Annotated in this window: 106 protein-coding genes, 2 tRNA genes and 4 pseudogenes (1 of these 112 running past the window's edge); 44 read left to right on the forward strand and 68 right to left on the reverse strand. The window is 64.1% G+C overall.

From position 1 onward, the window contains the following. Positions 1 to 188 (reverse strand): hypothetical protein (locus ACUXVH_RS11555; RefSeq protein ID WP_445494882.1); only part of this gene is annotated, 188 nt, incomplete at its 3' end. A 14-nt stretch (positions 189 to 202) separates the two neighbouring features. Here ACUXVH_RS11555 and ACUXVH_RS11560 point away from each other — a divergent pair. From ACUXVH_RS11560 to ACUXVH_RS11570, 3 genes are read left to right on the forward strand one after another with little or no spacing between them, the layout of a single operon-like run. Next, complete coding sequence (locus ACUXVH_RS11560) at positions 203 to 862, forward strand: paraquat-inducible protein A (protein ID WP_015637045.1); 660 nt, start codon at positions 203 to 205, stop codon at positions 860 to 862. After that, positions 849 to 1,472 (forward strand): paraquat-inducible protein A, encoded by a 624-nt coding sequence (locus ACUXVH_RS11565; protein ID WP_065365156.1) that lies wholly within the window; start codon positions 849 to 851, stop codon positions 1,470 to 1,472. The genes ACUXVH_RS11560 and ACUXVH_RS11565 overlap by 14 nt, the downstream gene beginning before the upstream one ends. Next, positions 1,465 to 3,768 (forward strand): PqiB family protein, encoded by a 2,304-nt coding sequence (locus tag ACUXVH_RS11570; RefSeq protein ID WP_065365157.1) that lies wholly within the window; start codon positions 1,465 to 1,467, stop codon positions 3,766 to 3,768. Before ACUXVH_RS11565 ends, ACUXVH_RS11570 begins: the two co-directional genes overlap by 8 nt. Before the next feature lie 155 nt (positions 3,769 to 3,923). Here ACUXVH_RS11570 and mksF read toward each other — a convergent pair whose 3' ends face one another. Genes mksF through mksB form a run of 3 tightly spaced genes read right to left on the reverse strand, consistent with a single transcriptional unit; the run spans position 3,924 to position 8,738 of the window. After that, positions 3,924 to 6,767, reverse strand: coding sequence for an Mks condensin complex protein MksF (gene mksF, locus ACUXVH_RS11575; protein WP_015637042.1), 2,844 nt, complete (start codon positions 6,765 to 6,767; stop codon positions 3,924 to 3,926). After that, the gene (mksE, locus tag ACUXVH_RS11580; protein ID WP_015637041.1) at positions 6,764 to 7,471 is read right to left on the reverse strand and encodes an Mks condensin complex protein MksE; all 708 of its coding nucleotides are present in this window, start codon (positions 7,469 to 7,471) and stop codon (positions 6,764 to 6,766) included. Before mksE ends, mksF begins: the two co-directional genes overlap by 4 nt. Next, positions 7,461 to 8,738 (reverse strand): Mks condensin complex protein MksB, encoded by a 1,278-nt coding sequence (gene mksB, locus ACUXVH_RS11585; RefSeq protein WP_041120711.1) that lies wholly within the window; start codon positions 8,736 to 8,738, stop codon positions 7,461 to 7,463. The genes mksE and mksB overlap by 11 nt, the downstream gene beginning before the upstream one ends. A gap of 179 nt (positions 8,739 to 8,917) precedes the next feature. On the opposite strand from mksB, the gene ACUXVH_RS11590 reads away from it, so the two are divergent. Further along, the gene (locus ACUXVH_RS11590; RefSeq protein WP_073698975.1) at positions 8,918 to 9,718 is read left to right on the forward strand and encodes an energy transducer TonB; all 801 of its coding nucleotides are present in this window, start codon (positions 8,918 to 8,920) and stop codon (positions 9,716 to 9,718) included. Then, positions 9,715 to 10,167, forward strand: a complete 453-nt coding sequence (rimI, locus tag ACUXVH_RS11595) for a ribosomal protein S18-alanine N-acetyltransferase (RefSeq protein ID WP_011063479.1) — start codon at positions 9,715 to 9,717, stop codon at positions 10,165 to 10,167. Before ACUXVH_RS11590 ends, rimI begins: the two co-directional genes overlap by 4 nt. Before the next feature lie 138 nt (positions 10,168 to 10,305). Here the strand turns inward: rimI and ACUXVH_RS11600 are convergent, their stop codons facing one another. After that, positions 10,306 to 10,638 (reverse strand): hypothetical protein, encoded by a 333-nt coding sequence (locus ACUXVH_RS11600; protein WP_011063478.1) that lies wholly within the window; start codon positions 10,636 to 10,638, stop codon positions 10,306 to 10,308. A 155-nt stretch (positions 10,639 to 10,793) separates the two neighbouring features. Between ACUXVH_RS11600 and can the strand changes: the two genes are divergently transcribed. Further along, positions 10,794 to 11,438: a carbonate dehydratase gene (gene can / locus ACUXVH_RS11605; protein ID WP_011063477.1), complete on the forward strand. Its 645-nt coding sequence runs from the start codon at positions 10,794 to 10,796 to the stop codon at positions 11,436 to 11,438. 113 nt (positions 11,439 to 11,551) lie between these two features. Here the strand turns inward: can and ACUXVH_RS11610 are convergent, their stop codons facing one another. The 5 genes from ACUXVH_RS11610 to ACUXVH_RS11630 form a co-directional block, all read right to left on the reverse strand. Further along, positions 11,552 to 12,724: a hypothetical protein gene (locus ACUXVH_RS11610; protein WP_065365159.1), complete on the reverse strand. Its 1,173-nt coding sequence runs from the start codon at positions 12,722 to 12,724 to the stop codon at positions 11,552 to 11,554. Between the two features lie 118 nt (positions 12,725 to 12,842). Beyond that, on the reverse strand, positions 12,843 to 14,564 hold the full coding sequence (locus tag ACUXVH_RS11615; RefSeq protein WP_445494890.1) for a J domain-containing protein: 1,722 nt from the start codon (positions 14,562 to 14,564) through the stop codon (positions 12,843 to 12,845). 11 nt (positions 14,565 to 14,575) lie between these two features. Beyond that, complete coding sequence (locus ACUXVH_RS11620; protein WP_065365161.1) at positions 14,576 to 16,273, reverse strand: molecular chaperone HscC; 1,698 nt, start codon at positions 16,271 to 16,273, stop codon at positions 14,576 to 14,578. Positions 16,274 to 16,465: 192 nt separating this feature from the next. After that, positions 16,466 to 18,169: an acid phosphatase gene (locus tag ACUXVH_RS11625; protein WP_401403505.1), complete on the reverse strand. Its 1,704-nt coding sequence runs from the start codon at positions 18,167 to 18,169 to the stop codon at positions 16,466 to 16,468. A gap of 186 nt (positions 18,170 to 18,355) precedes the next feature. Beyond that, the gene (locus ACUXVH_RS11630) at positions 18,356 to 19,774 is read right to left on the reverse strand and encodes a short-chain fatty acid transporter (protein ID WP_011063472.1); all 1,419 of its coding nucleotides are present in this window, start codon (positions 19,772 to 19,774) and stop codon (positions 18,356 to 18,358) included. 115 nt (positions 19,775 to 19,889) lie between these two features. Here ACUXVH_RS11630 and ACUXVH_RS11635 point away from each other — a divergent pair, with 115 nt between their 5' ends. Both ACUXVH_RS11635 and ACUXVH_RS11640 read left to right on the forward strand, forming a co-directional pair. Further along, entirely contained in the window at positions 19,890 to 20,123 is a 234-nt protein-coding gene (locus tag ACUXVH_RS11635; protein ID WP_041774476.1) for a hypothetical protein, read from the forward strand. Between the two features lie 4 nt (positions 20,124 to 20,127). Continuing rightward, the gene (locus ACUXVH_RS11640) at positions 20,128 to 21,516 is read left to right on the forward strand and encodes an aminotransferase-like domain-containing protein (protein ID WP_041752577.1); all 1,389 of its coding nucleotides are present in this window, start codon (positions 20,128 to 20,130) and stop codon (positions 21,514 to 21,516) included. Here the strand turns inward: ACUXVH_RS11640 and panB are convergent. Beyond that, entirely contained in the window at positions 21,504 to 22,331 is an 828-nt protein-coding gene (panB, locus tag ACUXVH_RS11645) for a 3-methyl-2-oxobutanoate hydroxymethyltransferase (protein WP_011063469.1), read from the reverse strand. The two genes, ACUXVH_RS11640 and panB, sit on opposite strands and share 13 nt — an antisense overlap. 175 nt (positions 22,332 to 22,506) lie before the next feature. Between panB and ACUXVH_RS11650 the strand changes: the two genes are divergently transcribed. Both ACUXVH_RS11650 and ACUXVH_RS11655 read left to right on the forward strand, forming a co-directional pair. Further along, on the forward strand, positions 22,507 to 23,835 hold the full coding sequence (locus ACUXVH_RS11650) for an MFS transporter (protein WP_053153842.1): 1,329 nt from the start codon (positions 22,507 to 22,509) through the stop codon (positions 23,833 to 23,835). A 168-nt stretch (positions 23,836 to 24,003) separates the two neighbouring features. After that, the gene (locus tag ACUXVH_RS11655) at positions 24,004 to 24,522 is read left to right on the forward strand and encodes a hypothetical protein (RefSeq protein ID WP_065365164.1); all 519 of its coding nucleotides are present in this window, start codon (positions 24,004 to 24,006) and stop codon (positions 24,520 to 24,522) included. A 72-nt stretch (positions 24,523 to 24,594) separates the two neighbouring features. Here ACUXVH_RS11655 and ACUXVH_RS11660 read toward each other — a convergent pair whose 3' ends face one another. Continuing rightward, positions 24,595 to 25,011, reverse strand: a complete 417-nt coding sequence (locus tag ACUXVH_RS11660; RefSeq protein WP_015637031.1) for a lysozyme inhibitor LprI family protein — start codon at positions 25,009 to 25,011, stop codon at positions 24,595 to 24,597. An 87-nt stretch (positions 25,012 to 25,098) separates the two neighbouring features. Then, complete coding sequence (locus ACUXVH_RS11665; RefSeq protein ID WP_011063465.1) at positions 25,099 to 26,469, reverse strand: GntT/GntP/DsdX family permease; 1,371 nt, start codon at positions 26,467 to 26,469, stop codon at positions 25,099 to 25,101. A gap of 248 nt (positions 26,470 to 26,717) precedes the next feature. On the opposite strand from ACUXVH_RS11665, the gene ACUXVH_RS11670 reads away from it, so the two are divergent. Next, entirely contained in the window at positions 26,718 to 27,614 is an 897-nt protein-coding gene (locus tag ACUXVH_RS11670) for a cation diffusion facilitator family transporter (protein ID WP_015637028.1), read from the forward strand. A 57-nt stretch (positions 27,615 to 27,671) separates the two neighbouring features. Here ACUXVH_RS11670 and ACUXVH_RS11675 read toward each other — a convergent pair whose 3' ends face one another. Next, entirely contained in the window at positions 27,672 to 28,346 is a 675-nt protein-coding gene (locus ACUXVH_RS11675) for a heavy metal response regulator transcription factor (protein WP_011063463.1), read from the reverse strand. A gap of 386 nt (positions 28,347 to 28,732) precedes the next feature. Between ACUXVH_RS11675 and ACUXVH_RS11680 the strand changes: the two genes are divergently transcribed. The 3 genes from ACUXVH_RS11680 to ACUXVH_RS11690 all read left to right on the forward strand — a co-directional run bounded on the left by ACUXVH_RS11680 (position 28,733) and on the right by ACUXVH_RS11690 (position 34,517). Next, positions 28,733 to 29,983 (forward strand): TolC family protein, encoded by a 1,251-nt coding sequence (locus ACUXVH_RS11680; RefSeq protein ID WP_445494897.1) that lies wholly within the window; start codon positions 28,733 to 28,735, stop codon positions 29,981 to 29,983. Between the two features lie 200 nt (positions 29,984 to 30,183). Then, positions 30,184 to 31,353 carry an efflux RND transporter periplasmic adaptor subunit gene (locus ACUXVH_RS11685; RefSeq protein WP_015637025.1) on the forward strand — a complete coding sequence of 390 codons (1,170 nt, stop codon included), beginning with the start codon at positions 30,184 to 30,186 and terminating at the stop codon, positions 31,351 to 31,353. 26 nt (positions 31,354 to 31,379) lie between these two features. Next, positions 31,380 to 34,517 (forward strand): CusA/CzcA family heavy metal efflux RND transporter, encoded by a 3,138-nt coding sequence (locus ACUXVH_RS11690; RefSeq protein WP_065365167.1) that lies wholly within the window; start codon positions 31,380 to 31,382, stop codon positions 34,515 to 34,517. A 137-nt stretch (positions 34,518 to 34,654) separates the two neighbouring features. Here ACUXVH_RS11690 and ACUXVH_RS11695 read toward each other — a convergent pair whose 3' ends face one another. The 3 genes from ACUXVH_RS11695 to ACUXVH_RS11705 form a co-directional block, all read right to left on the reverse strand. Continuing rightward, positions 34,655 to 35,113, reverse strand: a complete 459-nt coding sequence (locus tag ACUXVH_RS11695) for an REP-associated tyrosine transposase (RefSeq protein WP_183000085.1) — start codon at positions 35,111 to 35,113, stop codon at positions 34,655 to 34,657. A 329-nt stretch (positions 35,114 to 35,442) separates the two neighbouring features. Further along, on the reverse strand, positions 35,443 to 35,664 hold the full coding sequence (locus tag ACUXVH_RS11700) for a hypothetical protein (RefSeq protein WP_011063459.1): 222 nt from the start codon (positions 35,662 to 35,664) through the stop codon (positions 35,443 to 35,445). A gap of 176 nt (positions 35,665 to 35,840) precedes the next feature. Beyond that, on the reverse strand, positions 35,841 to 37,169 hold the full coding sequence (locus tag ACUXVH_RS11705) for an OprD family porin (RefSeq protein ID WP_015637023.1): 1,329 nt from the start codon (positions 37,167 to 37,169) through the stop codon (positions 35,841 to 35,843). A gap of 321 nt (positions 37,170 to 37,490) precedes the next feature. On the opposite strand from ACUXVH_RS11705, the gene ACUXVH_RS11710 reads away from it, so the two are divergent. Continuing rightward, positions 37,491 to 37,823 carry a DUF2790 domain-containing protein gene (locus ACUXVH_RS11710; RefSeq protein WP_445494901.1) on the forward strand — a complete coding sequence of 111 codons (333 nt, stop codon included), beginning with the start codon at positions 37,491 to 37,493 and terminating at the stop codon, positions 37,821 to 37,823. A gap of 60 nt (positions 37,824 to 37,883) precedes the next feature. Here the strand turns inward: ACUXVH_RS11710 and ACUXVH_RS11715 are convergent, their stop codons facing one another. After that, the gene (locus ACUXVH_RS11715) at positions 37,884 to 38,378 is read right to left on the reverse strand and encodes a RidA family protein (RefSeq protein WP_011063456.1); all 495 of its coding nucleotides are present in this window, start codon (positions 38,376 to 38,378) and stop codon (positions 37,884 to 37,886) included. 216 nt (positions 38,379 to 38,594) lie between these two features. On the opposite strand from ACUXVH_RS11715, the pseudogene ACUXVH_RS11720 reads away from it, so the two are divergent. The 4 pseudogenes from ACUXVH_RS11720 to ACUXVH_RS11735 all read left to right on the forward strand — a co-directional run. After that, positions 38,595 to 39,365 (forward strand): annotated as a pseudogene (locus tag ACUXVH_RS11720) (PAS domain-containing protein); the annotation flags it as partial. Positions 39,366 to 39,476: 111 nt separating this feature from the next. Continuing rightward, positions 39,477 to 39,911, forward strand: a pseudogene (locus ACUXVH_RS11725) (methyl-accepting chemotaxis protein); the annotation flags it as partial. A 273-nt stretch (positions 39,912 to 40,184) separates the two neighbouring features. Then, a pseudogene (locus ACUXVH_RS11730) lies at positions 40,185 to 40,961 on the forward strand (PAS domain-containing protein); the annotation flags it as partial. 105 nt (positions 40,962 to 41,066) lie between these two features. Continuing rightward, positions 41,067 to 41,501 (forward strand): annotated as a pseudogene (locus tag ACUXVH_RS11735) (methyl-accepting chemotaxis protein); the annotation flags it as partial. A gap of 39 nt (positions 41,502 to 41,540) precedes the next feature. Here ACUXVH_RS11735 and ACUXVH_RS11740 read toward each other — a convergent pair. From ACUXVH_RS11740 to ACUXVH_RS11750, 3 genes are all read right to left on the reverse strand, one after another. Then, entirely contained in the window at positions 41,541 to 42,068 is a 528-nt protein-coding gene (locus ACUXVH_RS11740; RefSeq protein WP_015637021.1) for a GNAT family N-acetyltransferase, read from the reverse strand. Positions 42,069 to 42,121: 53 nt separating this feature from the next. Continuing rightward, positions 42,122 to 43,030, reverse strand: coding sequence for a LysR family transcriptional regulator (locus tag ACUXVH_RS11745; RefSeq protein WP_019093558.1), 909 nt, complete (start codon positions 43,028 to 43,030; stop codon positions 42,122 to 42,124). Positions 43,031 to 43,139: 109 nt separating this feature from the next. After that, positions 43,140 to 43,913 (reverse strand): SDR family oxidoreductase, encoded by a 774-nt coding sequence (locus ACUXVH_RS11750; protein WP_015637019.1) that lies wholly within the window; start codon positions 43,911 to 43,913, stop codon positions 43,140 to 43,142. Positions 43,914 to 44,077: 164 nt separating this feature from the next. Here ACUXVH_RS11750 and ACUXVH_RS11755 point away from each other — a divergent pair, with 164 nt between their 5' ends. After that, positions 44,078 to 44,683 (forward strand): flavin reductase family protein, encoded by a 606-nt coding sequence (locus ACUXVH_RS11755; protein ID WP_011063450.1) that lies wholly within the window; start codon positions 44,078 to 44,080, stop codon positions 44,681 to 44,683. Between the two features lies 1 nt (position 44,684). On the opposite strand, the gene ACUXVH_RS11760 is transcribed toward ACUXVH_RS11755, so the two are convergent. Continuing rightward, a complete protein-coding gene (locus tag ACUXVH_RS11760) occupies positions 44,685 to 45,767 on the reverse strand; it encodes an SDR family oxidoreductase (protein WP_445494905.1) in 1,083 nt (360 codons plus the stop codon). Between the two features lie 95 nt (positions 45,768 to 45,862). Between ACUXVH_RS11760 and ACUXVH_RS11765 the strand changes: the two genes are divergently transcribed. After that, positions 45,863 to 46,765, forward strand: coding sequence for a LysR family transcriptional regulator (locus ACUXVH_RS11765; RefSeq protein ID WP_445494907.1), 903 nt, complete (start codon positions 45,863 to 45,865; stop codon positions 46,763 to 46,765). A gap of 68 nt (positions 46,766 to 46,833) precedes the next feature. After that, positions 46,834 to 47,340: a YbaK/prolyl-tRNA synthetase associated domain-containing protein gene (locus ACUXVH_RS11770; protein WP_011063447.1), complete on the forward strand. Its 507-nt coding sequence runs from the start codon at positions 46,834 to 46,836 to the stop codon at positions 47,338 to 47,340. Positions 47,341 to 47,346: 6 nt separating this feature from the next. On the opposite strand, the gene ACUXVH_RS11775 is transcribed toward ACUXVH_RS11770, so the two are convergent. Beyond that, positions 47,347 to 48,231, reverse strand: a complete 885-nt coding sequence (locus tag ACUXVH_RS11775) for a LysR family transcriptional regulator (RefSeq protein WP_445494909.1) — start codon at positions 48,229 to 48,231, stop codon at positions 47,347 to 47,349. Positions 48,232 to 48,328: 97 nt separating this feature from the next. Here ACUXVH_RS11775 and ACUXVH_RS11780 point away from each other — a divergent pair, with 97 nt between their 5' ends. After that, positions 48,329 to 49,735, forward strand: a complete 1,407-nt coding sequence (locus tag ACUXVH_RS11780) for an MFS transporter (RefSeq protein ID WP_015637015.1) — start codon at positions 48,329 to 48,331, stop codon at positions 49,733 to 49,735. Positions 49,736 to 49,740: 5 nt separating this feature from the next. Here ACUXVH_RS11780 and ACUXVH_RS11785 read toward each other — a convergent pair whose 3' ends face one another. After that, positions 49,741 to 50,673: a DMT family transporter gene (locus tag ACUXVH_RS11785; protein WP_011063444.1), complete on the reverse strand. Its 933-nt coding sequence runs from the start codon at positions 50,671 to 50,673 to the stop codon at positions 49,741 to 49,743. A gap of 102 nt (positions 50,674 to 50,775) precedes the next feature. On the opposite strand from ACUXVH_RS11785, the gene ACUXVH_RS11790 reads away from it, so the two are divergent. Next, a complete protein-coding gene (locus ACUXVH_RS11790; protein ID WP_011063443.1) occupies positions 50,776 to 51,675 on the forward strand; it encodes a LysR substrate-binding domain-containing protein in 900 nt (299 codons plus the stop codon). Between the two features lie 36 nt (positions 51,676 to 51,711). Here ACUXVH_RS11790 and ACUXVH_RS11795 read toward each other — a convergent pair whose 3' ends face one another. From ACUXVH_RS11795 to ACUXVH_RS11810, 4 genes are all read right to left on the reverse strand, one after another. Beyond that, the gene (locus tag ACUXVH_RS11795) at positions 51,712 to 53,952 is read right to left on the reverse strand and encodes an ATP-binding protein (protein ID WP_445494913.1); all 2,241 of its coding nucleotides are present in this window, start codon (positions 53,950 to 53,952) and stop codon (positions 51,712 to 51,714) included. After that, entirely contained in the window at positions 53,949 to 54,563 is a 615-nt protein-coding gene (locus tag ACUXVH_RS11800) for a biliverdin-producing heme oxygenase (protein WP_041119872.1), read from the reverse strand. Before ACUXVH_RS11800 ends, ACUXVH_RS11795 begins: the two co-directional genes overlap by 4 nt. A 258-nt stretch (positions 54,564 to 54,821) precedes the next feature. Further along, positions 54,822 to 55,208, reverse strand: coding sequence for a cupin domain-containing protein (locus ACUXVH_RS11805; protein WP_011063440.1), 387 nt, complete (start codon positions 55,206 to 55,208; stop codon positions 54,822 to 54,824). Positions 55,209 to 55,289: 81 nt separating this feature from the next. Next, positions 55,290 to 56,099 (reverse strand): AraC family transcriptional regulator, encoded by an 810-nt coding sequence (locus ACUXVH_RS11810; protein WP_047285399.1) that lies wholly within the window; start codon positions 56,097 to 56,099, stop codon positions 55,290 to 55,292. A 242-nt stretch (positions 56,100 to 56,341) separates the two neighbouring features. Between ACUXVH_RS11810 and ACUXVH_RS11815 the strand changes: the two genes are divergently transcribed. The 4 genes from ACUXVH_RS11815 to ACUXVH_RS11830 all read left to right on the forward strand — a co-directional run bounded on the left by ACUXVH_RS11815 (position 56,342) and on the right by ACUXVH_RS11830 (position 59,058). After that, positions 56,342 to 56,983, forward strand: coding sequence for a LysE family translocator (locus tag ACUXVH_RS11815; protein WP_053153815.1), 642 nt, complete (start codon positions 56,342 to 56,344; stop codon positions 56,981 to 56,983). A gap of 73 nt (positions 56,984 to 57,056) precedes the next feature. Then, the gene (locus tag ACUXVH_RS11820) at positions 57,057 to 57,536 is read left to right on the forward strand and encodes a GNAT family N-acetyltransferase (protein ID WP_445494917.1); all 480 of its coding nucleotides are present in this window, start codon (positions 57,057 to 57,059) and stop codon (positions 57,534 to 57,536) included. Between the two features lie 43 nt (positions 57,537 to 57,579). Further along, positions 57,580 to 58,674 carry a D-alanine--D-alanine ligase gene (ddlA, locus tag ACUXVH_RS11825; protein WP_011063436.1) on the forward strand — a complete coding sequence of 365 codons (1,095 nt, stop codon included), beginning with the start codon at positions 57,580 to 57,582 and terminating at the stop codon, positions 58,672 to 58,674. 30 nt (positions 58,675 to 58,704) lie between these two features. After that, positions 58,705 to 59,058 carry a gamma-glutamylcyclotransferase family protein gene (locus ACUXVH_RS11830; protein WP_445494919.1) on the forward strand — a complete coding sequence of 118 codons (354 nt, stop codon included), beginning with the start codon at positions 58,705 to 58,707 and terminating at the stop codon, positions 59,056 to 59,058. A 9-nt stretch (positions 59,059 to 59,067) separates the two neighbouring features. On the opposite strand, the gene ACUXVH_RS11835 is transcribed toward ACUXVH_RS11830, so the two are convergent. From ACUXVH_RS11835 to ggt, 9 genes are all read right to left on the reverse strand, one after another. Then, on the reverse strand, positions 59,068 to 59,649 hold the full coding sequence (locus ACUXVH_RS11835) for a hypothetical protein (protein ID WP_311166102.1): 582 nt from the start codon (positions 59,647 to 59,649) through the stop codon (positions 59,068 to 59,070). A 96-nt stretch (positions 59,650 to 59,745) separates the two neighbouring features. Continuing rightward, entirely contained in the window at positions 59,746 to 60,201 is a 456-nt protein-coding gene (locus ACUXVH_RS11840; protein WP_011063433.1) for a GNAT family N-acetyltransferase, read from the reverse strand. Further along, positions 60,198 to 60,914 (reverse strand): polyphenol oxidase family protein, encoded by a 717-nt coding sequence (locus tag ACUXVH_RS11845; RefSeq protein ID WP_015637009.1) that lies wholly within the window; start codon positions 60,912 to 60,914, stop codon positions 60,198 to 60,200. The genes ACUXVH_RS11840 and ACUXVH_RS11845 overlap by 4 nt, the downstream gene beginning before the upstream one ends. A gap of 133 nt (positions 60,915 to 61,047) precedes the next feature. Next, entirely contained in the window at positions 61,048 to 61,860 is an 813-nt protein-coding gene (locus tag ACUXVH_RS11850; protein ID WP_041119870.1) for a MerR family transcriptional regulator, read from the reverse strand. A gap of 78 nt (positions 61,861 to 61,938) precedes the next feature. Beyond that, a complete protein-coding gene (locus tag ACUXVH_RS11855) occupies positions 61,939 to 62,310 on the reverse strand; it encodes a helix-turn-helix domain-containing protein (RefSeq protein WP_011063430.1) in 372 nt (123 codons plus the stop codon). Continuing rightward, on the reverse strand, positions 62,307 to 62,618 hold the full coding sequence (locus tag ACUXVH_RS11860; protein WP_445494924.1) for a type II toxin-antitoxin system HigB family toxin: 312 nt from the start codon (positions 62,616 to 62,618) through the stop codon (positions 62,307 to 62,309). The genes ACUXVH_RS11855 and ACUXVH_RS11860 overlap by 4 nt, the downstream gene beginning before the upstream one ends. Before the next feature lie 115 nt (positions 62,619 to 62,733). Then, positions 62,734 to 63,000: a DUF3077 domain-containing protein gene (locus ACUXVH_RS11865; RefSeq protein ID WP_065365178.1), complete on the reverse strand. Its 267-nt coding sequence runs from the start codon at positions 62,998 to 63,000 to the stop codon at positions 62,734 to 62,736. A gap of 463 nt (positions 63,001 to 63,463) precedes the next feature. Next, positions 63,464 to 63,958 (reverse strand): GNAT family N-acetyltransferase, encoded by a 495-nt coding sequence (locus ACUXVH_RS11870; protein WP_445494926.1) that lies wholly within the window; start codon positions 63,956 to 63,958, stop codon positions 63,464 to 63,466. A gap of 154 nt (positions 63,959 to 64,112) precedes the next feature. After that, the gene (gene ggt / locus ACUXVH_RS11875; RefSeq protein ID WP_445494928.1) at positions 64,113 to 65,948 is read right to left on the reverse strand and encodes a gamma-glutamyltransferase; all 1,836 of its coding nucleotides are present in this window, start codon (positions 65,946 to 65,948) and stop codon (positions 64,113 to 64,115) included. A gap of 331 nt (positions 65,949 to 66,279) precedes the next feature. Here ggt and ACUXVH_RS11880 point away from each other — a divergent pair, with 331 nt between their 5' ends. Continuing rightward, positions 66,280 to 67,176: a cytochrome-c peroxidase gene (locus ACUXVH_RS11880; RefSeq protein ID WP_445494930.1), complete on the forward strand. Its 897-nt coding sequence runs from the start codon at positions 66,280 to 66,282 to the stop codon at positions 67,174 to 67,176. Between the two features lie 49 nt (positions 67,177 to 67,225). Here the strand turns inward: ACUXVH_RS11880 and ACUXVH_RS11885 are convergent, their stop codons facing one another. The 8 genes from ACUXVH_RS11885 to ACUXVH_RS11920 form a co-directional block, all read right to left on the reverse strand. Further along, positions 67,226 to 67,912 carry a T6SS immunity protein Tli3 family protein gene (locus tag ACUXVH_RS11885; protein ID WP_065365182.1) on the reverse strand — a complete coding sequence of 229 codons (687 nt, stop codon included), beginning with the start codon at positions 67,910 to 67,912 and terminating at the stop codon, positions 67,226 to 67,228. A gap of 118 nt (positions 67,913 to 68,030) precedes the next feature. Next, a complete protein-coding gene (locus ACUXVH_RS11890; protein WP_015637001.1) occupies positions 68,031 to 68,870 on the reverse strand; it encodes a 5'-nucleotidase, lipoprotein e(P4) family in 840 nt (279 codons plus the stop codon). A 180-nt stretch (positions 68,871 to 69,050) separates the two neighbouring features. Further along, positions 69,051 to 69,127 (reverse strand) — tRNA-Met (locus ACUXVH_RS11895). A 77-nt stretch (positions 69,128 to 69,204) separates the two neighbouring features. After that, entirely contained in the window at positions 69,205 to 70,668 is a 1,464-nt protein-coding gene (locus tag ACUXVH_RS11900) for an amidase (protein WP_445494933.1), read from the reverse strand. A gap of 70 nt (positions 70,669 to 70,738) precedes the next feature. After that, complete coding sequence (locus tag ACUXVH_RS11905; protein WP_011063422.1) at positions 70,739 to 71,773, reverse strand: ABC transporter substrate-binding protein; 1,035 nt, start codon at positions 71,771 to 71,773, stop codon at positions 70,739 to 70,741. A 27-nt stretch (positions 71,774 to 71,800) separates the two neighbouring features. Then, positions 71,801 to 72,610, reverse strand: coding sequence for an ABC transporter permease (locus ACUXVH_RS11910; RefSeq protein ID WP_015636986.1), 810 nt, complete (start codon positions 72,608 to 72,610; stop codon positions 71,801 to 71,803). Further along, a complete protein-coding gene (locus tag ACUXVH_RS11915) occupies positions 72,607 to 73,527 on the reverse strand; it encodes an ABC transporter permease (RefSeq protein WP_220223260.1) in 921 nt (306 codons plus the stop codon). The genes ACUXVH_RS11910 and ACUXVH_RS11915 overlap by 4 nt, the downstream gene beginning before the upstream one ends. A 15-nt stretch (positions 73,528 to 73,542) precedes the next feature. Further along, positions 73,543 to 74,661 (reverse strand): ABC transporter ATP-binding protein, encoded by a 1,119-nt coding sequence (locus tag ACUXVH_RS11920; RefSeq protein WP_041119858.1) that lies wholly within the window; start codon positions 74,659 to 74,661, stop codon positions 73,543 to 73,545. 226 nt (positions 74,662 to 74,887) lie between these two features. On the opposite strand from ACUXVH_RS11920, the gene ACUXVH_RS11925 reads away from it, so the two are divergent. Both ACUXVH_RS11925 and ACUXVH_RS11930 read left to right on the forward strand, forming a co-directional pair. Further along, complete coding sequence (locus ACUXVH_RS11925; protein WP_011063418.1) at positions 74,888 to 75,796, forward strand: LysR substrate-binding domain-containing protein; 909 nt, start codon at positions 74,888 to 74,890, stop codon at positions 75,794 to 75,796. Positions 75,797 to 75,883: 87 nt separating this feature from the next. Further along, entirely contained in the window at positions 75,884 to 77,101 is a 1,218-nt protein-coding gene (locus ACUXVH_RS11930; protein WP_011063417.1) for an MFS transporter, read from the forward strand. A 66-nt stretch (positions 77,102 to 77,167) separates the two neighbouring features. Here the strand turns inward: ACUXVH_RS11930 and ACUXVH_RS11935 are convergent, their stop codons facing one another. Further along, positions 77,168 to 78,058, reverse strand: a complete 891-nt coding sequence (locus ACUXVH_RS11935) for a helix-turn-helix domain-containing protein (protein WP_015636982.1) — start codon at positions 78,056 to 78,058, stop codon at positions 77,168 to 77,170. 190 nt (positions 78,059 to 78,248) lie between these two features. Between ACUXVH_RS11935 and pobA the strand changes: the two genes are divergently transcribed. Both pobA and ACUXVH_RS11945 read left to right on the forward strand, forming a co-directional pair. Next, a complete protein-coding gene (pobA, locus tag ACUXVH_RS11940; protein WP_011063415.1) occupies positions 78,249 to 79,436 on the forward strand; it encodes a 4-hydroxybenzoate 3-monooxygenase in 1,188 nt (395 codons plus the stop codon). Between the two features lie 189 nt (positions 79,437 to 79,625). Further along, the gene (locus tag ACUXVH_RS11945) at positions 79,626 to 81,680 is read left to right on the forward strand and encodes a TonB-dependent receptor domain-containing protein (RefSeq protein WP_065365189.1); all 2,055 of its coding nucleotides are present in this window, start codon (positions 79,626 to 79,628) and stop codon (positions 81,678 to 81,680) included. A 60-nt stretch (positions 81,681 to 81,740) separates the two neighbouring features. Here the strand turns inward: ACUXVH_RS11945 and ychF are convergent, their stop codons facing one another. The 8 genes from ychF to ACUXVH_RS11985 form a co-directional block, all read right to left on the reverse strand. Next, positions 81,741 to 82,841, reverse strand: coding sequence for a redox-regulated ATPase YchF (gene ychF / locus ACUXVH_RS11950; RefSeq protein WP_065365190.1), 1,101 nt, complete (start codon positions 82,839 to 82,841; stop codon positions 81,741 to 81,743). A 23-nt stretch (positions 82,842 to 82,864) separates the two neighbouring features. Beyond that, a complete protein-coding gene (pth, locus tag ACUXVH_RS11955) occupies positions 82,865 to 83,449 on the reverse strand; it encodes an aminoacyl-tRNA hydrolase (RefSeq protein WP_011063412.1) in 585 nt (194 codons plus the stop codon). A 168-nt stretch (positions 83,450 to 83,617) separates the two neighbouring features. After that, on the reverse strand, positions 83,618 to 84,217 hold the full coding sequence (locus tag ACUXVH_RS11960) for a 50S ribosomal protein L25/general stress protein Ctc (RefSeq protein WP_011063411.1): 600 nt from the start codon (positions 84,215 to 84,217) through the stop codon (positions 83,618 to 83,620). A gap of 138 nt (positions 84,218 to 84,355) precedes the next feature. Beyond that, the gene (locus ACUXVH_RS11965) at positions 84,356 to 85,297 is read right to left on the reverse strand and encodes a ribose-phosphate pyrophosphokinase (RefSeq protein WP_003171603.1); all 942 of its coding nucleotides are present in this window, start codon (positions 85,295 to 85,297) and stop codon (positions 84,356 to 84,358) included. A gap of 47 nt (positions 85,298 to 85,344) precedes the next feature. Next, positions 85,345 to 85,419, reverse strand: a tRNA-Gln gene (locus ACUXVH_RS11970). Positions 85,420 to 85,455: 36 nt separating this feature from the next. Next, on the reverse strand, positions 85,456 to 86,307 hold the full coding sequence (gene ispE, locus ACUXVH_RS11975) for a 4-(cytidine 5'-diphospho)-2-C-methyl-D-erythritol kinase (protein ID WP_065365191.1): 852 nt from the start codon (positions 86,305 to 86,307) through the stop codon (positions 85,456 to 85,458). A 1-nt stretch (position 86,308) separates the two neighbouring features. Beyond that, positions 86,309 to 86,926 (reverse strand): lipoprotein insertase outer membrane protein LolB, encoded by a 618-nt coding sequence (gene lolB / locus ACUXVH_RS11980; protein WP_019095037.1) that lies wholly within the window; start codon positions 86,924 to 86,926, stop codon positions 86,309 to 86,311. Positions 86,927 to 86,930: 4 nt separating this feature from the next. After that, positions 86,931 to 88,655 (reverse strand): tetratricopeptide repeat protein, encoded by a 1,725-nt coding sequence (locus ACUXVH_RS11985; protein ID WP_011063408.1) that lies wholly within the window; start codon positions 88,653 to 88,655, stop codon positions 86,931 to 86,933. Positions 88,656 to 89,002: 347 nt separating this feature from the next. Between ACUXVH_RS11985 and hemA the strand changes: the two genes are divergently transcribed. The 6 genes from hemA (at position 89,003) to ACUXVH_RS12015 (ending at position 94,358) form a co-directional block, all read left to right on the forward strand. Continuing rightward, complete coding sequence (hemA, locus tag ACUXVH_RS11990; RefSeq protein WP_011063407.1) at positions 89,003 to 90,277, forward strand: glutamyl-tRNA reductase; 1,275 nt, start codon at positions 89,003 to 89,005, stop codon at positions 90,275 to 90,277. Further along, positions 90,277 to 91,359: a peptide chain release factor 1 gene (gene prfA, locus ACUXVH_RS11995; protein WP_011063406.1), complete on the forward strand. Its 1,083-nt coding sequence runs from the start codon at positions 90,277 to 90,279 to the stop codon at positions 91,357 to 91,359. The genes hemA and prfA overlap by 1 nt, the downstream gene beginning before the upstream one ends. Then, positions 91,360 to 92,190, forward strand: coding sequence for a peptide chain release factor N(5)-glutamine methyltransferase (gene prmC, locus ACUXVH_RS12000; RefSeq protein WP_065365192.1), 831 nt, complete (start codon positions 91,360 to 91,362; stop codon positions 92,188 to 92,190). Continuing rightward, a complete protein-coding gene (locus ACUXVH_RS12005; protein ID WP_011063404.1) occupies positions 92,184 to 92,939 on the forward strand; it encodes a molybdopterin-synthase adenylyltransferase MoeB in 756 nt (251 codons plus the stop codon). The genes prmC and ACUXVH_RS12005 overlap by 7 nt, the downstream gene beginning before the upstream one ends. After that, positions 92,932 to 93,723, forward strand: coding sequence for a glutamate racemase (gene murI, locus ACUXVH_RS12010; RefSeq protein WP_065365193.1), 792 nt, complete (start codon positions 92,932 to 92,934; stop codon positions 93,721 to 93,723). The genes ACUXVH_RS12005 and murI overlap by 8 nt, the downstream gene beginning before the upstream one ends. A gap of 116 nt (positions 93,724 to 93,839) precedes the next feature. Continuing rightward, entirely contained in the window at positions 93,840 to 94,358 is a 519-nt protein-coding gene (locus ACUXVH_RS12015) for an acyloxyacyl hydrolase (protein ID WP_015636972.1), read from the forward strand. A gap of 8 nt (positions 94,359 to 94,366) precedes the next feature. On the opposite strand, the gene ACUXVH_RS12020 is transcribed toward ACUXVH_RS12015, so the two are convergent. From ACUXVH_RS12020 to ACUXVH_RS12075, 12 genes are all read right to left on the reverse strand, one after another. Then, complete coding sequence (locus tag ACUXVH_RS12020) at positions 94,367 to 94,675, reverse strand: YkgJ family cysteine cluster protein (RefSeq protein WP_011063401.1); 309 nt, start codon at positions 94,673 to 94,675, stop codon at positions 94,367 to 94,369. A gap of 54 nt (positions 94,676 to 94,729) precedes the next feature. Continuing rightward, positions 94,730 to 95,245 (reverse strand): DUF2878 domain-containing protein, encoded by a 516-nt coding sequence (locus ACUXVH_RS12025; protein ID WP_065365194.1) that lies wholly within the window; start codon positions 95,243 to 95,245, stop codon positions 94,730 to 94,732. Further along, positions 95,238 to 96,509: an SAM-dependent methyltransferase gene (locus ACUXVH_RS12030; protein ID WP_019095041.1), complete on the reverse strand. Its 1,272-nt coding sequence runs from the start codon at positions 96,507 to 96,509 to the stop codon at positions 95,238 to 95,240. The genes ACUXVH_RS12025 and ACUXVH_RS12030 overlap by 8 nt, the downstream gene beginning before the upstream one ends. Next, the gene (locus tag ACUXVH_RS12035) at positions 96,496 to 97,311 is read right to left on the reverse strand and encodes a DUF1365 domain-containing protein (protein WP_065365195.1); all 816 of its coding nucleotides are present in this window, start codon (positions 97,309 to 97,311) and stop codon (positions 96,496 to 96,498) included. The genes ACUXVH_RS12030 and ACUXVH_RS12035 overlap by 14 nt, the downstream gene beginning before the upstream one ends. Then, positions 97,308 to 98,555 (reverse strand): NAD(P)/FAD-dependent oxidoreductase, encoded by a 1,248-nt coding sequence (locus tag ACUXVH_RS12040; RefSeq protein WP_019095043.1) that lies wholly within the window; start codon positions 98,553 to 98,555, stop codon positions 97,308 to 97,310. Before ACUXVH_RS12040 ends, ACUXVH_RS12035 begins: the two co-directional genes overlap by 4 nt. After that, positions 98,552 to 99,322 carry an SDR family NAD(P)-dependent oxidoreductase gene (locus ACUXVH_RS12045; RefSeq protein ID WP_065365196.1) on the reverse strand — a complete coding sequence of 257 codons (771 nt, stop codon included), beginning with the start codon at positions 99,320 to 99,322 and terminating at the stop codon, positions 98,552 to 98,554. Before ACUXVH_RS12045 ends, ACUXVH_RS12040 begins: the two co-directional genes overlap by 4 nt. Next, entirely contained in the window at positions 99,319 to 99,744 is a 426-nt protein-coding gene (locus tag ACUXVH_RS12050) for a nuclear transport factor 2 family protein (RefSeq protein WP_065365197.1), read from the reverse strand. The genes ACUXVH_RS12045 and ACUXVH_RS12050 overlap by 4 nt, the downstream gene beginning before the upstream one ends. Next, positions 99,737 to 101,182 (reverse strand): deoxyribodipyrimidine photo-lyase, encoded by a 1,446-nt coding sequence (gene phrB / locus ACUXVH_RS12055; protein WP_065365198.1) that lies wholly within the window; start codon positions 101,180 to 101,182, stop codon positions 99,737 to 99,739. The genes ACUXVH_RS12050 and phrB overlap by 8 nt, the downstream gene beginning before the upstream one ends. 13 nt (positions 101,183 to 101,195) lie before the next feature. Then, complete coding sequence (locus ACUXVH_RS12060; protein WP_445494948.1) at positions 101,196 to 102,131, reverse strand: MerR family transcriptional regulator; 936 nt, start codon at positions 102,129 to 102,131, stop codon at positions 101,196 to 101,198. A gap of 3 nt (positions 102,132 to 102,134) precedes the next feature. Further along, positions 102,135 to 103,085, reverse strand: a complete 951-nt coding sequence (locus ACUXVH_RS12065; RefSeq protein ID WP_065365200.1) for a YbgA family protein — start codon at positions 103,083 to 103,085, stop codon at positions 102,135 to 102,137. A 120-nt stretch (positions 103,086 to 103,205) separates the two neighbouring features. After that, the gene (locus ACUXVH_RS12070) at positions 103,206 to 103,421 is read right to left on the reverse strand and encodes a TIGR02450 family Trp-rich protein (RefSeq protein ID WP_011063391.1); all 216 of its coding nucleotides are present in this window, start codon (positions 103,419 to 103,421) and stop codon (positions 103,206 to 103,208) included. Then, a complete protein-coding gene (locus ACUXVH_RS12075; RefSeq protein ID WP_011063390.1) occupies positions 103,418 to 104,404 on the reverse strand; it encodes an NAD(P)/FAD-dependent oxidoreductase in 987 nt (328 codons plus the stop codon). The genes ACUXVH_RS12070 and ACUXVH_RS12075 overlap by 4 nt, the downstream gene beginning before the upstream one ends. A gap of 194 nt (positions 104,405 to 104,598) precedes the next feature. On the opposite strand from ACUXVH_RS12075, the gene ACUXVH_RS12080 reads away from it, so the two are divergent. Together ACUXVH_RS12080 and hemH are read left to right on the forward strand one after the other, a co-directional pair. Beyond that, complete coding sequence (locus ACUXVH_RS12080; RefSeq protein WP_445494951.1) at positions 104,599 to 105,507, forward strand: TIGR01777 family oxidoreductase; 909 nt, start codon at positions 104,599 to 104,601, stop codon at positions 105,505 to 105,507. 8 nt (positions 105,508 to 105,515) lie between these two features. Beyond that, a complete protein-coding gene (gene hemH / locus ACUXVH_RS12085; protein ID WP_065365201.1) occupies positions 105,516 to 106,538 on the forward strand; it encodes a ferrochelatase in 1,023 nt (340 codons plus the stop codon). A 58-nt stretch (positions 106,539 to 106,596) separates the two neighbouring features. Here the strand turns inward: hemH and ACUXVH_RS12090 are convergent, their stop codons facing one another. After that, entirely contained in the window at positions 106,597 to 107,871 is a 1,275-nt protein-coding gene (locus ACUXVH_RS12090) for a uracil-xanthine permease family protein (RefSeq protein ID WP_065365202.1), read from the reverse strand. Between the two features lie 2 nt (positions 107,872 to 107,873). Continuing rightward, positions 107,874 to 108,512 (reverse strand): uracil phosphoribosyltransferase, encoded by a 639-nt coding sequence (gene upp / locus ACUXVH_RS12095; RefSeq protein WP_011063386.1) that lies wholly within the window; start codon positions 108,510 to 108,512, stop codon positions 107,874 to 107,876. A gap of 164 nt (positions 108,513 to 108,676) precedes the next feature. Between upp and ACUXVH_RS12100 the strand changes: the two genes are divergently transcribed. From ACUXVH_RS12100 to ACUXVH_RS12110, 3 genes are all read left to right on the forward strand, one after another. Continuing rightward, complete coding sequence (locus tag ACUXVH_RS12100; RefSeq protein ID WP_011063385.1) at positions 108,677 to 109,234, forward strand: hypoxanthine-guanine phosphoribosyltransferase; 558 nt, start codon at positions 108,677 to 108,679, stop codon at positions 109,232 to 109,234. A 3-nt stretch (positions 109,235 to 109,237) separates the two neighbouring features. Next, complete coding sequence (locus ACUXVH_RS12105) at positions 109,238 to 109,711, forward strand: WbuC family cupin fold metalloprotein (RefSeq protein ID WP_065365203.1); 474 nt, start codon at positions 109,238 to 109,240, stop codon at positions 109,709 to 109,711. Positions 109,712 to 109,810: 99 nt separating this feature from the next. After that, positions 109,811 to 110,165, forward strand: the 5' portion of a protein-coding gene (locus ACUXVH_RS12110; protein WP_011063383.1) for a hypothetical protein. 131 nt of this gene lie beyond the right edge of the window; 355 of the gene's 486 nt are visible here — the first part of the coding sequence; it begins with the start codon at positions 109,811 to 109,813; its stop codon lies off the right edge, out of view.

Here is a 110,165-nt window from a genome sequence, read left to right on the forward strand (position 1 = left end):
CATCGCCGATGGTAGTGTGGGGTTTCCCCATGTGAGAGTAGGTCATCGTCAAGATTAAATTCCGAAACCCCAACTGCACATGCAGTTGGGGTTTTGTTTTTGCGCGCAAAAAAATTGCTCTTATTCGCAAACAAATTTGCACAGTTATTTTCGGATTGGAACACTAGAATAACCGTTACTTTCTCCACTCCCAGAGCCTTCTATGCCAGAACCGGTTGACGCCCCCGGGTTGTCAGAATTACCACTGGACGACCTGGTTGCCTGCCATGAATGCGACTTGCTGATGCGCAAGCCCAAGCTCGCCCTCGGTGAGAAAGCCCAGTGCCCGCGTTGTGGCTATGAGCTCTACGCGCACCGGCACAATGTGGTCGAACGCAGCCTGGCCCTGGTGATCGCGGCCTTGTTGCTCTATGTGCCGGCGAACTTTCTACCCATCATGCAGCTCAATCTACTGGGACAGTCTTCCGAAGACACGGTCTGGAGCGGTGTGCAGGGGCTGTTCGACACCGGTATGGAAGGCGTGGCGGTGGTGGTGTTCCTGTGCAGCATGGGCATTCCCCTGCTCAAGTTGATTTGCCAGCTTTTAGTCCTGCTGAGTATTCGTTGGGACATCGGCCGCAGTTACGGCCTGCTGCTCTATCGCATTTATCACCATCTGCGCGACTGGGGCATGCTCGAGGTCTACCTGATGGGGGTGCTGGTGGCCATCGTCAAGTTGGCCGACATGGCATCCATTACCGTGGGCCTGGGCCTGGTGTGTTTTATCAGTCTGTTGTTGGTGCAGGTCTGGCTGGAGGTGGTGATGTCGCCTCACCAGATCTGGCAAGCGTTATCGGGAGAGGACATACATGCGGGCGATTGAGGCAGGGATTCTGATCTGTACTGAATGCCACGAGTTGAATCGGCAGGAGGCTGACAGCGAAGAGCAGACCTGCACTCGCTGCGGGGCCACGGTTCATCCTCGTCGCCCCAATAGCATACTGCGCACCTGGGCGTTGCTGCTCACCGCCGCGATCCTCTACATCCCGGCCAACGTGCTGCCGATCATGACCGTCAGTTCCCTGGGCCAGGGTGACCCCAGCACCATCATGTCCGGGGTCATCCAGCTGGTGCAGCACGGCATGTTTCCCATCGCTGCGGTGGTGTTCGTCGCCAGTATCCTGGTGCCCACCTTCAAGCTGGTGGGCATTGCCCTGTTGTTGTTTTCGGTGCAGCGTCACCAGCCGCTCTCGGCCCGACAGCGGATCATCATGTACCGCTTTATCGAGTTCATCGGCCGCTGGTCGATGCTGGATATCTTTGTCATCGCCATCCTGGTGGCGGTGGTCAACTTTGGCCGGCTGGCCAGCATCGAGGCCAATCTCGGTGCGGTCGCCTTTGCCAGCGTGGTGATTCTGACCATGCTGGCTGCAGTAACTTTCGATCCCCGACTGATCTGGGATAACACGGAGTCGGACGACGACCATGAGTGATTTGCCTACCGCCAAAACCCGCCCGGCCTCCAACTGGTCGGCTATCTGGGTATTGCCCCTGATTGCCCTGATCATCGGCGGCTGGCTGGGCTGGCGTGCCTACAGCCAGACCGGTATCGAGATCCAGTTGCGCTTTGAAAGCGGCGAGGGGATCCAGGCCAACAAGACTGAAGTGGTCTACAAGGGCATGCCCGTAGGTAAGGTCAAGACCCTGGCTCTGGACGATGAGGGCAACTCCAAGGGAGTGATTGCCACGGTCGAGATGAACAAGGACGTCGAACAGTACCTGAAGACCAACACCCGCTTCTGGCTGGTCAAACCCAGTGTCAGCCTGGCCGGGATCACTGGCCTGGAAACCCTGGTCTCGGGCAACTACATCGCCGTCAGCCCCGGGGATGGCGAGCCGAGTCGCAAGTTCAAGGCCCTGGCCGAAGAACCTCCTTTATCTGATGCCAAACCGGGCCTGCACCTGACCATCAAGGCCGAGCGCCTGGGGTCGCTGAACCGTGGCAGCCCGGTGTTCTACAAGCAGATCCAGGTTGGCCAGATCAAGAGCTTCCTGCTCTCCGAAGACCAGAACACGGTAGAGCTCAAGGTCTATATCGAGCCCACCTATGCCAATCTGGTGCGCAAACACACACGTTTCTGGAACGCCAGCGGCATCAGCATCGACGCCAACCTGTCCGGGGTAAAAGTACGCAGCGAGTCCCTGTCCAGCATCGTCGCCGGGGGGATCGCCTTTGCCACGCCGGAGAATCGCAAGGACAGCCCGCCCACCGACCCAAGCCTGCCGTTCCGTCTGTATGAGGACTTTGACGCCGCCCAGGCCGGGATCCGGGTCAAGGTCAAGCTCACCGATTTCGAAGGCCTGCAGGCCGGGCGCACCCCGGTGATGTACAAGGGCATCCAGGTGGGCAGCCTGAAGGCCCTAAAGGTCGACTCCGACCTGAGCAGCGCCACCGCCGAGCTGACTCTCGATCCCCTGGCCGAGGATTACCTGGTCCAGGGCACCCAGTTCTGGACCGTCAAGCCTTCGATCTCCCTGGCCGGCATCACCGGTCTTGAGGCCCTGGTCAAGGGTAACTACATCGCTATCCGTCCCGGTGACAAGGGCGCTGCGCCCCAGCGCGAGTTCGAGGCCCGGGCCAAGGCCCCGCCGCTGGACCTGCGTGCCCCCGGCCTGCACATGGTGCTGTTCACCGACAACCTGGGGTCCCTGGATGTCGGCAGCCCGATTCTCTATAAACAGGTCAAGGTCGGGTCTGTGCAGAGCTACCAGTTCTCCCACACCCGCAAGCAACTGGTGATCGGCGTCCACATCGAGAAGGAATATGAAGGGCTGGTCAACGGTTCGACGCGCTTCTGGAACGTCAGTGGCATCACCCTGACCGGGGGCCTGACCGGTGGTATCCAGATCAAGAGCGAGTCGCTGCAAAGCCTGATGGCGGGTGGCATCGCCTTCGAGACCCCGCTGCCCAACGTGCCGCTGAAAAAGCGCATTCCACGTTTCCGCCTGTTCGCCAACCAGGAGGAGGCGGCGCAGCGCGGCACCCTGGTGAGCATCAAGGTTGATCGCGCCGACGGCTTGCGGGCCGGCACGCCTGTACGCTTCAAGGGCCTGGACGTGGGCAAGCTGGAAGAAGTGACCCTCAGCGCCGACATGCAATCGGTCATGCTCAAGGCGCGGATCACCGAAGTGCCCGAGCGCATCGCCCGGGTCGGCAGCCAGTTCTGGGTGGTCAAGCCGGAGTTGGGCCTGATGAAGACCTCGAACCTGGAAACCCTGGTCACCGGCCAATACATCGAGGTCCAGCCTGCGACGAAGAGCCAGGGCGTGCAGACCAGTTTTGTCGCCTTGCCGCAACCGCCGGAAGCCAGCGTTCAGGAAGCCGGCCTGAGCCTGGTGTTGAGCGCTGCTCGGCGTGGCTCGCTGAAAGTCGGAGTGCCGGTAACCTACCGCGAAGTGGCGGTGGGCAAGGTGACCGGTTACGAGCTGGGCCAGACGGCCGATCGGGTACTGATCCACATCCTCATCGAACCCAAGTACGCACCGCTGATTCGTAGTGGTACGCGCTTCTGGAACAGCAGTGGATTTGGTGTCGACTTTGGCCTGTTCAAAGGGGCGACGGTGCGTACCGAATCCCTGGAGACCCTGATCCAGGGGGGGATTGCCTTCGCGACGCCAGATGGCGAGCGCATGGGCAACCCGGCGCGGCCTCAGCAGACCTTCCCGCTGTTCGACAAGTTCGAAGAGGAATGGCTGACCTGGGCACCGAAGATCCCCCTGGGCAAATAACCTTCCTGTAGGAGCCGGCTTGCCGGCGAAGAGGCCCTCAGCCCTGCGTCGCGCCAGAGGACGCCTTCGCTGGCAAGCCAGCTCCTACAACAGCTTTCCCATAAAAAAGGCCGCGTTCGGAAGAGCGCGGCCTTTTTCGTTGCAGCGTTACGAAATCAGACTTCGTCCAGCTCCGCTTCTGCTTCCGGCTCTGCGTTCAGCACGGCCTTGACCTGATCGTGACGACGGATGAACTTCCAGTCGGCCTCGTCGATGTAGATGCCGTTCGGTCCGCTGCCACCTTCCAGGTCGATGGCCACCTGAGCCGAAACCTGGGGCTTCACACTGGCCAGGATTGGCACGAAGCCCAGTTGCAGGCTGGTTTCCAGCAGCGCCGCCTGGTTGCGCTCGTCGATGTCCGCCGCCTCGTCGAGGTAGTAAGGCAGGCGGATGCGCCCGGCCTGGTCGCGGTCCATCAAGTGCAGCAACAGGTACATGTTGGTCAGCGCCTTGATGGTCATGGTGGTACCGTTGGACGCCGCGCCATCGATGTCGGTGTGGATGACCGGCTGGCCGTTGACCTTGGTGATCTCGAACGCCAGTTCGAACAGGTCCTTGAGGCCCAGCTGGTTGTGGTTGGCCGCCACCAGCCGCGCCAGGTACTCCTTGGCTTCTTCGTTCTTGTTGTCCTGCTCGGCGCTCTGGCTCAGGTCGAACACCGACAGGGTCTCGCCTTCTTCGTATTGCCCGGCGCTGTGGATGATCTGGTCGATGTGCTTGAGGGCTTCCTTGTTCGGCGCCAGGACGATGCGGAAGCTCTGCAGGTTGGACACCTGGCGCTTGTTGATCTCGCGGTTGAACAGCGCCAGCTGGTGTTCCAGGCTGTCGTAGTCGCTGCGGATATTGCGCAGGGTCCGGGCGATATCGGTGACCGCGGCGCGGCGCGCCTTGCCCAGGGTCAGGGCTTCGTCGGTGCGGTGGGCGTAGGCGTTGATCAGCAGCTGCAGGCGCCGCTCTACGTCATCCTCACTGTCGAACTTGGCCACGCCCTTGAGGCGCACCTGGGCATACAGCGCCTCGATCTGCCCGTCGACCCGCTGCAAGCCCTGCCAGCTGTCCTGGTAGTCGTTGAGCAATGGCAGCAGGTTGTCCATGGAATCGTCCACCGGGTCCATGAACGGCGTGCCGAAGGGCAGGTCTGCCGGCAGCAGTTGACGGCGACGCAGAGCGTCGTCCAGGGTGCGCTGCTTGGCTTCCATGTCGGCGATCTGCCGGCCCACCAGTTGCAGCTTGGCGGACAACTGCTGGACGCGCTCGGTGAAGGCGTCGCTGGAGCGCTTGAGTTCGTCCTGGGCGGCCTCCATCTGTGCCAGCTGCTCCAGCTTCTCGCCTTCCTCGGCGCTCAGAGTCTGAGCGCGGCGGAAGTCTTCCAGGGCCTTCTGGGCATCCAGTACCTGTTGGTACAGGGCTTCGGTCTGGGTCTTGCTGGCGGCGCGGTCGGCGGCCACGGCGGCCTGGGTCTTGAGCTGCTTGAGCTCTTTTTCCAGGCGTTCTTTCTGATCCCGCAGGGCGGCGCGGTCGGCCAGTGCCTGCAAGGCTGGCGGTTCGATGTGGGAGATGTCGATCGACAGCCCCGGCACTTCGAAACGCTCGCCCTTGAAGCCGTCGAGGATCAGCTCCACCGACTTCACCCACTCGCCGTTGTCGTCCAGGGCAATGCCATGCTCGCCCAGGGGCAGGCTGAACAGCGCGCTGTTGAACAGGCGCATCAGGCGCTCCACGTCCTGCTGGGAGAACTCTTCCCGCAGGCGGGCGTAGCTGTTGTTGTCGGCATGATCGAGCTGCTGCTTCACCGACTTCAGGCGTTTTTCCAGGTCCCGCAGGCGCTCTTCCAGGTCTTCGGCGGAGAATTGCCGGGACTGGGCCAGGGCGCCGGCCAGTTCGTCGTGAGCATCCTTGGCCGCCAGCAGTTGCTGTTCCAGGACCTTGACGTCATCCACAAGGGCGAAGCGGTGCTTGAGCACCGACAGCTCACCCAGCCAGCGCTGGGTGCCGGTGATTTCCCGCTCCAGGCGCATCATTTCCTGGGTGCTGCTGCGCTGGTCGTTCTGCAGCGCGTCCTGCTCGTTGCGGTAATGCTCGGCCTGGATGGTCAGCTCTTCCTTGCGGGCGCCGGCGTAGTCCGACCAGGTGCCCAGCAGCGAGTCCAGCAACGGTGACAGGCGATGCAGTTTGCCCCGCAGAATGTCCCGCTGCTTCACGCCGTTGGCCAGGGCCTCCACCAGGGGGCCGGCGGCCACCAGGGAGTTGTAGTCCTGCTCCATGCGTCGTACGTCGCGGAAAGCTTCGTCGCACGCGGCGATGTAGTCGACGCTGCCGGAGCGCAGGCTGTGCTCGAAGGCGTCGAGGAACAGCTGCTTGAGCTTGGCCGCGGTGATCTCGCGCATGTGCAGCAGGTTGATGAACAGCGCACGGAAGGTCTTCAGGCTCTGTTCGCTGGTGGAGCGCAGCGGGATCAGGGTCAGGTCCAGGGGGATCGAGGTGTGGCCGCCCACCAGCAGGCGCCGCAGTTCATCGGGCTTGAGCTCATAGGCCTTGAGGCCCTGGCGCTCCAGGTTGGTGAACAGCTCTTTCTGCCGCAGGCAGGTGTCGTCCTTCTGGTAGTGCGCCAGGTCCAGCTGGCCGGCGTAGGCGAAGAACTGGTGGCCGAAACCGCCGCCCGGGCCGCGCCCGACCACGCCGATCACATGGGGGCCGTGGGGCAGCGAGACTTCCACCAGGATGTAGCTGGTGTCGGAAGCGAAGTAGAAGCGCCGGGATTGTTCCAGGCTGTACTTGCCGAAGCTCATGTCCGACATGCGCGCCAGGATCGGGAATTGCAGGGCGTTGATCGACGCCGACTTGCCCAGGTTGTTGGCCCCGTAGACCGACAGCGGCTCTTCCAGGGGGAACAGGCCGAGGCTGTAGCCGGCGGTGTTCAGTAGGGCAAAGCGGCGGATGCCGTAGCGTTCCTTGCTCATGCGTCGAGCTCCTGTTCTTCGGCGATGGCTCGGGCCAGCGCGTCTTCTTCACTTTCTTCGGACTCGTCGAATTCGCTCAGGTCCAGCGGGTCATCGGTCTGCAGCAGTTTCTCGTCGCTGTCGTTGTCCACCAGCACCGGGGTCGGCAACGGCAGCACGCTGTGCAGGCTGGCGGCCAGGTCGCGGTCCTGCTGCACCGACAGGCAGACATCGAGGAAGCGGTGCATCGGCGGCAGGAAGCGATAGATCCCCGGCTCCTCGGCGGCAAAACCCAGCTGGGTCATGCGGCGCATGATCTTTTCTTCCAGCTCTTCCTGGGTCTGCACTTCGGCCTGGATGAACAGGTCGCGGTATTTTTCCAGCAGCGACGGCAGTTCGTCGCGGCCCAGGCTGCCGCCGTCGAGCACGGCGATCGGGTCGCGGCCCTGGTCGGCCAGGTGCTCCACCAGGATGAAGGTGAACAGCGCCAGGCGTTGGGCGGTCTTGTTCACCTGGGCGGCGGCGTTGTCCGGCACGAAGTAGTAGAAGCCGCGGGTATCGCACACCAGCTCGAAGCCCAGGGCCTTGAACAGGGTGCGGTACTGGTCCTGGAAGTTCGACAGTTGGGCGTACAGCTCCGGGTCGCGGCGGCTGACGTGGTAACCCTTGAACAGCTCGCGGAAGATCGGCGCCAGCTGGGACAGTTCGGAAAGATCAAGATGCATTGGCGTTGCTCGCAGAATGCTCGGCGGCGTCATCGCGGGCCGAGAGCAGGGCGAAGGAGCGCAGGCTGACCTGGTGCTCCTGGGTGTGGTAGTCGCGGCGTTCGAGGCGCTCGCGCTTGAAGCGTTTTTCCCGGGACAGGCGCGAGAACCAGTACAGCAGTTCGTCGGTGGCGCCATCGGGCTCCTGGTCCAGCAGCCAGCTCATCAGGTCCGGCATCGGCAGGGCGTCTTCGCAGCGCTCGAGCATTTCCCGGACCGTGCGCGGTGCCTTGGGGGCCACGCCCTTGTGGGTCTTGTGGGCCTTGGGGAAGCGCGCGGGCTTGGGTTCGAAGCGGGCCAGGGCGTAGACATAGGCTTCCACCTGGCCGGAGCTGCCGAGGAAGGTGCTTTGCGGACGGGTGAACATCGGCATGGCGGCCTGGGGCACGGCGTCGATGCCCTTGCGGCGGATGGCCGACAGGGCCAGCGCCGCGCCGCGGGTCACGGCGTTATGACGGCGCGCCTCCTCACGCAGCGGCAGCAGCAGTTCCCGGGCATGGCGCAGGGTCAGCTGGGCGCTGGTCTGCATTTCCAGGATCCGCGCGTGGGTGCGCAGCAACATGTCGTCGTCCACCAGGTGGCCCAGGCGCTGCTGTTCGGTGAGCATGCGCAGCAGGACGTTCTCCACCTTGCGCACGCCCTGTTCGAAGGCGCCGTCGGCGTTCACCAGCTGGATCATCGGTTCAACGTATTCGTCCCAGGTGGCCAGCACCTCGGCATAGCGCTGGCGCAGGGGGATCTGCCGGTCGCTGGTCTTGGCCCGCTCGGCCACGGCCACCAGGGCCTGTTCGTCGTTGGCGAGCTTCTTCAGGACATCGCGCACGCGCATGTCCAGCAGCCGCAGCTGGCGCGCCAGGTCGTTGCCGTCGCGCACGTCGAAGGCGTCCTGGATGTAACCGGCCAGGCGCTCGAGGTGGCGCAGGTAGGCTTCGATTTCCAGGCACAGGCCCAGGCGGTGCTCACGGCGCAGGTAGGCGAGGAAGTCGTGGATCTGCGCATTGAGCTCGAAACGGTTCGGGCTTTTCGCCACCGGGACCAGGATGTCCAGGCGTATCCATACATCCAGCAGGTGGGTGATGTCCTGGGGCGTGCTGTCCAGTTGTTGGGCAGACAGCTGTGAACGCAGTTCGGCAAGACTCAGGGTGCCTTGGTCGAAGTGCTCGCACAGCGGCTCCAGAAGTGCCCAGTGTTCGGCGAGGGCGCGCAAGACGCGCTTGGGTTCGATCATCGGAATGGCCGGCTGGTTGGCAATGAAAAGCGGCGATTGTACTGCATCAGGGGGCTGACGATTCACCCCCAGGTCCAGGTATGAGACGGACAGTCGCTTTTGTGCGCAATCAACTGCGGGCGATCTTCGGCGAAGGACGGTAGAATCCCCCTCCTCAGTTATCCACAAGTGGCCGACCTTTGCTTATCGAGTCCCGTCGTCGCGCTTATCTGTCCGCCATGCAGGTGGTCAGTTGGCTGCCGCGCAGCGAATTGCCCTTTGCCGCCCCTTCGCGCCCCGAGTTGCTGGCCCTGCCGGAACCGGAGGTGGAGGCGCCGCCTGCCCCTGTGGTCGAGGCCAAGGCCCCCGCGGCGCCGGCTGCAAGGAACGTCGAACGGCCGAAGATCGAGGTGCCGCGCCCCTCCACCGCCCCTGCGCGCCCAGCCAGCAAGGCGCCGATCGAGGGCGAAGAGGCCCCGGCCCCGGTGGTCAAGGCCCCGGTGGTACCGCCGCCGCGTTTTGCCCTGCAGTTGCTGCGGGCCGGCCGTTGCCTGCTGCTGGTGGAGTTACCCACAGGCGAAGCCTTCCAGAGCCGCGACCCGGCCTACCTGTTGCTCAAGGACATGCTGCGCGCCGCCGGCCTGCCGGACAGCCCGCAGATCCTCGCCGAGCCGGTGCGCTGGCCGATGCTGACCCGGGGCAACCTGGACCAGGGCCCCGAGGCTGCGCGGGATTTCGTCCAGGCCTTTGTCGGCGTGCGGATCGAGCAGGAACCCTGTGTCTGCCTGTGGCTGATCGGCCTGCCGGCGGTGCGATTTGCCGGCGAGGCGAATGCCGAATCCTACAACCGCGAACTCCAGGTCGAAGGCCTGGGTTCGGCCTGGGCCCTGCCTGGCCTGGAACTATTGATGGAAGAGCCACAGCGTAAGGCTGATGTCTGGCAAGCCATGCGTCGCTTGATGACGCGCTGGAAAAGCACTGATGAGCAAAATGACCAATGAGTGACGCGTTGACCTTCCGCCTGGCCACCGAAGCGGACCTGGATAGCATCCTGAAAATCGAATATGCGGCGTTCAGCCACCCCTGGACCCGGGGCATTTTCATGGATGCCTTCAAGTCCTACGAGGTCTGGCTGATGTTCGAAGGCAGCCAGCAAGTGGGCCACGGGGTGATCCAGGTGATCATCGACGAAGCGCATCTGCTGAACATCACCGTCAAGCCGGAAAGCCAGGGCCGCGGCCTGGGCCTGCGGTTGCTGGAAGAGCTGATGAAGCGCGCCTACCAGAAGGACGCCCGGGAGTGTTTCCTGGAAGTGCGCTCCAGCAACCAGACCGCCTATCGGTTATACGAGCGTTATGGCTTCAATGAAGTGGGGCGCCGCCGCGACTACTACCCGGCGGTAGGCGGTCGCGAAGACGCCCTGGTCATGGCCTGCACGCTGGTCGACTGAGCCTCTAACCGCACGCGGGCCGCTGCAGGATCTGGCTTGCCAGCGAAGGCGCCATTCGGGGCGATGCACGGCTTGAGGGCCTCTTCGCCGGCAAGCCGGCTCCTGCGGGAGAGCGCGTCATTGAATGCGGTGCAGGGCTCAGGGCTTGCCGTCCAGCGGGTCGCGGCGGGCCAGTTCGGCTTCATCCAGGCCATTGCCGCCACCAATGTTCTCTTCTTCGACAATACTCAGGTCCCAGTCGGCCGGTTTGTCGGCACCGGCCTCATGGGCGGAGCGGGCGCCGTCTTCGCGGATCAGGGTTTCCGGGCTCAGGTCATCATCGCTTGCACCGTCGTCCGTGACGCGGTTGCTGGCGCGGGCGGCGGGTTCGTCGTCATCGAAATGCAGCTCCTCCATGGAGCCCATGCGGTCCTGATCGTCGTCGATGGGTTCGGGCTGGGGGGCGTTGTAGGGGCGTCGTGATTCGTTCATGGCGATTACTCATACTTCGGGACTGGATAAAGGGTGGACCCTTGCACGCCCCTGAAGATTCCCCCGCAAGGGATGGCCGGTATCTGTAGCAATAGGCGTGACCTCGACGGGCGGCCGTCTGTCAAACCAGCGCATCATTCTTGAGGCTTCACAGCATGAACGAACTACAAGATCTGATTGATAACAACGAGCGTTGGGCCGAAGCGATCAAGCAGGAAGATCCGGACTTCTTCTCCAAACTGGCTCGCCAGCAGACCCCGGAATACCTGTGGATCGGCTGTTCGGACGCGCGGGTGCCGGCCAACGAGATCGTCGGCATGCTGCCGGGCGATCTGTTCGTGCACCGCAACGTGGCCAACGTGGTACTGCACACCGACCTCAATTGCCTGTCGGTGATCCAGTACGCGGTGGATGTACTCAAGGTCAAGCACATCCTGGTTACCGGCCACTACGGCTGTGGCGGCGTGCGCGCCTCTATGCAGGATCGCCAGCTGGGCCTGATCGACGGCTGGCTGCGTTCGATCCGCGACCTGTACTACGAGCACCGTGAAGCGCTGGGGCAGTTGCCCACGGAAGAAGAGCGGGTCGACCGCCTGTGCGAGCTGAACGTGATCCAGCAGGTGGCCAACGTCGGCCATACCAGCATCGTGCAGAACGCCTGGCATCGCGGGCAGAGCCTGTCGATCCACGGTTGCATCTATGGCATCAAGGACGGTCGCTGGAAGAGCCTGAATGCCACCATCAGCGGCTTCGAGCAGTTGCCGCCGCAGTATCGGCTGCGTCCGGTGGGCGCGGTCTGATCGTCGCTGGCCCCAGGCGGCGATAGGGCGCAGGCTTGCGGGCTCTGTCAGAGCACCGCGACCCTGCGGGTCGATCGCAGCCTGCGGCAGCGGCTACAGGTTGAGCGGCCGGCTCAGAGGTGCGGTACCTCGGTGCTTGGCGCCGGTGCCGGGGCCTTGAGCTGGTTGAGCTGGGTCTTGACCGGTGCACTGGTGCATTTGGCCGCGGCTTGCTGCTCGCTCAGCTTGCGCACCGAGGTGTAGAACAGCTCGCAGGTCTGCACTTTCTGCGTCACCTGCCAGGTCTGGGTGCAACTGCCGAGCAGGGTGCTCGGGTCCGTCCCCGGCTTGCTGCCCATGCCGGCCTGCCAGCAGGCCGCGCTCAGGTCCTGGCCCATCACTTTCAACCCCGCGGCATCGGCCTTGGCCTGGTCATCGTCGTAGTTCGCCGGGTCTGCCGCGTACCAGATATAGCTCGGGTGGTTGGAGCCCAGCACCGGCACCTTGACCCCCTCGCTGGGGCTGATCTGTGCCAGGCCCAGCACATTCACCGTGACCCCGTACTGCTGCTTGAGCCAATTGCGCACCGGTGCGCCGAAGGCCACCATCGGCAGGGCCGCGCCGCTGGTACTCTGGCTGATCTGCTTGACCATGCTGGTCTGGTAGCTGTTGAAGTAGCTGTAGACCCCCTCCAGGTCCTTGCCGGCACTCGATGGCGCGGCAATCGGCGCGATGTCGACGATGGTCTGGTAGGCCGGGGTCTGCTCGGCGGCGATGCCGTTGGCCGTCAACAGGGTTGCCCAGTGGTCGGTGGTGGCCGACTCCAGATAGTCCTGGGCCTGGGTCAATGAATAGTCCGGCGGGAAGTGCAGCAGCTCGACGCTCTTGCGGTTTTCCAGGGCCATGCCCAGGGGCAGGAACAGGTACCAGCTGTAGGCCCATTTGCCATCGGCATTGAGCTGGCTGGCGCCCTTGTAGGCCAGGTCGCCGGCATCCAGCAGGGCACTCAGGGGCTTGTCGTAGCCGTCCGGCACACCGCTGATGGAGGCCAGGACCTTGTCGCCGGTGGTCTTGACACTGACTTTTGCAGCGCTGTAGCCGTCACGCTGCACGCTCTGGGTCAGGTAGTGAGCCACCGTCTCCTCCAGGGTCCAGTTGCGATAGCAGATCACGTTGCAGTTGTTGGGGTAGGCGAAGAGTTGGGTGACGCGCTGGGGGCTGCCCAGATCGACTTCGACATCGGCCTGTGCCGTCGCGCTCAGGGCAGCAGCGGTCAGCGCCAGGGTCATTCCTGCGAATTTGAACATGCTCAGATCCTTTTCAGCGTGAACCCCTTCGAAGGGGGGGGCAGGACATACTGAAACAGCACCGAGCGGAGAAACAGCCGGGAGTGAAAAAATATCCATTGCCCCGGCCGCGCAGGGTTCAACCAGGCATGAGGCGCGTCCAGGGAAACCCCGGGGCATGGAGCTGACAGACCCGGATGACCACGATCATGACGACCAGATAGATCGGCTGCCAGGGGCTGAAGTGATTCCAGTGCAAGGCGCCCAGCCAGGGGCTGCGGGCACAGAAATCCGGGTCCGGCTGGCCGATGCGCCGCGAATGCAGCAGGCCGATCAGCACAAAGCCCAGGTAGGCCAGTATCCCCAGGGCCCCCAGCCAATAGCCGAACAGGCCCAGCATGACCGCTTGCGGCACCCCGTGGCGCAGCACCAGCCAGTGCTGGTGCGGATTCAGGCGCTTGGGCACCAGGCGCTCGCTCAACCACAGGTCGATGGCCAGCAGGCGGGCGATCGCAGGGGCCCAGGTGTTGAGCAGGATCAGCCCGAAAATCGCCAGGACACCCCCACAGAACAGCCCCATCATCACTGCAAGTTCTTTGCTGTGTTGAGGCTTGTTCATGAAGTACAGGCTCAGGGCCAACCCCATGGCGACCCCTGACCTGATCCAACTGTCCACGCCCTGCGGACGCGGCATCAGGTTCTGCCAGAAAAACACATCGCTGCGAGGCAGCCGCTCCAGCAGCGCCGGGAAACGCGAGGCCAGGGTCTGCGACAGCTCCATGCAGGCCTGCCAGTGTTCGTCTTCGAAGTGCCGGGTCAGGGCGACCTGGCGACGTCGGGGCATGGGGTTCAGCAGCAGGCGAGACGCGGCAACGTCCGGCGTCGCTTCGCCGGGTTCCCCGGCGTTGGCCAGCAGCTTCTGATAGAAGGCCTCCTGCTGGCAGCGCTCGATCAGCGACTGCCAGAGCCACGCCGGTTCAGGGGTGTTGCCACGGCTTTCGTCCCAGCCGAACAACTGGCATACCCGATCGAACAAGGGTACCTGCCAGGCTTGCTGCTGCAGCAACTGCAGCATTTCATGCTGCCAGTTCTGGCGATGATCGAAGATCCGCAGCCAGGGTTGTGCGCAGTAGCTCGTCAGGCGTTCGAGGAAGGCCCGCTCCTGGCCGGCTTGCAGCAACGCTTCCAGCGTCCGGCGGTATTCCTGCAACAGCGTCTTGACCAGGAATGCCTCTTGCCAGGCCTCCATGGGCGGTTGTTGCCAGGGTGTCAGCCAGTCCAGATGCTCGGCGGCCCAGCCGATGATCGCGGCGTATTGCTCGGGGTGGGCGCAGCACGCCACCAGCAGGCGCTGCAGGAAATCGTCCTCGCAACCCTCCTGCCGAGCCTGTTGCCAGCGCTCTGGCAGGTTCTCGACGCCCAGCCCCTTGAGCAGCGGCAATGCGCTAGTGGCTGGAGCGGGTAGGGGGGCGGGATCCTGCGGGGCGGGCGGGACCCAGTCCGCCAGCGGTTCGACGGACAGCGGGACGTCTTCAAGCAGGCTGGCCCATTGCTGGGCCTGGGAAGGGCCCCTCGGCGTTGGCCGCGGGGCGGCCGCGTCCATCTCTATCAGGCCCGACCAGGCCTGCAGGTTGTCCGGGGGCGGTGCCTTAGTGGAGGCGGTCTGGATCACCTCGACTTCATCCGCGATCTCTTCCCGCCAGCGGGCCAGTTGCAGCGCCTGCTCATAGGCTTCACGCAGGCGCTGGAAGCCTTCGGCATCCTCGTCCGGACGGGTGATCTTCAACTGCCGGGCATAGCTGCGCTTGATGCTGCGTTCGTCGGCGTCCTCGGGCAACTCCAGCAGGGACCAGCAATCCATGTTGCCGCTCCTCAGTGCCAGTGGCCGTTTTCCAGGTGTTGCAGTTGTTCACTGAGCTGGCTGCGCACTTCGCGGATCTTGCGTTCGTCCTGGGTTTCCAGCACTTGCTGGAATTGCCCGGCCCAATAGCCGATCTGTTCGCGCAACTCCCCCAGGCTCTCCTGATACAGGCGTTCCAGTCGGGCGCTGAGCAGCGTGTTGACCTGCTGGTCGCGGGGGTGAATCTTCAATTGCGCCAGGGCCTTGAGGCGCTCCTGGATTTCTTCCGGAGTCAGCACGCCGGGGTTGTTTTCGATCACCAGGGAATGGCTTTCCCCGGTCAGCGGGATGCTCACCTGGGCTTCCAGAAGGCCGTTGATGTCGTAGGTGAAGCGCACGTCCAGCGAGACTTCGCCGGCGGGGCGCTTGGGCACGCGCATTTCCAGCTGGCCCAGGGCGACGTTGTCGCGTACCAGGCGGCTTTCGCCCTGGAAGATCTTCAGTAGCACCTGCTCCTGGTTGTCATGCAGGGTCTGCACGGTCTTGACCCGGCTTACCGGCACCACGCTGTTGCGCTCGATGATCGGCAGGTAGTGCCCGCTCTCGATCTGGTTGCCGTATTGCTGGGAGGTCTCGATCCCCAGGGTGTAGGAGCAGACGTCGGTCAGCACCACTTCTTCCAGGGCCGCCGAGCGTGCCTTGAGGGCCGCCTGGACCGCCGCGCCCTGGGCCACCACCTGGTCGGGATCGAGGCTGATGGAGGGAAAGCGCCCGAACAGCCCGGCCGCCAGCTTGCGCACCAGGGGCATGCGGGTGGCGCCGCCCACCAGGAGGATTTCATCCAGGTCGCTGACGCGGATCCGTGCATCGCGCAGGGCGCGTTCGATGGGCGTCCGCAGGCGCTCCAGCAGCGGCGCATAGAGGCTGGCCAGTTGCGCCTGGGTGATGGTCTGGGTCCATTGCCGGCCATCGACCCGCAGGCTGAATTCGGCACTGGGCTCCTGGCCGAGGGCGCGGCGCACGCGCTCGGCTTCCCGGCGCAGTGCCTGGAGCACGCTCTGGCGTTCGGGAAAGCCCGCGGCCTGGGCCTGCTGTTCGAGGAAGTGTTCCAGCAGCAGGTTGTCGAAGTCCTCGCCGCCGAGGAAGTTGTCGCCGGCGCTGGCGCGGACTTCCATGACCCCGTCGAACAGCTCCAGGATCGACACGTCGAAGGTGCCGCCACCGAGGTCGAAGACCAGGAACGAGGTTTCCCGGTCACGCTGGTGCAGGCCGTAGGCCAGGGCTGCGGCGGTGGGTTCGTTGATCAGTTTTTCCACCTTGAGCCCGGCCAGTTCGCCGGCAATCCGCGTGGCCTTGCGCTGGGCATCGCTGAAGTAGGCTGGCACGCTGATCACCGCTTCCTCCACCGGTTCGCCATAGGCCCGCTCAACGTCTTCCTTGAGGCTCTTGAGCACCAGGGCCGAGAGTTCTTCGGGGCGGTAGGTACGTTCCCCCAGGCGCACTTCGGTGGCGCTGCCCATATAGCGCTTGAACAGCGCCGTGGTGAGCTGCGGGTGCGTGTGCAGGCGCTCCCTGGCGGCTTGCCCCACCAGGATCCGGCCTTCGTCGTCCAGGCCCACCACGCTGGGGGTGAGCAGTTCTCCCAGGGCATTGGGCACCAGCTCGCTGGCGGTTTCGCGCCAGACCGCGACCAGGCTGTTGGTGGTCCCCAGGTCGATACCTACGATCATGACGACGAACTCCCTTTCCAATCGGAAAACAGATGAAACAAATAGGTGGCGCGCAGGATATTACCCGCCGGGTGGATGGGTAAAGTGGGTGATGTTATATGGCTATCATTTGTGCCGGTGCCGCAGAACCGAAGCCGGGCTTGGGTTTCGGTTCTGCGGTGGCAGGTGGGCCCGTTGCGGGCCCGGCCGGGGTCAGGCCGTGAAGTGCAGGGCGTTGGTCAGGTCGCCCATGGGCTTCTGGCCCCGGGCGATCATGGCCTGGTCACGTTCCTTGATGCCGTCCAGGGTTTCCAGCTGGAACACCCGGGTGATCAGCCGCAGGATCGAGGCGGTGTCGTAGACCGTGTGGTCCACCGTGCCCTTGCGAGCGAACGGCGATACCACCAGGGCCGGAATCCGCGTGCCCGGGCCCCAGCGGTCGCCCTGGGGCGGCGCCACGTGGTCCCACCAGCCGCCGTTTTCGTCAACGGTGACGATCACCACCATGTTTTTCCACTGCGGGCTTTCCCGCAGCACTTTCAATGCCCGGTCGATATGCCGGTCGCCGGCGGCCACATCGGCATAGCCGGCGTGCAGGTTGAGGTTGCCCTGGGGTTTGTAGAAGGTCACCGCCGGCAGCTTGCCGGCCTCGGAATCGGCGAAGAACTTGTTGGTGCTCGACTCATCGCCCAGGCCGCCGTCGCGCAGGCGCTTGGCCCGTTCGGCGGGGTTTTCCGGGCCCTGGCGCACGAAGTAGTTGAAGGGTTGGTGGTGGTACTGGAAGTTGGGGATCTTGGGAATCCCGCCGGAATCCTTGAACTGCTCCAGGGTCGCCTGCCAGGCGCCGCCGTACCAGGCCCAGTCGACGTTCTTCTTCGACAGCTTGTCGCCGATGTGTTCGTGGGTTTGAGGCACCAGTACGCTGGGCAGGTCCGGCTTGGCGTAGTCCGGGCGCTCCGGGTCGCGGATCCAGGTTGGCCAGTAGGGCGGGGCCATGGTATTGACCGCGTAACCGTCCGGGGTCAGGGCGCTGGGACCGAACTGCGGAGCGCCATCCATGGCACTGGCCGGGGACTTGTCCAGGGGCTTGAGGCGGGTGCCCTTGGGGTCGTCGCCCTGCAGGGTGGCGATCTGCGACTTGGCCACCGAGTTGGCGGCATCGGGGTAGAACGGCACCTTGGCGCTGATCAGGTACTGGTGGTTGAGGAACGAGCCACCGAATGCCCCCTGGAAGAAGTTGTCGCAGAGCACGAACTCCCGAGCCACGTCCCACAGGCGCAGGGAGTAGCGGGTCTGGGCATAGTGGCCCATGGTCAGGGCGCCGGAGTCGGCCCAGGCCACGAAGCTGTCGTTCTTGCCGCCGTTGATCTGCATCTGGTTCTGGTAGAACACGTGCCACAGGTCGCGGGTCACCAGGCCCAGGGGCAGGTCCTCGCCACTGGGCCCCTTGAGGGCGAAGGGGGCATTGGGCAGGTTTTCCTGGAACTGGGTTTCCACCGGGTAGGTGATGCCGTCCAGGGTCTGCGGGCCCACCTGGAGAATGCCGCCCCAGATCGGCGGCAGTTTCTGCAACAGGTTGCCGTCGCGGTCGCGCTGCTGGAAGTCTTCGGGCTTGAGGGCCGAGAGCGGTTTCTCCACCCCGGGAAAGTTGGCGAACAGGTTGTTGAAGCTGCGGTTCTCGGCGAACAGTACCACTACGTTTTTCACCTGCTCCTGCAGCGCCTTGTCCAGTTCGGCCGGGGACAAGGGGCGTTCCACCGGCGGTTTGCCTCCTGGCTCGCCGGGCTGGCCGCAGGCGCTCAGGGTGGCGCCGACCCCCAGAACCGCAACGCCGCCTAGGAAGCGGCGGCGGCTGGTATCGGCAGGCTGGTCGGTGGCGGATTCGGGGGTGTCGCGCAGGTCGGTATCGTCGCTCATGTCGGCTCCTTGCTCGGCTCTCTGAGGATTCGTTACAAAGTATTTCGGTCGCACGGTAACAACCGAATATGACGCAAAGGCTACAGGAATGCGGCACGGCCTGGCTGTCTGGGCCCTGGATAAATCTGCGATTGGGCCGGCGGGCCGTTATCCACAGGCCCGCTGTGCAGCGGGCCTGTGGCTCTGTCAGGGAATGACCGGCGGCAGGTAGGACAGGGTGGTCCCCAGGGCCCAGAGCAGCACCAGCACCAGGGGCGCATGCACCAGCAACTGGACAAAGGAGAAGCCGATCAGGTCCCGGGCCTTCAAGCCCAGCACCCCCAGCAGCGGCAGCATGTAGAAGGGGTTGATCAGGTTCGGCAGGGCCTCGGCGGCGTTGTAGATCTGTACCGCCCAGCCCAGGTGGTACTGCAGGTCATTGGCCACCTGCATCACGTAGGGCGCCTCGATGATCCACTTGCCGCCGCCCGAAGGAATGAAGAAACCCAGCACCGCCGAGTACAGCCCCATCAGCAGCGCGTAGGTGTCGTGGGAAGCGATCTGCACGAAGAAGGTCGAGATGTGGTGGGCCAGGGTCTGGCCGTCCACGCCCTTGACCACGGTCATCAGCGCGGCGATCGAACCGTACAGCGGGAACTGGATCAGCACCCCGGTGGTGGTGGGCACCGCGCGGGCCACTGCATCGAGGAAGCTGCGCGGCCGCCAGTGCAGCAGGGCGCCGGCCATCAGGAACAGAAAGTTGTAGGTGTTGAGCCCGGAGATCGCGGTGATCGCCGGTTTGGTAGCGAACTCGTGATACAGCCAGCCGGCCGCCAGCAGCGCCAGGAGAAGGGTCAGCAGCGGGCTGTATTCCAGCCATTCGCCAGGTCGGGTCCGGGGTTGCGGCTTGGGCATGCTGAAGCTCGGGTCGACCCCGCAGGCCTGGGCATCCCGGGCGCTGCCGGGGCCGGGCGCCGTGGCGTAGGCGACGATCAGCGAGACCACCACCAGGGCCAGCAGCAGGACGCCGGATTGCCAGAGAAAGATGGTCTGGGTGAAGGGAATGACCCCGGTGATGGCCAGGATCGACGGTGGCAGGCTGCCGGGGTTGGCCTGCAACTGCGCCGCCGAAGACGACAGCCCCAGGGCCCAGACCGCGCCCAGGCCCAGGTAGGCGGCAGCGCCAGCGGCGCGGTAGTCCATGCGCAGTTCGGTACGCCGGGCCAGGGCCCGCACCAGCAGGCCACCGAACACCAGGGACAGGCCCCAGTTGAGCAGGGAGGCGACCATGGAAATCAGCGCCACCCAGGCCACCGCCGAGCGGCCGTTCCTGGGAATGCGCGCCAGCTTGTCGATCAGCTTCACCGCCGGCGGCGAGCTGGCTACCACATAGCCGCCAATGACCACGAAGGCCATCTGCATGGTGAAGGGGATCAGGCTCCAGAAGCCGTCGCCAAACGCCATGGCGGCATCGGTGGGCTTGGCGCCCATGGCCAGCGTGGCCAGGGCAACGATGATCACCGCCAGCGCGGCGAACACCCAGGAGTCGGGAAACCAGCGTTCGGCCCAGTTCGAGCAGCGCAGGGCAAAGCGGGCGGAGCGGCTATCTTGAATATCAGCGGCCACGTGAGTACCTCGGATTTCTTATGTTTATAAGGAGGTCGGCCGCCCCAGGCAGAGGCGGCCGAGAACTGTGCAAGAATGCGGCAATTGCCACGGACTGCAAAGGATCTCAACGCCCATGTCATTTTCCCCCGAAGAACGCGCCGCACTGCTCAAGGTCAAGGGTGTCGGTTCTACCGTGGTCGCTCGCCTGGAACAACTGGGCATCACTTCCCTGGCCCAGCTGGCCGCCGCCGATGCCCTGCACATCGTCACCCAGGCTTCGGCCCTGGTGGGTTCCAGTTGCTGGAAGAACAGCCCCCAGGCCCGCGCGGCGATCCAGGCGGCGATCGCCATGGCCAAAGGCAACTGAAGCGGTGCAGCGCCACCCGTCTTTCGCCTATCAGGCGGTCTACCGCTACCTGTTGCAGTGGATCGACAACGCCGCCAGCGATCAGGAGCAACGCCTGCCGTCATTGCGCGAACTGGCGCAGCGGCTGAAGGTTTCCCTGTCCACCATCAAGTACGCCTACGCCCTGCTGGAAGACGAGGGGCGCATCTGTTCGCGGCCGCGCCAGGGCTATTTCACCCGGGCCCTGGCCGCCGCGACCGTGCCCGAGGCCGGTGAGGATCTGCTCGACAACCTCTATGCCCAGGCCCGCCTGCCGGGGCGCCTGGCGCTGTGCAGCGATGCGCCGGCGATGCTGCTGTCGCTGGAGCAACCCTTGCTGATGACCGAGCGCGAACTGGCCCGCCAGTACCCGCGCAACCAGGCACCGCTGTACCAGCCCCTGGGCGAGCAGGAGCTGCGCAGCGAACTGGCCCGGCGCTACACCTGCTCCAGCCGCGACTACTGGCAGGCCGACCAGGTGTTCCTGGGGGCCGATCTGCACAGCGTGGTGGAGTTGGCGTTGCGGGCGCTGGACCTGGACGGCGGCGTGGTGCTGGTGGAGTCCCCGTGTTCCTGGGCGATCCTGCGCCAGTTGCGGGCGGCGCGCCTGCGGATTATCGAGCTGCCCCTGGATGCCGGCGGGCGCTTCGATCTGCAACAGGTGCAAGCGCTGCTTCAGCGCGAGCCGGTGCGCCTGGCGGTGTTCTCCTCGACGGTGAACATCCCCCACGGCAGCCTGATGCCCGCCGCCGACAAGCAGCAGTTGTGCCGCTGGTTCGCCGAGCGGGGGATCTGGCTGCTGGAGAACGACAGCTACGGAGCATTCAGCTTCGTGCCCGGCGCTGCTCGCTATCGGGATTTCGCCGACCCCGAGCGCCTGCTGGTGTTCGCCAGCCTGGACAAGGCCATCGGCGCCGAGGCGCCCTTGAGCTACGTGCTGAGCCGCAGCCTGGGCCCGGCCTTGCAGCGCCAGTGCCTGGAGCGGCGCTTTCGCCTGTCGCCGATCCGCCAGAAGGCCGTGGCCCGGCTCTTGAGTTCCGGTCGCGTAGACCAGCACGTGCTGAAACTGCGGGGCATGCTGCAACAGCGGATGAAGCAGTTGCAGCAACTGCTGGACGAGCAGGCCGGCGGGCTGTTGCATGCGCCGCTTGCCGCCGGCGGCGCGACCTTGTGGGTCGAAGCCAGGCGCCCGGTGCCGATGACCCGGGTCTACGAGCGCCTGCTGGCCGACGGCATCGTCATCGCCCCGGGGGCGATCTTCAGCCAGCAGGGCTTGTGGCAGCAGCACCTGCGCCTGAGCTTTACCCTGGACTGGAGCAAGGATATCCAGGGCGCCCTCGGGCTGTTGGCGCGGGCGGTGAGTCAGGCCTCCTGAACCACCCCATAACAATGCTGCAACTGCGGAAAGGCCTGCTCCCGAACCTCTGCGGCGAAGCGTTCGCAGGCCTGGCTGATCAGGGCGCCGGCATCGGCGTATTGCTTGACGAAACGCGGCACCTGGGGCCCGCCCAGCCCCAGCAGGTCTTCGGTCACCAGTACCTGGCCGTCGCAGGCCGGGGAGGCGCCGATGCCAATGGTCGGCATCGGCGAGAAGTCGCTGATGCGCCGCGCCAGGGGCTCCGCAACCCCTTCCAGCAACAGGCTGAAGGCGCCGGCCTCGAGGTGGGCCCGGGCATCTTCCTCGATCTTGCGGGCCGCCTCGCTGTCGAGCCCCTGGGCCTTGAACCCGCCCATTTGGTTGACGAACTGCGGCATCAGGCCGATATGCGCCATCACCGGAATGCCCCGCTGCACCAGGAACTCCACGGTGGGCGCCAGGGCCCGGCCGCCCTCCAGCTTGAGGGCGGCGCAACCGGTGCGGGCCATCACCTCGGCGCAATTGCGGTAGGCCTGTTGCGGGGATTCCTGGTAGCTGCCGAAGGGCATGTCGGCAATCACGCAGGCCAGGCGGCTGCCGGCCACCACCGCGCGGGTGTGGGCGATGATTTCCGCCAGGCTCATGTCCAGGGTCGAGGTGCGCCCGTAACCGACCATGGCGGTGGAATCACCGATCAGGATGAAATCCACGAAGGGGTCCATCAGCCGCGCCATGTGGCTGGTATAGGCGGTGAGGGAAACGATCTTCTGCCGGCCTTTCATGGCCACCAGTTGCGGGACGCTCAGGCGCTGGGTGCGGGTATGGCTGCTCATGACGACTTTCCTGATTCTGCTTGGGTGGGAAAGTGCCCGATTATTGGCCTGGCGCGCGGCCGTTCAAGGTACAGAAAACCCCGGAAAACCAACCCAGGGCCGGGAACGGGTTGTTCCCCGGATCTTTTGCGTAGACCATGAGCGCCTTTGCTTTGTGCTGCCATCGAGTTGCTTTATGACCCCTTCCACTGAGTCGTCGCCGGCGCGCTTTTCCCGCTCCGACTACAAGACCCTGGGCCTGGCCGCCCTGGGCGGTGCCCTGGAAATCTACGACTTCATCATCTTCGTATTTTTCGCCCTGACCCTGAGCCAGCTGTTCTTTCCCCCGGAAATGCCCGAATGGCTGCGCCTGCTGCAGAGCTTCGGGATCTTCGTCACCGGCTACCTGGCCCGGCCCCTGGGCGGCATCCTCATGGCCCATTTCGCCGACCGCCTGGGGCGCAAGAAGGTCTTCAGCCTGAGCATCCTGATGATGGCGCTGCCCTGCCTGCTGATCGGCATCATGCCGACCTATGCCCAGATCGGTTATTTCGCGCCCTTGCTGCTGCTGGCGCTGCGGGTGCTGCAAGGTGCCGCCGTGGGCGGCGAAGTGCCCAGCGCCTGGGTGTTCGTCGCCGAGCACGCGCCGCGGGCCCATCGCGGTTATGCCCTGGGCTTTCTCCAGGCCGGGCTGACCTTCGGCTACCTGCTGGGCGCCCTGACCGCGACCCTGCTGGCGCGGGTCTTCAGCCCCGAGGAAATCCTCGACCACGCCTGGCGCTATCCCTTCCTGCTGGGCGGCGTGTTCGGCGTGATCGGCGTCTGGCTGCGCCGCTGGTTGAGCGAAACCCCGGTGTTCGTGGCGCTGCAGCACCAGCGCGATGCCGCCGCCGAACTGCCCCTGCGCACCGTGTTGCGGGAACACCGGCTGGCGATCCTGCCGGCGCTGATCCTCACCTGCGTGCTGACCTCGGCGGTGGTGGTGTTCGTGGTCATCACCCCGACCATGATGCAAAAAAGCTTCGGCATGAGCGCCAGCCACACTTTTGCCCTGAGCAGCCTAGGGATTGTCTTTCTCAACATTGGTTGCGTGCTGGCGGGGCTGGTCGTCGACCGCCTCGGCGCCTGGCGCACGGTGATGCTCTATAGCCTGCTGCTGCCACTGGGCATCGCCGTGCTCTATGGCTGCCTGATCAGCGGCGGCGCCTGGATCGGCCTGGCCTATGCCATCGCCGGCCTGGGCTGCGGCGTGGTGGGGGCGGTGCCGTCGGTGATGGTGGGCCTGTTTCCGGCGCGGATTCGCGTGTCGGGGATCTCCTTCACCTACAACATCGCCTATGCCCTCTGGGCCAGTACCACGCCGTTGCTGCTGATCGCCCTGATGCCCTGGAGCCCCTGGATCTGCGTGATCTACTGCGCAGTGATGGGAGCGGTGGGAGTCGTCAGCGCCGCTTACTTCGGCGGCCGTGTGGGTGAGGAAGGGCCTGCGGCAGCGAGAGAAAGCTGCATGGCTGACCAACGCTAGGACTTTTCTTCGGCCTGCTGTGATTCAGCGAAGCGGCGAGCTAGAGCCTTCACCAAAACGCCTCTTGATCCCGCGTGAAACCGGGCTGGAAAAGGGCTTTCAGCCCCCGGTTTTTTCCCGCTAATCTCCCGGAACGCGCGGCCTGCGCTTGGGTTTCCGGGAGCTGTCTTGATTCGTTCGACGCTGTGTTCCTTGCGAAATTTCTCCGCCTTGGCGCCACTGTTACAAGTGGCGCTGATGAGCTTCGTGCTGGGGTTGGTGTTTGCCCTGATCCAGGCCTGGACCTGCACGCAACTGGACTACGGCCTGGAGGGCGCCAGCCCCGACAGCTTGCGCGCCCGGGTGATCGCAGTGGAGGCCGGGGCGCTGCTGGTGGAGGAACTCGACACCGGGGAGCGCCAGCGCTTGCGCCTGAACCGCGAACTGACCCGGCTCCAGCTGCCACTCGCTCAACTGCCGGGGCAGACCCTGGTACTCAGCCACCTGCGGGGGTACCTGCTCAGTTGTCGCCGCGACGATCAACCCGGGTGCAGCGCCCTGTGTTCCAGCGCCGCAGAGTGCCAGCAGCGCCTGCGCCAGGGCGACTCGTGTGTTGGCATGCTGGGCTTTGCCTGGCTCGTCAGCCTGATTTGCGGGCTGCTGCATGGCTCGGGGCATCGACCGTTCTGGCCGCGAGCGGGCTCCTGAGGCCGCTTTCGCGGGCAAGCCCGTTCCTGCAGGTGCTCCGGCTTGCCGGCGAAGAGGCCCCCGGGCCTGCTGTCATTCGGGCAGCAGTTGTTCCAGATAGCGGGTGCGTTCGGTGCTCAGGCGGGTCACGCAGAGGTTGATCAGGGTCACATGGGCCGGCTTGCCCGGTTCCACTTCGAAGGCCTCCAGCACGCAGGTGCTGTCGCGGTATTTGATCCAGGCGCGTTGGGCGTTCTTCAATTTGCCGAGGTATTCCTGTTCTTGCAGCAGGCTGCTGGGGTACAGGTTGTGCACCCGGACCAGCAGCGCCTGATAGCTCTGGTTGAGTGCGGCGTCGGCCCGCTCCTTGTCCTGCTGGGCGCAGCGGTCGACCTGTTCGCTGACGCTGATGTGCTCGCAATCCAGCGCTGCGGCCTGGGCAGGCGCCCAACCAGCGGCGCCTGCAATTACGGCGATGACGAGGCCAAAGATCCAGGGCTGATAAGGCATGTCGGTCCCTTGCGCTGAGAATGAAGCGGGCATTCTACAGCGCTGTTCCCAATGCAGAAGGGCTGGCCTGCCCACCACGGCCAGCGGTTATTGCAGCCAGTGCCAGAGCAGCAGCGTCCCCACCAGCCCGACCACGGAAACAATGGTCTGCAGCACCGACCAGACCCAGAGTGTCTGCTTGAGTTGCAGGCCGAAATACTCGCGCACCATCCAGAACCCGGCGTCGTTCACGTGGCAGAAGAACACCGAGCCGGCGCCGATGGCCAGCGCCACCAGGGAGCTTTGGGTGGCGGCCAGACCGGCCATCATCGGCGCCAGGATGCCGGCGGTCGTGGTGGTGGCCACGGTAGCCGAGCCGGTGGCCTGGCGCAGGGCCACGGCGATCAGCCACGCCAGGAGGATATAGGGCAGGTGCGCGCCTTCGGCCACCTTGCTGATGGTCTGGCTGACCCCGGCATCCAGCAGCGTCTGTTTGAGCCCGCCGCCGGCGCCAATGGTCAGCAGCAGCACGGCAATCGGTGCCAGGCTTTTGCGCAGGGTGTTGCCGACCTGGTCCCGGGCCATGCCGTTGGCCCAGCCCAGGCAGATCACCGCGGCGATCACCGCCAGGCCCAGGGCGATCAGGGGTTCGCCGAGAAACTTCAGGGTCAGGGCCAGGGTGTTCTCCGGGCTCATGGCGACCTTGGCCAGGGTGCTGCCGAGCATCAGCAGCACCGGCAGCACAATGATCAGCAGCGACACGCCGAAGCCCGGCTGGCGCGGGGCCTTGGGCGCAGCACTGAACAGCGCGCCGAGCTCCGCCGGTTCGCTGACCTGCAGGCGCTTGGACAACCAGTTGCCATACAGCGGGCCGGCCAGGATCACCGCCGGCACGGCCAGGCACAAGCCCAGCAGCATGGTCAGGCCGAGGTCGGCGTGCAGGGCGCTGACGGCAATCAGCGGGCCCGGGTGCGGGGGCATGAGCGCGTGCAGGGTGGTCATCCCGGCCAGGGCCGGAATGGCGATTTTCAGCAGCGGCAGGCCCGAGCGGCGGGCCATGACGAAAATGATCGGCACCATCATCACCAGCCCCACTTCGAAGAACAGCGGCAGGCCGATGACCATCGCCACCAGGGCCATGACCCAGGGCAGCGACTTGCCCTTGCCCAGGCCCAGCAAGGTCGAGGCGATGCGGTCGGCGGCGCCGGACTCGGCCATCAATGCGCCGAGCATCGAGCCCAGGGCAATGATGATCCCGGCCTCGCCGAGAATCGCCCCGGCGCCCTTGCTGAAGGCCTTGGCCACTTCCTCCGGCGGCAGGCCTGCGCCCACCCCGGCAATGAAGGTGCCGATCAGGATCGACAGGAACGGCGGCAGTTTGGTGGCGCTGATCAGCACAATGATGCTGGCGATGGCCACCAGGCAGCAGATGATCAGGCGGGTGTCGTGGACCATCCAGGCGGCAGTCGATACATCCAAGGCGGGACTCCTCAATCGGCTATTTTTATCTGTTACGTTTTGTTTCACTTTTTTGGGAGCATACCCGAGGCGCCCGCCGCAGAGGGCTTATGCGCACTTTTGGTGCATTCGTTAGCCGGCTAACTATGGGCCTGCCCTGGATAACCGGCGGATAACCGGCAGATGACAATTCGCTTATCCAGCCCTGGGCACCTGGCCAATCGAACTATCATCAGGGCCACGCTTTACCAGCCAACCGAGGATCTTTCATGGGCGCAGGACACAGTCACGGCCAGGTACGGGCCGGGCATGAACGCAAGTTGTGGATGGCCCTGGGGCTGACCGGCAGCTTCATGCTCGCCGAGGTCATCGGGGCCTTTGTCACCGGCAGCCTGGCGCTGCTGTCGGATGCCGCGCACATGCTCACCGATACCCTGGCGCTGGCCATCTCCCTGGTGGCGATCCAGGTCGCCAAGCGCCCGGCGGACCGCAAGCGTACTTTCGGTTATGCGCGCTTCGAGATCCTCGCCGCGGCGTTCAACGCCCTGCTGCTGTTCGTGGTGGCGTTCTACATTCTGTTCGAGGCCTGGCAACGCCTGCAGGCACCGGCCGAGATCCAGTCCACGGGAATGCTGGTGATCGCGGTGCTGGGGCTGATCGTCAACCTGATCTCCATGGGCCTGCTGGCCTCCGGCAGCAGCCAGAGCCTCAACGTCAAGGGTGCATACCTGGAGGTATGGAGCGACATGCTCGGTTCACTGGGGGTGATCATCGCCGCGCTGGTGATCATGTTCACCGGTTGGGGCTGGGTCGATTCCCTGGTGGCCGCGGCCATCGGCCTGTGGGTGTTGCCACGGACCTGGACCCTGCTCAAGGAGAGCATGAACGTGCTGCTGCAAGGGGTGCCGGACGGGGTCGACATCGACCAGGTGGAGCAGGCCATACGCCAGGTGCCGGGGATCAGCGACGTGCACGACCTGCATATCTGGGCCCTGACCAGCGGCAAGAACGTGCTTAGCGCGCATCTGGTGGCGCACCTGCAAGGGCGGGATGAACAGGCGATCCTGGCCGAGGTCACCGAGCTGCTGCAGGAGCGCTTCGACATTGCCCACGTCACCTTGCAGGTGGAGCAGGCAGGGTTTCATGAGCAGGTGCATGAACATTGAGGGAGCCGCGCTTGCGTCTTGTGCAGGAGCCGGCTTGCCGGCGAACACGGCCGTGCCTCAGTCGCGTTCTTCAAGGACATAACCCACACCGCGCAGGGTGTGGATCAGCTTGCGTTCGAAAGGGTCGTCGATCTTCGCCCGCAGGCGGCGGATCGAGACTTCCACCACATTGGTGTCACAGTCGAAATTCATGTCCCAGACAAAGGAAATGATCTGGGTCCGCGACAGCACCACGCCGCTCTGGCGCATCAGCAGGTGCAGCAGGGCGAACTCCTTGGTGGTCAGGTCGATGCGCTGCTTGCCGCGAAAGGCCCGGTGCCGGCCCTGGTCCAGCTCCAGGTCGGCGACCCGCAGCACATCCGGCACCGGCGCCTGTTCGCTGCGGCGCATCAGGGTGCGGACCCGGGCCAGCAATTCCGGAAACTGGAACGGCTTGACCAGGTAATCGTCGGCGCCCAGGTCCAGGCCACGGATCTTGTCCGCCAGCCGGCCCTGGGCGGTGAGCATCATCACCCGGGTGCTGCTGTCCTGGCGGATCTGCCCGAGCACGCCCCAGCCGTCGATGTGCGGCAGGTTGATGTCGAGGATCACCAGGTCGTACGCATGCTGGCGAGTCAGATGCAGGCCGTCCGCGCCGTTGTTGGCGCAATCCACCACGTAGCCACTTTCAGTCAGCCCCTGATGCAGGTAGTCAGCGGTCTTGGGTTCGTCTTCGATGACCAGAATACGCATGGAAATGAGGTTCTCGGCAGGTGGGGGACAGTAACGAAAAGACGCGAGTAATCAGCGGGCCAATGCTCGAAAGTTGTGCGGCCCCGTGCCGTATTCGTGTTCTTTAAAGTTCGCTTGCTGGCACTTGAAAAGTGCTCTTGATGTTCACTTCGAATAGCCGGATGTTAATACAGAACCTTGAGCCAGAGCCTTTGCTAACGGATTTGTAATCTTTGCGCCACCCTGCTGATAAGCACTGAAAGTTACAGTTGGCCGAACTTGAAACTCTCCCTGTCAATGGGCGAACTGCTGCAGTTTCATATCGGCCGGAACTCCTGTGGATAAGCGTCGATATGGTGCGCTGCAACTTCGCAGACACTTTGCCTCCATAGGGGCCGGAACTTGTTATGCCGACTTTCCCGAGAATATCTGCCCGGGCAGCACGCACCTGCGTCCTGACCCTGTTGCTGGCCCTGGCGAGCCAATCTGCAAGCGCCGTTGAGCAACCGCTGTTGAGCCTGGACAGCGCCCTGGCCCGAGCCTTTGCCAACAACCCTGAACTGGCCGCCGCACGCTGGGAGATCGACATCGCCCAGGGCGCCCGCCAGCAGGCCGGGCTCATCCCCAACCCGGTGCTGTCGGTGGACGCCGAGGACACCCGCCGGGATTCGCGCACCAGTTCGGTCAAGCTCAGCCAGGCCCTGGAGCTGGGGGGCAAGCGCGGAGCACGGATCGACGTGGCCAGTCGCGGTCAGGAACTGGCGGCCCTGGAGCTGGAGCGGCGTCGCAACCAGTTGCGTGCGGATGTTCTGGATGCCTATTACACGGCGCTGCGGGCCCAGGAGCGCACCCAACTGGCCGGGCGCTCCCTGGCCCTGGCCGAACGGGGCGTGGCGGTAGCCCAGGGCCGGGTCAACGCCGGCAAGGCCTCGCCGGTGGAAGCCACCCGGGCCCAGGTGCAACTGGCCGAGGTGCGCCTGGAACTGAACCGGGGGCAGATGGAGCAGGACAATGCCTACCGACGCCTGGCCATGGTCACTGGCGCGGCCACCAGCGACTTTGCCGGGGTGCAGGAGCAGCCCCGGGCACTGGCGGCGCTGCCGGCCCCGGCACAGTTGCTTGGCCGCCTGCCGGAAACCACCGAACTGCGCCTGGCGGAGCAGGAAGTGGTGCAGCGCGAGGCGTCCCTGGGACTGGAAAAGGCCCAGCGCATTCCCGACCTGGACGTCAGCGTGGGCAGCCAGTACGACGCCAGCGCCCGGGAGCGGGTCAACCTGGTAGGGCTGTCGATGCCTTTGCCGCTGTTCAATCGCAACCAGGGCAACGTGCTGTCCGCCGCCCGCCGCGCCGACCAGGCCCGGGACCTGCGCAACGCCACCGAATTGCGCTTGCGTACCGAAACCCGCCAGGCCCTGGAACAGTGGAACACCGCCCGGGGCGAGGTGCAGTCCTTCAACCAGACCATCCTGCCCGCCGCCCAGCGTGCGGTGGACAGCGCCACCCAGGGCTTCGAGATGGGCAAGTTCAGCTTTCTCGACGTTCTCGATGCTCAACGCACCCTGATCGGCGCGCGCACCCAGTACCTCGCCGCGGTGGCGCAAACCACCGATGCCTGGGTACGGATCGAGCGCATCTACGGCGACCTCAGCCGTTGGTGAAACCCTGGCTGATGGGCCTGGCGTGCCTTGCCGCGTTGCTGGTGAGCGACTGCAGTGGCGCACCCCCGACAGCCCCCGAAGACCCACCCGCGCATTGGTGCGTGCATGAGCTGCATCGGGCCATTGGTCAATGGCTGTTTCCCTCTACCCCGTAAGGCAGCGCCTGGCGCTACCGACCCTCGATCGATTCAGGAGTCCCCATGGATAAAAAACGCAGCCTTGTTCTGGCCAGCACGGCAGTGGTCGGCCTCGGGCTGGCGGCCTTGCTGCTGCCGGGCCTGTTCGCCAGCCCGGCAACGGTGCCCCAGGCCGAGGAGGCCGGGCACGGCGCCCAGGAGCCCGAGGGCCATCTGGAACTCAGCCCGGAACAGATCCAGGCCGCCGGCATCGAGCTGGCCGCAGCCGGTCCGCGGCGCCTCAACCGGGTACTCAGCCTGCCGGGAGAGATCCGCTTCGACGAGGACCGTACCTCGCACATCGTGCCCCGGGCCGCCGGTGTAGTGGAGTCGGTACAGGTCAACCTCGGCCAGGCGGTCAAGCGCGGCGAACTGCTGGCGGTGATCGCCAGCCAGCAGATCTCCGATCAGCGCAGCGAGCTGGCCGCCGCCGGGCGGCGGGTGGAACTGGCCCGTACCACCTTCCAGCGCGAGCGCCAGTTGTGGGTCGACCAGATCTCCGCCGAGCAGGATTACCTGCTGGCACGCCAGGCCCTGCAAGAGGCGGAAATCGCCCTCAACAATGCCCGGCAGAAGATGAATGCCCTGAGCGGCAGCGCCCAATTGGTGGGCGGCAACCGCTATGAAATGCGCGCGCCGTTCGACGGTGTGGTGGTGGAAAAACACCTGAGCGTGGGCGAAGTGGTGGGCGAAACCAGCGCCGCGTTCACCCTCTCGGACCTGTCCCGGGTCTGGGCCACCTTCGGCGTGTTTCCCAAGGACCTGGACAAGGTCCGGGTCGGCCAGCCGGTGCAGGTCAGCTCCAGTGAGCTGGGGACCCAGGTCCAGGGTCAGGTGGCCTACGTCGGCAGCCTGCTGGGGGAACAGACCCGCACCGCCACGGTGCGGGTGACCCTGGCCAACCCCAATGACGCCTGGCGCCCGGGGCTGTTCGTCTCGGTACAGGTGGCCACCGAAGCCTTCGACGCACCGGTCAGCGTGCCGCAGACGGCGATCCAGACCGTGGAAGACCGGCCCTCGGTGTTCGTCCGCGTGGCCGAGGGGTTCCAGGCCACGCCTGTGGTCACCGGGGCCAGCCAGGACGGTTTTGTCGAGATCCGCGAGGGCCTCGAAGCCGGGGCCCAGGTAGCCGCCCGCGGCAGCTTTACCCTCAAGTCCGAACTGGGCAAGGGCGCGGCCGACCACGGCCATTGATCGGCCTCATCAGAGAGTGACTTCCCATGTTTGAACGCATCATTCAATTCGCCATCGAGCAGCGCATCATCGTCCTGCTGGCGGTGCTGCTGATGGCCGGCGTCGGCATCGCCAGCTACCAGAAGCTGCCGATCGACGCGGTGCCGGACATCACCAACGTCCAGGTGCAGATCAACTCCGCGGCGCCGGGGTTCTCACCCCTGGAAACCGAACAGCGCATCACCTTTCCCATCGAGACGGCCATGGCCGGCCTGCCGGGGTTGCAGCAGAGCCGGTCGCTGTCGCGCTCGGGGTTGTCCCAGGTAACCGTGATCTTCAAGGACGGCACCGACCTGTTCTTCGCCCGCCAACTGGTCAACGAGCGCCTGCAAGTGGCTCGCGAGCAATTGCCCGACGGTGTGGAGGCGGTGATGGGGCCGATTTCCACCGGGCTCGGGGAGATCTTCCTGTGGACCGTGGAGGCCGAGGAGGGCGCCCGCAAGGAGGATGGCACGCCCTACACCCCCACCGACCTGCGGGTGATCCAGGACTGGATCATCAAGCCGCAACTGCGCAACGTGCAGGGCGTGGCCGAGATCAACACCATCGGCGGCTTTGCCAAGGAGTACCAGATTGCCCCGGACCCCAAGCGCCTGGCGGCCTACAAGCTGACCCTGAGCGACCTGGTGACGGCCCTGGAGCGCAACAACGCCAACGTCGGCGCCGGCTACATCGAGCGCAGCGGCGAGCAGTTGCTGATCCGCGCGCCGGGGCAACTGGCGTCCATCGAGGACATCGCCAACATCGTCATCAGCAGCAGCGACGGCACGCCGATCCGCGTGCGCAACGTGGCCGACGTGCAGATCGGCCGCGAGTTGCGCACCGGCGCGGCCACCGAGAATGGCCGGGAAGTGGTGCTGGGCACCGTGTTCATGCTGATCGGCGAGAACAGCCGTACCGTGTCCCAGGCGGTGGCGAAGAAACTTGAGGAGATCAACCGCTCGCTGCCCGAAGGCGTGGTGGCGGTCACGGTGTACGACCGCACCAACCTGGTAGAAAAGGCCATCGCCACGGTGAAGAAGAACCTCTTCGAGGGCGCGCTGCTGGTGATCGTGATTCTGTTCCTGTTCCTGGGCAATATCCGCGCGGCGCTGATCACCGCCCTGGTGATCCCGCTGTCCATGCTGTTCACCTTCACCGGCATGTTCAGTAACAAGGTCAGCGCCAACCTGATGAGTCTCGGTGCCCTGGACTTCGGCATCATCGTCGACGGCGCGGTGGTCATCGTCGAGAACGCCATCCGCCGCCTGGCCCATGCCCAGCAGCACCACGGGCGCATGCTGACCCGCTCCGAACGCCTGCATGAAGTCTTTGCCGCGGCCAAGGAAGCCCGGCGCGCGCTGATCTTCGGCCAGTTGATCATCATGGTGGTGTACCTGCCGATCTTTGCCCTTACCGGGGTGGCCGGGAAAATGTTCCACCCCATGGCCTTCACTGTGGTCATGGCGTTGCTGGGGGCGATGATTCTCTCGGTGACCTTCGTTCCGGCGGCCATCGCTCTGTTCGTCACCGGCAAGGTCAAGGAAGAGGAAAACCTGCTGATGCGCAGCGCCAAGCGCGGCTACGCCCCGGTGCTGGACTGGGTGATGGCCCGGCGTGGCCTGACCTTCGCCCTGGCGGGCTTGATCCTCGCCGGCAGTGCGCTGCTGGCCAGCCGTATGGGCAGTGAATTCATCCCCAGCCTCAGCGAAGGCGACTTTGCCCAGCAGGCCCTGCGGGTGCCCGGCACCAGCCTCACTCAGTCGGTGGACATGCAGCAGCGCCTGGAGAAAACCCTGCTGGCGCAAGTGCCGGAGATCGAGCGGGTGTTCGCCCGCACCGGCACCGCGGAGATCGCCTCGGACCCGATGCCGCCGAATATTTCCGACAGCTACCTGATGCTCAAGCCCAAGGCCCAGTGGCCGGACCCGAACAAGTCGCGAGAGGCGCTGATCGCTGATATCCAGCGTGCCAGTGCCCTGGTGCCGGGCAGCGCCTACGAGCTGTCGCAGCCGATCCAGCTGCGCTTCAACGAGCTGATTTCCGGGGTGCGCAGCGATGTTGCGGTGAAGGTGTTTGGCGATGACATGGCGGTGCTGAACAAGACCGCCACGCAAATTGCCACGGCCTTGCAGAGCTTGCCTGGCGCCTCGGAAGTCAAGGTCGAGCAGACCTCGGGGCTGCCGGTGCTGACCATCAATATCGACCGCGACAAGGCCGCGCGTTTCGGCCTCAACGTGGGGGACGTGCAAGACACCATCGCCGTTGCGGTGGGCGGGCGCCAGGCCGGCACCCTGTATGAAGGCGACCGGCGCTTCGATATGGTGGTACGCCTGTCCGATCAACTGCGCACCGATATCGACGGCCTGTCCCGGCTGCTGATTCCCATACCGGCGACGGCGGGCACGGCCAACGGGCAGATCGGCTTCATCGCCCTGTCGGAAGTGGCCAGCCTCGATCTGGTGCTGGGCCCCAATCAGGTCAGCCGCGAGAACGGCAAGCGCCTGGTGATCGTCAGCGCCAACGTGCGCGGGCGGGATATCGGCTCCTTCGTCGAAGAGGCCACGGGCCTGATTGCCGAGAAGGTCAAAATCCCGGCCGGCTACTGGACCACTTGGGGCGGTCAGTTCGAACAATTGCAGGAAGCCTCCCAGCGCCTGCAGGTGGTGGTACCGGTGGCCTTGCTGCTGGTGTTCGGGCTGCTGTTCATGATGTTCAACAACCTCAAGGATGGCCTGCTGGTGTTCACCGGGATTCCCTTCGCCCTGACCGGCGGGATCATGGCCCTGTGGCTGCGGGACATACCGCTGTCGATCTCGGCGGGGGTGGGCTTCATTGCCTTGTCCGGGGTCGCCGTGCTCAACGGCCTGGTGATGATTGCCTTTATCCGTAACCTGCGAGAGGAAGGGCGCTCGTTGTCCCTGGCGATTCATGAAGGCGCCCTGACCCGACTGCGCCCGGTACTGATGACCGCCCTGGTGGCCTCCCTGGGCTTCATCCCCATGGCCCTGGCCACCGGCACCGGCGCCGAAGTGCAACGGCCCCTGGCCACGGTAGTGATTGGCGGCATCCTGTCCTCCACCATCCTCACCTTGCTGGTGCTGCCTGCCCTGTACCAATGGGCGCATCGCAGGGAAGAAGACTGATCGCTTGCCGCTTCTTGTAGCCGCTGCCGCAGGCTGCGAACGGCAGCGCAGGAGGCGTCGCTCTTGGGGGCGCTGAAGGTCCTGCGGACCTTTTCGCAGCCTCGCAGGCTCGGCAGCGGCTACATGGATCGTTGTGGTTAAAGCCAGGTGGCGTCCCACAGGGGGTAGTCGCCTACGCGCTCGACCAACCCTGCGCGAACCGGGTTGTAGATGATGTAACGCGCTATCACCTTGAGGTCTTCCTCTCGGCGTATGGCGCGTTCGTGATAACCCTTTTGCCACAGCCGACCGCGTCGGTTAAGGCATTGGTTGATGGTGCGCCCGCTACGGGATTTGAGCCTGCACAGGGCCTCTTCCAACGAGCATTTCTGCAGCTGGAACAGCCAGTGAATGTGATCAGGCATTACCACCCAGGCCAGTGAGTGGGTGAGGCCAGCTTCGTGCTGTTCCCTCAGTTGGTCGACCACCAGCCGCCCCAGGCGAAAGTCGCTGAACACCCGGCACCGTTGTTCGGTCACGGCGGTCACGCTGTAGATCCTGCCGATCTCCGAGCGCCGCCCCTTGAACAGGCGGTAACCATTGGATAGGACCTGCATGGCCTTGCTCTCCCTTCGCGTGATTGATCCATTTCAACCTAGCTCCGGCCTTGCCTGTTAACAGATGTATCCCATTAGCACATATGTCCCTGTAGCCGCTGCCGAGCCTGCGAGGCTGCGAAAAGGTCCGCAGGACCTTCAGCGATCCTCAGAAGCAGCGCCCGCTTCGCGGTCGTTCGCAGCCTGCGGCAGCGGCTACAGGTGTCAGTCCTGCGGCAATTTTCGGGCAAAAAAAAGCGCCCCAAGGGGGCGCTAAAAATTCATCTCTTTCCAAAGGAGCATCAGAAAAAACGCTTCAAGAGATGAATGTGCTCGGTAGGCAATCGCTGTCAGATGTCTTCTTCGGCCGTGGTAGGCGCAGAAGCATCGCGAGGGGCTTTGCCGGTGCTGCCGGTGGCGGCTGTTTCCTGGTTGGCGTCGCCGTGGATCTGTTCCTGGCTGGCCAGGAAAGCTTCGCGGACCTGCTGTGGGCGTTCGCTGCCATCAGCGGCCCAGGTGGCGGAGCTGGTTGTGGCCAGTAGGCCGATCAATAACAGTTGGGTTGGGCGCATGAGCTTCTCCTGACACGTTGGGCGGCCGTGAAAAACACGGTGGCTGCCAGTGTGTCCGGGAGTATATGAAGGCCAACCTAACGAGAAGGTGAGGCCGATATTACAGTTCTGAAAGGCATGAGTCTGTGAAGAAGTTTTAACACCGGGCAGGCCTGGCGCCTGCCCGGAGCCGCTCTCTAGAGCAGGGCCAGGGGGTACTCGACGATCAGGCGAAACTCTTCCAGGTCGGATTCGAACTGGCTGGAACGGATGGTCGCCTGGCGGATGCGCAGGGACAGATCCTTGAGGCTGCCGCCCTGGAACACGTACTTGGCTTCGATATCCCGCTCCCAGCGGCGCTGGTCGGTCAGTGGGTCACCTGCCGCATCGCGGCGCATGTACACCGAGTTGGCGTGGCTGTAGTCGGCGCCGCTGCCGCGGGCGTAGCGGGTCATGAACGACAGGCCGGGAATGCCCAGGGGCTGCATGTCGAGGTCGTAGCGGACCATCCACGAGCGTTCCTTGGGCGAGTTGAAGTCGCTGTACTGGATCGAGTTGTCGAGGAAGATCGAGTCCGACTGGCGCAGGTAGTCGAAGTCGTCGTTGCCGTTGTTGCGCTGATGCGACAGGGCCAGGGTGTGGGCGCCGTAGGTGGCTCCGACCTTGGCGCTCCAGATGTTGTTGTCGAGCTCGCCCAGGAGCTTCTTGCCTTCATCGACGGCCTTGTAATAGTTGAAGCCGCTGAACAGGCTCAGTTGGTCGGACAGCGGGTAGTTGCCCGCGACGCCGAAGTAGTACTGGTCCCAGGCGTCCTTCAGGCGGCTGCTGTAGAGGCTGAAGTTGAGATTGGAGTTGAGCCGGTAGTCGCCGCCGAAGTAGCCGACCCAGGGCGAGTCCACCTTGCCGGCGTAGAAGGTGGCGAAGCCATCGCGCATGCCACTGCTGTCGGGCTGGCTCATGGCATGCAGGCGGCCGCCCTGCAGGTTGAGGCCGTCGATGCTGGTGTTCTCCAGGGTCACCCCGCGAAAGCTTTCCGGCAGCAGGCGGGAGTCGCCGTAGTGCACCACGGGGGTCTTGGGAAACACATCGCCGACTTTCACCACGGTATCCAGGGCCCGCATTTTCACCGCCCCCCCAGCCTTGCCGTAGCTGTCGGCGGGCCGGTTGTCGTGGTTCAGCGGCAGCATGCCGAAGGAGCCACCGCCGCCGCTGCGGCCGGTGCCAGAGTCGAGCTTGAGGCCGTACATGGCAAAGGCATCGAGGCCAAAGCCCACCGTGCCCTGGGTGAAGCCGGATTCGAACTGGCCGATCAGGCCCTGGGCCCAGGCTTCGGAATAGCCGTTGCCGGTGGGGCTGGACTGGCCCTTGCGGTCGTCGCGGTTGAAGTAGAAGTTGCGCAGCAGCAGGTCGAGGCGGCTGCCTTCGACAAAGCCTTCGGGCCGTTCCTCGGCGGCCACTGCCGCCATAGGGCTGAGCCCCAGTACCGCAGCGAGCACGGACAGGGACAAGGGGGGATTGATACGCATGGGGGTCGCTCCTGAGTGTTGGCAGCTATCAACTTTTATATCGCCAGAGGCGTTCTTATTGGGCTCGACCGGCAGGCGTCGCAACGCCAGCCCAGTCGCTGTCGATAGTTGCAAACGGCAGATAACGGCGGGGTGACCCGGTCATTACAATTGTGCAAGAAAGCCGTCCAGGGCCCGGGCCAAAACCCCGACGGGCCGGGGGTTATCCCGGGTAGGGCGGGCTGTCGGCAGCGCCCATTACAGATAAGTAATCTGCCCGCGATCATCCTGACAGGGTCGGTTGCTTATCCTCGCTGGCGTCAACTGGACGAGGAAACTGTGATGAAAGCAATCAACCTGAGTCTCGCCGCGCTGCTGTTGAGCCTGGCTTCCCTGGCGCAGGCCGAAGGGGGAGGCGACCGTACGTTCGCCCGGGCCATGGTGGAAAACCAGAAGGCCATGGAGCGCTATGCGGCGAACCAGGGCAAGCCGGCGCCGGTGGTGCAGGCGTACCGCTACGGCATGAAGCTGGATGTCGCCAAAGTGGTCAACGTGACCCCGCCGATCAAGTCCTGCGAGGTGGTGCCTTCGCGCATGACGTATGAGGATTCCGCCGGCCAGCTCAAGACCATCGAGTACCATGTCATGGGCCAGTGCCGCAACAACGGCAGTTGATGGGCCGCCGGCGCTGCTGTGCCGGGCCCGCAGGGGTGGGCCCGGCCAGCGTGGCTGTACTCAGTCGTTGCCGGAGCCGGGGTGCAGGGCGACGATCATGTCCACTTCCACCGAGGCATTCTTGGGCAATTGATAGACCCCCACCGAGGTCCGGGTGTGTACGCCGGCGTCGGCAAAGATCGAATAGAGGACTGCGGAGGCGCCGTCCGCCACTTCGCTCTGCTGGGTGAAGTCCGCCGCACTCTGTACATAGACGTTGATCCGCAGGATGCGCTTGATCCGCTGCAGGTCGCCGAGCATCTGCTCGAGGATCGCCAGGGCCCGCAGGGTGCAGATCTGCGCCCCGTGCCGGGCCTGCTCCAGGGAGGTTTCGGCACCGACCCGGCCAACCACCATCACGGTATTGTCGATACGCGGGATCTGCCCGCTGACATACACCTCATCGCCATTGCGCACCGCCGGCACGTAATTGCCGCCAATGCGCATCTCGCCTTCGAAACTGTGTCCGACCTGTGCTGCGGCCTGCTGGAAAAGTGCCTTGCGTGATGCATCCATAGTCCAACTCCGTCGATCGCCCTGGAATTTCCCGTCGCCGACTATACGCGCTCCTTGGTTGCGCGAAATCCCCGGCTGCGGGCCCGAATTCCGCGGCCTTGCTGGCTGCGGAATTATTTTTGTCAGACAAGCCTCAATGGCTATTAAGAAAAATCTTTCAGGGCCGATGTTAGGCCCAAAGCAGTCCACTTTTTCAGCCCCCCCCGGTACATCCTCATGTTCAATAAACGCTTGAAGCAGGAGTTGTCGACTCTACGCGAAGAACTTTCGAGCCTTCAGCAAGTGAAGGAGAGCCTTGAAAGCGAGATGCTCGTCATCAACCTGAGCGCCGATGGACGGATTCAGTCGGTCAATCACAATTTCGCCCAGGAAATGCTCTACAAGACTGGCGATCTGGTGGGCCGGGCCCTGGAGGACATCGTCCCGGAACACGTCAAGCATGATGAGTTTCACCTGCGGTTCAAGGCGACCCTGACCCGGGGCGAACACTTTGCCGGGGCGGTGCGGCTGCTGCGCGGCAATGGCCAGGAAGCCTGGCTGCGTTCCATCTCCCAGCCGGTTCGCGACTCCGAGGGGCGGATCAAGTATTTCGCGATCTTCTCCAGCGACCTGACCCGCACCATCGAGGCCTCTCGGGAGCACGAGAACCTGATTGGCGCCCTGATGCGTTCCACCGCGCTGATCGAGTTCGACCTCAACGGCAACGTGCTGACGGCCAATGACCGCTTCCTTTCCAGCATGGGCTACAGCCTGGCGCAGATTCAGGGCAAGCATCACCGCATCTTCTGCGAGCCGGAGGAGTACAACAGCCAGGCCTACCAGGCCTTCTGGAAACGCCTGAACGCCGGGGAGTTCATCGCCGAGCGCTTCAAGCGCATCGACGCTCATGGCCGGGTGGTCTGGCTGGAGGCTTCCTACAACCCGGTCATGGACGCCAACAACAAACTCTACAAAGTGGTGAAGTTCGCCACCGTGATCACCGACCAGGTAAACCAGGAACTGGCCGTGGCCGAGGCGGCGAGCATTGCCTACAACACCTCGCTGCAGACCGACAACAGCGCCCAGCGCGGCACCACGGTGGTTACCGAGGCGGTGAACGTGATGCGCGATCTGGCCAAGCACATGCAGGAGGCCGGCGAAGGCATTGGCGCCCTCAACGAGCAATCCCTGGTGATCGGCAGCATCGTCAAGACCATCAGCGGGATTGCCGAACAGACCAACCTGCTGGCACTCAACGCGGCCATCGAGGCGGCCCGGGCCGGTGAGCAGGGACGTGGTTTCGCGGTGGTGGCCGATGAAGTCCGGCAACTGGCCTCGCGCACCAGCAAGGCCACCGAGGAAATCGTCGGCGTGGTGCGCCAGAACCAGGATATGGCCCGCGAAGCCGTGGAACTGATGGCCGAAGGCAAGCTGCAGGCCGAGCAGGGGCTGGCCCTGGCGGCGGAAGCCGGCACCGTGATCGTCGAGATCCAGGACGGCGCGCAGAAGGTGGTCAGCGCGGTCGGCCAGTTCGCCAACCAACTGTCCTCCTGATTGCTCCCCAGCACAGTGCTCCCGCCACGGGGCACTGTGGATTTCAGGGCGGCATCGGCCAGCCCCGGCGCCCTTGGCGCCATTCATTTCCCACGCTGAGACACTCGGGCCTGACCGATAGGGCCCCGGGCGACGGCTGCGCCCAAGAAAAACCAAGAAATTTCCTAGAGGCTTGTAGGAAGTATCTGGAAAGCGCTGCGAGGCTTGGAGAAAGCCCAAACTGCGCCGATGGCTAGGGGTTGTTGTATCCACTCCTAGTCTGTCGGTGTATCCATGTTCAACAAACGTTTGAAGCAGCAACTTGCCACCCTGAGCGACGAGCTGAACGCTCTGCAGCAATTCAAGGCCTGCCTGGAAAGCCAGGTGCTCAATCTCGAACTCGATGGCGAGGGGGCCATCCGCCGGGCCAACCAGAACTTCATCCAGGCCCTGGAACTCGATGGCCAGCCACTGGCCGGCGTGGCCCTGGAGAGCATCATCTCGCGCCACCCGCAGGCTGTGCCGTTGTATCGCGAATTCAAGGCGGCCCTGGGGCGCAACGAAAGCTACACCGGCCAATTGCGCCTGCAACGCGGAGGCGGCCGCGAGGCCTGGCTGCAGGTCTGCGTGCAGCCGATCCGCGATGGTGCCGGGCGGCTCGATCATTACAACCTGATCTGCACCGACCAGAGCGCTTCGGTGGAAAGTGCCTGCGAGCATGAAAACCTGATGGCGGCGCTGCTGCGCTCCTCTGCGGTGATCGAGTTCGACTTGCAAGGCCGGGTGCTGACGGCCAACTCGCGGTTTCTCGCCTGCATGGGCTACCGGCTGGATGAGGTCCAGGGCCAGAACCACCGCCTATTCTGTGAACCGCAGGAATACGAAGGGCCCGGCTACCAGGAGTTCTGGGCACGGTTGAACGCCGGCGAATACATCGCCCAGCGGTTCAAGCGCATCGACAGCCAGGGCCGGGTGGTGTGGCTCGACGCTTCCTACAACCCGGTGCTGGACGCCAGTGGCCAGCTCTACAAGGTGGTGAAGTTCGCCATCCTGATCACCGATCAGGTGAACCAGGAGCAACGGGTGGCCGAGGCGGCGGACATCGCCTACAGCATCTCCCGACAGACCGACACCAGCGCCCAGCGCGGCTCGGCGGTGGTCACCGAGACCCTGGACGTGATGCGTGACCTGGCTACCTGCATGCAGCAGGCCGGGGACGGCATCGAAGCCCTGAACGAGCAGTCCCTGGTGATAGCGAGCATCGTCAAGACCATCAGCGGGATTGCCGAACAGACCAACCTGCTGGCCCTCAATGCGGCCATCGAAGCGGCCCGGGCCGGTGAACAGGGGCGGGGTTTTGCGGTGGTCGCCGATGAGGTCCGGCAACTGGCCTCGCGCACCAGCAATGCCACCGACGAGATCGTCGGCGTGGTGCGCCAGAACCAGGACATGGCCCGCTCGGCGGTGGAGCTGATGGCCGAGGGCCGGCAGCAGGCGGAACAGGGCCTGACCCTGGCAGCGGAGGCCGGCACGGTCATCGTCGAGATTCAGGACGGTGCGCAGAAAGTGGTCAGCGCGGTCGGCCAGTTCGCCAACCAGCTGTCGGCCTGAGGGCGTGGGCGTGCGTCTTGGGGGCGCACGCCCGGGTTGCTAGCGTGGCGCAGGCCCATGGCACTCGTAGTGCAAGCGGTCGAACCACTCGCCGTGCAACAGGAAGCTGCGCCGCGAATGGCCGTAGCAAGAGAAGCCGCAGGCTTCCAGCACCCGCACCGAACCGGTGTTCTGCGGCCGCGCATTGGCTTCGATGCGGCTCAGTTGCAGTTCGCCGAAGGCGCGCAGCAGCACCTGCTGCACCGCAGTGCGGGCAATGCCGCGGCCGTTGAAGCGGGCGCCGACCCGGTAGCCCAGTTCCGCGCAATTGAAGTAGGGGCGCTGCACCCGGTGCAGGTTGACGCGCCCCACCAGCACAGCGTTGTCGCGGATCAGGAACTGATAGCCGCGGTCTGCCTCGGCATCCTCGCACGCCTGGTTTATGGCTTCGGCGACCCCTTCGCGGGAGTAGTAGGTGGCAGGCCGGGCGTTGATCGAGGCTTCGAAGAACGCTCGGTTTTCCCCTTCGAAGGCCAGCAGGTCATCCAGGTCGTCGAGGTGGGGAGCGCTGATGTGCAGGTGGGTCATGGTGCCAGTGCCTCAATCCGTGAAGGCGCTTTCTTCTCACGATCCGCGGGTGTTCAGCAAGCCTCCAGGTGCGGTTTGATCAGCTCGGCGAACCATTCGATGAACACGTTGAGGCGGCGCGAGCGATGGCGCCGGTCGGGGTATAGCGCGCAGATATCCATGGGCGCCACCGGCAGTTCACGGAGCACCTGCACCAGCTCGCCACGGTCCAGCAGGTGCTGCACGTCGAAGCGTGGCACCTGGATCAGCCCCAGCCCCTGCCGGCAGCAGGCGATGTAGTTCTCGACGTTGTTGACGATCACCCGGCTGGGCAGCCCCAGCAGGTGCTCGCGACCTTCCAGCAGGTATTCCCAGGGCTGCTCGCGGCCGGTGTCCGGGGAGGCATAACCGACCATCCACTGGCCGTTCTGCAGGTCCTGGGGGGTGTGGGGCTCGCCCTGTTCGGCCAGGTAGGCGGGGCTGGCGCAGTTGATCAGCGCCAGTTGCCCCAGGGGGCGGGCGACCAGGCTGCTGTCGGCCAGGCTGCCGACGCGGATCGCGCAGTCGATGCCTTCCTGGACCAGGTCGATGCTGCGATCGCTGGCGCCCAGGGCCAGTTGCAGGCCGGGGTATTGCGCCAGCCATCGGGGCAGGGCGGGGACGATCAGGCGCCGGGCGATGCGGCTGGGCACATCGATGTTCAAGCGCCCGCTGACGTCTATCTGGCGGTGGTGGAACAACTGGTTGAGTTCGGCGGCGTCTGCCAGCAGGCGCCGCGCCCGTTCCAGCAGAATGGCGCCGTCGGCGGTCAACTGCACGTGACGGGTGGTGCGGTGCAGCAGTCGGGTGCCGAGGCCGGTTTCCAGTTGCTGCACGGCGGAAGAGACGGTGGCCCGTGGCAGTTCCAGGGCATGGGCAGCCTTGATGAAGCTACCCATGTCGGCCACCTGGATGAACACGCGGTATTGCTCAAGCTTATCCATCGTTTGAACGATCCTGGTTCGGGGGCGCCTGACGGCAGTGGATCGCAGCATCGGCCGAGGCGATCGATGCTGCGGCTCGGCAGGCCAATTTACCCCTTGGGCGCCAGGATTACTTGGTGGTGTAGCCGCCGTTGATCAGTAAGGTCTGGCCAGTGATCCACCAGCCTTCGGTGACTAGGTGGCGAATGAAGGGCACCACGTCCTCGATATCGGTGAGCCCGGTCTTGCTCGAAGGCGACAGGGCTGCGGCGCTCTTGTGGTACGCCACGGCGTCGGCGCCTTCGGCCGGGTAGAAGAATGGGGTATCCATGGGCCCGGGGCCGACGGCAGTCACTGAAATGCCGCGGGCACCGAACTCCTTGGCCGCGGCCCGGGTGAAGTGTTCCACCGGCGCCTTGGAGCCGCCATAGGCGGCATAGAACGGAGTGAAGGCCCCCAGCAGCGAAGTCACCAAGGTCACCAGCTTGCCGTTGTCCTCCAGGTGCTTGCCGGCTTCCTTGATAAAGAAGAAGGCGCTCTTGGCATTGACCGCGAACATCTGGTCGTACTCGTCCTCGCTGATTTCAATGATGGGTTTCTTCAGCACCTTGCCCACGGTGTTGATGGCGATGTCGATCTTGCCGAAGCGCGCCTTGGCCTCGTTGAACAGCTGCTCCACGGCACTGGCGCGGGTGAGGTCGGCCTGCCACGCCTGGGCCTCCACACCCAGGGCCTTGAGTGCCGCCACCGTGGCCTCGGCGTCGGCCCGGCTGGCGTTGCTGTTGTAGTGCACGGCCACCGCCCGGGCACCGTGGCTGGCCAGGTCGCGGGCAATCAGGCCGCCGAGGTTCTTCACGCCACCGGCGATCAGCACGACTTTGTTGTTCAGGGAGTGATCGGTCATGGCGCGGGTCCTTCAACAATTGGGGTGAAGGCTGAGTCTAGTGTCTGCACCGCTGTTGATAAGCCGTCGGCGGCTGGACGGATTATCCAGAAAATCCGGCCAATGACCTTGCCTGCCGGCGGCCGCGATGGGGCTACAATCGCAGTTTTTTTCAGGAGCCAGTCATGTCCGATCTTCGTCGCCCGGTACCGCTGGACAAGGCGTACCGCTTGCTCAACCACGGCCCAACGGTGCTGGTCAGCGCAGCCCATGGCGGGCAGCGCAACATCATGGCCGCGGCCTGGGCCATGCCTCTGGATTTCGAGCCGCCGAAAGTCGCCGTGGTGCTCGACAAGTCCACCTGGACCCGACAACTGCTGGAGGCCTCGGGCACCTTCGTGCTCAATGTGCCTTGCGTGGCCCAGGTGGATATCGTGCAGAGCCTGGGCAACAGCTCCGGGCTGGAGCTGAGCCAGGGCGGTAGCGACAAGTTCGCCGCCTACGGTCTGCAGGCCTTTGCCGGCGAGCAACTGGCGGCGCCGCTGCTGGAAGGTTGCGTGGCCTGGCTGGAATGCCGGCTGCTGCCCGAGCCCCACAACCACCAGCAGTACGACCTGTTCCTTGGCGAAGTGATTGCCGCCCAGGCCGATGCCCGGGTGTTCAGCGAAGGGCGCTGGCACTTCGACGGGCACGACCGGCTGCGTACCCTGCACCATGTTGCGGGCGGGCATTTCCTGACCATCGGTGACGCCGTTGACGGTCGGCAACTGCCCCTGGTCGGCGAGCCCTGAGTCAGGGAATCAGCCGGTAATCACGCAGCCGCTGCAACTGTTCGAGCACGCTCTGGTGGCTGTCGATGCAACCGGTAAAGCCGGCCTGGCGGATCTTGATGGTGCTTTGCACCATGTCGTAGCCGGTATTGAGCCAGCCATCGACGAAGGGCCAGGCGGCGATCTGCTCCCAGGGCGTGGGGCGCAGTTGCTGCTCCTGGACAATGCGCGCCCACAGCGGCGCCTTGTCGGCCATCTGCACCCCCAGGTTCATCGGTTGCGGAGCGGCGCTGGCAAGGCCGAAGAACCCGGCGATCTGTGGCCACAGGTGCTGCCAGCGAAAGTGATCGCCATTGGTCACGTTGAAGACCTGCTGCTGTGCATTCGGTGAAGTCAGGGCCCAGAGCACGGCCTGGGCCAGCACCCGGGAATCGGTGGCCTGGTGCAGCGCCGACCAGGCCTGCAGGCTGCCGGGAAAACGCAGTGGCAGGTTCAGTGCCTGGCTGATGGCGGCGAAGCTGGCGATGCCGGTGAGGATGTTCATCGGTGAGTTGAGGCTGGGGCCCATGACCCCGTCCGGACGCAATACCGTCCAGGCAAAACCCTCGCGTTCGGCTTCATGCCACAACAGGTCTTCCTGATCGTTGTAGAAGATCGGCCCCATGAAGCGCGGGTCGCTTTCCTTGGCTGGCGTCTTATAGGGCCCCAGGTGTTCACCGTAGGATTTGCCGCCACCGATCAGCACCACCTGGCGCAACCTGGCTCCGGCCTGGCGCAGGGCCTTGAGGCTGTGCTCCAGCATCGCCAGGTTCGGCGCCACTGTGGCGGCCATGCTTTCCCGCTCGCTGTAGGCGCAGAACACCAGGTCGGTGACGCTGCCCAGTCCGGTAAAGGCGCGGGTGGTGCCGGCGGCATCCAGCAGGTCGGCGCTGATGTGCGCCGGTGCCGGGCTGCCGTCCAGCAGGCTGGTCGGTGGGCGGCGACGGGCGGCGGTGGTCAGTTGCCAGCCCGGGGTACGGTGCATCAGCTCGACCACTGCGGTGCCGACCACGCCATAGCCGCCGATCACCAGCAAGTGACGGTCCGGGGAAGTTGAAACGCTCATCTTGGATACCTCGAATAAAGGGATCGCCAGCATAGAGTCGGGTCTTTGAGTGAAATAGACTGCCGGCCGGAACAGCATCTGTGAGTTGAATTCATATGGCGGGCAGCGAGATCAACCGGTTTGCCGAGATGGAAACCTTTGTCGCGGTGGTGGAGTGTGGCGGCTTGTCGGCCGCTGCGCGGTTGAGGCAGGTGACGCCTTCCTCGGTGAGCAAGCTGCTGGCGCGGCTTGAAGCACGCCTGGGCGTACGCTTGCTCAACCGCTCCACTCGCCAGTTGCAACTGACCGCGGAAGGCCGCGGCTTCTATGAAAACAGCGTGCGCCTGCTGGCAGACCTGCGAGAAGTGGAGGGTGAGGCCAGCAGCGCCCGGGCTCCGGTGGGCCGGGTGCGGATCAACACCAGCGCCTCCTTTGGCCTGCATGTGCTGGCGCCCCTGGTGGCGGAGTTTCTCCAGCTGTATCCGCAGGTGTCCCTGGACCTGGTGCACAGCGATGCCCTGGTAGACCTCTTGGGAGAACAGACCGATGTGGCGATCCGCACCGGGCCGCTGGCGGATTCGCAGTTGATTGCCCGCAAGCTCGGGGAAACCCGCGGCGTTGTCGTTGGCTCCCCGGCCTACCTGGCTCGCTGTGGCGTACCGCAGACCCCGGAGGATCTGGCCGCGCACCACCTGCTCGGTTTCGACTACGCGCGGGCCGTGCCGGGCTGGCGCCTGGGCGCGGCGGGCGAGAGCCAACTGCTGCAGCCCAATGGCCGGGTGCAGGCCAGCGACGGCGAAGCCTTGCGCCATCTGGCGCTACACGGTGCCGGGCTGGCGCAACTGGCGGCCTTCACCATCGCCGATGACCTGGCCAGCGGCAGGCTGGTACCGGTACTGGAAGCCTTCAACCAGGCGCCGCTGGAAAGTTTTTATGCGCTGTATGTCGGCCAGGGCGGCCACGTGCCGTCGCGGGTGCGGGTGTTCATCGACTTCCTGGCACAGCGGGTGCGCTTGTAGCCGCCACTGGTCAGGCGTGGCGACGGATGCTTGAATCAACCCCCTGGCGACTTTTCCAAGGACAGAACATGCATGCAGTTTTCCAACGACTGGTGAGCCTGCTGGACAGCCACCAGGCGCGCTATCGGGTGATTTTTCACCCGGCCGAAGGGCAGTCGGCGCGGGTTGCCGAGATCCGCGGCACCGAACCTGGGCAGGGGGCCAAGGCCATGCTCTGCAGCCTCAAGGGCACAGACGAGGTGTATGGGCTGGTGATTCTCAGCGGCGACCAGAAGCTGGACATGAAAAAGGTCGGCGCGGCCCTGGGGGGCAAGAAGGCGCAACTGGTATCGCCGGAGCTGGCCAGGGAGCTGACTGGTTGCGTGATCGGCGCCATAGCTCCGCTGAGTTTCGATCCGCGCATCCGGCTGATCGTCGACCCGCAACTGACCTCCCGCTACAGCGAGATCGCCTTCAACGCCGGGCGCCTGGATGCCTCCATGGTGCTCGATACCCAGGACTACCTGAGGGTCGCCCAGCCGCTGCTGCTGAGCGTGACCCGGGACCTGGAGAGCGACAGCGCCCAGCCCGGTTGAAGGCGGCTACCAGCTCAACCGAACCAGGGCCTCGGCAAAGGCGGTGAGCTTCGGCGAGCACTGGCGCGAGGGCGGATACACCAGCGACAGCTCGCGGCTGCGCCCGGCATGTTCCTGCAGCACCGGCACCAGCCGGCCGGTGTCCAGGGCTTCGCGTACCGCGAACTCCATCAGTTGGGCAATGCCGAAGCCGCCGAGCACCGCGTCCACCAGGGCATCGCCAATATCGAAGATCAGCCGGCCCTGGACGGCCAGGTCCAGGGGCTTGCCCTGGTCCATGAACTGCCAGTCCACCAGCCGGCCGCTGCGCAGGTTACGCACGGCCAGGCAGTTGTGCTGCTGCAGGTCGGCCAGGTGCCGGGGCGTGCCATGGCGCTCCAGGTAGCCTGGCGCCGCCACCGTGACCCAGCGCAGGGGCGCCAGGGGCCGGGCAATGAGGCGCTGGTCCTGGATCACCCCGGTGCGCACCACCGCGTCGAAACCTTCATCGATGATGTCCACCACCCGGTCGGTCATCACCGCTTCGATGCTCAGCCCCGGGTGCTGGGCCGTCAGCTCGCCGATCACCGGCATCACCACCTTGCGCCCGAACAGTGACGGGGTACTGATCTTCAACATTCCATTGGGGGATTCGCGCCGGTCCAGCAGCAGGTGTTCGGCATGGGCCAGTTCCGCCAGCAGGGGCGCGGCGCGCTCGACCAGCACTTGGCCGTCCGGGGTCAGGCTGACACTGCGGGTGTTGCGTTGCAGCAGGCGGACCCCGAGCTGCTGTTCCAGGCGGGAAATGGCTCGGGACAGGCCGGACTGGGTCAGCCCCAGGTCACCGGCGGCACGGGTGAAACTGCGGGTTTCGGCAACCCGGACCAGCAGGCGAAGGGCGTTAAGATCCATGATTAAAGTCATTACTGAAAGAGATAATGGCTTGTTTATCATTTAAACGGCATCGATGACACTGGCCGCCGGTTATTTCCACACAAGGATCTTCGCGATGTCCGCGACCCCGTTAGCCAAGCCGTCGGGCTGGATGCTGTTACTGCTGGCCACCGCGCAATTGATCATCGCCCTGGACGCCACCATCGTGTTTGTCGCCCTGCCGGAAATCGGCAGCCACCTGGGCTTCTCCGCCCAGCAGTTGCAATGGGTGGTCAGTGCCTACAGCGTGGCCTTCGGTGGTTTCCTGCTGCTGGGCGGACGGGCGGCGGACCTCCTGGGCAAGCGGCGTTTCTACATCGTCGGCCAGTCCTTGTACGCCCTGGCCTCGCTGGCCGGCGGTCTGGGCGGCAGCGCGCTGCTGCTGGTGCTGGCCCGGGCGGTGCAGGGCGTGGGCGGGGCAATGCTGTTCCCCGCGACCCTGGCCCTGATCAACACCTGGTACGCCGAGGGGCCGGCGCGCAACCGGGCCTTTGCGGTGTGGAGCGCAGCCTCGGCGGCGGGGCTGGCCCTGGGGGCGCTGCTGGGCGGGGTGCTGACCCAGTACTGGGGCTGGGAGGCGGTGTTCCTGGTCAACGTGCCCCTGGCTGGGGCCTGTGCGTTGCTGGCCCGGCACTGGATACCCGCCGACCCTGCGCGCCAGCGCGGCCGTCAGTTCGACTTGCGCGGCGCGCTGACCGTGACCCTGGGTGGCACCCTGCTGGTGTTTTCCATCGTCCAGGGCCCGGAGTGGGGCTGGAGCGCCCCGGCGACCCTGGGCTGCCTGGCGTTGTCCCTGGCCCTGCTCGGGTTGTTCGTGCGCCTTGAACAGCGTAGCGCCGACCCGCTGATGCCCCTGCGCCTGCTGGGTTATCCACAACTGCGTATGGCCATGGTGATTACCGCGCTGTTCATGAGCAGCTTCGGCGTGCAGTACTACTTCCTCAGCCTGTATTTCCAGCAGGTCTATCAGTTCAGTGTGTTGCAGAGCGGACTGGCGTTCCTGCCCTCGACCCTGCTGTGCACGGCCGGGATCTGGGTCGCGGAGCGGGCCCTGCTGCGCGTAGGCTTGCGGGCGACCCTGGTCAGCGGCTTGCTGCTCGGGGCGCTGGGCATCGGCCTGATGTACCTGGCCCTGCCGGGCAGTAGCGGCTTTGTCGGCCTGCTGCCGGGGATCGTGATCATGAGCATCGGCCAGGGCATGACCTGGACCTCGATGTGGGTCTCGGCCGGGCAAGGTATCGCGGCGTCCGAGCAAGGGGTGGCTGCGGGCGTGGCTTCCACCAGCCAGCAGATCGGCGGCGCCCTGGGGCTGGCGCTGCTGGTGTCCCTGGCCAACACCTTGAGCGCCGGCGGCAATCAGGCCTATGGCATCGAGATGGCTACCGCCGCCAGTGCCCTGCTGGCGCTGTTCGGGGCCTTGCTGGCGCTGCGCCTGCCCCGGGCTGGAGTGGCCTTGCCGGCCTGTTCCGTGGCCCAGGGCTGAGGGCGTCAGCCATGGGCCTGTGGCAGGTGGCGGCGCACCGCCCACAGCACCCCGGCCAGGAGCAACAGGGCGGCGCTGCTTTGCAGCAGGCTGGGCAGGTGCTGCAGGCAGATGAAGCCATAGAGCAGGGCGAACAGGGTCTCGAACACGATCAACTGGCCGCTCAGGGTCAGCGGCAGGCGCCGGGTCGAGGCATTCCACATGCGATTGCCGAACCAGGAGCCGAGCACCGCGCTGGACAGGCTCAGGCCCCAGAACAGCATCCAGCGCTGCTCGCTGGCCTCGGCCCGGGTGCCGGGCAATGAGAACCCGTCCGCCAGCAGCCAGACCAGGGCGCTCATCAGCCCAGTGGTAATGCCCCACAGGGTCGACCACTGGCTGCTGTTGAAACGGCTGCCTTTGAGGTAGCGGGCGTTGTCGGTGGCAAACCAGGTCCAGCACAGCAAGGCGCCGAAGGCGCAGAGCAGGCCCAGGGCGCGCTGGCCCAGTTCCACCGAATCGCTGTGGGCGGTGAGCAGGGTGTCGAGGTTGATGCAGCAGATGCCGGCGAACACCAGCAACAACGGCCAGCGCAGCCGGCGCAGGGGCACGGCATCGGCATCGCCGCGGCCGGCCAGGGTGATGGTCAGCGGCAGCAAGCCGACGATCAGTGCGGTGCTGGCTACGCCGGCCCACTGGATGGCGCTGGCCAGGAGCATGAAGTAGATCAGGTTGCCGGTCAGCGCCAGCTTCACCAACAGTACGGCATCGCCCCAGGTCAGGCGTTGCAGCAGCTCCCGGGCCTGAGGCGCAGCCAGGAGCAGGGAGAATGCACCGTAGAGGCTGAAGCGCGCGCAACTGAGCAGCAACGGGCTGAACTCAGGCAGCAGGCTGGGCACCACAATCGCCAGGCCCCAGACCGCACCGGCCAGGGCGGCATAAGCAACTCCACGTTTCATGCAAACACTCGTACCTAGTCATCAAGCTGCGCAGGCTAGTCATTGCTGACCGGATGGACAAAGGATATATAGGCACCTACCTATTCTCCTGGGGAATGCCTTGTGAGCCGCTTCGCCCGTCATCTGCCGCCGCTGGAAACCCTGGTCACCTTCGAGGCGGTGGGCCGCAACGCCAGCTTCACCCGTGCGGCCACCGAGCTGTGCCTGACCCAGAGCGCGGTCAGCAAGCAGATCCGTGCCCTGGAGCTGTCGCTCAAGACCGAACTGTTCGAGCGCCAGGCCCGGGGGGTGAAGCTCACCGCCAGCGGCGCCTCGCTGTTCGTCGAGGTCAGCACCCAGCTCGAAGCCTTGCTGCGCAGCGTCAGCCGCCTGCGGGCCGGGCGCGACGCCAATACCATCACCGTGCAATGCACCCACGCGGTGGCGCAGTTCTGGCTGTTCCCGCGCCTGCTGGCATTCAACAAGCAGCACCCGGACATCACCGTGAGCATCCATGCCAACAACGACATGGACGAGTCCAGCGTGGCCGAGCATGACTTCGGCATTCTCTATGGTGCGGGGCACTGGTCGTCCCTGGCGGCGGTATCGCTGTTCGCCGAGATGGTCTACCCCATCGTCAGCCGGCGCCTGGAGCTGCCTGTGGTCAAGGAGCTGGCGCAACTGGCCGAACTGCCGTTGATCCAGCTGGACGCCTCGGAGTGGAACTGCATCGACTGGCGGGACTGGTTCCATCATTTCGGGCTGGACTACAGCGCGCCACCGGGGGCCCTGGGGTTCAACCAGCTGACCCTGATGTTCAGCGCGGTGCAGCAGGGCATGGGCGTGGGGCTGGGCTGGGATTTCATGGCCAGCCAGTTGGTGGCCCAGGGCGAGTTGCTGCGGGTTGGCGAGTGGGCGTTCCGCACCGGGCAGGCGGATTTTCTGGTGCATCCGCGGCACAAGCGCCTGTCCGCCAGCGGCCAGTTGTTTCGCGACTGGCTGGTGGCCCAGGCGGCTGAATGAGCGCCCGGGGCCCAATGGCCAGCCCCGGGCTATGGGTCAGAGGCTGGCGCGCGGCACGCTGAAGCGGAACTCGCTGCCCTTGCCCACTTCGCTGTGGGCTTCGATCTTGCCGCCGTGGGCGTGGATGATGCCCTGGGTGATGTACAGCCCCAGGCCGGTGCCGTTGGGGTTGCCTTCCTTCATGGTCCAGTAGCGGTCGAAAATGAATGGCAACTGGTCGGTGGGAATGCCCTCCCCGGAGTCGCGCACGCTGAACACGATCTGCTCGCCGTCGGACATCGCCACCACCCCGACCTTGCCCTGTTTGGGGGTGAACTTTATGGCGTTGCCCACCAGGTTCGACAGCACCTGGAACAGGCGCTCGGGGTCGGCGTTGATCCTGAGGTCCGGTTCGGCGTGGAAGCTGATGTCGATGGCCTTGTCCAGGGCCAGTGGCGCCAGCAATGAATAGGCCTCTTCGAACATCTGGCTGACGTCCAGCGGCTGCGGGGCGATGCTGTAGCGCCCGGCCTCGATCTTGGAGGTGTCCAGCAGGTCTTCCAGGAGATTGTTCATGCGGCTGGCGGCCTGCTGCATGGTGTCGATGGCCGATGAAATGCGCCGTGAGGTATGCGGGCCATCGGAACTGAAGGCCTTCTGCATCATGCCGCAGAGCATGGAGATCACAGTCATCGGGTTGCGCAGGTCGTGGGACACCACCGCCACCAGTTCGTCCCGGGCGCGCACGGCCTGTTGCTCGCGCAGCACCTGGCGCGCCAGGTCGTGCTCCAGGGCCGAGCGGCGCAGGTCATTGGCGGCGAAGCGGTCGCCGTGGCTCCACTTGGTGGCGATCCCGGCCATCTCCACTTTCCAGATCTCGAACGAGGTACGCGGCCGCAGGCGCAGGCCGGCGTCGGAGTTTTCCAGGTCCAGGGGCTTTTGCGGGTTGCCGCTCCAGTTGATGTTTTCCTTCACTTCCGGGCGGAACCACAGCACGCCGTTATCCACAGGCTTGGGCAGGGTCATGGCCAGGACCCCGCTGGCCACCTGTTGATAACTCGCCGCCGGCGGGTAGACGCTGGACAGGTGATGGCTGGCGAACACCGCGTGCCCGGTGCCTTGCAGCCAGCGGTGCAGGGCGCGGATTTCGTCCTGGGGCGGGCAGTTACCGAAGCAGTGCAGTTGCTTGTCTTCGATGATTGCCACGCCACCGGCCTGGGTCAGGTCCAGCAGCAGTTGCGGCACCTGGGTCAGGCCGTCGAAGACGCTGTCGGGGGTGTCGCGCATGGCCTGGTCGAGGCTGGCCAGGGCGGTGACTTTCTCTTCCCGCTGGCGGCTGATATCCAGGGCTTCCATGGCGCTGATCTGCAACGACAGCACCTGGCCGATGGTCTGGCAGGCAATGCGCAGCTCGTGGGGCACCAGCAGCGGCTGGCGGTTGCCGCAACTGATCAGGCCCCAGAGCTGGTCGCCCTTGAGCAGGGAAATGCTCATGGAGGACAGCACGCCCATGTTCTTCATGTACTGGCAGTGGATCGGCGACACGCTGCGCAGGGTGGCGAAGCTCAGGTCCAGGGCCTGCTGAGTGTCCGGGCGCAGCGCCGGCAGCAGGGGCACCGGCTGGTAGTCGGCGTTGGGGATGATCCGCAGCCAGTTGCTGCGGTACAGCTCGCGGGCTTGCTGGGGAATGTCCGAGGCCGGGAAGAACAGGCCATTGAACACTTCCATGGTGGGGCGGGTGGCTTCGGCGATCACCTGGCCGTGGCCTTCCTCTTCGAAGCGGTAGATCAGCACCCGGTCGTAGCCGGTCATCGCCTGGATTTCGCTGACGCTGATGGCGTACAGCTCATTCAGGGTCTTGGCCGTCTGCAAGCGCCGCAGCAGGCGCCCCAGGTTCTCGGTCTGCTCTTTCAGGTGCTGGGGCTGCAGGTGTTCGAGCTGGATTTCCAGCTCCAGCATCAGCACTCCCTGGTGGCGATGCAGCAAGCCTTCGAAGCGCGCGCCATTGACGGCCAGGTGCAGCGGCGGCGCATCGGACAACCGCGGCAGTTGCAGCACCTCGCGGATGCGTTGGCCGTCGGTGTCTCCCAGCAGTTGCTCCAGGGGCTGGCCGAGGACCTGCGCGGCAGGCTGGCCCAGCAGGGCCTCGACGTTGGCGCTGATCTGCTGGATGCGCAGCTCCGGCTCCGACAGCGTCAGCAGCACGCCATGGGGCTGGATCGCCCCGGGGGAGCGGATTGGCTCATCGGCGCAGTTGGCCAGCAGTTGTTCGAAGGCTTGGGCGTCTTGTGGGGTCATAGCAGCACCTCGCGGCTGTCGAGCCAGTGCTCGAAACAGGCAAATGTGGATTGCGCGGCGCTGACCACTTGTTGTCGTGCGCTCGCGTCCTCGGGCATGCGCCCCAGGTAGTCGAGAAAGTCTTTCCAGCGCCGCCCGGTGGCGGCGCCATACACGTCGAGGAAAGCCCCGCCGTTATCCCCGTGCAGGTCTAGGCGCTGGGCCATTTCCCGGCGCAGGATCTGCCCGCCCAGGGTCGCGCCCTCCAGTACATAGAGGGCGCCCAGGCACGCGCCGGGGCTGGCCAGTGCGGGCAGATGGTCGCAGCGGGGCAGGGCGTCGATGCGCTCCGGGGCCAGGCCCAGGGCCTGCAGGTCGCCGGCCAGGGCCGGGGTCTTGCGGCGCTGCTCCGGGTCGTAGCCGGCAGGGATCAGGCCGCTGTCATGCAGGGCCGCCTCCAGGGGCTGATAGAAGCCGAAATAGGCCTGGATCAGGCGCCGGTACCAGGCCGCATCGAGATGCTCGGAGAAGAACGGCAGGCGCTTTTCCAGGGCCACGTGCAAGGTCGCGGTGCCGGCGCGCAGGTCTTGAAGCAGGGTGGGGGCGGTGGTGTCTTGGTGCGGTTTGGGCATTCAGGGGTCAGGGGTCGCAACAGGTAATGGACGCGCCATGGGCGTCATCGAAAGCTGGGACCAGGCTGTAGTCCCTGCACTAGAGCCATCGCACAGAAAAATAAGAGCGTCACTCTACCTGTGCTTTTTGCACTGACGTACAGTTTTTGACGCACCATTGGTCGGCCAAGGGTAGTCGATCGATGACGTGTTGCTGTGTCTGACTGTGTTCAAGAGGCAGAAATTCCTTTTTCCGTCTCGCAGGTTCAGCGGTGAGGATCAGATCCAGACGTCGTTCTGGGCGGTGCGTTCGCCACCTTGATCGCCGGTGTTGAGCACGCCCTTGGGTTCGATCAGCAGCAGTTTGACCTCCTGCTCGGCCCAGGGTTTGTGCTCGACGCCCTTGGGCACCACGAACATCTCGCCACTGCCGATGGCCACCCGGCCGTCACGGAAGTCGATGTACAACTGGCCGTCGAGCACGATGAAGGTTTCATCGGTGTCGGCGTGGGAGTGCCAGACGAATTCGCCCTGCAACTTGGAGATCTTGAACTGGTAGTCGTTCATCTCGGCGATCACCTTGGGGGTCCAGTGTTCGCTGAACAGGCCGAGTTTGCTGGCGAAGTTGATGCTCTGGTAGGCGTCTTGCGGGGCAGGGTTTTGCATGGTGTGGTCCACCTCAGTGATGAATGAGCGCTGAGGGTAAACAGCCAGGGGCCAGGGCTTCTTGAACGATCGTGTGTGGCCTCAGCGGCCGAGCATCTTCAGCCAGCGCGCCGGTGGCAGGCCGTAGGTCTGGCGAAACTGCCGGGTCATGTGGCTCTGGTCGGTGAAGCCGGCGATCAGTGCGGCGTTGGCCAGGGTCTGGCCCTGCACCAGCAGCGCGCGGACCAGGTCCAGGCGGCGCATGCTCAGGTAGCGGTAGGGGCTGGTGCCGAACAGCAAACGAAAATCCCGGGACAGGCTCCAGCGGTCGCGCCCGCTGTGGGCCGCCAGTTCCTCCAGGGTCAGGGTGCGGTCCAGGGCACTGTGGATGTATTCCCGGGCCCGCTCGGCCGCCACATAGTCGAAACGTTGCCGTGATTGGGCGACCCCGGAGACGCTGTTCAGGGCATGGGCCAGGTCGAACAGGGCGTCTTCCTGTTCCAGCGGGTCCAGGGGGCTGTCGACCCCACGCAGCAGGGCCTCGGTGGCGGCAAACAGCCGCGGGTCGTTGGACAGGCCGCCAGTAATGAAGGGCAGCGGCTGGCCGCCGAGGATCTGCTGGATCAGCGCCGGCTCGACATACAGCATGCGGTAGTGAAAGCCGTCGTGGGTGCCGGCCTCGCCGTCGTGGGCTTCGTCGGGGTGCAGGACCATGGTGGCGCCGGGCAGGCTGTGGCGCCAGCCGCCGCGGTACTGGAAGCTCTGCACCCCGTGCAGGGTGCGGCCGATGGCGTAGGTGTCATGGCGGTGCATGTCATAGCCATGGCCGGCGAAATACGCCTCGATGCGCTCCAGGCCCCGGGCGGGCGGCGCGCGGTGAACCCAGTCGGTGACAGCTGCGGGTTTGGCCATGGAACGGTCCTGATGGATGAAACCAAGGGCCGTACGTTAACTCAGGGGCGCGCTGGCTGTCTTGCCCCTCGGTTCTACGCCGTAGCGGTTCTGCCGGAAGAAGGGCGGCTTGCAGGAGGGTTCCGGCGCTGCACGATGGCTTGCTGCCTGAGCCGGGTTGCGAGGCCAATCGGCGGTTGCCTGGGCAGGCGCGAGTGGAGTAGCGTCGTTCCCCCGGACCCTCTTCATGGCCATCTGTTCCCATGTACGCCTCACACCTGGTTTACCTCGCCCCGTTGTTGTCGCTGGCCCTGCTCTGGAGCGTGGCGGTGATCACCCCCGGGCCGAACTTTTTCACCACTGCACAACTGGCGGCGGGCTGTTCGCGGCGCCATGGCCTGTTCGCCGCCCTGGGGGTGGCCAGCGGCACCGTGCTCTGGGGGCTGGCGGGAGGCTTGGGCATCAAATCGCTGTTCAGCGCGGCGCCGGCGCTGTTCGTGTTGTTCAAGGTTGCCGGTGGCTGTTACCTGATCTACCTGGGGCTCAAGCAGTTCAAGCGCAAGCCGGCCCTGGAGACCCCGACCACCGATGGCGCGAGCCATGCTGCGCGCAGCCTGTTCTCGGCCTACCGGCTGGGCTTTCTCGGCAACATGACCAACCCCAAGTCGGCGCTGTTCGTGGCCACCATTTTTGCCACTTCGATGCCGGCCTCCCCGCCACCTCTGCTACTGGGGCTGGCGGTGCTGACCATGGCCGGTCTGTCGCTGTCCTGGTACTGCTGCGTGGCGCTGTTTTTCGCCAGCAGCCGGGTGGCCGGGTTCTATGCCCGGGCCCGGCGCTGGCTGGACCGCCTGGCCGGTGGTTGCTATGTGCTGTTCGGCGGGCATCTGCTGGCCAATCGCTGAACGGCCGGTGCCTTGCGCCGGCCAGTATCCGCCCCCAACAAGGACGACCCGTCCCCGTATCAGGAGACCGAACATGGCTGTTGTTTTTCGCCCGGTGGCAGAGGCGGACATTCCGCGGATCTGCAGTTTCGTGGGCAATCCCCAGGAGTTGTATTTCTTCTTTCCCGCCGCCACCTGGCCACTGACCCACGAGCAACTGCGCGACTCCATCGCCCAGCGCAGCGACTCGACGGTGATCGAGCGTGACGGGCAGGTAGTGGGCTTTGCCAACTTCTACCGCTGGGCCAAGGGCGGCACCTGTACCATCGGCAATGTCATCGTCGACCCAGAGGTGCGCGGCGCGGGCCTGGCGGCGCAATTGATCGGGCAGATGATCCACATCGCCCACAGCAAGCACCAGGCCTGCGAGGTGACGCTGTCGTGCTTCAACAGCAACGTGGCGGGGTTGCTGCTCTATCCGAAGCTGGGCTTTGTGCCGTTCGCCATCGAAGAGCGCAAGAACAAGGAGCAGGAGCGAGTGGCGCTGATCCATTTGCGCTACAGCCCCAGCTGAATTGAAGAACCGTCAGCAATCATTTTTTCAACGGGAAGCAGACATGAGCAAGTTGCGGGTCGGGATTATTTTTGGTGGCCGTTCGGCCGAACACGAAGTGTCGCTGCAGTCGGCGCGCAATATCGTCGATGCCCTGGATCGCACGCGTTTCGAGCCGGTGCTGATCGGCATCGACAAACAGGGGCACTGGCACCTCAACGACACCTCGAACTTCCTGATCAACCAGGAAAACCCGGCGCTGATCGCCCTCAACCAGTCCAATCGCGAATTGGCGGTGGTGCCGGGCAAGGCCAGCCAGCAACTGGTGGAAACCTCCAGCCAGGAACTGCTGGGGCATGTCGATGTGATCTTCCCCATCGTCCACGGCACCCTGGGCGAAGACGGTTGCCTGCAGGGCCTGCTGCGCATGGCCGACCTGCCCTTTGTCGGCTCCGACGTGCTGGGTTCGGCCGTGTGCATGGACAAGGACATCAGCAAGCGCCTGCTGCGCGACGCCGGGCTGGCGGTGACCCCGTTCATCACCCTGACCCGGGCCACCCGTGCTCGCTACGGTTTTGCCCGGGCCCGGGAAACACTCGGCCTGCCGCTGTTCGTCAAGCCGGCCAACCAGGGTTCATCGGTGGGGGTGAGCAAGGTCGACAACGAGGCCGAATACGAGGCTGCGGTGGAACTGGCCCTGGGCTTCGATCACAAGGTGCTGGTGGAGTCGGCCGTGCGTGGGCGGGAAATCGAATGCGCGGTGCTGGGCAACGACCAGCCCATTGCCAGTGGCTGCGGCGAGATCGTGGTCAGCAACGGTTTCTATTCCTACGACAGCAAGTACATCGACGGGGAGGCGGCCCAGGTGCTGGTGCCGGCGGACATCAGCATCGAGCACAGCGAGCGCATTCGGGCCCTGGCCGTCGAGGCATTCCAGGTGCTGGGCTGCTCCGGGCTGGCTCGGGTCGATGTGTTTCTCACCGATGAGGGGGAAGTGCTGATCAACGAAATCAACTCGCTGCCGGGCTTCACCCGGATCAGCATGTACCCCAAACTTTGGCAGGCCACCGGCATGAGCTACAGCGAGCTGGTGAGCCGCCTGATCGAGCTGGCGCTGGAGCGTCACGCTGAACGACAAGGGCTGAAAATCAACCGCTGAAGCGGATCATCGTGGTTAAGGAAGTGACGAATGAGTTCGGCAACAGATGCATCGGTTTATCTTTTTTCCTACGGCACCCTGCAAGACAAGGCGGTGCAGATCGCCAACTTTGGCCGTGAGTTGAGTGGCAGCGCGGATGCCATGCTTGGCTACGAACAGAGCTGGGTGGAAATCACCGACCCCGAGGTGCTGGCGGCCAGCGGCAAGACCCACCACCCGATCCTGCGCCCGGGGGCGGCGGACAGCGCGCCGATTCCCGGCACCGTGTTCTGCATCACCCCCGAGGAGCTGGCAGCGGCCGACAGCTATGAAGTCTCGGACTACAAGCGGGTCAGCGTGACCCTGACCTCGGGCATCCAGGCCTGGGTCTACGTCAGCGCCTGAGTCTTCGGCTCACTCCGGCGGCAGCATCACCCCGATGCACGCCAGGGCCAGCAGCACCGCCCCGAGCACGATGAACACATAGTTCAGCGGCGTGAAACGGGCGTTGCTGCGGCCTTCGGGATCTCCCGCAGCGGCATTCAAGCCGCGCTGGCCGAGCCAGGTGATCCACGCCAGTACCGGCAGCAGCGCCAGGCTGGCAATGTCGGTCACCGGGTAGCCGATGTTCTTGCGTGACAGCGCGTCCACCACGTTGTTGATGATCATCCCCACCACAAACAGGGTTGCCAGTTCACCGGGCCGCCAGTCATGGCTGCGGCCGTCGCGCTTGAGCGTCGCATCGGCTTCGCGGTACAGCGCATGGGTGAAGAAGATCGCGAAGAAGGCCCGGGCCACCGGCCACAGCTCCTGGCCGCTGGCGTGCCTGAACTGATGCCAGTTCTTGTAGGCCCAGTACACCTGGTAGATACCGAAGGTGAGGATGTACAGGGTCAGGAACTTGGCCTTGGACACCACGTAGAACGGCTGTTGCGCCGCTTCGGGCGAGGGGGCGACCAGATCCGCCTGGGGCGGGGCATAGAGGTTGTCAGACACGGGCACTCCTTGGGTTGAGCCTGAGGGGGGAGGCAACGTTAGCTCAGGTTGCTGGCCAAGAACCAGCAGGGGCTCGGTGGCCAACCGGAACCGGGTTCAGGCCCGGGGTGGATCCGCCGGCCGAACGTAGTGAATATCCCATTCACTTTCACCCACCTGAACAAAACCCAGGCGTCGATAAAAACGATTCGAGTCACTGCCGCGCAACGCATCCAGGTGGATGGGTAGCTGCTCGTTGGCGGAGCGTTCCAAAAGCTGCTCCAGGGCCTTGGCGCCGAGGCCCCGCCCTTGGAATTGCGGTAGGACGTACAGGTGCTGCAGGCGCAGGTGATCGCCGTGTGATTGGCTCTGGATAAAGCCTGCGGGCTGTCCGTCACTGAGGATGAAGTGGCAGCGTTCGGCCGCGAAGCTTGCGGCAAAACGCTCCCGGGCCCGCTGCGGATCGAAGCGCCCCAGGCGCTCAAGGCTTTCGCGCATCGCCGCGATGCGCATCTGGACCAGGGTTTCCAGGTCGCTCAGGGAGGTCGGGAGCAGTGCACTCTCGAGGTTCATGTCCGGCCGATCCACGAGTACTGGAAGGCCTTGGCTTCACCCCGGTGCCCGCGTCGACGATAGCTGGCCAGGGCCGGGGTCGAGCAGTAGGTGCACAGCTCGCTGATTTCGATCTGTTCATCACTGATTCCAGCGGCGTGCAGCAAGTGCACGGCATAGCGGCTCAGGTCGAACCACAGGGAATCGGCCTGGGTCGGTTGCGGTGGCGGAATCTGCGGCGGCAGCAGCGGGGCCGGTTGCTCACGGCTCCAGGGGGCCTGTGCGGCCGGCCACAGCGGGTCCTGAGTGGCGGACAGGGTGTCGATGAAATCGGCGCTGACTTCATAGCAGCAGGGTTTGATCGATGGGCCGATGGCCACCCGCAATTGCTGTGGGGTGATGCCCTTGCTGGCGAAGTGTTGCAGCACATTGGCGATGATCCCGCCATGCAGGCCTTTCCAGCCGCCGTGCACTGCCGCGACCCAGGAACCGTCCTCGCTGCTGATCAGCAACGGCAGGCAGTCGGCGGTGACCACTGCGATGGGCCGGCTGGAATGGGTGAGTACCGCGTCGCCGCGGATGATTCCGCTGGGCAGCGTGGTACTGGCTTGCACCACCTCGCCGCTGTGGATCTGCGAGCAGAAGAACAGGTTGGCCGGCAGGGCGGCGCCGAGGGTCGAAAACGCATGACGGATGCCGGATATCTGGTTCAACACACCTGCCTGGAAACTCATCGGGCCTTCGCTCGGTAACCTGGGAATGGCTGCAGAGCATAGCGGTATCCGAGGTACTTTTGCTGACAGACAACGCTGGATAGGCCGAGGCAGACCAGCGGTAGCCTGCTGGTCGGCCCCTTCACCGGGCGTTTCAGGCGCTCAGCGGGATATACAGTTCCACCACGCTGTCCGGGTGCATGGGCCCCAGAAAGCGCTCGCCGGTGTACTCGAACTCCACCGCGTCGATGGGCATCAGCCCGGCGGCGGGCAACCACTCGCTGTAGGCGGCGCGAAAGGTTTCCGGCAGGGTGGCCACGCTGCCGTGATGCTCGACTCGCGCGTAATGGCGGGCAGGGATTTCCAGCTCCACCATGCCGGGCACCAGGGGCGCGTCGGCGGCGACCGGCAGGCCGGCCACATAACGCCACTGGCCGTCTTCCAGGGGCTGGCAGATGCCATAGGTGCCCACCGGCTCGGCCAGGCGCTGGATCTCCTGTTCCCGAGGTTCGAAACGTTGCCAGAGCTCGGCGATGGTGCCCGGGTCATCCTGCTGCCAGGCCATGCCGATGATCCGCTGCGGCGCCAGGAATACCTTCTGTGGTGTCTGCGCGGCTGGGAGTTGGCGCTGCGGCTGGGCCAGGTAGCGCTGCAGATGGCCCAGTACTTTCTGGCTGCGGGCGATCTCGCTTTGCAACTGCCGGGCATGCGCCTGCAGTGACTGCTGCATGTGCAGCACGCTGTCCAGGCCGCCCTGGTCCGCCAGAGTGCGGATGTCTTCCAGGGACATGCCCAACTGCCGCAGCCAGGCGATGCGCCCCAGGGTCACGATCTGTTCCGGGCTGTAGTAGCGGTAGCCGTTGTCCCGGCCGGTGAGGGCCGGGGTGAACAGGCCGATGCTGTCGTAATGGCGCAGGGTCTTGGTGGTAAGGCCGTGGCAGCGGGCCATTTGTCCGATGGTGAGCATGGAGCGTCCTTGGTGTTGTTGGGCTGCGGGGCATGCTGAGCCTTTACCCAAGGGCAAGCTCAAGCCCGGCAGCGCGGCTCAGGACGATTTGATCGGCTTGATCAGGCTTTCGGCAGGAATGCCGAACAGCTGGTGCAGTTTCCAGATCATGGGCAGGGTCAGCGCGCGCTTGCCGTTGAGCACTTCGTAGACGCGGTTGGTGCGGCCGATGGCCGGGGCCAGGTCGGCGGCGGACAAGCCGGATTGTTCCATGCGGAACTTGATCGCCTCGATCGGGTTGGGCAGGTCCAGGGGAAACTGCCTGGCCTCGTACGCCTGGATCAGGGTGATCATGACGTCGAAGTAATCGCCTTCAGGTGTTCCGGGCTGCGGTTCGTTGTCGAACAGGGGCGAGACGCTTTTCAGCGCGGCGCGGTAGTCCTGGTCGGTGTGGATGGGGCGGATGTTCATGCGGGTTGCTCCATGTCTACGCTGTCGGCATCAATGGCGTCGTACTCTTGGTGAGTGCCCACGAACTTGATGTACAGCGCACCAAAGCGGTAGGCCACGGCAACGATCAGTCGATACTCGTTGCCCTTGATGTTGAAGACCACCCTGCGGCTTTTGAGAATGCTCGCGTTGCGATACTGGTCGTTGATCTGCGCAGGGTTGGACCACTCGGCTTTCTTTGCTTCATCGACCCAGGCCAGCAAGGGCTGTTCTGCGTCCGGGTACTTCTCCCAGAAGGCCTTCAACTGACTGACTGCAATAATTCTCATGGCGTGATCCTAGTCCCGTCCTGGGACTTAAACAAGTCGCTGAGTGCGTCAAGCGATGTACGGGCAGATCGCTGGATCTGCCCGCGCAGGCGACGTCGGTTCAGGGACGATCAGGTCATGCAGAGAGCGTGGCGTGCACGTCGTCCATCAGTGCCTTGCCCATCTCTGCCAGGTAGTGTGCCGCCCAAGCATAGCGGTCGCACCGGGGCTCCATGGCCGCCTCCAGGGTGAATTGCTTTGCCGGATGCAACAGCGCCGAGGCATGTTCCAGGGCATCGCTGACCGGCACATCGGCATTCACGCGAAACAGCGGATGCGAGTGTTCGCCGCAGTGGGAAAAGCGGATTTCACCGAGGGTGGTCAGGGGCGATTGAGTGGTCATCGGGCACCTCCGGTTTTTTGTGACGGGAGGTAATGGAGAAACAGATTGCAGTAGCAGTTCATGGTCACGACTCCTTGATTCGAAGGACCGTCACCGTCTGCCGCCAAGCAGATCAGGGTGGCGGATTGCGCAGGATTGGCGGACCGGGAATCAAGGAACCGGCGAACCCGAAGGTTCTCCCACGCAACCCGCCATAACGCAGGTATGCGGGCGCAAAAAAAGCGCCCGCATGTGGGTGGGGCGCTGTTGCGCCTCGATTCTATCAGGCCGCCAAGCCTGTTCGCTGATTTTGCAGCGACGGTCGAACCATAGGTTTGAGTAGGGGGAGTCGCAACGGCATTACTGCGACATTTTGTGAACCAACCCTGTAGCCGCTGCCTCAGGCTGCGAACGACCGGAACGGTCGCAGCGATCTCCCAGGCGCCGAAGGCCCTTCGGTCCTTGTCGCAGCCTGCGGCAGCGGCTACAGAAAGCCCTGTTTCGCCATCTCACCGGTCGCCGCCCAACCCAGCCCCTGATACAGCGGCTTGCCAGCCTCGGTCGCATGCAGCACGGCAAAGCCCATCCCGCGCTGGCTGAACTCGGCCTCTGCCAGTTTCATCAGCGCCGAAGCCAGGCCGCGGCGCCGGTAGGCCGGTTCGACGTAGACGTTGAGCACGTAGCCGCGTTGATCCTGGGTCGGATGGGAAGGGTGGGGCGGCCAGTCGATGCTCATCAGGCCGATGCTGGCCACGCTCTGTTCGGCGTCCATCAGGGCGAAGCCGTAGTAGCGGCCGTCCTCCAGGCGTTCACGCAACCAGGGGCGAAAGTGCTCGGTCATCACTTGCAAGGTGGAGAGATCCTTACCCGCATCGAGAAACATCGCCTGGCGATGGCGGCAGATCAGTTCAAGGTCCTGGGGCGTCAGGCGGCGTGGGCTCAGGCCCGGGATATCAAGGTCGGCTGCAATCGTGTTCATCGTCGGTTCCTCGGTGGACAGGGACGATGCTAGGGCAGATCCAAAGGCCGGATCAGACACAGACCGCCGCAAAATCTTGCATACAGAGCCCTCGTTCACCGCCCACAAAAAAGGGCCAGCCTCACCGCCAGCCCTCGGGTTCATCCGATTACTCTCAATCCCCCAGTGCTTCCCCTTCACGCCGTGGATCGGCGCCGCCGGCCCAGGACGCCTTGCCCTGTGCATCACGCACGCGAACGATGGCCTGGGTGCCGCTGGTCATGTCGATCTCGTTTACCTCATGTCCCTGAGCTTGCAGTGCCTGCTTCAGGGCCGGGCTGAACTGGCCTTTCTCCAGTTCGGTCGGCCCGTTGCGGCTGCCGAAGTTGGGCAGGCCGACGGCGGCTTGCGGGTCCAGGTTCCAGTCGAGCATGCCGACCACCGACTTGGCCACGTACTCGATGATCTGCGAGCCGCCGGGGGAGCCGACGCTGGCCAGCAGTTCGCCGCTGGCACGGTCGAAGACCAGGGTTGGCGCCATGGACGAGCGCGGGCGCTTGCCCGGTTGGACGCGGTTGGCCACCGGCTGGCCGTTTTCCTCGGGAATGAACGAGAAGTCGGTCATCTGGTTGTTGAGCATGAAGCCCTGGACCATCAGGTGCGAGCCGAAGGCCGCTTCCACCGTGGTGGTCATCGATACGGCGCCGCCCAGGTCATCCACCGCCACCACTTGCGAGGTGGAGATGCGCATTGGCGAACGGTCCGGTGCATAGGCCACCTGGATGCCCTGGGGCTTGCCCGGTTCGGCCTTGCCCATGCTGCGCTCGCCAATCAGTGCGGCACGCTTGGCCAGGTAGTCCGGGGCGATCAGGCCGGCCACCGGCACAGGCACAAAGTCGCTGTCGGCCACGTACAGGCCACGGTCGGCATAGGCCAGGCGCTCGGCTTCGGCAATCAGGTGCACCGCTTGTGGCGCGGGCTCCAGGCCGGCGGGCAAGTTGGTTTTCTGCGGCTTGAGGTTGGCCAGGGCGTAGCGCGGGTCGCGCTGTTCCAGGGCCTGCAGGGTGCCGAGTATCTGCGCCACCGCCACGCCGCCGGAGGAGGGCGGCGGCATGCCGCACACCTGCCAGCGCTTGTAGTCGCTGCACAGCGGCGCGCGTTCCTTGGCGCGGTAGCCTTGCAGGTCGTTGAGCGACAGGCTGCCGGGGTTGGCGTGGCCCTGGACCTTGGCGACGATTTCCGCGGCCACCGGGCCCTTGTACAGAGCGTCCGGGCCTTCCTCGGCGATGCGTTTGAGCACCGCTGCCAGTGGCGGGTTCTTCAGCAAGGTGCCCACGGCTTTCGGCGTGCCGTCGGCATTCAGGAAATACGCGGCCATGTCCGGCGAGCGCGCCAGGAAAGGATCGGCGCTGATCATGGCGTGCAGCCGTGGCGAAATGGCGAAGCCTTGCTCGGCCAGGCGGATCGCCGGTTCGAACAATTGCGCCCAGGGCAGGCGCCCGTGTTTCTGGTGGGCCATTTCCAGGGCCCGCAGCACGCCCGGGGTGCCGACCGAGCGTCCACCGATCTGCGCCTGGGGGAAGGCCATGGGCTTGCCGTCCGCTTGCAGGAAGAGCTTCTCGGTGGCGCCGGCCGGCGCGGTTTCCCGCCCGTCATAGGTGCGCACGGCCTTGCCGTCCCAGAGCACGATCATCGCGCCGCCGCCAATCCCCGAGGACTGCGGTTCCACCAGGGTCAGCACGGCCTGCATGGCAATCGCCGCGTCGATGGCCGAGCCGCCCTTGCGCAGCATTTCGCGCCCGGCCTCGGCGGCCAGCGGGTTGGCAGCGGCGGCCATGTGCTTGTCGGCATGGCGAGTCTGCATGTCGGTGCGGTAGCCCGAGGCGATTTCCGGGGCGGCAGGCAGAGCGTTGGAAGAAGGCGGGTTGTGGCAGGCGCCAAGGCTGAGGGCGGCAGCCAGCAGGCTGAGGCCGAGCAGTTGGCGGTGACGGGGAGGGAAGTTCGAGAACACGCGTTGAGCTCCGTTCACAGGGAAATGAGGGGTCGTCCGTGCGGGGGAATGTACAGCAGTGGCGCCGGCAGTTGGACCCGGATGTAGCCCTGGGCAGTTGGCTGGAGTGGGCCATCTCCCCTGTACACAGGGTCGCAGGCAGTCTTTCACCCGGCCGTCGATTGATCTGAGTCAGGGCGGGAGGGGGGCGTTGGGTACAGGGTGAAACAAACTATAAGCCTGATGAGGGGACGTCATGCACCGTTGTAAGTGGTTACTTGTTTTCGGATTGCTGTTGGGGGGTGAGGTCAGGGGGGAAACGCCAAGCGAACCGATCCTGCCGGTACAGCCGGTGAAGATCACCGATGTGGCCAAGGTGGAGCTGGGCAAGCAGTTGTTCTTCGACCCGCGCCTGTCCAAGTCCGGTTTCATATCCTGCAACTCCTGCCACAACCTGAGCATGGGCGGCAGCGACAACCTGCCCACCTCCATTGGCCACAACTGGCACCAGGGGCCGATCAACTCGCCCACGGTGCTCAACTCCGGCATGAGCATCGCGCAGTTCTGGGACGGCCGCGCGGCCACGCTTCAGGAACAGGCCGGTGGCCCCATCGCCAACCCGGGGGAGATGGGCTTCACCCATGACCTGGCGGTGGACGTGCTGCGTTCCATTCCCCAGTACCGGGCCTCCTTCAAGCAGGTCTACGGCGACGACGGCATCAAGTTTGACGACGTGTCCAACGCCATCGCTGCGTTCGAAGAAACCCTGGTTACCCCCAATGCGCCGTTCGACCGCTGGCTCAAGGGCGACAAGGCGGCCATCAGCCCCACCGCGCTCAAGGGCTACCAACTGTTCAAGTCCATCGGCTGCGTGGCTTGCCACAACGGCGAGGCCGTGGGCGGTGGCTCATTCCAGAAGATGGGCATGATCGAGCCCTATGTCACCCAGAACCCGGCCCAGGGCGTGGCCGGGCTGACCGGCAAGGATGCCGACCGCATGCTGTTCAAGGTGCCGACCCTGCGCAACGTGGCGCTGACCTATCCCTACTTCCACGACGGCGCCTACTGGAAGCTGGAAGAGGCGGTGGACGTGATGGCCCGTCTGCAACTGGGACGCAAGCTGGGTACCGAGGAGGTCAGCCAGATCGTGGCCTTCCTTGAAACCCTGACCGGTGACCAGCCGGACTTCAAGCTGCCGATCCTGCCGCCGTCCTCGGCGCAGACACCGCGTCCGCAGCCGTTCAACTGAGCGAAAAAAACCGCAGCCTGCTGCGGTTTTTCAAGTCCCACGTGCTGGGTCAGCCCTGTTTGGCCCCCGTGGCACAATTGAACCGGTCATCGATGGGGGCTTGGCGAGCGGGTTCGAAGTAGCCAGGTGTACGAGTGCTATCGGTGCGTTGCCAGCGTTGTGGGTAAGACAGCATCGAGTAGGGCGAGTGGTCCTTGAGCGTCTCGTAGTTCAAGGACAGGTCGATCTGCGCGGCGCCGTGCAGGAGGGGGCCGTCGATCGAAAGGACGGAGCCGGTCAGCCAGGTTCGCTCAGGGCTTTCCAGGTAACTGGGCGCGGTGATGCGCAGCCAGGTACGCCCCGCATCCTGGGAAAAGTACAGGCGCGGCAAGCCGGCACCGCCCTTGCTGAAGCCCGGTCCTTGGGCAATCGGAATCACCAGGTAGTTGGAGTTGGCAGCATCGATCATCAAGTGCGAACCACGGCCATGCACGGTGATGCCGTTGAATGAGCCAAAGGGTGCAACCGGGGTGTGGATGCCGAGCCGGGTGTCGGTGTAGTGCACCATGTCGCCACTGCTGGCGATGACCGGCGAGGAACCGTTGCAGAGCTTGAAGGTGGTCCGGTCGATCTCGAAAAAGCGTGATGAGTCGATGCGGTAGATGACCCGGCCGGGCAGGTACTGGATCGGCTCGGGAGTGCTGCAGGCCCCAAGTACCCCGCACGAGATCAGCAACAGCAGCTTCCTTGCCCACATGAGAAAACGACTCCTTGTTCCTGCCTGAGTGCAGGGGCTGGCGTTTATGACATCCCTGGGGGCTTGGCGCAACACTGGCCATGGCGGGCCAGCGTTGCGCTGATGTTGCGACGCCCTGTCAGGGCTTCATCTGCCAGGCCGTCGAGCTGGCCGCGGCCTTGAACTTGGCCCGATTTTCCGGAGTGGCCGGCGGTTCGGAGTCGCCGAAGATCGCCTTCAGCCAATGGCCGTCGGTGGGGTTGGGGAAGAGGATGAACTTGCGGCCGAACTGCTCCTTGTCCTCGGTCATCAGGCTGCTGCGCTGCTTGACGTCGGCCACGTAGTACTTGCGTTTGAAGTCGTTGAGGTTGTCGCCCAGCATCAGCACCACGTTGTGGTCCTTGGCGATCTCCTGCTGCCGCGGCTCCTTGTTGGAGCTGTCGCGGTACACTGTCAGGTGCTGCTCATCGGCATAGGGCAGCTGGTTCTTGCGCAGGTTGGCCAGGGCGTACTCGTAGGTTTTTTCCCCTTGATCGCGGCTGGTGACGTAGAACACCTCGACGCCCTTGGATTGCGCGTACTTGAGGAATTCCACTGCGCCTGGGGTGGCTACCGGGCCATTGTCGGCGACCCACTTGTCCCAGGCCTCGTCGTCGAAGAACTCCTTGCCCGAATTGATCATGTAGCCCCAGTAGCTGTTGCTGCTGAGCACGGTGTCGTCAACGTCGCTGATGATCGCCAGGGGGCGGTCGCCGGCCTTGTGTTCCTGCAGGGCGCGATCCAGTTGCAGGCGGGCGATGTTGAAGCCCTGGTAGTACAGCGCCTCGAATTCGGCGGCGGTCTGTTTCCAGGCGACGGCGGCGGTCAGCAGGTTGGAGGGCGGGGTAGGGGCCTGTTCGGCGAAGGCTGGGGTACAGGTGATTGCCAGGAGCGAGAACAGCCAGGGGGCGACTGAAGTCCTGTGGTTTTTTATTGTCATTATCGAGCCCTTGAAGTGAGGATTGCGCAGCTCTCACAAACACTGCCCCGGTGTTCTATCTCACCCCGGGCGGGGGCTCAATGCAGGTGTCGCGTTTGTGGATCAATGCGGCGTAATCTCCGGCACTTTTCTGCGGGCATAAAAAAACGGCCTACCTTGCGGTAAGCCGTTTTTAGTACTTGGTGGCTACACAGGGACTTGAACCCCGGACCCCAGCATTATGAATGCTATGCTCTAACCAACTGAGCTATGTAGCCAAGTGGCGCGCATTATTCGCGCAGAACGACAATGCGTCAAGCGTTTTTATAAAAAAATTATCTACGCTATCAACCGTTTATCCCTTCCCCCCGAAAATCAGCGGCGATGGGCAGCGCTGGAACCAGCGGCTGGCCTGTTCGTAGGCGTGGGCCAATTGCAGGACGGCGAAGTCGGCCTGGTGCTTGCCGATGATCTGCAAGCCCATGGGCAGGCCGTTGGCATTGAAGCCGGCCTGCACGCTGGCCACCGGGCAGCCGGACAACGTGCCGGGAATCACCACCTCCATCCAGCGGTGATAGGTGTCCATGGCCACGCCTTCGATGTTGCGCGGCCAGGGTATGTTCTTGTCGAAGGGGAAGACCTGGGCGCTGGGCAGCAGCAGGTAGTCGAAGCGTTCGAACAGTTTTGAAATGGCGCGGTACCAGTCGCTGCGGATCGCCGAGGCCTCGAACACCTGGCTGGCGGACAGCTTGAGGCCGTTCTCTACTTCCCAGATGGCTTCCGTCTTGAGTTGTGAACGCTTATGCGGGTCGGCATAGGCGCCGCCCAAGGACCCGGCGACCATCCAGTGGCGCAGGGTGCGCCAACTGCTCCACAGGCGTTCGAGGGCGAAGTCGGGGCTGGCCGGTTCTACGCTGCAGCCCAGGCTGCGGAAATCGCCCAAGGCCTTTTCGCAGAGCTCCAGCAGGCCTTTTTCCATTGGCAGGTAACCGTTGAAGTCCCCCAGCCAACCCAGGCGCGTGCCCTTGAAGTCGCGCTCCAGCGGGGCGGCGAAGCCCTGGCCGGATTCGGCGATGGACAGTGGCGCCCGCGCATCGCCCCCGGCCTGCACCGACAGCAGCAGGGCTGCGTCGCGCACGCTGCGGGCCATGGGGCCTTCGTAGCCGAGCTGGTCGATGAACAGGTCGCTGCTGTCGTCGAACGGCACCCGGCCCTGGGACGGGCGAAAACCGAAGATGTTGTTGAAGGCCGCCGGGTTGCGCAGCGAACCCATCATGTCGCTGCCGTCGGCCACCGGCACCAGGTGCAGGGCCAGGGCCGCGGCGGCGCCACCACTGCTGCCGCCGGCGGTCTTGCTCGGGTCATAGGCACAGCCGGTGGCGCCGAACAGCGGGTTGTAGGTCTGGGAGCCGAGGCCGAATTCCGGGGTGTTGCTCTTGCCGATCAGGATCGCCCCGGCGGCCTTGATCCGTTCCACCATGATGCCGTCGCGCTCTGGGATGAAATCCCGGTACAGCGGCGAACCCAGGGTGGTGCGGATGCCGTGGGTCAGGGACAGGTCCTTGATCGCGTGGGGCAGGCCGTGCATCCAGCCGCGATATTCGCCACGGGCCAGTTCGGCGTCGCGCCGGTCGGCCTCGGCCAGCAGGGCTTCGGCCGGTTGCAGGCTGACCAGGGCATTGACCAGGGGGTTGTAGTGCTCGATGTGGGCAAGGTAGGTCTGCATCACTTCCCGGCAGGAAACCTGACGCAGGCGGATACGCTCGGCGAGTTCATGGGCCTGAAGCAGGACCAGTTCGCTGGGGGGCTTGGCGATCATGGCAGGAGGGCCTTTCAAACGGCTTTAGAAACGCCCCGGCATCCAGACCGGGGCGGCAAGTCAACGCTGCTCAGCGCATCAGGTTGGTCCACAGGCGGTCGGCAAGGCGGATTGCGCCTTCGCCGCAGGTCTGGCTGAAGACCACCTTGGTGCCCTCGGGAATGTGCAGCTCGGGGGCGTCCTTCAGGCCGGCGTCGAGGAAGGGTTCGACGCCCTTGATCGGGCTCTGGTGCTTGAGGAAGTTCTGGGTCATGGCGGCGTTCTCAGGCTGGCTGAGGAAGGCGATGAAGGCCTTGGCGTTCGCCGGATTCTTGCTGCCCTTGGGGATGACCATGTTGTCCACCCAGGCCAGCACGCCCTCTTTCGGGTAGAGGTACTTCAGGCCGGGCTTCATTTCCCGGGCGCGCATGGACGATCCGCCCCAGAACATCGACATGTCGATTTCCCCGGCCGCCAGGTTCTCGCGGATCGCCCCGGCCTTGGAGCTGTAGGTCTTGACGAAGGGCTTCTGCGCCTTGAGCAGGCCAAGGATCTGCTGCATCTGCTTGGGGTCTTCGCTGCACAGCGGAATGTTCAGGTACAGGCTGGCCATGTCGATCACTTCGCTCACCGAGTCGAACATGTTGATCCGCCCCTGCAGCTCCGCTGGCGGCTCGTAGAGCACCTTGTAACTGTCGCTCGGGCCTTTGTAGCGTTCGCCGTTGAGCACCACGCTGGTGGTGCCCCAGATGAAGGGCACCGAGTAGGCGCCTTCCGGGTCCCAGGTCGGGTTCTTCAGGTTGTCGACCACGCTGGCGTAATAGGGCTGCTTGGCCGGGTCGAAGCGCTCCAGCAACTGCTCCTTGATCAGGATCGGGATGAACTGGTGGGAGGGGATCGCCACGTCATAACCGGTGCCGCCCTGTTTCAGCTTGGCCAGCAGGGTTTCGTTGGAATCGTAGGAATCCACCGTGACCTCGATACCGGTCTGCTTCTGGAACTTGGCGAGAATTTCCGGCGAAAAGTAGCCGCTCCAGCTCACGACGTTGAGTTTCTCGGCGGCCTGCACCGCCAGTGGCAGGCTCAGCAACAACGAGGTACCCAGGCTTGCGATCAACTTGCTCATGTCATTTCCCCAAGGTCAGTGGAAGGTTCAAGCGTGTTTCTTGCTCAGCAGATAAGAGAGGCTGACGAACAGCACCGAGACGCCGAGGATCAGCGTCGACACGGCGTTGACGTCGGGTGTCACGCCCATGCGCAACAGGCCGAAGATGAAGATCGGCAGGGTGGTGGTGCCGGCCTGGGACACCATCATCGAGATCACGAAGTTATCCAGGGAGACAATGAAGGCCAGCATCAGCCCGGAGACGATCCCCGGCATCAGCAGCGGCAGAGTCACCTTGCGGAAGGTGCGCCAGGGGCCGGCGTACAGGTCCGCCGCGGCGTGTTCCAGGGACAGGTCCATGTCGTTGAGGCGGGCGCGGATCGGCAAATAGGCGAAGGGGATGCAGAACACCGTGTGGGCGATGATCAGGTTGCCGTAGCCCAGGGACAGCCCCAGGGTGGAGAACAGCGCCAGGGTGGCCACGCCGACGACGATTTCCGGCAGCACCAGGGGCAGCATGATGGCGCCCATGGACAGTTGCAGGCCCTTGAACTTCGCCCCGCGTGAGGTGCCCAGGGCCGCCAGGGTGGCGATGGCGGTGGCCGCCATGCTGGCGCACACGGCGATCAGCAGGCTGTTGCCTGCCGCCTGGCGCAGGGCCTGGTTGGCGAACGCCGCGCGGTACCAGTCGAGGCTGAAGCCGCTCCACACCGTGGCCGACTGGTTGGCGTTGAAGGAGAACACCACCAGCACCAGGATCGGCGCGTAGAGGTACAGGTAGAACAGGAAGCTGAAACCGCCGAAGCCGGGAAAGTCCTGGACACCGAGGCCGTTGCGCTTGAACAGGCGGATCATCATGCACCCTCCTGAAGGGTTTTCTGGCGCTGGGCGCGCAGGGCGTAGACGGTCAGTACCAGCATCACCGCAGCCATCAGCACCAGCGACAGGGCTGCGCCGAAGGGCCAGTTACGGGCATCGCTGAACTGCCGGAAGATCAGGTTGCCAAGCATCATCCGGGTGCCGCCCCCCAGCAGTTCCGGGGCGATCATCGCCCCCAGGCAGGGCACGAAAGTCAGGATCGCCCCGGCGAAAATTCCCGGCTTGGCAATGGGCAGCACCACCTTGCGCAGGGTCCGAATGCGTCCGGCGTAGAGGTCCTGGGCCGCTTCCAGCAGGCGGGTGTCCATTTTCTCCAGGGTGGCGTAGATCGGCAGCACCACGAAGGGCGCGTAGGTGTAGACCAGCCCCAGCAGCACCGCACCGTCGGTGTAGAGCAACTGCAACGGCTCGTGGATGACCCCCAGGCCCATCAGGCTGTTGTTGATCACCCCGGTGTTGCGCAGCAGCAGGATCCAGGCGTAGGTGCGGATCAGCAGGTTGGCCCAGAACGGCACGGTGATCAGGAAGATCAGCAAGCCCCGGCGCTGCACTGGCTGCATGGCCAGCCACACCGCTACCGGAAAACCGATCAGCAAGGTGATGAGGGTGGTCAGCCCGGCGATGCCGATCGAGCGCAGGGCGATCAGCAGGTAGGAGTCGGCGAAGGCCAGGCTGTCGTCCAGTTGCCGTTCGAACAGCAGGGAGGTGTAGGCGTCGCTGCTGAAGACCTTGTTCACCCCGCCGTAGGGGTTGGCTTCCATCAACGAATAGCCGATGACGATAAGGATCGGCACGATCAGGAACAGGCCGATGGCGACCAGGGCCGGGCTGACCCCGAGAAAGCTGCGCAGGGCCTTGCGCCGTTCCAGGTGCTGGGAAATCGAAGAAGCGTGCATGGCGAATCCTCGTGGTCAATCCAGCAGGACGCTGGCGCTGCCGCGTTCGAACAGCAGCCCGGCGCTGCTGCCTACGCTCAGGCGCGGGTGGTGTTCGAGGCTATTGGGCGTGCGCACGGTGAGGCGCGTGCCGTCGCCGAGGCTGACCTGGTATTGCAGGTCGGTACCCAGGTAGATCAGCGCTTCGATGCGGCACGCCAGGGCGCCTTGCGAGGCATCACCGCGCAGGTGCAAGCGCTCGGGGCGCACCGACAGGGTGACCTGCTGGCCGACCTTGGCGGTGGTGCAGGGTTGCGCCGGCAGCGCCTGCCCGGCGGGCCCGCTGAACCAGGCCAGGCCCGCTTCGACACGGCTGACCGTGGCCGGGATGAAGTTGGTTTCACCGATGAAGTCGGCGACGAAGCGATTGCGCGGCTGCTCGTAGATTTCTTCCGGGCGACCCACCTGTTGCACTTCGCCTTCGGAGAGCACGGCGATGCGGTCGGACAGGGTCAGGGCTTCTTCCTGGTCGTGGGTGACGAAAATGAAGGTGATACCGGTCTTGGCCTGGATGGCCTTGAGTTCTTCGCGCATGGCCTGGCGCAGCTTGAGGTCCAGGGCCGACAGCGGCTCGTCCAGCAGCAGTACCTTGGGGTGGGGGGCCAGGGCCCGGGCCAGGGCGATGCGTTGCTGCTGGCCGCCGGACAGCTGGTTGGGCTTGCGTGCTGCAAAGCGCTCCATCTGCACCAGGGCCAGCATCTCGCGCACCCGCTCGGCGATCTGCGCCTTGCTCAATACCTGGCCCATAGGGCGCGATTCCAGGCCGAAGGCCAGGTTCTCGGCCAGGGTCATGTGGGGGAACAGTGCGTAATGCTGGAACACCGTGTTCACCGGGCGCTCGAAGGGCGGCCGGTCGGCGATGTTCTCGCCATAGAGAAGGATCTCGCCCTGGGTCGGGAACTCGAACCCGGCGATCATCCGCAAGAGGGTGGTCTTGCCACAGCCCGAGGGGCCGAGAAGGGTGAAGAATTCGTTGTCGCGGATATCCAGGTCGATGTTCTTCAGGGCCACCGGGCCGCTGTGTGGATCGCCGTAGACCTTGCGCACTGAACGGATGGACACCGCCAGCGTTTGCAGCGCATGCAGGGCATTCATGCCTTACCTCCGATTCCCCCATGAGCTGTCGTGCAGGCCATGGATCTTGTTTTTCTTGGGCAGGATCGAAATGTGTCGGGTGCGTGGAAAGCTTGTCTTTGCAGGCTTTGCGCGGGTTTTACCGGGTTCTGCTGGGGCTGATTATCAGTGAGGGGTTGCGGGGGCGAAACATCAATTTTAACATACCGGCTGTTAAAAAATTTAATAGCAAGGGACGGACGAAATCATGGTCGAGCAGCGTTTGCCACCGTTGAATGCAGTGCGTGCTTTTGATGCCGCCGCCCGTCTTGGCAGCTATGTCGAAGCCTCAAGGGCCTTGCATGTGACCCAACCGGCCATCGGCCGCCACGTGAAGCTGCTGGAGGACTGGCTCGGGGTGCAGCTGTTCGAGCGCACGTCCCGCGGCGTGAACCTGACCCCAGCGGGGGAGAAGTACCACCGCAAGATCGCCGCCGCCCTGCAACTGATCATCGAGGCCGGGCGCGAGGTACAGCCCAGGGCCGCCGAGCGCTGGCTGCGGATCATGGTCGTGCCGGGGTTTGCCAAGCGCTGGCTGACCCCGCGCCTGGAGGCGCTGCGCCACGTGCGCCCGGGCCTGAAGTTCGCCATCGAGCCGAACTCGACCTTTAGCGAAGTGGATGCCAAGAGCAGCGACCTGGGGATCGCCTACGGCCTGGACGGGCAATACGCCGAGTCCCGGGTCAGCCTGATCTGCCCCCGGGTGTTTCCCATCTGCACCCCGGCCTACCTGGCCAGTATCGAGGCGATTCGCGAGCCGGCGGACCTGGCCCGCCATGAGTTGATCCACTTCGATGACGGCGAGTGGTGGAACATGTGGTTCGCCGCCAATGGCCTGGATATCCAGCTCACGTCCGACCTGATCTACGTGAACAACGACCATGCGCTGTCGGTGGCTGAAAGCGGCGGTGGTATTGCCCTGGCCAACGAAGTGCTGGTGCGCGAGGAGCTCAAGGCCGGCACCCTGGTGCGGGTGCTGGAAGACCAGGTGCAGCTGGAAAGCTACCGGGTGCTGACCCCGGCCAGCGAGTGGTCGGAGGACGTGGAATGGTTTATCCAGTGGCTCAAGGCCGAGCTGGAAGCGGATTTCCCCGAGGCGCGAATCGGGGTTCGTTAGCAAGCTAATGGGATGGCGCGACTGCACCGAAAAATGGCACATTGACGCACCTGCCCCTGTGCACCCACCCGTTGTACGGAAAATCCTATGGCTAGCAGCAACTCCCCGAGCGTCGCCGCGACGGCTTCCCCGGCTTCGCAAAGCAGTCCCCTGGTCCTGCGCATCATTGGTGCGGTGGCCCTGGCGCACCTGATCAACGACTTGATCCAGGCAGTGCTGCCGGCGATCTACCCGATGCTCAAGGACAGCTACGGCCTGACCTTCACCCAGGTCGGCCTGATTACCCTGACCTTCCAGCTGACCGCGTCGCTGTTGCAGCCCTGGGTCGGCTACTACACCGACCGCCGGCCTCAACCATTCCTGCTGCCGGCGGGAATGATCTGCACCCTGATCGGCATCCTGATGATGTCCCAGGTCGGCAGCTTTCCCTTGATCCTGCTGGCAGCAGCATTGATCGGCATTGGCTCCTCGACCTTCCATCCGGAGGCTTCGCGGGTCGCGCGGCTGGCCTCGGGCGGGCGCTATGGCCTGGCCCAGTCGAGCTTTCAGGTCGGCGGCAATGCCGGCACCGCCTTCGGCCCCTTGCTGGCTGCGGCCATCATCATTCCCTACGGCCAGGGCAATGTGGCCTGGTTCGGCCTGTTCGCGCTGTTTGCCCTGGTGGTGCTGTACGCCATCAGCCGCTGGTATGCCAACCACCTGCGCCTGTACAAGCTCAAGCAGGGCCAGGCGGCGACTCACGGCCTGTCCAGGAACCGGGTGATCAGCGCCCTGGTGGTCCTCGGGCTGCTGGTGTTTTCCAAGTATTTCTACATGGCCAGCTTCACCAGCTACTTCACCTTCTACCTGATCGAGAAATTCGACCTGTCGGTGGCCAGCTCGCAACTGCATCTGTTCCTGTTCCTGGGAGCCGTGGCGGCGGGAACCTTCTTCGGCGGCCCGATCGGCGACAAGATCGGGCGCAAGGCAGTGATCTGGTTCTCGATCCTCGGGGTGGCGCCGTTCACTCTGTTGCTGCCCCATGTCGACCTGTTCTGGACCAGCGTCCTGAGCGTGGTGATCGGCTTTATCCTGGCCTCGGCATTCTCCGCCATCGTGGTGTACGCCCAGGAACTGGTGCCGGGCAACGTTGGCATGATCGCCGGGGTGTTCTTCGGCCTGATGTTCGGTTTTGGCGGGATCGGTGCGGCGCTGCTGGGGCACCTGGCGGACATTCATGGCATCGAGTATGTGTACTACCTGTGCTCGTTCCTGCCGCTGTTCGGGGTACTGGCGATCTTCCTGCCGCGTACCCGCAAAGCCTGATGGCTTGAGGCGTGCTGGCGATAGAACGCCCGGGGTTCTGGCCCCGGGCTTTTTTTTGCCTGGGCTTCAGCCGCCCTGGCGGGTGTGCCCGGTGCCTTGGCGAAAGGCGTTGGGTGTCTGGCCGCCGAGGCGCTTGAAGAAGCGGGAAAAGTAGGTGGGGTCGCTGAAGCCCAGGTTGTCCGAGAGCTGGCTGATGCTGATGTTGGTGTAGATCAGGTTGCGCTTGGCCTCCAGCATCAGGCGCTGGTGGATGATCTGCAACGCGGTCTGCCCGGCCAGTTCCCGGCACAGGGTATTGAGGTGCACGCTGGACAGGCCGATGCGATGGGCCAGGGCTTCCACCGTCGGGTGCTCCTGGTAATGCTGCTCCACCAGCTTGATGAAGTGCCCCAGCAGTTGCTGGTTGCGCTCGCTGCGGTTGCTGGGCGTCACGTTCTGCTGGCGTCGGCGGCTGATCCACACCAGCAGTACGTTGACCAGCGAATGCAGCAGCAGGTCCCGCGCCGAGGCGCTGCCTTCGTATTCCTCCAGCAAGGTCTTGAACAGGCTGTTGAGGCGCTGCCGGTCACGGCCCACCGGGTAGCGCCCGGCCGCGGCCAGTACCGCCAGCGGCGCACCCAGCTGGCTTTCCAGCTGGGCCACCAGCGGCGCACCCAGGGTCAGCACGTAGCCCTCGATGTTCTCGGAAAACTGAAAGCCGTGGACCATCAGCGGCGGCACCACCTGGATGGTTGCTTCGCGCACGTCCTCGCGGCGCCCTTCGACTTCCACCAGCGCCTGTCCGCTTTGCACATAGAGCAGTTGATACAGGTCGGCGTGGCGGTGCGGCTTGATCTCCCAGTGGTGCAGGCTGCTGCGCTTGGGGATGGATTCACAGTGCAGCAGGTCCGGAGTCGGCCAGGCCTGGTTTTCGCCGTAGAGCTTGAATACGGGGATGCTGGAGCGACTGGCTTTCATCGGGCGCGGCCCTGGGGGTGAGGGATTGGAATGCTCGATAATCGAACGCTGTTTTCAAAAGTGCATTTTTACGGCGGTTAATCACCATTTTTTGCGATTTTTGTCGGCAAAAATGCAGGGGTACAACAATAACCATAAATTCCGGATTTCGCCTGCACGGTGACTGGAATGCCCTTATGAGACGACAACAATGAAAACTCAGGTTGCGATTATCGGCGCCGGACCTTCCGGCCTTCTGCTGGGCCAACTGCTGCACAAGGCCGGCATCGACACCGTGATTGTCGAGCGCCAGACCCCGGACTACGTGCTGGGCCGCATCCGTGCCGGTGTGCTGGAGCAGGGCACCGTGGACATGCTGCGCGAGGCCGGTGTGGCCCGCCGCATGGACGCTGAAGGCCTGGTCCATGAAGGGGTGGAGCTGCTGATGGGCGGCAAGCGCGTGCGTATCGACCTCAAGGCCCTGACCGGCGGCAAGACGGTGATGGTCTATGGCCAGACCGAAGTCACCCGCGACCTGATGGAGGCCCGCGCTGCCTGCGCAGCGCCGATCATCTATTCGGCGGACAAGGTGCAGCCCCATGACATGAAGGGCGCGCAGCCCTATATCACCTATGAAAAAGACGGCCAGCTGCAGCGCATCGACTGCGATTACATTGCCGGCTGCGACGGTTTTCATGGTGTGGCACGCAAGAGCATCCCCGAAGACGTGCTGACCCACTACGAGCGCGAATACCCCTTCGGCTGGCTGGGGCTGCTGTCCGATACCCCACCGGTCAATCACGAACTGATCTATGGGCAGCATGAGCGTGGTTTCGTGCTGTGCAGCCAGCGCTCCCTGACCCGCAGCCGCTACTACCTGCAAGTGCCGCTGAGCGACAAGGTCGAGGACTGGTCCGACGAGCGCTTCTGGAACGAGCTCAAGGCCCGTCTGCCAGAAGAGGTGGCGGCTGACCTGGTGACCGGGCCAGCGCTGGAGAAAAGCATCGCGCCGCTGCGCAGCTATGTGGTGGAGCCCATGCAGTACGGCAAGCTGTTCCTGGTGGGGGACGCGGCCCATATCGTTCCGCCTACCGGGGCCAAGGGCCTGAACCTGGCGGCCTCCGATGTGTGCTACCTGTACCGGATCCTGGTCAAGGTCTACCGCGAAGGGCGTACCGAGCTGCTGGAAAAGTATTCCGAACTGGCCTTGCGCCGGGTGTGGAAGGGCGAACGCTTCAGCTGGTTCATGACCAATCTGCTGCACGATTTCGGCGACCGGCAGGATGCCTGGGACCACAAGATGCAGCAGGCCGATCGCGAATATTTCCTCAACTCCCACGCTGGCCTGGTGAACATTGCCGAGAACTATGTGGGCCTGCCTTACGAAGAAATCTGCTGAGCCCACGACCCTGAAGCGACCCGCATGCAGTGGGCCGTTTCAGGGCGCTGCCTGCAACGGGCGGCAAGCCGTAATGTAACAGTGCGGAAACATTCCTATTTATAAATGATATTCATTAGCATTACACTCCGATCCCTCTCTCCCTTGATGCACCATCCGGGTGCATTGAATCGACAAGGATCGTTTGTAATGAAAGTCAGCTCCTGCCTGTTCAATTCGCTTCTGCTCAGCGCCGGTGTCGGCCTGCTGGCCCCGCTGGCGCAGGCCGGCGATGCGGTTGAAGAGGCCAAGCCTGCATCGTTGGAACTGGATACCGCCTTTGTCACGGCTACTGGCGGTGCCACGGATCTCAAGGATGCTCCGGCCAGTGTCAGCGTCATCACCCGCGAGGAAATCGAGCGCCAGCCGGTCTATGACCTCAATACCCTGCTGCGCCGGGTGCCGGGGGTGACCGGTGGTTTCGGCCCGGTGGGCGAGCAGTCGAAGATCAAGCTGCGGGGGCTGGACGACAAGTACACGCTGATCCTGGTGGATGGCAAGCGGGTCGGCAGTTCCGCGGACCTGAGTTATCGCCGCGACCTGGCGCGCCAGGACCTGAACTGGATCTCGCCGAACATGATCGAGCGCATCGAGATCGTCCGCGGGCCTATGTCGTCGCTGTATGGTTCGGACGCCATGGGCGGGGTGATCAATATCATCACCCGCAAGGTCTCGCGGACCTGGAGCGGCTCGGCCAGCACCAATATCACCGTGCCCAAGGATTCCGACCGCGGCCAGACCACTCAGTACAGCGTGAATGCGGCAGGTCCGCTGACGGAGTCCCTGGGGCTGCGCCTGGGGGCCAACGTCACGCGTCGGGCTGCGGATGAGGTAGAGGCGCGGCGCGATGCCCAGGGCGATTTCATGTACGACGATGGCGCGGGCGGCTCCAAGGATCAGAGCGTGAATGCACTGCTGGACTGGCAGATCAACCAGGAGCAGAGCCTGTCCTTCGAGGCGGTGCATGGCGTTGAGCATTCCTGGGCATCAAAGAAGACCTTTGGTGACTGGAACGAGACCGTTGGTGGCGCCTTCGGCCCCAGCCGCCTGACCCGCGACAGCTACATTCTGTCCCATGCCGGCGACTGGAGCTTTGGTACCTCGAAGCTCGATGCCTACCTGAACAAGTACCGCAACGACCTTGACCTGGGCAAAGCCAACTCGGAAGAGAAGATCGTCGAGGGCAGCCTGAATATTCCCTTCCAACTGCTGTTGGACCAGCGCCTGACGGTGGGCGGGCAATGGAAGCGTGAAGAGCTGACCAACACCGATACCCTCGGCACGGTACCCGTGGATTATCAGGGTGCGCCGGTCAGTGGCTCGACCTTGAAGGGCGATTACTCGGCGGCCTTTATCGAGGATGAACTGTTCCTGCTGGACAACCTGTCCCTGACCCTGGGCAACCGCTTCGACCACAGCGACAAGTACGGTAACCACAACAGCCCGCGGGCGTATGTGGTCTATCACCCGCACCCGGACTGGACCGTGCGTGGCGGTGTTTCCAAGGGTTTTCGTGCGCCAAGCCTGAAGGAGGGCAGTGCGGGGGCGGCTACCGAATCCGCAGGCCGGGGCTGTGGTTCGTTGCGGCCGTTGGGCTATGTCACTGGTAGTTGCTGGATGGCGGGCAATCCGAACCTGACACCGGAAACCAGCACCAACAAGGAAATCGGCCTTTCGTTCGACCACGATGGCTGGGAAGCGGGCTTGACCTACTTCCACACCGATTTCACCGACAAGATCGAATACGGCCCGTTGGGCCAGTACCAGGGCCGCTGGTGGACCATGCTGGAAAACGTCGACAAGGCCCGTACCCGTGGCTGGGAAGGCACCGCCCGGGTGCCGCTGGGCGACTCCGTGAACTGGCGCACCAACGCCACCTACATGCTGGAAAGCAAGAACCTGTCCACCGGTGAAGACCTGATCAGTTCACCCAAACTGTCGGCATTCAGTGCGCTGGACTGGCAGGTCACCGACCGTTTGAGCACCGAGCTGTCGGCGCAGCACGTAGGCAAGCAGCGGGGCCTGGGCAATGATTTCGTGCAGTCCTACACCACCTACGACCTGACGGCGAACCTGGCGCTGACCAAGTGGCTGACCCTGAATGGCGGCGTGCAGAACCTGCTGGATAAAGACCTGCGGGACGGATCGACCAACTTCTATGTGCCCGGACGGGCGTTCTTCGCGGGGGCGACCACTTACTTCTGAGGCCGCTGGATGTAGCGGGGGGAATCAGCCCCATTGCCAGGCAATGGGGCTGAAGGGGCATTACACGTTGAAGCGGAAGTGCATCACGTCGCCGTCCTTGACGATGTATTCCTTGCCTTCCAGGCGCCATTTACCGGCTTCCTTGGCACCGGCTTCACCCTTGAACTGGATGAAGTCGTTGTAGGCGATGACTTCGGCACGGATGAAGCCTTTCTCGAAGTCGGTGTGGATCACCGCGGCCGCTTGGGGCGCGGTAGCACCGACACGCACGGTCCAGGCGCGAACTTCCTTCACACCTGCGGTGAAGTAGGTCTGCAGGTTGAGCATTTCGTAGCCGGCGCGGATCACCCGGTTCAGGCCGGGCTCTTCCAGGCCCAGGGCCTCGAGGAACATGTCCTTTTCTTCGCCGTCATCGAGCTCGGCGATTTCCGCCTCGATCTTGTTGCACACCGGCACCACGATCGCGCCTTCTTCCTCGGCAATGGCCTTGACCACGTCCAGCAGGGGGTTGTTCTCGAAGCCGTCTTCGGCAACGTTGGCGATGTACATCACCGGCTTGGTGGTCAGCAGGTGGAAGCCACGGATGATCAGCTTCTCATCGCTGCTCATGTCCTTCATCAGGCTGCGGGCCGGCTTGCCTTCGGTGAAGTGGGCGATCAACTGCTCCAGCAGGGCTTTCTGGGCCACGGCATCCTTGTCACCGCCCTTGGCGTTGCGGGCGACTTTCTGCAACTGTTTTTCGCAGCTGTCGAGGTCGGCGAAGATCAGTTCCAGGTCGATGATTTCGATGTCGCGCTTGGGGTCGACGCTGTTGGACACGTGGATCACGTTGTCGTCTTCGAAGCAGCGGACCACATGGGCGATGGCGTCGGTTTCGCGGATGTTGGCCAGGAACTTGTTGCCCAGGCCTTCACCTTTCGAAGCACCGGCCACCAGGCCGGCGATGTCGACGAACTCCATGGTGGTGGGCAGCACGCGCTCGGGCACGACGATGGCGGCCAGGGCGTCCAGGCGCGGGTCGGGCATCGGCACGATACCGCTGTTGGGCTCGATGGTGCAGAAGGGGAAGTTCTCGGCCGCGATCCCGGATTTGGTCAGGGCGTTGAACAGGGTGGACTTGCCGACGTTAGGCAGGCCGACGATGCCGCAATTGAATCCCATGGTGTATTCCCCGAGGAGTAGAGTCAGGCCTTCTGGCTGTGCAGGTTTTTCATCGCGCGGTTCCATTCACCGGCGAAGATATCCGGCAGCACGCCGAGGGCAAAATCGATGCTGGCATCGAGTTTTTCCTGTTCGGCGCGTGGCGCACGACCCAGGACAAAGTTTGAAACCATACTGGCAACGCCCGGATGGCCGATGCCGAGCCGCAGGCGGTGAAAGGTATTCTGATTACCGAGCTGCGCGATGATGTCCCGCAGTCCGTTGTGCCCGCCATGGCCGCCGCCGGTCTTGAGCTTGGCGACGCCTGGCGGCAAGTCGAGTTCGTCGTGGGCCACCAGGATCTCTTCCGGCTTGATGCGGAAGAAGCCGGCAAGCGCCGCCACGGCCTGGCCGCTGCGGTTCATGTAGGTGGTGGGAATCAACAGACGAATGTCCTGACCCTGGTGACTGAAGCGCCCGGTCAGGCCGAAATATTTGCGATCGGCGACAAGGTTGATCCCTTGTTTTTCGGCGATGCGCTCAACAAAAAGGGCCCCTGCGTTATGCCGGGTCTGTTCGTATTCGGTGCCTGGATTACCCAGGCCAACGATCAGTTTGATGGCAGTCACGATAGGGGCCCTTCTTTGGAGTGGTGGATGACATCGCCGCAACCGGTGCTACGGCGAAAGTGGACGACAAGAGCTGGGTTGCCTTGCGGCAAACTTCGCGTTCTCGCCCGCTTTCTCGCTACGTTCCAGTCCGCGATGTACTCCGCTTAACTCCCGCGTCAGAGTGAATTACTCTGCAGCGCCTTCTGCAGCTTCTGGAGCAACACGTGGAGCGTGGACGTTGGCTACTGCCAGGTCGTTGCCGTGTGCCAGGGCCACGAATTCAACGCCTTTAGGGGCCTTGATGTCGGACAGGTGAACAATGGTGCCGATTTCAGCGTCAGCCAGGTCGACTTCGATGAACTCAGGCAGGTCTTTGGGCAGGCAGGAAACTTCGATTTCCGCGATTACGTGCGAGATCTCGCCGCCTTTCTTGACCGGAGCAGCTTCGTTGATGAAGTGCACTGGAACGATGGCGGTCAGTTTCTGACCAGCAACCACGCGAACGAAGTCAGCGTGCATCACGTGGCCTTTGGCCGGGTGACGTTGCAGGGCCTTGATCACGACGTTCTGCTTGGTGCCACCAACGTTCAGTTCGATGATGTGGCTGTAGGCAGCTTCGTTTTCCAGCAGCTTGGCAACTTCTTTGGCCAGCATGCTGATGGATTCAGGGGCTTTGTCGCCACCGTAAACTACAGCTGGAACCAGGCTTGCGAGACGACGCAGGCGGCGGCTCGCACCTTTCCCCAGGTCGGAACGCACTTCAGCATTCAGAGTAAAATCGTTCATGTTGTATCTCCAAAATAACCACACTCGCCCCAGCGTTTGCGACCAGCGCTAAAGGCGATATGGGCAAAAAAGCCCCGTCCCAACACAGGTTGGGACGGGGCGCTTTTCGTCATCGGGATGTTCTGCCAGGGACGGGCCCTAGCGGAACATCGCGCTGATCGATTCTTCGTTGCTGATACGGCGAACCGCCTCGGCAACTACCGGTGCGATATCCAGTTGACGGATACGCGCACAGGCTTGTGCTGCAGCGGACAGCGGGATGGTGTTGGTCACCACCAGCTCGTCCAGCACGGAATTTTCAATGTTCTCGATGGCCCGACCCGACAGCACAGGGTGTGTGCAGTAGGCAAAGACCTTGGCTGCGCCATGCTCTTTCAGGGCCTTGGCCGCGTGGCACAGGGTGCCGGCGGTATCGACCATGTCATCGACCAGAATGCAGGTGCGTCCTTCGACGTCGCCGATGATATGCATCACTTCGGAGTGATTGGCTTTCTCACGACGCTTGTCGATGATCCCGAGATCAACGCCCAGGGACTTGGCCACGGCACGTGCACGCACGACGCCGCCAATGTCCGGGGACACGATCATCAGGTTTTCGAAACGCTGATCTTCGATGTCATCCACCAGAACCGGGGAGCCGTAGATGTTATCTACCGGAATATCGAAGAAGCCCTGAATCTGGTCAGCATGCAGATCAACCGTGAGAACACGGTCGATGCCGACTACGGTGAGCATGTCAGCGACGACTTTCGCGCTGATAGCCACACGTGCGGAACGCGGACGGCGATCCTGACGGGCATAACCAAAATAAGGAATAACAGCAGTGATACGAGTAGCTGAGGAACGGCGGAAGGCGTCGGCCATCACCACGAGTTCCATCAGGTTATCGTTGGTCGGAGCGCAAGTCGGCTGAATAATGAAGACGTCTTTACCGCGGACATTTTCATTGATCTCGGCAGTAATTTCGCCGTCGGAAAATTTTCCAACAGAGATGTCACCGAGAGGGATATGCAGCTGACGTACGACACGCCGAGCCAGATCGGGGTTAGCGTTCCCCGTAAAGACCATCATCTTGGACACGCGCAGTACCTGAAGGCTGAGGGTATACCTGGATGAGTATAGGAAAATGGCAGGGGCGGCTGGATTCGAACCAACGCATGGCAGGATCAAAACCTGCTGCCTTACCGCTTGGCGACGCCCCTGTATCTGTTGCTTCGAATGCCTGGCACTCGGTTCCTTTAGAGCAGACTTTGCAGCTTGCGATGCAACATCGAAACGTTGCTTCCTTTGGCTACAAACCCTGTAAGGGTCTCTGTAAGAAGGGCCGAGACTTTATCAGCTTCAGCTTTGCTTGGGAAGCCCCCAAACACACAACTTCCAGTTCCAGTCAGTTTTGCTTCGGTAAATTTACCTAGCAAATTCAATGCGTTACGTACTTCTGGATAACGCCTTGCGACTACCGGAAGGCAGTCGTTTCTGCTGTTTCCCTTGGGAACGGGGCGCACTTTAATGGGCGCGGTGTTCCGTGTCAACAAAGGATCGGAAAAAATTTCTGCTGTACTAACAGACACTTGCGGGACCAGTACCAGATACCAGGGTTCTTCGGGATATTCAGGGGTCAGTTTTTCCCCCACACCTTCGGCGAAGGCAGCATGCCCGCGGACGAAAACCGGAACATCGGCGCCCAGGGTCAGCCCCAGTGCGGCCAGTCGGTCTTCGTCCCAGCCCAGTTGCCACAAGTGATTGAGGCCCAGCAGGGTGGTGGCGGCATTCGAACTGCCGCCGCCGATGCCGCCGCCCATGGGCAGGATCTTGTCGATCCAGATGTCGACGCCCTGGGTGCAGCCCGATTGTTCCTGGAGTTTCTTCGCCGCCTTGACGATCAGGTTGCTGTCGTGGGGCACGCCTTCGAACGCGGTGTGCAGGCGAATCACGCCGTCATCGCGCAGGGCGAAAGTGATTTCATCGCCGTAGTCGAGAAACTGGAACAGGGTCTGCAGCTCGTGATAGCCATCTTCACGGCGACCGAGGATGTGCAGCATCAGATTGAGTTTGGCCGGGGAGGGCAGGGTCAGTTTTTCCACGGACATTTCATTGCCCCAGCTTGCGCGGCAGCCATTCCTTGATCACCAGGGTGACGTCAAGGTCGCTGCCGTGCAGTTTGATCCGCTCGGGCAGCCAATAGCCGTTCTGCTGCGAGTAGCTGCTGTATTCCACCTGCCAGCCATCTTGCTCCAGGCTCGCCAGATGGCTGTCGCCGTCCAGGGTCAGGCGGCTTTTGCTGTCGGGCGCGGGCAGGCCGCGAACCCACCAGGCCAGGTGCGAGACCGGCAGCTTCCAGCCCAGCTGTTCTTCCAGCAGGGTTTCCGGGCTTGCGGATTCATAGCGACCCTGGTTGGCCACTTCCAGGCTGACCTGGCCGGGACGACCGGTGAGTCGTGCGGCGCCACGGCCCAGCGGGCCTGACAGGCGGATGTCGTAGTAGTCCTGGCGTTGCAGCCAGAACAGCGTGCCGCTGCCGGAATCCTTGGGGGCACGAATGCCGATCTTGCCGTTGATCTGCCAGCCGTCGAGGCCGGTCAGTTGATCCTTGTGCAAGCGCCATTGCGCAGGGTTGCCCTGGCCCTGGACGGACTCGCGGGCACCGAAGCCGGCGCAGCCGGCCAGCAGGGCGATAAAGCTGAAAACGATAAAGTGGCGCAAAAACATGGTCTTAAAGAGTCTCTGATCCGGTCAGGCGTTTGATGGTGCCGCGTAGCACGGGGCTGTCGGGCTGATCCTTGAGGAACTTGCTCCAGATCTGCTTGGCCTCGCGCTGCTTGCCGTTGTTCCACAGCACTTCACCCAGGTGCGCCGCCACTTCCTGATCGGGGAAGCGTTCCAGGGCCTGGCGCAGCAGGCGTTCGGCTTCGTCCAGGTTGCCCAGGCGGAAATTCACCCAGCCCAGGCTGTCGAGGACGGCCGGGTCTTCCGGAGTCAGCTGGTGGGCTTGCTCGATCAGGGTCTTGGCTTCGGCATAGCGTGTAGTGCGGTCAGACAAGGTGTAGCCCAGGGCGTTCAATGCCATGGCATTGTCCGGTTCGCGCTGGATGATCAGGCGCAGATCCTTTTCCATCTGCGCCAGGTCATTGCGTTTTTCCGCCTGCATGGCGCGGGTGTACAGCAGGTTCATGTCGTCGGGGTATTGCTGCAGGGCCTGCTGGATGACTTTCCAGGCGCGCTCGCCCTGGTTGTTCGCCGACAGGGTCTCGACTTCGATCAGGTACAGCTGGATGGCGTAGTCGGGTTGGGCGTCGCGGGCCGCCACCAGGCGTTTTTGCGCCTCGTCGGTGCGGCCGTTGTTCATCAGGATATCGGCCTGGCGCAACTGTGCGGGCAGGTAGTCATTGCCCGGGCCGACCTGGCCGTATTCGATCAAGGCCCCTTGCGGGTCGTTGAGTTCTTCGGCGATCCGGCCCAGGTTCAGGTGCGCGGAGTCTTCGTGGCTTTCACGGGCAATCAGGTCTTCCAGGTAGCCCTTGGCTTCTTCCCAGGCCTTGGCCTCCAGGCAGACGAGTGCCAGGGAATAGCGCAGTTCGTCATCTTCCGGATATTGCTGGACCAGACTGGAGAACTGGGTCTTGGCATCCTCCATGCGGTCCTGCTCCACCAGCATGCGGGCGTAGGTCAGGCGCAGGCGCTTGTCGTCCGGGTACTTGCGGATGCTTTTTTCCAGCAGCGGCAGGGCTTCTTTACCCCGGTTCAGGCTTTGCAGCAGGCGGGCGCGCAGCAGCAATGGCGCAACTTCACCGTCTTCCGGTGGGTTCTGTTCCAGCAGGGCCAGGGCTTCCTTGGCGTCGCCGTCCTGTTGCATGAGCAAGGCCTTGCCGAAAATCAACTGGCTGTTGTGCGGGTGTTTCTGCAGCAGGCGGTCGAAGCTTTTCATCAGGCCGTTGCGCGTGTCCTGGTCGGTATCGGCTGCGGACAGGGCAAGAAAGTCGAAGTGGGTATCGCCCTTGCCTTGCAGGACCTTCTCCATATAGACCATCGAGTCGTCATAGCGCCCGGCCCGGGCCAGCTGGATCGCGGCGGCTCGCTGCGCTTCCAGGTCGTCGGGGGCGTTTTTCGCCCAGATCAGCGACGTGTCCAGGGCAGCCTGGTCGGCGCCCAGGTATTCGGCGATGCGAAAGGCCCGCTCGGAGATGCCCGGATCCTGGGTGTTGATGGCCTGGGTCACGTAGTTGTCCAGGGCAATGTCGAAACGATTGCGCTGGCCCGCGAGTTCAGCGCTCAGCAGGCTGAAGACGGTGTCTTCGCTGAACGAGGAATAGACCTTGGGCTTTTCAGGGGCGGAGGTGCTGTCTTCCACCGGCGACGTAGCGTCCGATGAAACGGGTGCCAGAGATTGGCAACCGCTGAGGAAGACAAAGGCGAGGAGCAACGCGGAAGATCTATTCATATAGGAAGAGGGCGACTAACCTGCGGTCGGATCATCATGACACAAGCCTTCGGCCAAACATAACCGAGACTCAACGGGATGCCAGAACAGAGGCAGTCTATTAGTTTCTGCGCGAAAACTGCCTGCGCTTCGACCATGCTGCGCGCTGGGCGGCCTTGGCGCTACGCAGAAACAGGCTCGGAATGCTCATTTAGGCTCCTAAACTCCGCTTCCTCGCCTGTTTTCGCCTTGCCTGATCTTCGCTCGGCGAGTTTTGGCACAAAACTAGGACAATAGTCGGCGGTAGTTGTTCTGAGTCGGGCGAAGTAGGACAATTGCCGGCTTCTCGACATCATCAGCGACCTTGAATGGCCTTCCTTGCACTCGGTATTAACCATAAGACTGCTTCTGTAGACGTCCGCGAGCGCGTGGCCTTTACCCCTGAGCAGTTGGTTGAGGCCTTGCAGCAGCTCTGCCGACTCACCGACAGCCGCGAAGCTGCGATCCTCTCCACCTGCAATCGCAGTGAGCTCTATATAGAACAGGATCATCTTTCTGCGGATGTGGTGCTGCGCTGGCTGGCGGAATATCACCATTTGAGCCTAGACGAGCTGCGCGCCAGTGCCTACGTGCATGAGGACGATGCGGCAGTTCGTCACATGATGCGGGTGGCGTCGGGGCTGGATTCGCTGGTGCTGGGCGAGCCGCAGATTCTCGGGCAGATGAAGTCCGCCTACGCCGTGGCCCGCGAGGCCGGCACCGTCGGGCCGCTGCTGGGCCGGCTGTTCCAGGCCACATTCAGCGCCGCCAAGCAGGTGCGCACCGACACCGCCATCGGTGAGAACCCGGTGTCCGTGGCTTTCGCCGCGGTGAGCCTGGCGAAACAGATTTTCAGCGACCTGCAACGCAGCCAGGCCCTGCTGATCGGCGCCGGGGAGACCATCACCCTGGTGGCCCGGCACCTGCACGACCTGGGAGTCAAGCGTATCGTGGTGGCCAACCGTACCCTGGAGCGCGCCAGCCTCCTGGCGGAGCAATTCGGTGCCCACGCCGTGCTGCTCTCGGATATTCCCCAGGAACTGGTGCACAGCGACATCGTCATCAGTTCCACCGCCAGCCAGTTGCCGATCCTCGGCAAGGGCGCAGTGGAAAGTGCCTTGAAGCTGCGCAAGCACAAGCCGATTTTCATGGTGGACATCGCCGTTCCCCGGGATATCGAGCCAGAAGTCGGCGAGTTGGACGACGTTTACCTCTATACCGTCGACGACTTGCACGAAGTGGTGGCAGAAAACCTCAAGAGCCGCCAGGGCGCGGCCCAGGCCGCCGAGGAACTGGTGAACATCGGCGCCGAGGATTTCATGGTGCGCCTGCGGGAACTGGCGGCGGTGGATGTGCTCAAGGCCTATCGTCAGCAGAGCGAACGCCTGCGCGATGAAGAACTGCAGAAAGCCCTGCGCATGCTGGCCAACGGCAGCGGCGCCGAGGACGTGCTGGCCCAGTTGGCCCGCGGCCTGACCAATAAACTGTTGCACGCGCCGAGCGTGCAGTTGAAAAAGCTCTCCGCCGAAGGCCGCCTCGATGCGCTGGCCATGGCCCAAGAACTCTTTGCCCTCGGTGAGGGCTCATCGGATAAAACCCCGTAATGAAAGCGTCACTGCTCAGTAAGCTGGACATTCTCCAGGATCGTTTCGAGGAACTGACCGCCTTGCTCGGCGATGCTGAGGTCATTTCCGATCAGGCCAAGTTCCGCGCCTACTCCAAGGAATACGCGGAAGTCGAGCCGATCGTGGCTACTTATAAACAGGTGCTCAAGGTCCAGGCGGACCTTGAAGGCGCCCAGGCGCTGCTCAAGGACAACGACCCGGACCTGCGGGAAATGGCCGCCGAGGAAGTGCGCGAGGCCAAGGAACAACTGGCCGAACTGGAAAGCAGCCTGCAGCGCATGCTGCTGCCCAAGGATCCCAACGACGGACGCAACGTGTTCCTGGAAATCCGTGCCGGCACCGGCGGCGACGAGGCGGCGATCTTCTCCGGCGACCTGTTCCGCATGTATTCCCGTTACGCCGAGCGGCGTGGCTGGCGGCTGGAGATCCTCTCGGAAAACGAGGGTGAGCACGGCGGCTACAAGGAAGTCATTGCCCGGGTCGAAGGCGAGAGCGTCTACGGCAAGCTGAAGTTCGAATCCGGCGCGCACCGCGTGCAGCGAGTGCCGGCCACCGAATCACAGGGCCGCATCCACACTTCGGCCTGCACCGTGGCAGTACTGCCCGAGCCGGATGAACAGGAAGCCATCGAGATCAACCCGGCGGACCTGCGCATCGACACCTATCGCTCCTCCGGCGCCGGTGGCCAGCACGTGAACAAGACCGACTCGGCGATCCGCATCACCCACATCCCTTCGGGGATCGTGGTTGAGTGCCAGGAAGAGCGTTCCCAGCACAAGAACCGGGCGCGGGCCATGTCCTGGCTGTCGGCCAAGCTCAACGACCAGCAGACCAGTGCCGCGGCCAATGCCATTGCCAGCGAGCGCAAGTTGCTGGTGGGCTCGGGGGACCGTTCCGAGCGCATCCGCACTTACAACTTCCCCCAGGGCCGGGTCACCGATCACCGCATCAACCTGACCCTGTATTCCCTGGACGAAATCCTCGCCGGGGGCGTGGAAGCCGTCATCGAGCCGTTGCTGGCTGAATATCAGGCCGATCAACTTGCGGCATTGGGTGAGTAAATGACCATCATCGCCAGCTTGCTGCGCGCAGCCCAACTGCCCGACTCGCCGACCCCGCGCCTGGATGCCGAGCTGCTCCTGGCCGCGGCCCTGGGCAAGCCCCGCAGCTTTCTCCACACCTGGCCGGAGCGCATCGTGCCCAGCGAGGCGGCCCTGGTGTTCACCGACTACCTGCAGCGACGCCGCTCCGGCGAGCCGGTGGCCTATATCCTTGGCCAGCAGGGCTTCTGGAAGCTCGACCTGGAGGTGGCGCCCCACACCCTGATCCCGCGCCCCGACACCGAACTACTGGTGGAAGCGGCGCTGGAACTGTTGCCCGCGACCCCAGCCACGGTCCTTGACCTGGGCACCGGCAGTGGTGCCATCGCCCTGGCCCTGGCCAGCGAGCGCCCGGCCTGGCAGGTCACGGCGGTGGACCGGGTACTGGAAGCCGTGGCCCTGGCCGAACGCAACCGCCAGCGCCTGCAACTGGACAACGTCTGCGTGCTCAGCAGCCACTGGTTCAGCTCCATTGAGTCCCGGCGCTTTGATCTGATCATCAGCAACCCGCCCTACATTGCCGAAGCCGACCCCCATCTGGTGGCCGGCGATGTGCGTTTCGAGCCGGAAAGCGCCCTGGTGGCGGGCAAGGATGGCCTGGACGACCTGCGCCTGATCGTCACCCAGGCTCCGCAGCACCTGGAGGCCGGTGGCTGGCTGATGCTGGAGCACGGTTACGATCAGGCCGCGGCGGTCCGCGAGTTGCTGGCTGCCCAGGGTTTCATCGAGGTCCACAGCCGGGTCGACCTCGGTGGGCACGAGCGCATCAGCCTCGGGTGCCGGCCGTGCTGACCGACCAGGAGCTGTTGCGCTATAGCCGACAGATTCTGTTGCAGCATGTCGATATCGACGGCCAGCTGCGCCTCAAGGAAAGCCGCGTGCTGATCGTCGGCCTCGGCGGTCTCGGTGCTCCCGCAGCCTTGTACCTGGCGGCGGCGGGGGTTGGTGAGCTGCACCTGGCCGACTTCGACAGCGTGGACCTGACCAACCTGCAACGGCAGATCATCCACGACAGCCACAGCGTCGGGGTCAGTAAGGTGGACTCGGCCATCAATCGCCTGTCTGCCCTCAACCCGGAGGTCCGCCTGGTGCCCCATCGCCAGGCGCTGGATGTCGATACCCTGGCCGCTGCCGTGGCGGCGGTGGACCTGGTGCTCGATTGCTCCGACAACTTCAGTACCCGCGAGGCGGTGAACGCCGCTTGCGTGGCGGCCGGCAAGCCCCTGGTCAGCGGTGCGGCGATCCGCCTGGAAGGGCAATTGTCGGTCTTCGACCCGCGGCGCCCGGAAAGCCCTTGCTACCACTGTCTATATGGGCATGGCAGCGAAGCCGAACTGACCTGCAGCGAAGCCGGGGTGCTCGGCCCGCTGGTGGGCACCGTGGGCAGCCTGCAGGCCCTGGAAGCCCTGAAACTGCTGGCCGGGTTTGGCGAGCCGCTGGTGGGCCGGTTGTTGTTGATCGATGCCCTGGGCACGCGCTTTCGCGAGTTGCGGGTCAAGCGCGATCCGGGGTGCAGCGTCTGTGGTACCCATCGTGAGTGAAGCGCCGATCGGGGTGTTCGACTCCGGCGTCGGCGGCCTCTCGGTGCTGGCGGAAATACAACAGTTGCTGCCCCACGAGTCGCTGCTGTACTTCGGCGACTGCGGGCATATTCCCTATGGCGAAAAGACCCCGGAGTTCATTCGCCAGCGTTGCAGCCTGATGGCCCGGTTCTTTCGTGAACAGGGCGCCAAGGCCCTGGTCCTGGCCTGCAATACCGCCACCGTGGCCGGAGTTGCCGACTTGCGCCGCGATTATCCGGACTGGCCCATCGTTGGCATGGAGCCTGCGGTCAAGCCGGCGGCGGCCGCGACCCGCAGCGGCGTGGTCGGGGTGCTGGCCACCACCGGCACCTTGCAGAGTGCCAAGTTCGCCGCCTTGCTCGACCGTTTCGCCACTGATGTGAAGGTCGTCACGCAGCCCTGCCCGGGGCTGGTGGAGATGATCGAGAATGGCGACTTGCACAGTGCCGCTCTGCGCCAACTGTTGCACGGCTACCTCGAGCCTCTGCTGGCTGCCGGCTGCGACACCATTATCCTGGGCTGCACCCATTATCCGTTTCTCAAGCCGCTGCTGGCGCAGATGCTGCCCGGGCCCATTAGCCTGATCGATACCGGCGCCGCGGTTGCCCGGCAATTGCAGCGGCTGCTCGACGAAGGCGATCTGCGCGCCCAGGGGCCAGCCCGGGAAACCTGTTTCTGGACCAGTGGCGATGTCCCGCACTTTGCCCGGGTGCTGCCTCTGTTGTGGAAAGAATCTGCTGAAGTCCTGTCTTTGCAGTTGTGAAAAAATCGTGAAAAATCCCTTCGCTGGCGCTGAACTTCTGAATGCGCGCTGGCTTCTATAGCCTATCCACAGGGTTGTACAACACCATATAAAACCGTTCGAAAAGGATGTTCCTGATGAAGCGACTGTTGTGTTTGGCTGCACTTGCGGCCGGGTTGTTGGGGCACAGTTTTTCCGCGCAGGCGGCCGGAGTCGAGTTCTCCGTGGGGCAAACTGGCGATTCGACCCAGGCCTATCGGCTGGGTATGCAATGGGATTGGGACAAGAGCTGGCTGCAAAGTGACGTCGGCCGTCTCACGGGTTACTGGAGCGGCGCCTACACCTATTGGGATGGCGACAAGACCTCCAGCAACCACAGCCTGTCGTTCTCCCCGGTGCTGGTCTACGAATTCGCCGGGGCTAGCGTCAAGCCCTACATCGAGGCCGGCATCGGGGTAGCGGCCTTTGCCCATACCCAGGTCGAGGACAACAAGCTGGGGTCATCCTTCCAGTTCGAAGACCGCATCGGTTTCGGCCTGCGCTTCGCCGGTGGCCATGAAGTCGGCATCCGCGCCACGCACTACTCCAACGCCGGCATCAAGACCCCCAACGACGGTATCGAAAGCTACGCGCTGCATTACACGATGCCGCTCTGAGGCCACTATCAGCGATACGCCGTGGCAATTCCCCGGCGTTCGCTCAAGCAATCGGCCTCGCCCAGCTCGAACTCGCGACAGATCAGCGGCCGCAGCTCATAGATGCTGCAACGCATGCTGTCGCGGTCCAGCGCCGCGCACCAGCCGTCATCCAGGCGGCGCATGACTTCCCCTCCCCAATCGTCGGTATCGATAAAGCGCTCGGGCACCCCGGTGTCGGTGATCAACATGACCTCCAACTGGCAGCAACAGGCGGCGCAGGTGGAGCAACTGACGGCGGGTTCGGCGGCGATGGAGGTAACGGGGATGGTGGTCATAGGCGCGCAGTGTAAGGCAGTGAGCCCGGGCTGTGTTAAAGCCCGGACGGATGCTCAGTCTCCGGTGACCAGTGGCGGCTCTTGCGGTGCCGGCCGCGCGAGCACGTGCAGCAGCGGCAATAGCAGCGCCCAGAGCAGCCCCAGGCCGAGCAGGGTGGGGCCGGTGCCGTAGGGAAAGGTCACTCCCGCCAGGCGCCCCCCGGCGTAGTAGGAAAGCGGCCCGCCCAATGCCCCCAGCACACCCCCCAGCCACCAGGGCCGGGCGCTCCAGGCCAGGCCATGGCGCAGTGTGGTGGCCAGCAGGGCCCAGAGCAGCATCAGCCACCAGGGCACCAGCAGGCTGACTTGCTGGAACTGAAACACCCCGAGCCAGCTGAGGAAGCTGTCCAGGGCGATGCCGATCAGGGCAATGCCGACGATCATCGGGCCTTCGTCGGCCCAGCGGCCGATCCAGTGCAGATGCGCCAGCAGGATCGCCACCCCCAGCAGCAGCCAGAGGCTGTCGCCGCTGAGCACGCAGATGAACCAGCCCAGCTGGAACAGCAGGGCATTGACCAGTTGCCTAGGCATCGAGGCGCCCGAGCAGCGGTTGTGGCGCGGCCGCAGGTTTGGCCAGCAGCAGTTGGGCGGTGCCAATGCTGCGTTCCAGGAAGCCGCCTTCGCAATAGCACAGGTAGAACTCCCAGAGCCGCAGGAAGTATTCGTCGTAGCCCAGTTCGCCGAGACGGCCATGGGCGCGGCGAAAGTTCTCGTGCCACAGGCGCAGGGTGCGGGCGTAATGCAGGCCGAAGTCCTCCATGTGCAGCAGGTTCATGTCGGTGTCGCGGCTGACCACTTCGAGCATCTTCTGTACGCAGGGCAGGGCGCCACCGGGAAAGATGTAGCGCTGGATGAAATCCACGCCATTTTTCGCCTGCTCATAGCGCTGGTCGCGAATGGTGATGGCCTGTAGCAGCATCAGGCCGTTGCTCTTGAGCAGGTGCGCGCATTGCTTGAAGTAGGTGGGCAGGAAGCGGTGGCCCACGGCTTCGATCATCTCGATCGACACCAGCTTGTCGTACTGGCCGCGCAGGTCGCGGTAATCCTCCAGCAGCAGGGTTACCCGGTCCTGCAGGCCGGCGGCCTCTATCCGCTGCCGGGTATAGGCGAACTGCTCCCTGGACAGGGTCGTGGTGGTCACCCGGCAGCCGTAGTGTTGCGCGGCATACAGGGCCATGCTGCCCCAGCCGGTGCCGATCTCCAGCAGGTGGTCCTCGGGCTTGAGCGCCAGCTTCTGGCAGATGCGTTGCAGCTTGTTCAGCTGGGCCTGCTCCAGGCTGTCTTCGGCGCTGCGAAACTGCGCGGCGGAATACATCATGGTGGGGTCGAGGAACTGCTCGAACAGCTCGTTGCCCAGGTCGTAGTGGGCCGCGATGTTTTTCTGCGAGCCCTTGCGGGTATTGCGGTTGAGCCAGTGCAGGCCGCGGATCAGCGGCCGGCCCAGTTTCGCCAGGCCGCCTTCCATGGCGTCCAGCACGTCCAGGTTGCTGACGAACACGCGGATCACCGCGGTCAGGTCCGGGGTGCTCCAGTAGCCGTGGATGAATGCCTCGCCGGCGCCGATCGAGCCGCTGCTGGCCACCAGGCCCCAGGCGCTGGAGTCGTGGATGTGGATTTCCCCCAGCAGGGCGGCACCACTGCTGCCGAACACCAGGCGTTCGCCCTCTTCGCAGACCACCAGTTGGCCGTGCCTGAGCTGCGCCAGTTGCCGCAGCACGCCACGGCGCAGCAGGCTGGCGGTGAGGCTGTGGGTGCTGAGCAAGGGGGTTCTGGCCGAGATGCTAGAGGATTTCATGGCGGCGATCCTTGGGTTGTACGGCGGCTGTGCGATAGGCGCCAACGGCGGCCCGATGGGGAAAAAAGCGCATGCCCTTGGCGGCCAGGCGCAGGGCCTGCCAGTAGATCGCCAGGCAGGTCTTGGCGGTCATCCATGGAAAATGTCGCAGGTACTGGTGCAGGCTGCGTCGATCCAGGGGCTGGCGTTGCAGGTTGAGGGTGGCGTCGAACACCTTGAGCTCGCCCTGCCAGTCGGCCATGTGCACGCCCAGCCGCTCGGCCGGCGGGCTGAAGCTCATGCGGTACTCCAGATCCCGGGGCAGGAATGGCGATACGTGGAAGGCCTTGGCCACGGCGAAGTGCTGGTGCTCGGGCGTTGTGGCAGTGCCCGGGCGGGCCGGAAGTACATAGTGATAGCGCTCGCGCCAGGGGGTGTTGGTGACTTCGCAGAGAATCGCCGCCAGTTGCCCGTTGGCCTCGAAGCAATAGAAGAAGCTCACCGGATTGAACGCCAGCCCCCAGCTGCGCACCTGGGTCAGCAGGCGTATTGCGCCGCTGGGGGCGTGGCCGATGGCCGCGGCCACCTGTTGGCGTACCGCGTCGATCAGGCGCATGCCCTGCCCGGTGAAGGTCGGCAGGTAGTCGCTTTCTCGGAAGGCGAAGGGCGCGAAACGGCTGCGGCCTGCCAGGGGCGAGAGCCCCAGCACCGCTTCCTGCTCGTCCAGGTCCAGGTACAGCAGGCCGATCCGGTAGCGGAAGGCATGGTCCTTGGGGGCGAAGCGCCGGTGGCTGATCCAGCCGTTGTACAGGGCGCTGTTCACAGTTGCTCTCCAAAGGCCTGGGCCACGCGCAAGGCGCTGACCACGCCGTCTTCATGGAAGCCGTTGGCCCAGTAGGCTCCGCAATAGAAGCTGTGGTGCGCGCCCTGCAGTTCGCCCCAGCGCGCTTGTGCGGCCAGCGCGCCGAGACTGTATTGCGGGTGGGCGTAGGTGTAGCGGGCAAGAATCTTCGAAGGGTCGATGGCGGCGCTCTGGTTGAGGCTGACGCAGAAGGTGCTGCTGCTTTGCAGGCCCTGGAGAATGTTCATGTCGTAGGTCACGGCTGCGGCCTTTTCGGCGCTGGCGTCGAGGCGGTAGTTCCAGCTGGCCCAGGCCAGGCGCCGGCGTGGCAGCAGGCGGGTGTCGGTGTGCAGCACCACGTCGTTGTCGGCGTAGGGCAGGGCCTGGAGGATTTCCTGTTCAGCGAGGCTCGGGCTGGACAGCAGTTGCAGGGCCTGGTCGCTGTGGCAGGCGAACACCACCTTGTCGAAGCGCTCGCTGCCGGCGTCGCTGTGGATAAGTACGCCCTGCTCATCGCGTTCGACCCGCCGCACCGGGCAGTCGAGATGGATGTGCTGGCGAAAGCTTGCGGTCAGCGGCTCGATGTAACGGCTGGAGCCACCTTCGATCACGCACCATTGCGGGCGGTTGCTCACCGAGAGCAAGCCGTGGTTCTTGAAGAAGCGCACGAAGAATTGCAAAGGGAAACCGAGCATCTGCCCCGGCGACATCGACCAGATCGCTGCGCCCATGGGCACGATGTAGTGGCGGATAAAACGCTCGCCGTAGCCCTGGCTTTGCAGGTACTGGCCCAGGGTAGTGTCGGCGGCGATGCGTTGTTGCAGCAGGTCCTGCTGGGAGGCCCGGTTGAAGCGCAGGATGTCCCGCAGCATGCCCCAGAACCCCGGTGACAGCAGGTTGCGCCGCTGGGCGAAGAGGCTGTTGAGGTTGTTGCCGTTGTACTCCAGCCCGGAGGCTGGGTCGCACACCGAAAAGCTCATCTCGGTGGCTTTGTAGCGCACCCCGAGCTGCTTCAGCAGGCGAATGAAGTTGGGGTAGGTCCAGTCGTTGAAGACGATGAAGCCGGTGTCCACGGCCTGGGTCTCGCCATTGAGGCTGACGTTCACGGTGTGGGTATGGCCGCCGATCCAGCTGCCGGCCTCGTAGACCCGGATGTCATGCCGGCGGTTGAGCACATAGGCGCAGGTCAGGCCAGCGATGCCGCTGCCGATGATGGCGATTTTCACGATGTTTCCCCGCTACGGGCCAGGCGCCTGGCAATGCCCAGTTGCAGGCGACCGGGCAGCCAGGCCAAGAGCTTGAGGCCGAAGATGAACAGACCTGGGAAGGCGATCTCCAGGGGGCGCCTGCCCAGATGCCGGTGGATATGCCGGGCGGCCTGTTCGGCGGTCCAGCGCATGGGCATCGGGAAATCGTTGCGTGCGGTCAGTGGCGTGTCGACAAAACCCGGGCTGACCAGGGTCACGTCGATGCCTTCGGCAGCAAGATCGATACGCAGGGACTGCAGCAGATAGCGCAGCGCCGCCTTGGAGGCGCCATAGGCACCGGCCCGGGGCAGTGGCAAACAGGTCACCGAACTGGCCACGCCCACCAGGTACGGGCGATTGCCTGCGCGCAACAGCGGCAACGCGGCCTCGATGCAGTAGCTGGCGGCCAGCAGGTTGGTGTTCAGCACCCGTTCGATCAGCGCTGCGTCGAACTGCTGTACCTCGATGTATTCGCAGGTCCCGGCATTCAGGATCACAGTGTCCAGGGCGCCCCAGGCCTGGGCGATGCGCTTGCCGATCTCGCGTACCTGCAAGGCATCGGTGAGGTCGCCGGGCACCACCAGCACTCGGCCCGGATAGCGCTTGGCCAGGGCCTCCAGGGGCTCGCGGGAACGGGCGCTGAGCGCCAGCTGGGCCCCGGCCTTGAGCAGTTCTTCGGCCAGGGCTGCGCCGATGCCGCTGCTGGCACCGGTGAGCCAGACCCTTCGTGGCATGGCAGGCTTCATCCGAGCCTCCGTTTCAGCCAGGCGATCATCGCCCCGAGTAGCGGCAAGTGTTCATAGAGCAGGGCACCGGCGTCGAAATAGTCGCGGTGGCGGTAGACCCTGGCGTCGCGCCATTGCAGGTACGAGCAGCCCGCCACCTGGATCAGGCCGCCACCGTTGAGGCGCGGGTGGCGGTAGCTCATGGTCCAGCGCAGATAGCCCTGGCCCTCGGCGCACAGGTCGCTGCCGTGGAAGTCAAAGCGCAGCTCACGGACGTTGGCGTAGAGCTCGGCGAAGTAGCCGCGCAACTGAGCCAGTCCCTGGACCTCGTGCAGAGGATCGGTGAACTGGATGTCATCGCTGTAGAGCCGCTCCAGTCGGTCGAGATTGTGCCGATCGAGGGCGGCGAACTCCCGGGCGAAGTTGTCGAGAAAGTCACTCATGGCTCACCCCTGCATCCATTCGCGCGGGCAGCGCCTTGAACGCCGCCAGGGCCCGCTCCCGGGAGCGTGAAAGATCGACGATCGGCGCCGGGTAGCCAGGCACGCCGAACAGGCCGCCCATGGCCGCCGGGTTGTGGATATCTTTTTTGTTCAGCCCCGCCAGTTGCGGCAGCCAGTGCTTGATGAAGCGCCCCTCACTGTCGAACTTCTGCGACTGGCTGATGGGGTTGAAGATGCGGAAGTAGGGCGCCGAATCGGTGCCGGTGGACGAGCTCCACTGCCAGCCGCCGTTGTTGGCCGCCAGGTCGCCGTCGATCAGGTGGCGCATGAAGAAACGCTCGCCCTCGCGCCAGTCGATCAGCAGGTTCTTGGTCAGGAACATCGCCACCACCATGCGCAGGCGGTTATGCATCCAGCCGGTCTCCAGCAGCTGGCGCATGGCGGCATCTATGATCGGCAGGCCGGTGCGGGCCTCCTGCCAGGCCGCCAGTTCCTCGGGGGCATGGCGCCATTTCACCGCCTCGGTTTCCGGGCGAAAGGCCTGGTGCCGGGACACCCGTGGGTAGCCCACCAGGATGTGTTTGTAGAACTCGCGCCAGAGCAGTTCGTTGATCCAGGTGACGGCCCCGGGGCTGCCGCTTTCAAACTCGCCCTGGTTGCCGCGCAAGGCGGCGTGCAGGCACTGGCGGGGCGAGATCACGCCGGCGGCGAGGTAGGGCGAAAGCTGGCTGGTGCCGGGTTTGGCCGGGAAGTCGCGTTCGCTCTGGTAGTAGTGGATCTGTTCATCGCTGAACTGCTCCAGGCGCCTTTGCGCCTCGTCCTCGCCGGCGGGCCACAGCTCGCGCAGGGCTTGGGTGGGGCTGGGAAAGCCTTCGACCCGCTGCGGGAGCGGATCGGCGTTGATCGACAGCGGCAACTGAGCCCCGGGTGCCTTCACCAGGGCCGGCAGTGCGGTATGCAGGCGGCTGTAGCAGACCTTGCGAAACTGGCTGAAGACCTGGAAGTAGCCGCCGCTCTTGGTCAGTACGCTGCCGGGCTGGAACAGCAATTGGTCGAGATGACCCTGGACGCTGATTCCGGCGTGTTGCAGGGCCCGGGTCACGGCCGCATCGCGGTGGCTTTCGTGGATGCCGTATTCCTGGTTGAAGTGCAGCATCTGCACCTGCAATTGCCGGCACAGCTCCAGCAGGACCTGAGGCGCCTGCTCCCAGGTCGCAGCGCTGCGGATCAGCAGCGGGATATTCAGGCGGCCCAGGGCGGTGCTCAGCGACTGCAGGTTACGCAGCCAGAAATCGATCTTGCACGGTGCATCGTCATGGGCCAGCCACTGCTCCGGGCTCAGCAGATACACCGCTACGGCCGCGCCCCGCTGGGCGGCGGCGCTCAGGGCGGTGTTGTCATGTAGGCGCAGGTCGCTGCGCAGCCAGATCAATTGCATGTCGGTTCCCGGATCAGAAAAGTCCTCGCTCGAGCAGTAGCTGGCAGGCCGCTATCGGGTCCTGGGCCAGGTACAGATCGGCGATTTCAGTGGTACATACGGACCACTGGGCGGGGTGGATGCACACCGCGGGTCCGACGATGAATTTTTTGCAGGCCACGCCGCTGAGCAGCCTGGGCAACTGGGCGGGGTTGAGTGCCTTGCCGGAATACAGCAGCAGGCCCCGGGCCGGCAGGCGTTCGGTGGCCAGGGCCAGTTCGCCGCCGGGCAGCGGCCAGTCGAAGACCTCCACCGGGCAGTCGGCGTTACTGGCCAGCCAGGCGGTGAGCCACAGGTGCGGCTCCAGTGGCAGGTCCGACTGATTGACCAGCAGCAGCGGGGCGCCCTGCACCTGGCGGTTGTTGTGATAGATCCGGGCGCCGAGCTTGCTGCGCAGCCAGGAATAGAAGAACACCTGTTCCATCTGGCTGCCGAACTGGCCTTGCCAGCGTTGTTGCAGTTCCGCCAGCAGCGGCATCAACAGGTGCTCGCACAGGGTCCGTGGCGGGTACAGCGCCATGGCCTGATTGAAGGTGTCGTCGACCTTGCGCTCGGCCAGCTGGCTGATGGCCCGGGCGAGGGCGGCGCGCAGGTGCAGCCAGTCATTCTCCACCTGGGGGCTGGAGCCGGTGTCGCTGTCCAGCAAGGGCTTGACCTGGCTCACCGCAACCCCTCGATTGAGCCAGGTGAGGATGGTCAGGATCTGCTGCACCTGCTCGCTGGAATACAGCCGGTGGCCCTTGGGCGTGCGCCGGGGCACGATCAGCCCGTAGCGGCGCTCCCAGGCCCGCAAGGTGACTGCGTTGACACCGGTCTGGCGCGCCACCTCGCGGATCGGCAGCCAGCCCTGTTCCTGGCAGTCGGTATCCGGGGCGGTGTCTTCGTCGACCGCAGGGGGGGAGAGTTTCATGGCTCAGATCGCGTTGCGCAGGCTGAGGTCTTCGGGGTGCGGCTGCAGGTACAGTTGCTGGGCAATGTAGGGATCGGGGTTCTGGCGCAAGTGGTGCTTGAGCAGGGTCAGGGGCACCACCAGCGGCACGATGCCCTGGCGGTACTGGCTGATGAGGCGTTGCATTTCCTGCTTGTCCTCGCTGCTGATGGCCCGCTTGAAGTAGCCACTGATGTGCTGCAGCACATTGCTGTGGGTGCCACGGGTGGCGCAGCGGCTCAGCGCTTCCATCAACTGGCTGAAGTAGCGTGGGCCGAGCAGCGTCGCATCGCCCTTGCCCATGCTGCCCAGCAGATTGCCCAGGGCCTTGTACTGTTCGGGGTGATGGGCCATCAGCAGGTATTTGCAGCGCGAGTGGAAGTCGGTGAGGGCGCGGCGGGTCAGGCCTTGCTTGAGCAACGCCTGCCAGTCGCGATAGACGTAGACCCGGGTCAGGAAGTTTTCCCGCAGTACCGGGTCGTTCAGGCGTCCGGCTTCTTCCACCGGCAGATTGGGATGCTGTGCGCAGAATGCCTGGGCATAGACTCCCCGGCCGCCGTTTCGGTGGGGAATGCCGTTGGCCTGGTACACCTTGACCCGCTCCAGACCACAGGATGGTGAGTTCTGCATGAAGATATAGCCACAGATATCGTCTACCTGGGCCGCCATGCGCTCGCCATATTCCGCCAGGGGCAGGGTGACATCCAGGCTGGCATCCACGGTGCCTACGGCCCGGGGTTGCTCGGGGTCGCCGACCAGTCGAATAGGTTCGCGGGGGGTGCCCATGCCGATCGCAACTTCCGGACACAGAGGCACGAAATCGAAGTAGTCACTGAGTACTCGGCTGCACAGGCGAGACTCCTTGTGCCCACCGTTGTAGCGGACCTCGACGCCCATCAGGCAGGCGCTGATGGCAATTTTCGGCTTGGCGGACATGGTGCAACCTCCGGGGCTTACCTGTACAAAAAAGTAACGCTGTACAACTTGTCTTCATCATAGAATTAAAGTTGTACAAGTCAAATTTTTTGTATAGGTATTGCCTCGTAGGTTGTCGGGTTATTTCCAGCCCATTCGCCAGTCGCTGTCGTTGAGCAGGGTTTGCCAGCTCATGCGCTGGCTGCGTCGGGTGAGTACGGCTTGCAGTTCGATGTCCAGCACAGTGCCTTCTTCGTCGCAGAAAAGCTCAGTGACCAGGAAGTGTTTCTCACGGTGTTGCGGGTGGGCTGCTGTCCACTTCGACAGCAGCAGTTTGCGCGGGTTGAGGCGATTCACTGCAGGCTCTCGTGGAGCCGGCGCGCGGCCTCCTGCCCGCTCAGCCAGGCGCCTTCGACGCGGCCGGACAGGCACCAGTCGCCGCAAACGTACAGGCCCAGATCGGCGTCGGCCAGGGCGCCCCATTCATGGCTGGTGGCCGGGCGGGCGTAGAGCCAGCGGTGGGCCAGGCTGAAGGTGGGGGCGGGCATGACGCTGTGCAGCAGCTCGGCGAAGGCACCGTGCAGTTGTTCGGTCACGGCTTCTTTCGAGAGGTCGATGTGCTGCCGGCTCCAGGCGCTGGTGGCATGCAGGACCCAGGTGTCGAGGTGGCTGTCGCGCCCGGGCTTGCTGCGGTTGCGGGCCAGCCAGTCCAGCGGGCTGTCCTGCACGAAGCAGCCTTCCATGGGGGTTTCCAGAGGGGTATCGAAGGCCAGGGCGACGGCCCAGGTCGGGTCCATTTTCACCCCGGCGGCGACACCCGCAAGCTTCGGCGCGGCGGCCAGCAGGGCAGTGGCCTGTGGTGCCGGCGTGGCGATCACGACGTGGCTGAAAGGGCCGTGGGTGAAACCTTCGGCGTCCTGCAGATGCCAATGCTGTTCGCCGCGGAAGACTTCGGTGATGCGGCAGGCGAAGTGGGCCTCGAGGTCGCCGATCAGCGCGCGGGTGATGGCGCTCATGCGGGGAGTGCCGACCCAGCGGGTCTGTTCATCCGGCGAGGGGCTGAGCTGGCCGCCGTGGGAGTTGTAGAGTTGTGGCGTCCATTCGGCGACCCAGCCCTTGGCTTGCCAGCGCTGGACTTCGGTGACGAAACGACGGTCACGGGCGGTAAAGTACTGGGCTCCCAGGTCCAGGCTGCCGGCATCGCTGCGTTTGCTCGACATGCGCCCGCCGCTGCCGCGGCTTTTATCGAAAAGGTGGACGGTATGCCCGGCATCTCGTAGCGCCTGGGCGGCGGAGAGTCCGGCGATGCCGGTACCAATGATTGCGATGGGTACTGTCATAGGGGCCTCGTTTACCTTTCTGTACAGATTACGCCGCCGCCAAAACCTGTACAATATTGTTTTTTGGTATAGCTTTCGGCGTCATCGGTTGTTCAGGTTGTCTATCGTTAAAACACAGCCTGTCCGATTGAAAAGATCCCTGCTTATAAAAATAGACTAGTGATTCGGGTAAAACGCCACGCGAGGAAGATGTCATGCATATATTGCTGACCGGCGGTACTGGTTTGATCGGGCGTGCCCTGTGTCGTCACTGGCAGGCCCAGGGTCACCAGTTGAGTGTATGGACTCGCCAACCCGATAAGGTCGCCGCCCTATGCGGTCCCCAGGTGCGGGCTGTCAAGACGCTGCAAGAGCTGGACCAGGTCCCGGTGGACGCGGTGATCAACCTGGCCGGGGCGCCGATCGCCGATCGGCCCTGGAGCCACAAGCGCAAGGCGCTGCTTTGGCACAGCCGCATCGCCCTGACCGAAACCCTGCTGGCCTGGCTCGAAAGCCGCGAACACAAACCCGGTGTGCTGGTGTCGGGCTCGGCGGTGGGCTGGTACGGCGACGGTGGAGAACGGGAACTGAGCGAGGATTCGCCCCCGGTCAACGAGGACTTTGCCAGCCAGTTGTGCATAGCCTGGGAAGAAACTGCCCAGCGCGCCGAAGCCATGGGCGTGCGTGTGGTGCTGGTGCGCACCGGTTTGGTGCTGTCGCCCGAGGGCGGCTTTTTGTCGCGCCTGCTGCTGCCCTTCAAGCTGGGGCTGGGCGGGCCGATCGGCAACGGCCGGCAATGGATGCCGTGGATTCATATCGACGATCAAATCGCCCTGATTGATTTTCTTGTGCATCAGCCTGGGGCACAGGGTCCTTATAATGCCTGCGCGCCAAAACCGGTGCGCAACCGCGAGTTCGCCAAGACCTTGGGGCGGGTGCTGCACCGGCCCGCACTGATACCGCTGCCGGCGTTTTTCCTGCGCCTGGCCTTGGGTGAATTGTCGTTGCTGTTGCTGGGAGGCCAGCGTGCCGTTCCCGCGCGGTTGCTGGAAGCGGGTTTCACTTTCCAGTTCACTGATTTGCCTGCGGCCCTGGACGCCTGTGTCCAGCCGCCTCTGAAATAGGACGTTGCATGACCGATCACGCGTTGCTCCTGGTCAACCTGGGTTCGCCGGCTTCCACTTCGGTGGCGGACGTGCGCAGCTACCTCAACCAATTCCTCATGGACCCTTATGTGATCGACCTGCCCTGGCCGGTCCGACGTTTGCTGGTGTCGCTGATCCTGATCAAGCGGCCAGAGCAATCGGCCCACGCCTACGCGTCGATCTGGTGGGAAGAGGGTTCGCCGCTGGTGGTGCTCAGCCGGCGTCTGCAGAAGGTAATGAGCGAGCAGTGGAAGCAGGGCCCGGTAGAGTTGGCCATGCGCTACGGCGAGCCTTCGATCGAGTCCGTGCTGCTCAAGCTGGTGGCCCAAGGGCAACGCAAGATCACCCTGGCCCCGCTGTATCCACAGTTTGCCGACAGCACGGTCACCACCGTGGTCGAGGAGGCCAGGCGTGTGGTACGCGAGCATAAGCTGGACGTGCAATTCAGCGTGCTGCAACCCTTCTACGATCAACCCGAGTACATCGAGGCGTTGGTGGCCAGCACCCGGCCGCACCTGCAACAGCCCTTCGATCATCTGCTGCTGAGTTTCCACGGCCTACCCGAGCGGCACTTGAACAAGCTCAACCCGGGGCACTCCCTCGATGGTGCCGGGGACTGCTGCGCAGAGTCATCGCCCCAGGTGCTTGCCAACTGTTATCGCGGCCAGTGTTTCCGTACCGCCAGGGCCTTTGCCCAGCAGATGGGCCTGGCCGACGGGCAATGGTCGGTTTCCTTCCAGTCACGGTTGGGGCGAGCGAAATGGATCGAGCCCTACACCGAGGCACGCCTTGATGAACTGGGTAAACAAGGGGTGAAGAAGCTGCTGGTGATGTGCCCGGCATTTGTCGCCGACTGCATCGAAACCCTGGAGGAGATCGGTGATCGCGGTCGCGAGCAGTTTCGCGAGGCGGGAGGGGAGGACCTGGTGTTGATCCCTTGCCTGAATGACGACCCACAATGGGCCAAGGCCTTGAACGCCTTGTGCGAGCGAGCGCCGCTGGCGTTGTAAATAGCTTCGCCGGCAAGCCGGCTCCTGCGGGGGAGACAGCTTGCCGGCGAAGGGTTCTCTAGATCAACGGCTCATCGGCCTTCTTGTTCTTCCAGCCGTCGTTCCCCGGCAGCACCAGGTTCAGCACGATGGCGACAACGGCGCACAGGGCGATGCCTTTGAGGCCGAAATCATCCGGACCGGTACCGGTTCCCACCAGCACGCCGCCAATGCCGAACACCAGGGTCACCGAGACGATCACCAGGTTGCGGGCTTCGCCCAGGTCGATCTTGTGGCGGATCAGGGTGTTCATCCCCACCGCAGCGATCGAGCCGAACAGCAGGCAGAGAATCCCGCCCATCACGGGCACCGGGATGCTTTGCAGCAGCGCGCCGAACTTGCCGATAAAGGCCAGGGTGATGGCGAAGAGCGCCGCCCAGGTCATGATTTTCGGGTTGTAGTTCTTGGTCAGCATCACCGCGCCAGTGACTTCGGCGTAGGTGGTGTTGGGCGGCCCGCCGAACAGGCCGGCAGCGGTGGTGGCGATGCCGTCACCGAACAGGGTGCGGTGCAGGCCGGGCTTCTTCAGGTAGTCGCGGCCGGTGACGCTGCCGACCGCAATCACGCCACCGATGTGCTCGATGGCCGGTGCCAGGGCGACCGGGACGATGAACAGGATCGCCTGCCAGTTGAACTCCGGTGCGGTGAAGTGCGGCAGTGCCAGCCAGGGGGCGGCGGCGATCTTCGCGGTGTCCACCACGCCGAAGTAGAACGACAGGGCAAACCCCACCAGCACGCCGGAAATGATCGGCACCAGGCGAAAGATGCCTTTGCCGAACACCGCGACGATCAGGGTGGTGAGCAGCGCGGGCATCGAGATCATCATCGCCGTCTGGTAATGAATCAGCTCGCTGCCGTCACCGGCCTTGCCCATGGCCATGTTGGCGGCGATGGGGGCCATGGCCAGGCCGATGGAAATGATCACCGGGCCAATGACCACCGGCGGCAACAGGCGGTCGATGAAACCGGTGCCCTTGATCTTCACGGCCAGGCCGAGAAAGGTGTAGACGAAGCCCGCCGCCATTACCCCGCCCATGGTCGCGGCGAGGCCGAACTGGCCCTTGGCGAGAATGATCGGGGTGATGAAGGCAAAGCTCGACGCCAGGAAGACCGGCACCTGGCGCCCGGTCACCACCTGGAACAACAGAGTCCCGAGACCCGCCGTGAACAGCGCCACGTTCGGGTCGAGACCGGTGATCAGCGGCATCAACACCAGGGCACCGAAGGCCACGAAGAGCATCTGCGCGCCAGACAGTACCTGGCGCCAGAGCGGATCGTTGAACTCGTCCTGCATGATCAGGAATCCTTCTGCTTGGTGCCGAAGATCTTGTCACCGGCATCACCCAGGCCAGGAATGATGTAGCCATGCTCGTTGAGCTTCTGATCGATGGAAGCGGTGTAGATGGTCACGTCCGGGTGCGCCTGCTCGACGGCGGCGATGCCCTCGGGGGCGGCCACCAGGACCATGGCGCGGATGTCACGGCAGCCGGCCTTTTTCAACAGGTCGATGGTGGCGACCATGGAACTGCCGGTGGCCAGCATCGGGTCGATGATCATCGCCAGGCGCTCGTCGATTTCCGGTACCAGTTTTTCCAGGTAAGTGTGGGCTTGCAGGGTTTCCTCATTGCGGGCCACGCCTACGGCGCTGACCTTGGCGCCCGGGATCAGGCTCAGCACGCCTTCGAGCATGCCGATGCCGGCACGCAGGATCGGTACCACGGTAATCTTCTTGCCGGCGATCTTCTCGACCTGGACAGGGCCGCACCAGCCTGGAATCTCGTAGCTTTCCAGGGGCAGGTCTTTGGTGGCTTCGTACGTCAGCAGGGCACCGACTTCCTGAGCGAGCTCGCGAAAGTTCTTCGTGCTAATGTCTGCGCGGCGCATAAGGCCAAGTTTGTGTCGGATCAGCGGATGGCGGATCTCACGGATGGGCATAGGGAAAGGCTCCGGCGGCGGGCAAAAAAAACGGCCTAGATTAATCTATCCGGGGTTGTTGTCCTATAGACATAAAGTACGTTAGTCCAGAAACGCTTGATCTGACCGGGCCGGATGCGTACCTTTGCCCGCTTTTCCGAAACTGCCACCCCTTGGAGAGCGCCATGTCCGCTGATCTCGAGCATATCCGTCAAATCATGCGCGAGGCTGACTGCCTGTACACCGAAGCTGAAGTCGAGGCGGCCATCGCCCGGGTCGGTGCACAAATCACTGAAGAACTGGCTGAGCGCAATCCGGTGGTGTTCTGCGTCATGAACGGTGGCCTGATCTTCGCGGGCAAGCTGCTGACCCACCTGCGCTTTCCCCTGGAAGCCTCCTACCTGCACGCTACCCGCTACCGCAACGAAACCAGCGGCGGTGAGCTGTTCTGGAAGTCCAAGCCGGAAGTCTCCTTTATCGACCGCGACGTGCTGATCATCGACGACATCCTCGATGAAGGTCACACCCTGGGCGCGATCATCGACTTCTGCAAACACGCCGGCGCCCGCGCCGTGCACACGGCCGTGCTGATCGACAAGGACCACGACCGCAAGGCCCGTCCGGACCTCAAGGCCGACTACATGGGCCTGCCTTGCGTGGACCGCTACGTGTTCGGCTACGGCATGGACTACAAGGGCTACTGGCGTAACGCTGCCGGCATCTATGCCGTCAAGGGCATGTAAGCGATGACCGGGCCGAGCTTTCTCGATCAAGCGTTGTTCAACGACCTGGCTGAGAAAGCCGCGGCCAACCCCCGCGGTCGTCAGCACCACAACTTCCATGCCATGGAAGAGCCTTGCCACCGCATGGCGGTGGGGCTGCAACCCTCCACTTATGTTCCGCCGCATCGCCACCTGAGTGCTGACAAGGCCGAGACCCTGCTGGTGCTCAAGGGGCGCCTGGGCGTGCTGATTTTCGATGAAGCGGGCCAGGTCCAGGGCAAGCGGGTGCTGCAGGCCGGCGGCGACTGCGTTGGTGTGGACTTGCCGGCCGGGGTTTTCCACGGCCTGGTGGTGCTGGAGCCCGACAGCCTGATGTTCGAATGCAAGGCCGGCCCTTATCGCCCAGTGGGCGACGGTGAGCAGGCCAGTTGGGCGCCCCGTGAAGGCGAGCCCGGCGTGGCCGAATACCAGGCCTGGATGCGCGCCCAGTTCGACTGAACAGGCCCGCGCCCGTGACAGCGGCCTACCGTCGGTAACGGTGCAAGATTTGCGGTAAAAACCCGTGCTAGAGTGCTCGGCCCTTGTCTGGAGCCTGTCATGAGCCTGTTGATTCGCAGTAGCGCGGCCCTTCTTCTGTGCTTGAGCCTGCCCTTGGCAGCCGCCCCGGCCCCCTTGCACGGGCAGTTCCTGCCTCCCGATGATCTGACCCTGCGCGACAGCGTCCCGCAACAGCAGCAGTTGTTGCAGGTCACCGAGTATTCGGTGGTGATCGGCAGCCAGCGCCAATCGAACCAGCAACCGATTCCCGTGACTTCGCCAGTGTGGGTGCGGCTCAAGGGCAAGCCGTTGAACAAGGGCGCCACCATCAGCCAGGTGCTGGTGAACTTCGACGGTGAAAGCAAAAGCCTGAAAAAGCCGCAGTTCGATGCCAAGACCCGGACCCTGACCCTGT

It is taken from the genome of Pseudomonas sp. 8(2025), assembly GCF_052665325.1.

Coding starts and splice junctions, on each gene's coding strand:
- ACUXVH_RS11560 (WP_015637045.1), top strand. CDS start 203: ATGCCAGAACCGGTTGACGCCCCCGGGTTGTCAGAATTACCACTGGAC.
- ACUXVH_RS11565 (WP_065365156.1), top strand. CDS start 849: ATGCGGGCGATTGAGGCAGGGATTCTGATCTGTACTGAATGCCACGAG.
- ACUXVH_RS11570 (WP_065365157.1), top strand. CDS start 1,465: ATGAGTGATTTGCCTACCGCCAAAACCCGCCCGGCCTCCAACTGGTCG.
- mksF (WP_015637042.1), bottom strand. CDS start 6,767: ATGAGCAAGGAACGCTACGGCATCCGCCGCTTTGCCCTACTGAACACC.
- mksE (WP_015637041.1), bottom strand. CDS start 7,471: ATGCATCTTGATCTTTCCGAACTGTCCCAGCTGGCGCCGATCTTCCGC.
- mksB (WP_041120711.1), bottom strand. CDS start 8,738: ATGATCGAACCCAAGCGCGTCTTGCGCGCCCTCGCCGAACACTGGGCA.
- rimI (WP_011063479.1), top strand. CDS start 9,715: ATGAGTGACGCGTTGACCTTCCGCCTGGCCACCGAAGCGGACCTGGAT.
- ACUXVH_RS11600 (WP_011063478.1), bottom strand. CDS start 10,638: ATGAACGAATCACGACGCCCCTACAACGCCCCCCAGCCCGAACCCATC.
- can (WP_011063477.1), top strand. CDS start 10,794: ATGAACGAACTACAAGATCTGATTGATAACAACGAGCGTTGGGCCGAA.
- ACUXVH_RS11610 (WP_065365159.1), bottom strand. CDS start 12,724: ATGTTCAAATTCGCAGGAATGACCCTGGCGCTGACCGCTGCTGCCCTG.
- ACUXVH_RS11615 (WP_445494890.1), bottom strand. CDS start 14,564: ATGGATTGCTGGTCCCTGCTGGAGTTGCCCGAGGACGCCGACGAACGC.
- ACUXVH_RS11620 (WP_065365161.1), bottom strand. CDS start 16,273: ATGATCGTAGGTATCGACCTGGGGACCACCAACAGCCTGGTCGCGGTC.
- ACUXVH_RS11625 (WP_401403505.1), bottom strand. CDS start 18,169: ATGAGCGACGATACCGACCTGCGCGACACCCCCGAATCCGCCACCGAC.
- ACUXVH_RS11635 (WP_041774476.1), top strand. CDS start 19,890: ATGTCATTTTCCCCCGAAGAACGCGCCGCACTGCTCAAGGTCAAGGGT.
- panB (WP_011063469.1), bottom strand. CDS start 22,331: ATGAGCAGCCATACCCGCACCCAGCGCCTGAGCGTCCCGCAACTGGTG.
- ACUXVH_RS11650 (WP_053153842.1), top strand. CDS start 22,507: ATGACCCCTTCCACTGAGTCGTCGCCGGCGCGCTTTTCCCGCTCCGAC.
- ACUXVH_RS11660 (WP_015637031.1), bottom strand. CDS start 25,011: ATGCCTTATCAGCCCTGGATCTTTGGCCTCGTCATCGCCGTAATTGCA.
- ACUXVH_RS11670 (WP_015637028.1), top strand. CDS start 26,718: ATGGGCGCAGGACACAGTCACGGCCAGGTACGGGCCGGGCATGAACGC.
- ACUXVH_RS11675 (WP_011063463.1), bottom strand. CDS start 28,346: ATGCGTATTCTGGTCATCGAAGACGAACCCAAGACCGCTGACTACCTG.
- ACUXVH_RS11680 (WP_445494897.1), top strand. CDS start 28,733: ATGCCGACTTTCCCGAGAATATCTGCCCGGGCAGCACGCACCTGCGTC.
- ACUXVH_RS11685 (WP_015637025.1), top strand. CDS start 30,184: ATGGATAAAAAACGCAGCCTTGTTCTGGCCAGCACGGCAGTGGTCGGC.
- ACUXVH_RS11690 (WP_065365167.1), top strand. CDS start 31,380: ATGTTTGAACGCATCATTCAATTCGCCATCGAGCAGCGCATCATCGTC.
- ACUXVH_RS11695 (WP_183000085.1), bottom strand. CDS start 35,113: ATGCAGGTCCTATCCAATGGTTACCGCCTGTTCAAGGGGCGGCGCTCG.
- ACUXVH_RS11700 (WP_011063459.1), bottom strand. CDS start 35,664: ATGCGCCCAACCCAACTGTTATTGATCGGCCTACTGGCCACAACCAGC.
- ACUXVH_RS11705 (WP_015637023.1), bottom strand. CDS start 37,169: ATGCGTATCAATCCCCCCTTGTCCCTGTCCGTGCTCGCTGCGGTACTG.
- ACUXVH_RS11710 (WP_445494901.1), top strand. CDS start 37,491: ATGAAAGCAATCAACCTGAGTCTCGCCGCGCTGCTGTTGAGCCTGGCT.
- ACUXVH_RS11715 (WP_011063456.1), bottom strand. CDS start 38,378: ATGGATGCATCACGCAAGGCACTTTTCCAGCAGGCCGCAGCACAGGTC.
- ACUXVH_RS11740 (WP_015637021.1), bottom strand. CDS start 42,068: ATGACCCACCTGCACATCAGCGCTCCCCACCTCGACGACCTGGATGAC.
- ACUXVH_RS11745 (WP_019093558.1), bottom strand. CDS start 43,030: ATGGATAAGCTTGAGCAATACCGCGTGTTCATCCAGGTGGCCGACATG.
- ACUXVH_RS11750 (WP_015637019.1), bottom strand. CDS start 43,913: ATGACCGATCACTCCCTGAACAACAAAGTCGTGCTGATCGCCGGTGGC.
- ACUXVH_RS11755 (WP_011063450.1), top strand. CDS start 44,078: ATGTCCGATCTTCGTCGCCCGGTACCGCTGGACAAGGCGTACCGCTTG.
- ACUXVH_RS11760 (WP_445494905.1), bottom strand. CDS start 45,767: ATGAGCGTTTCAACTTCCCCGGACCGTCACTTGCTGGTGATCGGCGGC.
- ACUXVH_RS11765 (WP_445494907.1), top strand. CDS start 45,863: ATGGCGGGCAGCGAGATCAACCGGTTTGCCGAGATGGAAACCTTTGTC.
- ACUXVH_RS11770 (WP_011063447.1), top strand. CDS start 46,834: ATGCATGCAGTTTTCCAACGACTGGTGAGCCTGCTGGACAGCCACCAG.
- ACUXVH_RS11775 (WP_445494909.1), bottom strand. CDS start 48,231: ATGGATCTTAACGCCCTTCGCCTGCTGGTCCGGGTTGCCGAAACCCGC.
- ACUXVH_RS11780 (WP_015637015.1), top strand. CDS start 48,329: ATGTCCGCGACCCCGTTAGCCAAGCCGTCGGGCTGGATGCTGTTACTG.
- ACUXVH_RS11785 (WP_011063444.1), bottom strand. CDS start 50,673: ATGAAACGTGGAGTTGCTTATGCCGCCCTGGCCGGTGCGGTCTGGGGC.
- ACUXVH_RS11795 (WP_445494913.1), bottom strand. CDS start 53,952: ATGACCCCACAAGACGCCCAAGCCTTCGAACAACTGCTGGCCAACTGC.
- ACUXVH_RS11800 (WP_041119872.1), bottom strand. CDS start 54,563: ATGCCCAAACCGCACCAAGACACCACCGCCCCCACCCTGCTTCAAGAC.
- ACUXVH_RS11805 (WP_011063440.1), bottom strand. CDS start 55,208: ATGCAAAACCCTGCCCCGCAAGACGCCTACCAGAGCATCAACTTCGCC.
- ACUXVH_RS11810 (WP_047285399.1), bottom strand. CDS start 56,099: ATGGCCAAACCCGCAGCTGTCACCGACTGGGTTCACCGCGCGCCGCCC.
- ACUXVH_RS11815 (WP_053153815.1), top strand. CDS start 56,342: ATGTACGCCTCACACCTGGTTTACCTCGCCCCGTTGTTGTCGCTGGCC.
- ACUXVH_RS11820 (WP_445494917.1), top strand. CDS start 57,057: ATGGCTGTTGTTTTTCGCCCGGTGGCAGAGGCGGACATTCCGCGGATC.
- ddlA (WP_011063436.1), top strand. CDS start 57,580: ATGAGCAAGTTGCGGGTCGGGATTATTTTTGGTGGCCGTTCGGCCGAA.
- ACUXVH_RS11830 (WP_445494919.1), top strand. CDS start 58,705: ATGAGTTCGGCAACAGATGCATCGGTTTATCTTTTTTCCTACGGCACC.
- ACUXVH_RS11840 (WP_011063433.1), bottom strand. CDS start 60,201: ATGAACCTCGAGAGTGCACTGCTCCCGACCTCCCTGAGCGACCTGGAA.
- ACUXVH_RS11845 (WP_015637009.1), bottom strand. CDS start 60,914: ATGAGTTTCCAGGCAGGTGTGTTGAACCAGATATCCGGCATCCGTCAT.
- ACUXVH_RS11850 (WP_041119870.1), bottom strand. CDS start 61,860: ATGCTCACCATCGGACAAATGGCCCGCTGCCACGGCCTTACCACCAAG.
- ACUXVH_RS11855 (WP_011063430.1), bottom strand. CDS start 62,310: ATGAACATCCGCCCCATCCACACCGACCAGGACTACCGCGCCGCGCTG.
- ACUXVH_RS11860 (WP_445494924.1), bottom strand. CDS start 62,618: ATGAGAATTATTGCAGTCAGTCAGTTGAAGGCCTTCTGGGAGAAGTAC.
- ACUXVH_RS11865 (WP_065365178.1), bottom strand. CDS start 63,000: ATGACCACTCAATCGCCCCTGACCACCCTCGGTGAAATCCGCTTTTCC.
- ACUXVH_RS11870 (WP_445494926.1), bottom strand. CDS start 63,958: ATGAACACGATTGCAGCCGACCTTGATATCCCGGGCCTGAGCCCACGC.
- ACUXVH_RS11885 (WP_065365182.1), bottom strand. CDS start 67,912: ATGTGGGCAAGGAAGCTGCTGTTGCTGATCTCGTGCGGGGTACTTGGG.
- ACUXVH_RS11890 (WP_015637001.1), bottom strand. CDS start 68,870: ATGACAATAAAAAACCACAGGACTTCAGTCGCCCCCTGGCTGTTCTCG.
- ACUXVH_RS11900 (WP_445494933.1), bottom strand. CDS start 70,668: ATGATCGCCAAGCCCCCCAGCGAACTGGTCCTGCTTCAGGCCCATGAA.
- ACUXVH_RS11905 (WP_011063422.1), bottom strand. CDS start 71,773: ATGAGCAAGTTGATCGCAAGCCTGGGTACCTCGTTGTTGCTGAGCCTG.
- ACUXVH_RS11910 (WP_015636986.1), bottom strand. CDS start 72,610: ATGATGATCCGCCTGTTCAAGCGCAACGGCCTCGGTGTCCAGGACTTT.
- ACUXVH_RS11915 (WP_220223260.1), bottom strand. CDS start 73,527: ATGCACGCTTCTTCGATTTCCCAGCACCTGGAACGGCGCAAGGCCCTG.
- ACUXVH_RS11920 (WP_041119858.1), bottom strand. CDS start 74,661: ATGAATGCCCTGCATGCGCTGCAAACGCTGGCGGTGTCCATCCGTTCA.
- ACUXVH_RS11925 (WP_011063418.1), top strand. CDS start 74,888: ATGGTCGAGCAGCGTTTGCCACCGTTGAATGCAGTGCGTGCTTTTGAT.
- ACUXVH_RS11930 (WP_011063417.1), top strand. CDS start 75,884: ATGGCTAGCAGCAACTCCCCGAGCGTCGCCGCGACGGCTTCCCCGGCT.
- ACUXVH_RS11935 (WP_015636982.1), bottom strand. CDS start 78,058: ATGAAAGCCAGTCGCTCCAGCATCCCCGTATTCAAGCTCTACGGCGAA.
- pobA (WP_011063415.1), top strand. CDS start 78,249: ATGAAAACTCAGGTTGCGATTATCGGCGCCGGACCTTCCGGCCTTCTG.
- ACUXVH_RS11945 (WP_065365189.1), top strand. CDS start 79,626: ATGAAAGTCAGCTCCTGCCTGTTCAATTCGCTTCTGCTCAGCGCCGGT.
- ychF (WP_065365190.1), bottom strand. CDS start 82,841: ATGGGATTCAATTGCGGCATCGTCGGCCTGCCTAACGTCGGCAAGTCC.
- ACUXVH_RS11960 (WP_011063411.1), bottom strand. CDS start 84,217: ATGAACGATTTTACTCTGAATGCTGAAGTGCGTTCCGACCTGGGGAAA.
- ispE (WP_065365191.1), bottom strand. CDS start 86,307: ATGTCCGTGGAAAAACTGACCCTGCCCTCCCCGGCCAAACTCAATCTG.
- lolB (WP_019095037.1), bottom strand. CDS start 86,926: ATGTTTTTGCGCCACTTTATCGTTTTCAGCTTTATCGCCCTGCTGGCC.
- ACUXVH_RS11985 (WP_011063408.1), bottom strand. CDS start 88,655: ATGAATAGATCTTCCGCGTTGCTCCTCGCCTTTGTCTTCCTCAGCGGT.
- hemA (WP_011063407.1), top strand. CDS start 89,003: ATGGCCTTCCTTGCACTCGGTATTAACCATAAGACTGCTTCTGTAGAC.
- prfA (WP_011063406.1), top strand. CDS start 90,277: ATGAAAGCGTCACTGCTCAGTAAGCTGGACATTCTCCAGGATCGTTTC.
- prmC (WP_065365192.1), top strand. CDS start 91,360: ATGACCATCATCGCCAGCTTGCTGCGCGCAGCCCAACTGCCCGACTCG.
- ACUXVH_RS12015 (WP_015636972.1), top strand. CDS start 93,840: ATGAAGCGACTGTTGTGTTTGGCTGCACTTGCGGCCGGGTTGTTGGGG.
- ACUXVH_RS12020 (WP_011063401.1), bottom strand. CDS start 94,675: ATGACCACCATCCCCGTTACCTCCATCGCCGCCGAACCCGCCGTCAGT.
- ACUXVH_RS12025 (WP_065365194.1), bottom strand. CDS start 95,245: ATGCCTAGGCAACTGGTCAATGCCCTGCTGTTCCAGCTGGGCTGGTTC.
- ACUXVH_RS12030 (WP_019095041.1), bottom strand. CDS start 96,509: ATGAAATCCTCTAGCATCTCGGCCAGAACCCCCTTGCTCAGCACCCAC.
- ACUXVH_RS12045 (WP_065365196.1), bottom strand. CDS start 99,322: ATGAAGCCTGCCATGCCACGAAGGGTCTGGCTCACCGGTGCCAGCAGC.
- ACUXVH_RS12050 (WP_065365197.1), bottom strand. CDS start 99,744: ATGAGTGACTTTCTCGACAACTTCGCCCGGGAGTTCGCCGCCCTCGAT.
- phrB (WP_065365198.1), bottom strand. CDS start 101,182: ATGCAATTGATCTGGCTGCGCAGCGACCTGCGCCTACATGACAACACC.
- ACUXVH_RS12060 (WP_445494948.1), bottom strand. CDS start 102,131: ATGAAACTCTCCCCCCCTGCGGTCGACGAAGACACCGCCCCGGATACC.
- ACUXVH_RS12065 (WP_065365200.1), bottom strand. CDS start 103,085: ATGTCCGCCAAGCCGAAAATTGCCATCAGCGCCTGCCTGATGGGCGTC.
- ACUXVH_RS12075 (WP_011063390.1), bottom strand. CDS start 104,404: ATGACAGTACCCATCGCAATCATTGGTACCGGCATCGCCGGACTCTCC.
- ACUXVH_RS12080 (WP_445494951.1), top strand. CDS start 104,599: ATGCATATATTGCTGACCGGCGGTACTGGTTTGATCGGGCGTGCCCTG.
- hemH (WP_065365201.1), top strand. CDS start 105,516: ATGACCGATCACGCGTTGCTCCTGGTCAACCTGGGTTCGCCGGCTTCC.
- ACUXVH_RS12090 (WP_065365202.1), bottom strand. CDS start 107,871: ATGCAGGACGAGTTCAACGATCCGCTCTGGCGCCAGGTACTGTCTGGC.
- upp (WP_011063386.1), bottom strand. CDS start 108,512: ATGCCCATCCGTGAGATCCGCCATCCGCTGATCCGACACAAACTTGGC.
- ACUXVH_RS12100 (WP_011063385.1), top strand. CDS start 108,677: ATGTCCGCTGATCTCGAGCATATCCGTCAAATCATGCGCGAGGCTGAC.
- ACUXVH_RS12105 (WP_065365203.1), top strand. CDS start 109,238: ATGACCGGGCCGAGCTTTCTCGATCAAGCGTTGTTCAACGACCTGGCT.